Source organism: Streptomyces cyaneofuscatus, assembly GCF_042718795.1.
Classification (GTDB): Bacteria; Actinomycetota; Actinomycetes; order Streptomycetales; family Streptomycetaceae; genus Streptomyces; species Streptomyces cyaneofuscatus_A.
This window is the reverse complement of sequence record NZ_JBHXOX010000004.1, coordinates 62,343-174,492: the sequence shown is the minus strand read 5'-3', so window position 1 is coordinate 174,492 and position 112,150 is coordinate 62,343. Positions and strand designations below refer to the sequence as shown.

The following is a 112,150-nucleotide window of genomic DNA, read 5'->3' as shown; positions in this document are numbered from 1 at the left end:
CCGCCGTCGGGGAGGACGGCGGCCGTCCGTGGGGAGAGCGCCGGGAGGAGTGAGCGGGGAACTGCCCCCGGGCCGGGGTCAGGCCCGGCCCGGGGAGTCGTCGCCCCGGGCCGACGGTCGGGCCGGGGCGGGAGGTCGTCACCCCGAGCCGACGGTCAGGCCCGGCCCGGGGAGTCGTCCCCTGCCCTGCGGGCCACCGCAGGGCGTTGCCCCCGCGGGGGACGGATCAGGGGAAGGAGACCAGGGTGGACGGCACGGTGGAGGTGCCGGCCGGGACCGTGGAGGCTCCGGTGCTGTTGATGACGTGGTTGTAATGGCCCATTCCGCCGAGCGACACCACGAGGAGGCTATGGAACTTCACGCCCGGCTTCACCGGGGCCTTGAAGCCGTGGTCCTGGCGGATGGTGGGATCGACGTTGTAGTTGCAGTAACTGCCCATCCCCCAGCCCTCATGGACGTCGACCGAGTCGTCGACCCGGTAGGCGGCGAAGCCCTTCGTGTCACCGTTCTGGATGGCGGCCTGGTTGGGTGCGTCGTACGCCTTCTCGTTCTGGTAGAAGATCGTGCGGCCGCGCTCGCCGTACCACTCGACGTCGTACTTGTTGAAGTGCTCCACGAAGAGGCCCGTGGCGAGCACGTCGTCGCCGTAGACCCGGACCCCGTAGTCGGCACGGTTGGTCTCCCAGCCGACGCCCTCACCGTGGTCCGCGCGCCACACCCAGGTGTGGTCGATGATCACGTCGTCGCTGTTGACGACGATGCTCGTGGTCGCCTTGCCGGCGCCCGCCCCGCCGATGCGGACGTAGACGTCCTGGATGGAGGTCGGGTTGGCGGAGTGGTCGGCGGAGGAGTTCTGCGGGCCGAGCTCCAGCAGGGTCGGCGAGTTGACCGTACCGGCGTCGATCAGGAATCCGGCGAGCTTGACGCCGTCGACGTCGGCGACCTTCATCGCGGTGACGCCGTTGTCCGGAATGATCGTCGCGAGGCCGAGGCCGAGGACGACCGTGTTCGCGCGGTTCACGTTGATGGTCTGGTCGACGTGGTAAATGCCGGGCGTGAAGAGGAGGTTGAGGCCCTGGGACAGCGCCTGGTTGATCGTGGCGGCGGTGGCGCCGGGCTTGACGACGTAGAACTGGTTCAGGTCGATCGACGTGCCCTGCGGGGTGCCGTTCCAGGAGACGCCGCGCGCGTTGGTGCGCTTGGCGGGGACGAAGACCTTGTACGTGTTGCCGTCCAGGTACAGGAACGGCTTCTCGCGCGAGATCGGCGTGGTCTGGAGCGTGGTGTAGCGGGGCTCGGGGAACGAGGTGGCGGGTGCGCCCTCGACGCCCGAGAAGGTCTGGTTCCAGACGGAGTTGGACCAGCCGCCGATCGAGCTCTCGCGGGTGTACCACTGCTGCTGCGAGTAGTTGCCGACCTGGCCGTCGATCTTGGAGTCGGCGATGTAGCCGCCGCTGGCCCAACCGTAGCCGTTCGGGGCCAGGTTGAGGCCGCCCTTGACGTGCATACGGCGGAAGGAAGCGGCCTGCGAGACGGCCCAGCGGTTGGTGCCGCTGACCGGGTTGACGGCCAGGTTCTCGGCCGAACGCCAGAAGTTCTGCGTCGCGTTGCCGTTGAACCAGCCGGCGTCGACGGTCACATCACCGTTGATGGTGGTGTCGTCGGGCTTGAGGCCGAGGCCGGAGATCGAGGTGTAGAAGCCGATCTCGGCGTTGAGGTTGTTGTAGGTGCCGGGCTTGAAGAGGAACTGGTGCCGCCCGTTGCCGAAGTGCGAGGCCTCCTGCTGGTCGAACACCTCGTCCAGCTTGGCCTGGATGTTGGGCGTGGAGGGGTCGAAGACATGCACGTTCGGGCCGAGGTCGCCGCCGCCGGGCAACTGCGGGCCGCCGGTGCCGCCGGACTCGCCGTACACCTTGAACTCCCAGAGGGAGAAGCCGTATCCGGTGCCGCGGGCGGTGCCGAAGACCCGGACGTAGCGGGCGTCACCGCTGATGTTCAGGGTGTCCGTGCCGCCGTCGCCGGTGGTGGTCTGGTAGGCGGTGGACCAGGTGGAGCCGTTGGTCGAGAGCTCGACCCGGTAGGCCTTGCCGTACGCCGCCTCCCAGTCCAGGACCACCTGGCTGAGCCGCGTGGTCGCACCGAGGTCGACGCGGATCCACTGCGGGTCGGAAGCGGCGCTGGACCAACGGGTGGTGGCGTTGCCGTCGACGGCCGCGGTGGCCGGGGTGCCGTAGTTCTCCTCGCTGGACGCGGTGACCGGCTTGCCCTGCGAGAGCAGTACGGGTGCGGCCTCGGCCTTCGTGGCGGGGACGAAGGCGAGAAGGGTGGCGGCCAGAGCGGTGGCCATCGCGGCGACGATGCCGCGGGTCACCGGTCTCGGTCCGGGGGTACGGCGGCCGGTGCCGTGGGACACCGGGACCGCTGGGGATATGCCGACTGCGGGCATGCGGGTGCTCCTCGAAGTGGAACTGCGGTGGGAGAGCGCTCTCCCGGAACCTTGCCCGCCACATCGGTCACGGTCAAGAATCCCGACACGACTTTTCTTTCGGCTTGGATTAAGTAGATGCGCCTGCGCTGGAGCTGTCGCCTCGTCAGGCGGAGCACGTACGAGCGCGCTTGAAGATAGGAAAGACTTATTGCGCAACTAATCTTTCGCATCTACGGTGGCCGCATGCGACCTCAGCGCGAGCCCGAGCAGATCACCGACCTCTCCCGGCTGAAGGCCTTCACCAACCCGCTGCGCATGCAGCTCTACCGACTGCTGTACGCCGCCGGGACCGCGACCGCCTCACAACTCGCCGAGCAGGTCGATCAGGCCCCGTCGCTGGTCAGTTACCACCTGCGCAAGCTCGCGGAGCACGGCTTCGTGGCCGAGGCGAGCGGGCACAGCACGGACGGCCGCGAGCGGTGGTGGCAGGTGGCCTCCGAGAAGGGGTGGGGCTTCCGCGACGCGGACTTCACGGGTACGCCGGAAGGAGCCGCCGCCGTCGGATCGGTGCTGCGCGGCATCCTCGACAACCGCTCCGCCCAGTACCGCGCCTACCTCGACCAGAGCACCGCCTGGGGCGAGGAGTGGACCGATGCCGCCTTCAGCTCCGAGTGGCTCATGGCCCTGACCTCCGCCGAACTCGCCGAGATGAGCGACGAGTTGGAGGTCGTCACGCGGCGGTGGCGGGAGCGCGGCAAGGCTGCGCGGGAAGCGGGCGACACCGAGGGGCGCGAGCATGTGTCCGTGCACCTGTACGGGTTCCCGTTCCGGCCCTGAGCCCGTACGGGTTCCCGTTCCTGGCCCTGAGCCCGTACGGGTTCCCGTTCCCGCGCTGTGCCCGGTCCTCACCCCTCACCCCTCACCCCTCACCCAGGGAGACCCCGTGTCCGCAGCGAAGACCGCCTTACCCGAGAGCCCCGCCGCGCCCCGGCCCGCTCACCGCGACGCCAACGTCCTTCGCTGGCTCGCCGCGTACACCGCTTCGCTCATCGGCGACAGCGTCTACTTCGCCGCCCTCGCCTGGTCGGCGCAGAAGGTCGCCGGGCCCACCGAGGTCGGTCTCGTCATGGCCGCCGGAGCGTTCCCCCGGGCGCTGCTCATGCTGGGCGGGGGCGTGGCGGCCGACCGGTTCGGGGTGCGCCGGATCGTGCTCGGCAGCGACGCCGTACGGTGCGTCCTCATCCTCGCGGTGGCGGCCGGCGTCGCGGTCACCGCGCCCGCGGTGTGGATCCTGGTGGCGCTGGCCCTCGCGTTCGGCGCGGTCGACGCGCTGTTCGTCCCCGCCGTCGGGGCGCTCCCGCCACGCATCACCGCCCCGGACCAACTGGCGCGCGTGACCGGCATGCGTACGTTGTCGATGCGGGTCAGCCAGATCAGCGGCCCGCCGCTCGGCGGCCTGGCCATGGGGCTCGGCGGCGCGCCGGCCGCGTTCGCCGTGGCGGGGGTGCTCTTCGCCCTGTCGCTGCCGCTCCTGCTGACGGTACGGCTCCGGCCGTCGGGGGTGCCTGACGCGGATGACGTACGCGATGAGGCGGCACCCGCGCCTGCCCCCGCCGGCGCCTGGCAGGACCTCCTCGGCGGGCTGCGCTACCTCCGCCGCCACCCCCTCATCGGCCCGCTCATCGCGGTCATCGCCGTCAGCGAGCTCGGGCTCACCGGGACCCTCAACGTCGGCATGATCCTGCTCAACGGCGAGCGCGGCTGGGGGCCTTCGGGGTACGGCTGGATCATCAGCGGGTTCGGCGCGGGGGCCACCGTGGGGGCCGTCCTGCTCGCCGTCGCCGGACGGCTCCCCCGGGCCGGGCTGACCCTGGCCGGGACCCTGCTCGTCGGGTGCGCGGGCGCGGGCGCCATCGCCCTGGTCCCCGCGCTGCCGCTCGCCGTGGCGCTGGCCGGCGCGGTGGGCCTGGCCATGGGCATCTACGGCACCCTGGCCAACGCCCTCGTACAGACCGCCGCGGACCCCGCGTACCTGGGGCGGGTCACCTCGGTCGTGATGCTCACCTCGGTGGGCCTGGCGCCGATGAGCTACCCGGTGGTCGGGGCGGCCATCGGGGTGTGGGGGTCCGCGCCGGTCTTCATCGGGTGCGGGGTGTTCGGGAGCGTGGGGGTGGTGGTCGCACTGGCCTGCGGGACGGTGCGGAGGGCCGAGCTGCCGGACATCAAGAATTGACCCACTCCTCTCCCGTTCAAGTGCACCCCGACCTGGGTCGCTTGCGCGGAATCGGAGTGGGGGGACCTCCGGGGTGCGTGCGTGCGCGGCACCCCGGGAACCCTTCGACGTCCGCCTCAGCGGTAGTCGTCCGGGTGGTCCTGCATCCAGGTGTTGATGCCGTCGCGGGTGGAGACGATCTCGGAGAAGTGCTTCTCCAGGTGCGGCGTCGACCGGTCCTCGCCCAGCTTGCCGAACAGGACCTTCATGTCCGCGAGCGGCTGCTTGAAGTGGCCGGGCCCCTTCTGGTCCGCCCGCATCGCCTCGTCCAGCTCCGTGAGTTCCCGGGTGACCCGGCCGAGGAAGTAGGCGCAGTCCCCCGCGCCCGGCGTGCAGGTGTCGTTCAGCGTGGCCTGGAGCGTCGCGAAGGCGTCGCGTACGAGCTCGGGGGCCGGTTCGGCGGGTGCGGTCGGCTCCTCCGTGGCCTCGTCCGCCGCCGGCTCGGCGTCCTCAACGGAGTCGGCGTTCTCGGCCTGGTCGGCCGACGGCGACGCCGTGGCGGAGAGGTCGGCGCCGAGGCCGCCCTCGGTCTGACCCTGGCTGCACGAGACCAGGGCGGCCGCCGCCAGGACCGCAACTGCCGTGGCGCGGAGTCCTGTCGCGGTGGTGGTCGCGGTTCTGCTTATGCCGTTGCGGGCAGTCGTACGTACAGACATGAGGCCCCCCTCGTGTGATGGGTCCAGACCTTATACCGCCGCCTGGCCCTCTTGATCCGCCTGGTCCACCTCCGCCAGGAACGCCGCCATGTCCCCGAACACCGCCCCCGGGTCGTCCAGGTGGACGTCGTGCCCCGCCTCCGGGACCACGGCGATCCGCGTCCCCGGACGGCGCTCGGCCATCCGGTCCGCCTCCCGCTGCTTCAGCATCCCCTTTCCGGCCCGCACCACCAGCACCGGGCAGCGCACCTCGTCCCACGCGTCCCAGAAGTCGCGTTGGGCGTTCTCCTGCACCGTGGCGACCATGACGTCCCGGTCCACGCGCGGGTGCAGGCCCCCGGGGCCCGGGGCGAGGCCGGCCGCCCAGGCGCGGCCCGCCGCTCCCCCGCCGAAGAACGCGGCCGGCGGGGAGGCGGAGATCGTGGGCGACCTGGACCACGTCCCGCACATGGGCCGCCCGGGAGACGTCCCCCGGGCGCCGCGTACTCGCACCGCTGCCCCGCGCGTCGAACGCGACCACCCGGTGGGTGGGCGTGAACCGGGCCGCCAGCGCGTCCCATTCGCCGCTGTGGCCGGCCAGGCCGTGCAGCAGGAGCAGGGGTGGGCCGTCACCGCCGCTGTCGGTGCCGTGCAGGTGTACGGGCGGGGCATCGTCCCCGTCTCCCGCAACCGTGACCGCTGTCGTCCCCATGCGCAGCCCCTCCCTGTCCGGCCACCGCCGCTCCCGCCCACCGTCGCCCCCAGCTGAGGCACGAGCCCTCCCGCACACCGCCGTCAGACCCCGGCGGCCAATGTTCATTTTCCCTTGGCAGGAGGAGACCGAGCATCACCGGAATGTCGAACTCCGCGATATACACGCCGCGAATGTTCACCTCTTGTCCATCCAGGCGGAAAGCGCCGATACGCAGACCGACACAGCACCGCTGCCCCACGGGCGAAGACCCAAACCAGCCGCATTTCAGGCGCGTTGTTGAAAGAACCTTGAAATAATCCTGCCCTCCCGGCGCACACGCCGACCCGGCAGGCGAACGATTGACAGGTCCTTATTCGGCCACCTAGTGTTCCGGACCGTTCGGAGTCGGAAGGCTGGACTCCAGAACGTCCGATGTTACTTGGGGGGAGATGGCATCGAGCCCCAAGTGTGGTATTGCGGCGTACCTGTTCGCCGTTCCATCTTCCATGGGGGTCGTCGTGATTTCTGCCCGAAATATGTTACTGCTGCCACAGACGAACCAGTTACGCGCGCTGCACACCGTCATACGCGACAAGAACGCGTCGGCCAGAGACTTCGAGGTCTACTCCCGGAGAATCATCCGGCTGCTGCTGGAGGCGGGCCTCGATCTGCTTCCCTTCGAGAAGCGCGAGGTCACCACGCCGGTCGGCGAGACCTACCACGGGCTCCAATTCACTCCGCGCGTCTGCGGGGTCTCGGTGGTCCGCGCCGGGGAGAGCATGGAGGCGGAGCTGCGGGACATGGTCCCCGGCATCCGTATCGGAAAAATCCTGATCCAGCGGGACAAGCGGACGAAGCAGCCCGAGCTGTTCTACAAACACCTCCCCGATGACATCGGCTCGAGTCACGTACTGCTGCTGGAACCCATGCTGGCCACCGGGGGATCAGCCCTCGCCGCCCTGGACGTGCTGCGCGACGCCGGAGTTCCGGAGGAGAACATCGTTCTGATCAACTTCCTGGCCTCCCCCACGGGACTGGAGCGGGTCAGCCACGCCGCCCCGGACATGAAGATCGTGACCTCCTCGGTGGAGGACGGAATGAACGAGCACGCGTTCATGGTTCCCGGAATCGGCGACTTCGGGGACAGGTTCTTCGGTACCGTTCCCACGGTCGCCTCATGAGGCAGCGTGCCGGGCTCGACTCCGCACTCACCGTCCTGGCCCCGGTCGTCTGGGGCAGCACCTATCTGGTGACGACGCAGTTCCTTCCGCCGGACCGGCCGCTTCTCGCCGCCGCCGTGCGCGCCCTGCCGGGCGGGCTGATCCTCACGCTGGCGGGGAGGAGACTTCCGCAGGGCCACTGGTGGTGGCGCATCCTGGTGCTGGGAGCCCTGAACATCGGGGTCTTCTTCTACCTGCTCTTCGTCGCCGCCTACCACCTGCCCGGCGGTGTCGCCGCGCTGGTCGGCTCCATCCAGCCGGTCTTCGTCCTCCTGCTGTCCGCGCTGCTGCTGCGCGAGGTGGTCCAAGGCCGGCAGGTGGGCGCCTGTGTGCTCGGTACCGCCGGGGTGGGCATGCTCGTCCTGGGGCCGGAGGCCGGACTCGACGCGATCGGGGTGGCCGCCGGTCTGGGTGGCGCCGCGTGCATGGCGTCGGGCATCGTCCTGACCAAGCGCTGGGGCCGCCCCCCAGGGGTGGGACTGCTCACCTTCACCGGGTGGCAACTGGCCGTGGGCGGCCTGCTCATCGCTCCGGTGGCGCTGGCTGCGGAAGGTCTTCCCGAGCGGCTGACCTGGTCGAATGTCGCCGGGTTCGGCTACCTCAGCCTCATCGGCGCCCTGCTCGCCTACGCCGTCTGGTTCCGCGGCATCGAGCGGCTGCCCGCCCTGACGGTGTCGCTGCTCGGCTTCGCCAGCCCGCTCGCCGCCACCGTCCTCGGCTTCCTCTTCCTCCAACAGGGCCTGACACCCGTCCAGGGCGCCGGAGCCATCGCCGTGATCGGCGCGGTCCTGCTGGCCCAGCGCTCCAGCGCGCGGAAGCCCCTGGAGCCGGACCCACCGATGGAGACGGCCGGGACGGGCACGGAGACTCCCACCGCCGCCGGACCCGCCCACCCGGCACCACCTTCGCCGCAAGCCGGTAACCGATCGGCCGCGCGTTCCTCCCGGCCGATCGCAGAGAGCCGGCAGACCACGGAAAGGGAGCAGTCGTGACGCGGCCGGTCCTGTTCGACCTCGACGGAACCCTCGTCGACACCCCGAACGCCATCGTCGAGAACTTCACCGCCACCCTCGCCGAACTGGGCGTTCCGGCCGCCTCCCCCGAGGAGATCCGGTCCACCATCGGGCTGCCGCTGGAGAAGGCGTTCACCCAGCTCATCGGCGTCTCCGCACCCGCGGCCACCGTCGACGCGGCCGTGCCGTGCTACCAGCGGCTGTACCGCGAGCTGATCGTGCCGAAGGCGCAGTCGCTGCTGTACCCCGGAGTCGTCGACGGTCTGGCCAGGCTGTCCGACGCCGGGCTGCTCCTCGCCATCGCCACCAGCAAGCACACCGCCAGTGCCGAAGTGCTGCTGACGGCGGCGGGCATCCGGGACCGGTTCGCCATGGTCGTCGGCGCGGACGCCGTCACGGAGCCGAAGCCGGCGCCGGAGACCGGCCTGCTCATCGCGGCCGAGCTGGGCCACCCCGCCGACCGGGCCATCATGGTCGGCGACACGACGCACGACATCTCCATGGCGCACAACGCCGGCATGCGCAGTGTGGCGGTCACCTACGGCATCCACTCGGCCGATCAACTGGCCTCCGTACGGCCCACCTGGACGGTCCCGGACTTCCCCGCCGTCGTCGAAGTGATCCTCCGCGCCGACTAGCCGCGCGCAGCCGCGGCGCCACACGCGTCCGCCATCACCCCTCACCCCCGGGCCGGGGGTGGCCAGCCCTTTCCCCCGGCCCGCCCTTCGACCAGCCCCGGCCGACCGGCCGATGGGCCATGCCCTGATACCGCCCCGCCGGTCCCAGGGCACAACAGGACTGACTTCACCCATGAGTTCACCTGCACGATCAGCACCAGCCGGCGTCGGCACACCCGGCCGACGCGGCCGTATCCATCGCAGATCACACTTCCCGGGGGATCTTCAGAGATGAGCACCAGCACGTCGGTACCCGCCGTACTCCAGCAACGCGCCTCCCTGCCGGAGCTGTTGCGCCACCAGGCCCGTGAACGGGGTGACGACATCGCCGTGATATCGGCCGAGGGCCGCCTCACCTTCGCGGAACTCCACTCCGCCGCCGTGCGGATGGGCTCCCACCTGGCCGGCGCCGGTGTCTCGCCCGACACCTGCGTCGGACTCTTCGTGGAGCCCTCCGCCGAACTGGTGACGGGCGTGTGGGGCATCCTCACCGCGGGCGCGGCCTATCTGCCGCTCTCGCCCGACTACCCCGACTCCCGGCTCCGCTACATGGCGGCCGACGCGGGTGTCGGCGTGGTCGTCACCCAGAGCCACCTGCGCGGCAGGCTGCACGGCCTGGTTCCCGCGGGCACCCTGGTCGTCACCGTGGACGAGGCCACGGCCACCGGTTCCTCATACCCTCTTCCCGAGCCCCGGGAGGACCACCTCGCCTACGTCATCCACACCTCCGGCAGCACGGGCAGCCCCAAGGGCGTGATGATCGAACAGCGCGGCGTGGTGGCGCAGTTACGGTGGCTGGAGCGCAGCGGCTACCTCGGCCCGGCGGTCTCCATCCTGCAGAAGACACCCATCAGCTTCGACGCGGCGCAGTGGGAGGTCCTCGCCTGCGCGGCGGGGGCCCGGGTGGTCATGAGCCCGCCGGGATCGTTCCGCGACCCCCAGGCCATCATCGACGCGATCCACACGTACGGCGTCACCGCCCTCCAGGGCGTACCCACCCTGCTGCGGGCTCTCGTCGACAGCGGCGAGCTCGACACCTGCTCCACACTGACCCGGATCTTCTCGGGCGGCGAGGCCCTCACCCGGGCCCTCGCGCAGGAGCTGTTCCGCACCCTTCCGGGCGTCTCGCTCGTCAACCTCTACGGCCCGACCGAGGCCACCATCAACGCGACGTCCCTCCACGTCTCCCCCGACACCCTCGACGACGAGGACCTCCACATCCTGCCCATCGGCAGACCGGCGGACGGCGTCACCTGCCACATCCTGGACGAGAACCTCCGCCCCGCCGGCACCGGGCGGAGCGGGGAGCTGTTCATCGGCGGGGTCCAGGTGGCCCGCGGCTACGCCGGACGGCCGGAGGTCACCCGGGAGCGCTTCATCACCTCCCCGTTCGACCCGGCCGAGCGCCTGTACCGCACGGGCGACCTCGCCCGGTGGCGGGCGGACGGCACGATCCAGTACGAGGGCCGCACCGACAACCAGGTCAAACTCCGCGGCTACCGCGTCGAGTTGGAAGAAGTCGCCTCACGGGTCGAGGAGCACACGTGGGTGCGCAGGGCCGCCGCGGTGGTCACCGACAACCCCAGGACCGGCTCCCAGGTCCTGGTGGCCGCCGTCGAACTCAACGAACACACGGCGGCGGTGATGGACCAGGGGCGCTCCGACGCCGGGCACCACCAGTCCAAGTCCTCCAAGCTCCAGGTGAAGGCCCAGCTCGCCGACCCCGGACTGCGGGAGCCGGCCGGACTGGCGGGCCGGCCCGTCGTCCCGCTGGCCGGAGCCGAGGCGACGGCGGAGCAGCGGCGGGCCGCCTTCGCCCGCAAGTCGTACCGGTTCTACGAGGGGGGACGGGCCACCGTCGAGGGGCTCAGCGCCCTGCTCACCCCACCCCCGCCCCCCGCCACCGCCGCCGCGCGCGAGCCGGGTGAGCTCACCGCCGGGGAGCTCGGCTCCCTCCTCCGCTGGCTCGGTCCGCACCGCAGCCCCGACCGGCTGCTGCCGAAGTACGCCTACGCCTCACCCGGAGCCCTGTACGCCACCCAGCTGTACCTGGAGATCGACGGCGTGGCCGGGCTGTCGGGCGTCTACTACCACCACCCCGTCGACCACACCCTCGTACGCGTCGGGGACCACCCGGCCCCCGGCCGCACCACCGAGTTGAAGATCCACTTCCTGGGCAGGCGGAGGGCCATCGAGCCCGTCTACAAGAACAACATCGTCGAGGTGCTCGAGTTCGAGGCCGGGCACATGCTCGGGGTCCTGGAGGAGGTGCTGCCCGGCCTGGGCCTCATGGTCCGCCCGCACGGCTTCGTCCCGGACGCCGCGGCGCGGCTCGATGTCGCGGCGGAGGACCACTACCTGGGCACGTTCGCGGTGGTCCCGCACGACGGCCTGCCCCGCCCCGAGGAGGTGGAACTGTTCGTCCAGGCGCACGGCGACCGCGTCGACGGACTGCCCGGCGGCCTCTACCGCCACCAGGACGGCATGCTGGTCCGGCTCGGGGACGAGGTGGTGGAGCGGCGCCACGTCATCGCGATCAACCAGGGCGTGTACGACCGGGCCTCCTTCGGCGTCAGCGCCGTCTCGCGGACGGCCGACGACTGGCGGCGTTACATGGTGCTCGGAACCCTGCTGCACCGCCTCCAGCGCGTTCCGGGCGTGGGGCTGATGTCGGCCGGGTACTCCTCGCGGACCGGTCACCCGCTGCCGGCCGCCCAGCGCCTGGACGACCTGCTGGACCGGGCGGCGGTCCCGGCCGCGCCGGCCTCGTACTTCTTCGTGGGCGGCCCGGTGTCCGCGGAACAGGCCGCACACACGGGCATGAACGAGGACGCCGTACACACCAGGGGGCCGGCGGAGATGATCCGCGACGACGCCGCCCAGTTCCTCCCCGACTACATGGTCCCGGCGCGGGTGGTCGTGGTGGACCGGCTGCCGGTCACCGCCAACGGCAAGACGGACCTCAAGGCCACCGCCCTCCTGCCCGAGGTGGCCGCCGGCCGGAACACCGCCCCGCACGTCGAGCCGGCGACGCCCACCGAGCGGTGGCTGGCCGGGGAGTGGGGCCGCCTCCTCGGCTACGAAGAGGTCTCCACCAGGGACGAGTTCTTCGCCTCGGGCGGCAACTCCCTGCACTCCGTGGCGCTGGTGAACAGGATCAACAGACGGTTCGGGACCCGGCTCCCGCTCCAGACGGTGTTCGAGGCACCGACCCTGGCCGAGCTGGCGGCACGCGTGGAGGACCGCGCGGCGGCGCCCGCCTCCAGGCTGTTGCGCCTCAACACCGACGGCGCCCCGGCCCAGGTCTTCGTCTGGCCCGGCCTGGGCGGATACCCCATGAACCTGCGTACGCTCGCCCTGGGCTTCGACGGCGAACGCTCGGTGGCGGGGATACAGGCGTACGGCATCAACACCGGCGAGACCCCCCACGCCACCATCCGGCAGATGGCGGAGGCGGACATCGCCGAGATACGCCGCGTCCGGCCCACCGGGCCGTACACCCTCTGGGGCTACTCCTTCGGCGCCCGGGTCGCCTTCGAGGCCGCCTGGCAACTGGAGCAGGCGGGCGAGAAGGTGGAGAACCTGCTGCTGATCTGCCCGGGCAATCCGCACGTCCGGACGCAGGAAGGCCGGCGGTGGGGCCGTGAGGCCTCGTTCGCCAACCCGGTCTACGTGACCATCCTCCACTCCGTCTTCGCGGGGACCACCCACGGGCCCGCCGTGGAGGCCTGCCTGCGGGAGGCCACCGACGAGGACTCCTTCGTCGCGTTCGTGCACCGCCGGATGCCCGCGCTCAGCGAGGGGACGATCCGCCGCATCACCCAAGTGGTCTCTGCTACCTATGAGTTCGAGTACTCCTTCCGCGAACTGCGGGAGCGCAGGGTCGAGGCCCCGGTGACCATCTTCAAGGCACGCGGGGACGACTACTCGTTCCTGGAGGACAGCTCCGGCTACTCGGCCGAGCCGCCCCGGGTGACCACCCTCACGGGCGACCACTACGAGGTGCTGAAAGAGCGAGGCGTCGCGGAACTGATCGCCGGAATACGAGCCTTGGACGTCTTCGCGTAAGCCCCGCAACCAGAGCCGGAGCCGGAACCGGAGCCGGAACCGGAGCCGGAGCCGGAGCCGGACAGAGACCGAGACCGAGACCGAGAGGAACCCGCCACGTGCCGCACGTCAGCATCCAGCACTTCAGCCGTACGTTCACCGAGGCCGAGAAGGCCGACCTGGTCGAAGCCCTGACCGAGACGATCACCCGGGTCTTCGGCACCGGGGCGGAGGCGGTGTCCATCGCCGTGGAGCCGGTCGACCCGTCCCGGTGGACCGAGGAGGTCTGGCAACCGCAGATCGAGGCCCGCCCGCACCTGCTGTGGAAGCAGCCCGGATACACCCCGAACACCACCACCGAAGGAACCCGATGAGCCACGCGGCATCCCCCATCCCGGTCGTCCACTCCGAAGAGGTCCGCGAGGCCCTGCACGAGGGCCGCCCGGTCGTCGCCCTGGAGTCCAACGTCATCACGCACGGCCTGGCCTACCCGGACAACGCGGAGACCGCGCACAAGGTGGAGGCGGCCGTCCGCAAGGGCGGCGCCGTCCCGGCCACGATCTGCCTGGACGGCGGCGCGATCAGGGTCGGCATGAGCGACGACGACATCGAACGCTTCGCCTCCGAACAGGGCATCCCGAAGGTCTCCAGCCGCGACCTGCCGGTCGTCCTGGCCCGGGGCGGACGGGGCGCCACCACCGTCGCCTCCTCCCTGGTCGCCGCCGAGCTCGCCGGGATCCCCTTCTTCGCCTCGGCCGGCCTCGGCGGGGTCCACCGGGGCGCGCAGACGACGATGGACGTCTCATCGGACCTGATCCAGCTGACCCGGTCCAAGGTGGCGGTCGTCTGCGCGGGCGCCAAGATGATCCTCGACCTGAAGCTGACCATGGAGTACCTGGAGACCCAGTGCGTCCCGGTGATCTCCACCGGCTCCGACGACTTCCCGGCCTTCTACTGCGCCTCCAGCGGGGTGCGCTCCCCGCACCGGGTGGACGACGACGACCTGCTGGCCCGGATCGTGGCCACCCACTGGGCGGCCGGCCACCCCGGCTCGGTGGTCATCACCACACCCCCGCGCCCCGAGGACGCGGTGGACTCCGCCGAGGCGGAGCAGGCGATCACCGAGGCGCTCGCCCAGGCCGAGCAGGACGGGGTGAGCGGCCAGGGTCTCACCAAGTACCTGATGCGTGCCGTCGACCGGACGACCGGAGGCCGGACCGCCCAGGCCAACATGGCGGTCCTCATCTCCACCGCCGAGACCGGGGGCAGGCTGGCCGCCGCCTACGCCCGGCACGTGAACACCGGTTCCTGACCGGGCTCCGGGGCGACGTCTGAAAAAGGCCGCGGCGCGTTGAACACGGGGGCCGCCGCGCCCGTACCACCGGGCAACTCCCCCGTGTAAGCCGGGTGCGTACCCGTACGACAGGACGGGTACGCACCCGGAACCCCGGGCTCCGAAAGGCACCGGGAGCCGGAGTCGAGGTCGGGGCCGGGGCCGGGGTCAGCCGCCCAGCGCCCGCGACACCGTGTGGATCGCCAGGCCCGCCAGCGCTCCGACCACCGTGCCGTTGATGCGGATGAACTGCAGGTCACGGCCGATGTGCGCCTCGATCTTCTTCGACGTCTGATCCGCGTCCCAGCTCGCCACCGTCTCGCTGATCAGCGAGGTGATCTCGGCCCGGTACCGGGTGACCACGTAAACCGCCGCGTCCTCCAGCCAGCCGTCGACCTTGCGCTGGAGCCGCTCGTCACCCGCCAGCTTGGCGCCCAGCGACATCAGCGACGCCCGGGCCCGCAGGCGGAGTTCGCTGCGCTCGTCCTCGGCCGCCGCGAGGATCATCGTACGGACGGAGGACCAGGCGGAGGCGATGACGTCCTGCACCTCGCCGCGGCCCAGGATCTCCGACTTCAGCCGCTCCACCCGGGCCCGGGTGTCGGCGTCGCTCTGGAGGTCGGCCGCGAAGTCGGTGAGGAACGTGTCGATGGAGCCGCGGGCCGGGTGGCCCGGCATGTCCCGCATCTCCGTGACGAACCGCAGCAGTTCCTTGTAGACCCGCTCGCCCACCCGCTTGTCCACGAAGCGCGGGGTCCAGCCCGGCGCCCCGCCCTGCACCGCGTCCATCACCGAGTCGCCGTGCTCCACCAGCCAGTCGTGCGCCCGTACGCAGATGAGGTCGACGACCTTGCGGTGGCCGCCGTCCTCCACGACCCGCTCCAGCATCTTGCCGAGACCGGGGCCGACCTCCGCCGCGTTGGCCCGCCGGGTGATGGCCTCGCCGACGACCGCCTGGACGTCGGAGTCCCGCAGCACGGTCAGCGCGCCGCGCAGCGCCGTCGCCAACTCGGCGGTCACCCGGTCGGCGTGGGCGGGCTCCGAAAGCCACGCACCGACCCTCCGGCCGACCCCCAGAGCGTGAATTCGGTCACGAATGACGTCTCCGGAGAGAAAGTTTTCGCCAACGAAGGAACCGAGGGACTGTCCTAGCTGATCCTTCTTGGTGGGGATGATGGCGGTGTGAGGGATGGGCAGGCCGAGCGGGCGCCGGAAGAGCGCCGTCACGGCGAACCAGTCCGCCAGCGCGCCCACCATCCCCGCCTCGGCAGCCGCTGCGACGTAGCCCGGCCAGCCCTTCACACCTGAGTGCTCCGCCCAGGTGGCCAGGACGTAGACCAGCGCGACGAGCAGAAGGAGGCCGGTCGCCGTGAGCTTCATGCGCCGCACGCCGCGCTGCTTCTCCTCGTCGGCCGCGGTGTACGCGAACGAGGCCAACGGGCCTGGGCTCGGCGATGCGCCCGCCCCGCCCCCGGGGGCGCCCGACGCCCCCGGGGCCGGTCCCAGCTCCTTACGGGCCCCGGTCCGCGTCCCGGACCCGCCTTCCCCGGGGTCCGGCTCCTGCCCTGGCTGCTGCACCGCGTCCTGCTCTCCGGAACCGGTCGGTCCCATGCGCTCCACCCGTCCCACCCATCCCACCCGTTCCAGCCGTCCGCGTACGCCTCGCCCCCGCGACGTACGCATTGTCCCTACTTCCCCTACTCCCGGGCCGCACGTCGAGTTCCCCGCGGCCTGTCGCATCATGGGACCAGCACGATCATCACAAGGAGAACCACCGCACATGCCCAGGCGCCAGGGGTACGCCCTGCTCATCGCCCTACTGGCGGGCACCGCCGTACTCGCCGCAGCCACCGTCCTCGGTACGACGCTCCTCTCCGGCCACCGGCAGGCCCCGGCTCCCCCCGCCGAGACGCACGCGGCGGCCCGCAACCCCGTCGCGCCCGCCAACGTCGGCGGGAACTGGATCGCCACCTGGACCACAGCACCCGTCGGCCCGGAGCCGAACACCGGCAACGGCTTCCCCGGCAGCACCATCCGTAACGTCGTGCACACCAGCGTCGGCGGGAACGCGGCCCGCATCACGCTCTCCAACCTCTTCGGCACCGTCCCGCTCCTCGTCGACCGGGCCACCGTCAACACCCGCCCGGTGACCTTCGACGGCGCCTCCTCCATCACCATCGCGCCGGGCGCGCAGGTCGTCAGCGACCCGGTCGTCGTGCCGGTCGCACCCGACTCCGACCTGGAGGTCAGCCTCCGCACCCCGCGCCCGGGCGGGCCGGTCACGCACCACCCGAACAGCCACCAGACGTCCTACCGGGCCGACAGCCGCGGCACCTGGTCCACCACCACCTGGCGCTACCTGACCGCCGTGGACGTCCACAACAAGTCCGCACCCGGCACCATCGTGGTCCTCGGGGACTCCCTCACCGCGGGCAGCGGCTCCACCACCGACGCCAACACCCGCTGGCCCGACGTCCTCGCGGACCGGCTGGGCAGCCGCTACGGGGTCGCCAACGGGGGCATCGCGGGCAACCGGCTCCTCATCCAGGGCCCGGCGGGCCAGGCCGGTCTCGTCCGGTACGAGCGCGACGCGCTCTCGGTCGCCGGGGTGCGCACCGTGATCGTGGCCATCGGCATCAACGACATTCAGCAGGCCCCGCAGGAGACCGACGCCGGGCGCATCGTGGCCGGCCTGCGCGCCCTCGCCGACCAGGCGCGGGCCCGCGGTCTCACGGTCGTCGGCGCGACCCTGACCCCGTTCGAGGGCTACCGCACCTGGACGCCCGAGCGCAACGCCGTACGACTCGCGGTCAACGAGCAGATCCGGACGGGCACCGTCTTCGACGCGTACGTCGACTTCGACGAGGTCGTCCGCGACCCCGCCGCCCCGAACCGGCTCCTCGCGGCCTACGACTCCGGCGACCGCGTCCACTTCAACGACGCCGGGTACCGGGCACTGGGCGAGCGGATCGACCTGCGGTCCCTGGAGCGGGCCGGCACGCCGGAGTCCGACGAGCTCTGAGGGTGCGGGAACGGGGGCAGGGACGGGGGGTGACGTACGGAGACGGGCAGGCCGGGCCGGCGAGCTGACTCGGCCCGGGTCCTCGGGGCCGGGCAGGCGGCCGGCTCCGCCCGGGTCCCCGCAGCCGGGCAGGCCGCCCGGCTCAGCCCAGCTCCTTGCGGCCGCCGCCTCCCGGCCCCGGGTCCGGGCCGTCCAGCCGCTGCCGTTCGCGGACCGCCCGTTCGGCCTCCCCGGCCTCCTTCAGGCGGCGGCGCTCCGCCTTCGTCCGCTTGCGCTCCACCCCGACGCCGCCCATCAGCGCCAGACCCGTGATCCGTACCCGCGGGGCCTCCGGCAGAGTCTCCCCGTCCTCGTTCGGGCCCTCGCCGAAACCGCCCATGATGCCGACGCCCCGGACGTCCACGTTCAGCTCCGGCGGGGCCGTCACATGGATGCCGCCCATGATCGCGATGCAGCGGATGACGACGTCGCGGTCCTCGAAGTCCGCCTCGCGCAGGTCGATCTCGCCGCCGCCCCACAGCGCGAACGCCGTGAACTTCCGGGCCACCGTCCAGCGGCCCTTCCGGTTGAAGCCGCCCCACAGGGCGAACCCGCCCGTGGAGGTGGCCGTGCCACCGATCCGGGCGGGCCAGTTCGCGGCGGAGCCCCGCAGCGGGGCGGGCGCCGACGAGCCCACCGGGGCCACCGCCGTGCCGGGTGCCGGGAGATCCTGGACGAGCGGCTCCAACTCCCCGTGCGTACGGGCCGTGTAGGCCGTTTCGAGGCGCTGCTCGAACTCGTCCATCTCCAGCCGGCCCTCGGCCACGGCCTCCCTCAGCAACTCGGCGATCCGCTCACGTTCCGCATCGGAGGCACGCATGTCCGGCCGTTCACTTGTCATACCACGCACCCTATTGAACGCACCCGGTCCCGGCACAGACGTGCAGGCCCCCGACCTGCACGCGCCGGCTCACCCGGCCCCCCTCGCGTAACCCCTCGCATACCCCCTCACGGCGCCGCCGCCTCGTACATCCGCGCGATCACGGCCTCGATGTCCGGCTCCCGCACCGACAGGTCCATCAGCGGGTACTCCGCCGCGATCCGCGCCACCAGCGGGGCGGCCGACGCCGAGGCGGGGAAGGCCAGCCACTGGCGCGGGCCCTCCACCCTGACCGCCCGCACCACCAGGCCCGGCCCCTGCGACTCCAGCTCGATCGGCGGGAGTTCGCGCTCCAGGTCCACCACGAGCATCCGCTCGCTCTCCCCCACCTCATGGAGACCGGCGAGCGAGCCGTCGTACATCAGCCGACCGTGGTCGATCACCATCACCCGGCGGCAGAGCTGCTCGATGTCGGTCAGGTCGTGCGTCGTCAGCAGGACGGTGGTCCCGCGCTCGGCGTTCAACTCCTTGAGGAACTGCCGCACCTTGGCCTTGGAGATCACATCGAGCCCGATCGTCGGCTCGTCCAGGTAGAGCACCTCCGGATCGTGCAGAAGGGCCGCCGCGATGTCGCCGCGCATCCGCTGCCCCAGGGAGAGTTGGCGCACTGGCACCTCCAACAGATCGCCCAGGTCGAGGAGTTCGACACACCGGTCCAGGTTCTCCCGGTAACGCCGGTCCGGGATGCGGTACATGCGGTGCATCAGCCGGTACGAGTCACGCAGCGGCAGGTCCCACCAGAGGGTCGTCCGCTGGCCGAAGACCACACCGATGCGGTGGGCGAGCCGCGTACGCTCCCGGGACGGATCGATCCCCGCCACGCGCAGGCTGCCGCCGCTCGGGGTGAGGATGCCCGTCAGCATCTTGATCGTGGTCGACTTGCCGGCCCCGTTCGGGCCGATGTAGCCGACCATCTCGCCGCGCGCGACCTGGAAGCTGATGCCGTCCACGGCCCGCACCTCATGCCGCTCGCGGCGCAGCAGACCGGCCTTGCGGCGGACCTGGAAGACCTTCTCGACGCCGTCGAGGGTGATGAAGCCGTCACCGCCCGCGCCCTGTTGTGTGACCCCGTCCACCATGCCCAACTCCCTCTCCCTCTCCCTCTCCAACTCCTTCTCCCACTCCCTCAACTGCCCGTACTCCGGTACGTCCGCAGCGCCGCCCGCCACGTCAGCCCGGCCAGCGCACCGACCGCCACGGCCACCACCGGCGACAGGAACGCCACCCACCGCGGAAGGTCCAGCGGATAGTCGCGGCCCAGCACGTACAGCGTCGGCAGCCAGCTCACGAAGGCCAGCGGCACCACGAACGTCACCCCGCGCACCAGGTCCTTCGCGAAGATCGTCGGCGGGTACTGGAGCAGCGTCGCCCCGCCGTACGTGAAGGCGCTCTGCACCTGCGAGGCGTCCTGCGCGACGAACTGGAACGCCGCCCCGGCCACGAAGACCGCCCCGAACACCGCCGCCCCACTGATCACCATCACCGGCAGCAGCGCCACCTTCAGCGGCGTCCACGCGATGTCCAGCGTCACCAGCGCGTAGACCAGCACGGCGAGCCCCTGGACGATCCGCCCGATCCGGCGCAGCGCGAACCGGTCCGCCGCCACCTGCGCCAGCACCGGGACCGGCCGGACCAGCAACGTGTCCAGCGTCCCGTCCCGCACCCGCCGCCCCAGCCGCTCCATCGACCCCAGCAGCAGATCGCACAGCCCGAAGGCCGTCGCCGACACCCCGTACAGCAGGGCGATCTCCGGAAGCGTGTAGCCGCCCAGCGCGTCGACGTGGGTGAACATCAGCACGATCGTGAGGAAGTCGAACGCCGTCACCGCCAGGTTCCCGAACGTCGTCATGACGAACGAGGCCCGGTACGCCATCGTCGAGCGCACCCACATCGCCACGATCAGCCCGTACGCCCGCAGCCCCTCCAGCAGCCGGGGCCGCTCCTCGTACGCGAAGTACGCGGAGCCTCCCGACCCCCGGCTCTCCTCGGGCCGCACCGCCACCGTCTCAGCCACCCTGCACCACCACCCTCCTCGTCGCCACGGACTGGAGCAGCCGCCCCGCCAGCAGCAGCGCCACCGCCCAGCCGCCCTGGAACGCGTACGCCTCCACCAGCCCCCACCCCGTGTGCCTGCCGAGGTACACATCGGCCGGGATCTGGAGCAGCGAGGACCACGGCAGCAGCCGGGCCACCTCGCCCAGCAGCCCGGGAAAGAGCGGCAGCGGCAGCAGCATCCCGGAGAAGAACAGCCCCAGCAGCCAGGCCATCTGGGTCGCGCCCGCACCGTCGAGCAGCCAGAACGCCGACAGGGCGACCAGGTACCGCACGGCGAAGCTCACGACGACGCCCAGCAGCACGGAGAGCAGGAACGCCGGCCAGATCCACGCCGAGCCGGGGAGCGCGATATCGAAGGCGAGCGCCCCCGCGAGCATCGGTACCACCCCGCGCCCCATCAACTGGAACGCCGCCCGGCCCAGATCCCCCGCCAGCCACCACAGCTGGAGGTCGGCCGGGCGGTACAGGTCCACCGCGATGTCCCCGGTGCGGATCCGCTCCATCAGCTCGTCCTCGAAGCCGCCGCCCATCATGGCGCAGGCCGCGAGCAGGCCCTGCCCGATCCAGACGTACGCCAGCGCCTGGGACATGTCGTACCCGCCGAGCTGCGGTCTCGCGTCCCACAGGGCGATGTACGTGTACGCCAGGATGAAGCCGAAGACGGTGTTGGTGAACACCCCCGCGGCCGTCGACGTCCGGTAGGTGGCGTAGCGCCGGAACCCGCCCGCCGCCACCACTGCGTACAGCCGCACGCCGTCCCCTCTCCCCCGCACCCGCCGTCACCGGAAGCCCCGCTCCCGGCTCCGGACACCAAAGCGCACGACCTTAGTGCACGGACGGAGGCCACCGCGACGGCTTTTCGAGGGGCGCGGAGGCGGGAGAACGGGGGAGATCGGAGGATGATACGAGGGTTTCCCGGCGAAACGGGCACTATGGGTGCACCGACCGCACCCGAGGAGCCCGCACCGACATGAGCGACGAGCACCAGACCTGGACCCCCAGGGACCCCTCAGCCGCCCCCGCCGACCCCGGGAACGACGAGGGCGCGCAGGGGAGCTCATCCGGGAACGGGAAGAAGAAGAAGGGGCGCACGAAGCGCCCCAGGCGGACCGGCTGGCGCCGCCTCGTCCCGACCTGGCGGATGCTCCTCGGGTCGGTGCTGGTGGCCGGCCTCCTCCTCATCGGCGGGTTCTTCGCCGGATACCAGCTCGTCGACATCCCGGCCGCCAACGCGGGCGCCGACGCGCAGTCCAACGTCTACTTCTACCAGGACGGCACCGTCCTGGCCCGCGACGGCGAGGTGAACCGGGAGAAGGTCAAGCTCGCCCAGGTGCCCACCGACGTCCAGCACGCGGTCCTCGCCGCCGAGGACCGCGACTTCTACAACCAGCCCGCCGTCGACGTACGGGCCATGTTCCGGGCCGGCTGGAACACCGCCACCGGCAAGGGCAAGCAGGGCGGCTCCACCATCACCCAGCAGTACGTCAAGAACTACTACCTCGGCCAGGAACGGACCGTCGTCCGCAAGGCCAAGGAGTTCTTCATCGCGATCAAGCTCAACCGCGAGCAGAGCAAGGACCAGATCTTCGAGGGCTACCTCAACACCAGCTACTTCGGCCGCAACGCCTACGGCATCCAGGCCGCCGCCCAGGCGTACTACGGCAAGAACGTCGAGGACCTCACCACCGCCGAGGCCGCCTACCTCGCCTCCCTCCTCAACGCCCCCAGCGCGTACGACGTCGTCGCCCACCCCGACAGCAAGCCCGCCGCCCTCAGCCGCTGGAACTACGTCCTGGACGGCATGGTCAAGGAGGGCTGGCTCGACTCCGGCGAACGCTCCACGACCGGGTTCCCGGTCCCCGGCGAGGCCAAGCCCTCCACCGGCCTCTCCGGCCAGCGCGGCTACCTGGTGCAGGCCGTCGAGCAGTACCTCACCGGCAACGGGATCATCGACGAGAAGACCCTCGCCACCGGCGGCCACCGCATCACCACCACCCTCGACAAGAAGAAGCAGGACGCCCTCGTCGCGGCGGTCAAGGACAACGTGATGAAGAAGCGCAGCGACGACCGCGAGCCCGACAGGAACGTCCGCGTCGGCGGCGCCTCCATCGTCCCGGCGACCGGCGAGGTCGTCGCGATGTACGGCGGCATCGACTACACCCAGCAGTACGTCAACAACGCCACCCGCCGCGACTACCAGGTCGGCTCCACCTTCAAGCCCTTCGTCTTCACCTCCGCCGTCGCCAACGACTCCACCACCCAGGACGGCCGGCGCATCACCCCGGAGACGTACTACGACGGCACCAACAAGCGCACCGTCCAGGGACCCCAGGGCTCCACGGGTTACGACCCCGCCAACGAGGACGACGTCGACTACGGGCAGATCACCGTCCGCACCGCCACCGACAAGTCCGTCAACGCGGTCTACGCGCAGATGGCCCAGGACGTCGGCCCGGAGAAGGTGCGCGAGACCGCCGTCGCCCTCGGCATCCCCAAGACCACCCCCGACCTCACCGCCTCCCCCTCCATCGCACTCGGCCCCGCCACCGCCAGCGTCCTCGACCTCACCGAGGCGTACGCGACACTCGCCGACCACGGCCGGCACGGCCCGTACACCCTCGTCGACAAGGTCACCAAGGACGGCACCGAGATCGAACTGCCCGACCGCAAGACCGAACAGGCCATCAGCCGCGAGGCCGCCGACACCACCACCGCCCTCCTCCGCTCCGTCGTCGAGGGCGGCACCGGCTCCGCCGCCCAGGCCGCTGGCCGCCCCGCCGTCGGCAAGACGGGCACCGCCGAGGAGGACAAGGCCGCCTGGTTCGCCGGGTACACCCCCGACCTCGCGACCGTCGTCGCCGTGATGGGCCAGGACCCCGACTCCGGCACCCAGACCCCGCTGTACGGAGCCCTCGGCCTGGACCGCGTCAACGGCGGCGGCGCCCCCGCCGAGACCTGGGCCGCCTACACCGAAGCGGCCCTGCGCTCCTCCCCCGCCCAGGAGTTCGACCTCCGGACGGCCCCCGGCTCCGACGAACCCCAGGAGCCGGGCGAGGACGGGACCGACACCGCGACCGACCCGGACACCCCGGACGACACCGACTCCCCCAGCACCCCGGCCGACCCCACCACCCCCTCGGCCCCCACCGCCCCCGCCACGCCCACCCCGCCGGGCAACGGCGACAGCACGACGGGCACCACGGGCGACGCGACAGGAGGGACGGACGGCGACGGCGCGACCGGCGGTGACGGCGACGACGGAACGGGCACCGAGGGCGGCACCGACGGGGACAACGGCGACGGCGACGGGGGCGGCGATACGGGAGCCCTCGGCGGCAGCCTCATCGAAGGAGTCCGCGGCGCCCGCGAACCGGGCGAGTGAACCCGCCCCCTCCGGGCACCCCTCAGTGCCCGGAGGTCGCCTTCAGGCCGACCACGGCCACCAGCAGCAGACAGACGAAGAAGATCCGGGCGGCGGTCACCGGCTCGTTCAGCACGACCATGCCGAGGATCGCCGCACCGGCCGCGCCGATGCCGACCCACACCCCGTACGCCGTACCGATCGGCAGCGTCTTCGCGGCATGGGACAGCAGCACCATGCTCGCCGCGATCCCGAGGCCGGTGAACACGCTCGGCCAGAGCCGGGTGAACCCCTCGGTGTACTTCATCCCGATCGACCAGCCCACTTCGAGCAGACCGGCGACGATCAACAGAACCCAGGCCATGGAAACCTCCGACGACAACACGCGGGCGCATGATCACGCGAACACGCGAACGAACACGGATGCGTCGTCTTTGCCTGCCCGGTACGGCGCGTCTCGTCGGGGTGGTTCCACCGTAGCAAGGAATGGCGTGAGGGCCTGGTGACCATGGTCACCAGGCCCTCTGCCATACGTCCCAGCAGTCCGTCCTACAGATACAGCCCGGTCGAGTCCACCGACCCCTCGAACCGGTCCGCCGCCACCGCGTGCAGGTCGCGCTCGCGCATCAGCACGTACGCCACCCCCCGCACCTCGACCTCGGCACGGTCCTCGGGGTCGTACAGCACCCGGTCCCCGGGCTCCACCGTCCGCACGTTCTGACCGACCGCGACGACCGCGCCCCAGGCGAGCCGCCGGCCCACCGCGGCCGTCGCCGGGATCAGGATGCCGCCGCCGGAACGCCGCTCCCCCTCGGCGGAGTCGTTCCGCACCAGGACACGGTCGTGCAGCATGCGGATGGGCAGCTTGTCATCGTCGTGATTCTTGTCGCTCACGCCCGCAACCTACCGTCACCGCTCCGGCGCGCCCGCCCGAGGGGGCCGTGCCGCCCGTACGCCTCCCGGGCGGTCGGGTCCGTCACCCGCGGCGCTTGGAGACCGTGATCAGCCCCACCACGCCCACCACCAGCAGCGCGGCGGGAATCACCCGCTCCAGCCGCGGCGAGCCGTCCACCGCGACGAACTGCGCCTTCACCTGTGACACCGAACGATTCACCGCGACGAACGCGCGGCCGGCCGTGCGGTCCACGGTCTGGGCCGCCTTGGCCTTCGCGTCGCCGACGATCGTCTTCGGGTGTACCCGCACACCGATCTCGTCCAGCACCACAGCGAGCTGCGCACGCCTGCTGATGATGTCCGCCTCGATCTGCGCAGGGGTCCTGGCATCCGACACTGCGCCGCCTCCGTGGTCGTGTCTCCGGTAAACCTTCTTCTGAACCTTCGTCGACAGTCTGTCAGCTCGAACCCCCACGCACCCGGCGGCACCCCTATTACGCTCGGTCCCGTCCGACCCGTGCACCACCCGAGGAGAACCCATGAGCGAGCGACTCAAGCCCGGCGACCCCGCTCCCGCCTTCACCCTTCCCGACGCCGACGGCAACGAGGTCTCGCTCGCGGACCACAAGGGCCGCAAGGTCATCGTCTACTTCTACCCGGCTGCTCTTACCCCCGGTTGCACCAAGCAGGCCTGCGACTTCACGGACAACCTCGACCTCCTCGCGGGCGCCGGATACGACGTCATCGGCGTCTCCCCCGACAAGCCGGAGAAGCTCGCGAAGTTCCGCGAGCAGGAGAACCTCAAGGTCACCCTGGTCGGCGACCCGTCCAAGGAGACCCTGGAGGCGTACGGCGCCTTCGGCGAGAAGAAGCTCTACGGCAAAGTGGTGACGGGCGTGATCCGCTCCACCGTCGTCGTCGACGAGGACGGCAAGGTCGAGCACGCCTTCTACAACGTCAAGGCGAGCGGCCACGTGGCCAAGATCATCAGGGACCTGGGCATCTGACCCGCCCTCTCCCGGCTCAGCACCGCCCCGGATGGGCCATCCGGGGCGGTGCGCCACGGACGCCCCCGTAAGGAGGCCGACGACGCGCAGCCCCTACGCCTGCCCCGAAACGATGTCGAGAACATGTGAGGGACATCGCATCGGCCCATGAAGTCGGTTTGCGACCGCCACGACCGCGCAGAAGCCTTTCCTGGAACACCCTCCGAGGAAAGGACCCGGCCATGGCGGCCCCCGACCCCCACCAGGCGGCCGACCCGCAAGCGGTCAAGCGCCACCCCACGCTCTTCCGGGCGGTCCGCAAGCGCAGGAACCCGAAGCTGCGCCGTACGGACATCACCGTCACGGACGACGCGGCGGTGAAGCGCGCGGTGAAGGCGGCCTCGCTGGGCAACGCCATGGAGTGGTTCGACTTCGGTATCTACTCCTACCTGGCCGTGACGATCGGACACGTCTTCTTCCCCTCCGGGAACGAGACGACCCAGCTCCTCTCCTCCTTCGCGACCTTCGCGGTGGCCTTCCTCGTACGACCGCTCGGCGGCATGTTCTTCGGCCCGATGGGTGACAAGGTCGGCCGCAAGAAGGTCCTCGCGCTGACGATGATCCTGATGGCGGTCGGCACGTTCGCCATCGGCCTGATCCCCTCGCACGAGACGATCGGGGTCTGGGCGGCGGTCCTGCTGATCTTCTTCCGGATGTTGCAGGGCTTCTCGACGGGCGGTGAGTACGGGGGCGCGTCCACGTTCATCGCCGAGTACGCCCCCGACAAGCGCCGCGGCTTCTTCGGCAGCTTCCTGGAGTTCGGCACCCTGGCCGGCTACGTCGGCGCGGCGGGCCTCGTGACGGCCCTGTACGCCCTGCTGAACGACGCGCAGATGGAGGCCTGGGGGTGGAGGATCCCGTTCCTCGTCGCGGGCCCGCTGGGCCTGGTCGGCCTCTACCTGCGACTGCGCCTGGACGAGACCCCGGCCTTCCAGAAGCTGGAGGGCGGCACGGCGCACGCGACCGAGGCGGCGGACGGCGTCGAGTCCACCGCCAAGGGCGACCTGGCCAAGATCTTCCGGGTCTACTGGCCGACGCTGATCCTCTGCATCTGCCTGGTCGGCGCGTACAACATCACCGACTACATGCTGCTGTCGTACATGCCGACGTACCTCTCCGACGAGCTCGGCTACAGCGAGACGCACGGGCTGCTGATCCTGCTGGCGGTGATGCTCTTCCTGATGGCGATCATCAGCCAGGTCGGCAAGCTCTCCGACCGGTTCGGCCGCAAGCCACTCCTCATGACCGGCATGCTGGGCTTCCTCTTCCTCTCCCTCCCCGCGTTCCTCCTGATCCGCATCGACGGCATCCTCCCGATCACGGTCGGCATGCTGCTGCTGGGCCTCTCCCTGGTCTGCATGCTCGGCACCATGTCCGCCGCCCTCCCGGCCCTCTTCCCCACCCACGTCCGCTACGGCTCCCTGTCGGTGGGCTACAACCTCTCCGCGTCGATCTTCGGCGGTACGACCCCGCTGGTGATCACGGCCCTGATCAGCTGGACGGGCTCCAACCTGATGCCGGCGTACTACGCGATGGCGGCGGCCCTGGTCGGCGTGATCGCGGTCGCCTGCATGAAGGAGACCGCCCAGCAGCCCCTGATCGGCTCCCCGCCGTCGGTCGAGACGGACGAGGAGGCGGCGGAACTGGTCCAGGCGCAGGCGCCCGAGCCGAAGTTCTGAGGCCTTTCCTTTTCGGTGCCCCATCCTGGATGCCCCCTCCGGATTCCGGACGTAACCATCCGATAAGCGGTTCGTTACTCCGTACGAGGCCGCGAACGTGCGGCCGGAATCGGAGGGGGCATGGGACTGGCTCGCTATACCCGTGAGCTGCTTGAAGAGGCGGCGCGGATGACGACGAACGCCACCGACGCCGTGCGGTGGTGCGGAAGGACACCAACGTCCGGCAGTCGGCGTTATCTGCGTCAGAAGATGACCGAGGCGGGCATAGACACCTCGCACTTCGCCGACACACGGGTTCGCCACACGGAAGAGACGCTGCGCAAACTGGTCGCCCGCTCAACGAGCGTGGCCGAAGTCGTGCGCAAGCTGGGCATCAGTCCGGTAGGCGGCAACCAGGCTCACATCGGCCGCCGCATCATCGCTCTGCGGATCGACACCTCGCACTTCAGAACAGCGCCTCCGGGCGGACGCAGGCCCAAGGGGTCGTTGGGGGATCTCCTGACGCTCCGTACGCCGTCGGACGGCCGAGTGCCCGGCGAACGGCTCCGCAGAGAGCTCGTGCGCAAGGGAGTTGAGAGCAAGTGCACCGAATGCGGCAACCACGGGGAGTGGCTGGGGGAGCCTCTCCGGCTCGAAGTGGACCACTTCAACGGCGACTGGTGGGATAACCGCCCGGAGAACCTGCGTCTCCTCTGCCCCAATTGCCACGCGGCGACCGACACCTATCGGGGCCGTAAGCGCAGGAGGACGGCGTGAGCGCCAAGTACCCGCGCGACCTGCTGGTGCGGAGGGCCGCGGAGGCGAGCAGTCTCGTCGATCTCCTGCGCCGCTTGAACGCGCCCCTGGGCAGCCGGACACTGCGTTACGTACACAATCGACTCGCACACTACGGAGTCGACACGTCGCACTTCGTGGAGGAGCAGCTCCCCGCGCGGGAGCGCTGCGCGTTTCCGCGCGAACTCCTCGCCGAAGCAGCGGCTCACTCCCACAGCATCCGGGAAATGTTCACGTACATGGGCCTACCGCCGAGCGACAGTCCCTACGGCTACCTACGCGGGAGGATGGACCGGCTCGGCATCGACACCTCCCACTTCACCAGCGGACGCAGGTACGGAACGCCCTCCACACCACGCACCGCACTGACCGAGGCCGTCGCCGCGTCCGGCAGTCTGGCTGGCGTCCTGAGTTCCTTGGGGCTGGGCAACAACGGCACCGCCCGCGCTCGCGTGAAGCGGGACATCGAAACGTACGGGTTGTCCCTGGCTCACTTCACCGGGCAAGGTCACCGTCGTGGGACGCGCTCCCCGAACCGCAAGTCTGCGGCGGAGATACTCACGCGCCTGGACACCGGAGCGTCCCGGACGAAAACGGCTCAGTTACGACGGGCTCTGGACGACATCGGCGTTCCCCATGCCTGCGCGAGATGCGGCACCGGAGACACCTGGCGGGGCAGGCGGCTCGTCCTGGAGATCGACCACGTCAATGGCGACCGGCTCGACAATCGCCGCGAAAACCTCCGCTACCTCTGCCCCTCGTGTCACAGCCAGACGCAAACCTTCTCGAAGCCGCGCAAGCCCGCACAGTAGAGTGGTGCGCGCGGGTCCGTACCCCAGCTGGCCAAGAGGGCGCCGGTTTAGGTCCGGTGTGTCGTGGGTTCGAGTCCCACCGGGCCCACAGGCGCGGGGCGGCTGCAACCTTCGTTTCGAAGGAAGCAGCCGCCCCGCTCTGTTTGTCACCCCACCAACTCCCGCACCACCGGCACCAGCGCCCGGAACGCCTTGCCGCGGTGGCTGATCGCGTTCTTCTCCGCCGGGGTCAGCTCCGCGCAGGTGCGGGTCTCGCCCTCCGGCTGGAGGATCGGGTCGTAGCCGAAGCCGTGGCTGCCGGACGGGGTGTGGCGCAGGGTGCCGTTCAGGCGGCCCTCGACGACGCGTTCGGTGCCGTCGGGGAGGGCGAGCGCGGCGGCGCAGGTGAAGTAGGCGCCGCGGTGGGCGTCGGCGATGTCGCCGAGCTGGGCCAGGAGCAGGTCGAGGTTGGCCTGGTCGTCGCCGTGGGTGCCGGACCAGCGGGCCGAGAAGATGCCGGGGGCGCCGCCGAGGACGTCGACGCAGAGGCCCGAGTCGTCGGCGATCGCCGGGTGGCCGGTGGCCCGGGCCAGGGCGTGGGCCTTGAGGAGCGCGTTCTCGGCGAAGGTGACGCCGGTCTCCTTGACGTCGGGGATGTCCGGGTACGCGTCCGCGCCGACGAGGTCGTGGTCGAGTCCCGCGTCGGCGAGGATGGCGTGCAGTTCGGTGATTTTCCCGGCGTTGCGGGTGGCGAGGATCAGGCGCGTCATGCGCCCATTGTCCCCTCCCGCGGCGGGCAGGTCCTACGGCGAGCAGACCTTGCCGATCTCGGTCGCCGCGTCCGTCACCGGGGTGATGTCCGGGGTGGCGTCGCCGGCCTCGATGGACCGGCGGACCTCCGTGACGCCCGCCTGGAGGTCGTCGACCGCCTTGGAGAGGTCGGCGTTGTCCGTGGTGTCGTCGAGGTTCTTGAGCTCGCGGTCGATGTCGTCCAGGGCTTCCGAGGCCTGGGTGATGTCCTCGGAGGCGTTGGAGACGGCCTGCTGGAGGTTGCCGACGCTGGTGGCGATGGCGTCGGCGGTGCGGACGCAGTCGAGCGCCTTGTCGAGGCCGGCGCAGCCGACGGCCGTGGTCAGCGTCAGCAAGGCGGCGGCGGTGGCGAGTGCGAGGCGTTGGTGTCGGCGCGAAGCCATGGTGCGGTCCCTCCCCGGGGATCGGTACGCGGACGGGCGCACGGTTCGACCCGTGCGCCCGTGCTCGTAACGACGCTCTGTGGTGCGTATTTGGTTGCTTCTTTACCCGAGGGGAGTGGGTCGCTACGCGTTTTCGGTGCTCGCCAGTGCTTCGCGCTGGAGTGCGGCCAGGTCCACGCAGCCCGCGGTGGCCAGGTCCAGCAGCGCACCGAGCTCCTTGCGGTCGAAGGGGGCGCCCTCGGCGGTGCCCTGGACCTCGACGAAGCGGCCGTCGCCGGTGCAGACGACGTTCATGTCGGTCTCGGCGCGGACGTCCTCCTCGTAGCAGAGGTCGAGGAGCGGGGTGCCGTCGACGATACCGACACTGATGGCGGCGACGGTGTCGGTGAGCGGCTTGCGGCCGGCCTTGACGATCTTCTTGCCCTGGGCCCAGGCGACCGCGTCGGCGAGGGCGACGTACGCGCCGGTGATGGCGGCCGTACGGGTGCCGCCGTCGGCCTGGAGGACGTCGCAGTCCAGGACGATGGTGTTCTCGCCGAGCGCCTTGTAGTCGATGACGGCGCGCAGCGAGCGGCCGATCAGGCGGCTGATCTCGTGGGTGCGGCCGCCGATCTTGCCGCGTACGGCTTCGCGGTCGCCGCGGGTGTTGGTGGAGCGGGGCAGCATGGAGTACTCGGCGGTGACCCAGCCCTCGCCGCTGCCCTTGCGCCAGCGCGGGACGCCTTCGGTGACGGAGGCGGTGCAGAAGACTTTGGTGTCGCCGAAGGAGATGAGGACTGAGCCCTCGGCGTGCTTGCTCCAGCCGCGTTCGATGGTGACGGGGCGGAGCTGTTCGGGGGTGCGGCCGTCGATGCGAGACATGGGGCCGACTTTATCGGGTGGCGGGGGTGGGTCCGTTCGGGTGCGGTGGGGCCGGGCGCTCAGGTGCGGTGGGCCGGGCGTTCGGGTGCGGCGGGGCTGGGGCCCGGGTGCGGTTGGGGCCGGGAGCCCGGGTGCGGTGGGGCCGGCGGCGGAGCCTGGGGGCGTGGGTACGGCGCAGGCCCCGGCACCTGGTGGGGTGCGGGGCCTGCGGTGCGCGGCGGCGGGATGTCAGCCGGTCACATCATGTCTTCGATGTCGGCGGCGATGGGGTCGGCGTCGGTGCCGATGACGACCTGGATCGCGGTGCCCATCTTGACGACGCCGTGAGCGCCGGCGGCCTTCAGGGCGGCTTCGTCGACCTTGCTGGCGTCGTGGACCTCGGTGCGGAGGCGGGTGATGCAGCCTTCGATCTCGTCGATGTTCTCGATGCCGCCGAGCCCGGCGACGATCTTCTCAGCCTTGGTGGCCATGCCTTCTCCCTGGTTTTCGCGTGCAGACGGGCCGCCCGCTGCGGGTCCGTTTCGTCACGGTAACGCACGGTTGGCCCAACTTCGCGGGCGGGTAACCGGACTATCACCAAAGATAACGATCACCGGTGCCCTGACTTCGGGGCGGGCCCGGACCGTGACGCAACTGGTCTACACCAGTTTCCGACGACCGCCAAACGAGGCTTGTTCCGGGAAGGACGCCGATGAGTTCGAGCGCCGCTGCGGCACCGCAGCCGAAATGGTGGAACGGGCCGGTCCAGGGCTTGCAGAAGGTCGGCCGCTCCCTCCAGCTCCCGGTGGCCGTCCTCCCGGCGGCGGGTCTGCTCGTCAGCCTCGGGAACCTGTTCGCCTCCTACCTCCACGGCGCCTTCTGGGACAAGACCTCCAAGGTCCTGCTCAACGGCGGTACCGCGATCCTCGACGGCCAGGTCGGCCTGCCGCTCCTCTTCTGCATCGGCGTGGCCATCGGCTTCGCGAAGAAGGCGGACGGCTCCACCGCACTCGCGGCGGTGGTCGGCTTCCTGGTCTACCGGGGCGTCCTCGGGGCGTTCCCCGTGGACGGCACCGTGACGGACGAGCTGCCCGCCGGCGAACCGCAGAACCCCGGGGTCCTCGGCGGCATCCTGATCGGCCTGCTGACCGCGGTGGTCTGGCAGCGCTACCACCGCACCAAGCTGGTGGACTGGCTCGGCTTCTTCAACGGCCGGCGCCTGGTGCCGATCCTGATGGCGTTCCTCTGCGTGATCCTGGGCGTGCTCTTCGGGCTGCTGTGGCAGCCGGTGGGTGACGGGCTGACCTGGTTCTCCAAACAGCTCATCGACCTCGGCTCGTGGGGCGCGGCGATCTTCGGCTTCGCGAACCGGCTGCTGATCCCGATCGGTATGCACCAGTTCCTGAACACGTTCTTCTGGTTCCAGGCGGGTGAGTTCACCGGGGCGGACGGCCAGACCGTCCAGGGCGACATCTCCCGGTTCTTCGCCGAGGACCCGTCGGCCGGCCAGTTCACCTCGGGCTTCTTCCCGATCATGATGTTCGGTCTGCCGGCCGCGGCGCTGGCCATCACCCACTGCGCGCGGCCCGAGCGCCGCAAGGAGGTGGGCGGGCTGATGGTGTCGGTGGCGCTGACGTCGTTCGTGACCGGGGTGACCGAGCCGCTGGAGTTCTCGTTCATGTTCGTCGCACCGCTGCTGTACGGCGTGCACGCGGTGCTCACCGGGGCCTCGATGGGCATCACCTGGCTGCTGGGGGTGCATGCCGGGTTCAGCTTCTCGGCCGGGTTGATCGACTACGTCGTCAACTGGCATCTCGATACGAAACCGTGGCTGATCATCCCGATCGGCGCGTGCTTCGCGGTGATCTACTACATCGTCTTCCGCTTCGCGATCACCAAGTTCGACCTCAAGACGCCGGGCCGTGAGCCGGAGGAGGTCGAGCGGGAGATCGAGAAGGATCTGACGAAGTAGCAGGTGAGCGGGGTTTCACCCCGGTCGCGCAAGGCCCTCGGACCGCCCGGTCCGGGGGCCTTCGGCATGTCACCGAACGTGCCGGGTCTGCTACCGCGAATCAGCAGGGAATTGAAGGTTCCTTATCTAACCCTCACCGTGCTAAAACTGGTCTACACCACTGAGTGGTCCAGACCACGGCGCTCTGCCGCAGGGTCTGTCGAGTCGCCGCCTCCCCGCATCAACGACCTGGGCGGCACCGTGTCCCATGGAGGAAGTTGATGACCACGGCTGAGACCGCACCCGCGGCCGAGAAGAAGAAGGGCGCCGGCGCGATGGCCGTCATGCAGCGCATCGGCCGCAGCCTCATGCTGCCGGTCGCCGTGCTGCCGGCCGCCGCGCTCCTGGTCCGCTTCGGCCAGAGCGACATGCTGGGCCGCGACTCGTTCCCGACCTTCATCACGAAGCTCGCCGGCTACATGGCCGCGGGCGGTGGCGCCCTTCTCGACAACATGCCGCTGCTGTTCGCCGTCGGCATCGCGATCGGCTTCGCGAAGAAGTCGGACGGCTCCACCGCGCTGGCCGCCGTCACCGGTTACCTCGTCTTCCAGAAGGTGCTCGCCACCTTCACGGACAGCAACCTGCCCCAGGTCGCGAGCGTGGCCGACGGCAAGATCGTGATGAGCGACGCCCCCGTCAACGCCGGTGTCCTCGGCGGTGTCGTGATGGGCGTAGTCGTGGCCCTGCTGTACCAGAAGTTCTACCGGACGAAGCTGCCCGACTGGGCGGGCTTCTTCAGCGGCCGCCGCCTGGTCCCGATCCTCTCCGCCTTCGCGGGTCTCGTGATCGGTATCGTGTTCGGTCTGATCTGGCCGGTCCTCGGCACCGGTCTGCACAACTTCGGTGAGTGGCTCGTCGGCTCCGGCGCGGTCGGCGCGGGCATCTTCGGTGTCGCCAACCGTGCCCTGATCCCGGTCGGCATGCACCACCTGCTGAACTCCTTCCCGTGGTTCCAGGCGGGCGAGTACAACGGCGCCCACGGTGACATCGCCCGCTTCCTGGCCGGTGACCCGAACGCCGGGCAGTTCATGACCGGCTTCTTCCCGATCATGATGTTCGCCCTCCCGGCGGCCTGCCTCGCGATCGTCCACTGCGCCCGCCCGGAGCGCCGCAAGGTCGTCGGCGGCATGATGTTCTCGCTGGCGCTGACCTCGTTCGTCACCGGTGTGACCGAGCCGATCGAGTTCACGTTCATGTTCATCGCCCCGGTGCTGTACGCGATCCACGCGGTGCTGACCGGTGTGTCGATGGCCCTGACCTGGGCGCTCGGCATCAAGGACGGCTTCGGCTTCTCCGCCGGCCTGATCGACTTCGGGCTGAACCTCGGCATCGCGTCGAAGCCCTGGCTGCTGGTCCTGGTCGGCCTCTGCTTCGCGGTGGTCTACTACGTGATCTTCAGGTTCGCGATCACCAAGTTCAACATCCCGACCCCTGGCCGGGAGTCGGACGAGGAGCTCGCCGAGCTGCAGAAGGCCGAGGCGAAGTAGCCCTCAGCCGCACCCGTACTCGGTACGCACGAAGCCCCCGCCTTCCCTCTCGGAAGGCGGGGGCTTCGTCGTCCTCAGAACTCGTACACCGCTCCCGGGACCGCCAGTTCCACCGGGCCCGGGTAGGCCGCCCGCGCGTCGGCGAGGTTGCGGTTCTCGTCCGTCCACGGCGGGATGTGGGTGAGGACGAGCCGGCGGGCGTCCGCGCGGGCGGCGGCCTCGCCGGCCTCCCGGCCGTTGAGGTGCAGGTCGGGGATGTCTTCCTTGCCGTCGACGAACGAGGCCTCGCACAGGAACAGGTCCGCGTCCCGGGCCAGCTCCTCCAGGGCGTCGCAGGTCCCGGTGTCGCCGGAGTAGGCGAGGGTGGAGCCGCCGTGCTCGACCCGGATGCCGAAGGTGTCGACGGGGTGGCGGAGCTTCTCCGTACGAACGGTGAACGGGCCGATCTCGAAGGAGTCCGCCTTGAGCGTGTGGAAGTCGAAGACCTCGCTCATCGCCCGTTCGGAGGGGGTGTCACCGTGGGCGGCGGTCAGGCGCTGCTCGGTGCCCTCGGGTCCGTAGACCGGAAGGGGGACGGGGCGGGCGCCGTCGTGGCGGTAGTAGCGCACGACGAAGTACGCGCACATGTCGGCGCAGTGGTCGGCGTGGAGGTGGCTGAGGAAGATCGCGTCGAGGTCGTAGAGACCGACGTGGCGCTGCAGCTCGCCGAGGGCGCCGTTGCCCATGTCGAGGAGCAGCCGGAAGCCGTCGGCCTCTACGAGGTAGCTCGAGCATGCCGAACCCGGGGACGGGAACGAGCCGGAGCAGCCGACGACGGTGAGCTTCATGGAGCGTGAACCTCCGAGACGTGGGACGGGGAGGGTTCGTGCGGGTGACGGTCCTGCGGGTGAGGTCCTGCGGCTGAGGGGTCCTGCGGCTGAGGTCGTGCAATTCCTGCCGGAACGTTTTGCGGTTTGTCGAGCGTAAGGCGCAAAACTCCGCGTCGCTCCTCCGCCGCCTGCCGTTGTGGGGGAACTCACCTGCTCTGTCACCGGTTCGATGGAAGCGCGCCCACGGCGGGGCCCCCGACGGCCGCCGGTACGGTCGGGGGATGGACATGTTCTGGTGGGTGGCGCTGGTCGCCGTGGTTCTGCTGGCCCTCGTCGCCGCGGTGGTGGACGGGCGGGGGCGCTCGGACCGGGGGCCCCGGTCACGGCGGTCGCGGCGGCCGGAGGGGGCGAGCCGGCCTCCGTCACGGCCTTCGCGGCCCTCGGGGAAGCCGTCGAGGCCTTCCGGCTCGGGCGGGCGCGGGGAGGGGCGTACGCCGCGGGCGGGTGAGGTGTGGTGGGCCGATGTGCCGTACGAGGACGGGCCCGGGTCCAAGGACCGGCCGTGCCTGGTGCTTTCGGTACGGGGGCGGGGCCGGGGGCGCACGGTGATCGTCGCCAAGATCACCAGCAAGCATCACGAGGAGCGGCCCGGGGTGATCGCGCTGCCCGCGGGGACGGTGGGGGATCAGCGGGGGCGGCAGAGCTTCCTGGAGACGGATGAGCTGCGGGAGGTGGCGCTGGGCGGGTTCCGGCGGCGGGTGGGGGCGGTGGACGCGGAGCTGTGGGAGCGGGTGCGGGGGTTGGGGACGGGGTGAGGGCGGGGCCGGTGTTCGGGGCGCTGCCCCGGGCCCCGCTCCTCAAGCGCCGGAGGGGCTGAAAAGATGTCCTCAAGCGCCGGACGGGCTGGAGTGGTGCGCCCGGACCTGCTGGAGAGGAGCGCCGGAGGCGGCTGGAGTGGCACCGCCCACGGGAGCGGTGGCTACGCCCAGAGCTGGCCCTGGAGCGTTTCGATCGCCGCCTCCGTCGTCTCCGCCGTGTAGACGCCCGTCGACAGGTACTTCCAGCCGCCGTCCGCCACCACGAAGACGATGTCCGCGCTCTCCCCCGCCTTGACCGCCTTGTTGCCCACGCCGATCGCCGCGTGGAGCGCGGCGCCGGTGGAGACGCCCGCGAAGATGCCCTCCTGCTGGAGGAGTTCGCGGGTGCGGGTGACCGCGTCGGCGGAGCCGACCGAGAAGCGGGTGGTGAGGACCGAGGCGTCGTAGAGCTCGGGGACGAAACCCTCGTCCAGGTTGCGGAGGCCGTAGACCAGGTCGTCGTAGCGCGGTTCGGCGGCGACGATCTGGATGCCCTCGCGGTTCTCGCGGAGGTAGCGGCCGACGCCCATGAGGGTGCCGGTGGTGCCGAGGCCCGCCACGAAGTGCGTGATGGACGGGAGGTCGGTGAGGATCTCCGGGCCGGTGGTGGCGTAGTGGGCGCCCGCGTTGTCCGGGTTGCCGTACTGGTAGAGCATCACCCAGTCCGGGTGTTCGGCGCTCAGTTCCTTCGCGACGCGGACCGCGGTATTGGAGCCGCCCGCCGCCGGGGAGGAGATGATCTCGGCGCCCCACATGGCGAGCAGGTCACGCCGTTCCTGCGAGGTGTTCTCCGGCATGACGCAGACGATGCGGTAGCCCTTGAGCTTGGCCGCCATGGCGAGCGAGATGCCGGTGTTGCCGCTGGTGGGCTCCAGGATCGTGCAGCCGGGGGTGAGCCGGCCGTCCTTCTCCGCCTGTTCGACCATGTGGAGCGCGGGGCGGTCCTTGATCGAGCCGGTGGGGTTGCGGTCCTCCAGCTTGGCCCAGATGCGGACGTCCTCGGACGGGGACAGCCGGGGGAGGCGGACGAGGGGGGTGTTCCCCACGGCCGCCAGCGGGGAGTCGTACCGCATCAGCGCATGCCGCCGGCGACGGCCGGGAGGATGGTGACGTTGTCGCCGTCGCTGAGCTTGGTGGAGATGCCGTCGAGGAAGCGGACGTCCTCGTCGTTGAGGTAGACGTTCACGAAGCGGCGGAGCTGGTCGCCGTTCGCGCCGTCGACGAGTCGCTCACGGATGCCGGTGTGGCGGCTCTCCAGGTCGGCGAAGAGGTCGGCGAGGGTGTCCCCGTTGCCTTCGACGGCCTTGGCGCCGTCGGTGTAGGTGCGGAGGATGGTCGGGATGCGGACCTCGATGGCCATGGCGTGGGCTCCTGTCGAAAGCGGGGAGGTGGTGGCGTGGGGCGGTGGTGGCGTGGGGCGCGCGCGTTTCTTCCCCCGCGCAGGGGGTGGAGCAGGTGGGTGGCGCGCGGGCCATGACTCAGGCCGTGCGGCTCACGGGCAGGCTGCGGGCGGGGGACAGATCGCGCTCTTGAGCCTGCACAGGTCGACGTGCAGCCGCGCGACGAGCAGCGTGCCCGGCGTCCTGTCGCTCACGTCATGGGGAACCATGCGGGCATCGTATCGATTCCCCGTCCGGAAACCCGAGTGTGATCCCACATCGTGGATGGTGAGCGACCGCTATGTGGACTGGCGCCGCCTGGTGCGGTCCTCCGGCAGGTAGATCACCGTGGGCGCGCCCGTCTTCGGGTGGCTGCTGACCTCGGCCGCGACGCCGTACACCTCGCCCAGCAGCTCCGCCGTGAGGACCTCCTCCGGGGTGCCGGAGGCGACGACGCGGCCGTCCTTGAGGACGTACAGGCGGTCGCAGTAGTACGCGGCGAGGTTGAGGTCGTGCAGGGCGAGGAGGTTGGTGGTGCCGAGGCCCCGGACCAGGGAGAGGATCTCCAGTTGGTAGCGGATGTCCAGGTGGTTGGTCGGCTCGTCCAGGACGACGAGCGCGGGCTGCTGGACCAGGGCGCGGGCGACCAGGGCGCGTTGGCGTTCGCCGCCGGAGAGGGAGGCGAACGTACGGGGTTCGAGTGCGGCGATCCCGACCCGGGCCAGGGCCTCGGTGACGAGGGCGGTGTCGGCGGCGTTGTCGGCCTCCCAGAACCGCTTGTGCGGGGCGCGGCCCATCGCGACGACCTGGCCGACGGTGAGCTCGAACCCGGCGTGGCCGTCCTGCGGGACGGTGGCGATGCGCTGGGCGCGGGCCTTCACGGGGAGGGTGGCGAGGTCGTCGCCGTCGAGGAGGACGCGGCCGTGGGTGGGGCGCAGGGTGCCGTAGACGCAGCGCAGGAGCGTGGTCTTGCCGCTGCCGTTGGGGCCGACCAGGCCGACGGTCTCGTCGTCGGCGGCGATGAGGTCGACCGCGTCGACGAGGTGGCGGCCTTCGCCGGTCCCGTACGAGAGTGCCTCGGTGCGCAGGGTCGTCACGGGCGGGCTCCTTCGAGCGGTGTGGTCACGCGGGTGCTCCCTCCGGCCTGCGGCGCAGCATCCACAGGAAGAACGGGCCGCCGGTCAGGGCGGTGAGGACGCCTACCGGGATGTCCTGCGGGGCCGCGAGCGTCCGGGCGGCCAGGTCGGCGAGGACCAGGAAGACCGCCCCGCCGAGCGCGACCACCGGCAGCAGCGCGCGGTGCGCGGCGCCGACCGCCATCCGGGCCATGTGCGGGACCATCAGCCCGACGAAGCCGATCGCCCCGCTGTACGCGACGAGCGCCCCGGTCATCAGCGAGGCGAGGACGAAGACGGCGGCCCGGAAGCGGGCGGTGTCCAGGCCCAGTACGGTCGCGCCCTCCTCTCCTACCAGGAGCAGGTCGAGCGGCCGGGCCAGGGTGAGGAGTACGGCGGTGCCCGCGATCAGGGTGGTCGTCGGGAGCGCGAGCATGTCCCAGCGGGCCGCGCCGAGGCCGCCGAGCGTCCAGTAGAGGACCTCCTGGAGGTGGTCGGCGCGGGCGGAGGTGACCAGGATCAGGCTGGTGAGGGCGGAGAGGATGTAGGAGACGGCGACCCCGGCGAGGACGAGCCGGTTGGTGGTGAGGCCTCCCCCGCCGCGCGCCAGGGTGTAGACGAGGAGCAGCGAGAGCAGCGCACCGGCGAAGGCGGCGGCCGGGATGGTGACGGTGGTGGCGAGGGTGGCGCCGATGCCGAGGACGATCACCAGGACCGCGCCGGTGGAGGCGCCGGAGGAGACGCCGAGGAGGAACGGGTCGGCGAGCTGGTTGCGTACGAGGGCCTGGAGGACCGTGCCGATGACGGCCAGTCCGGCGCCGACGACGATGCCGAGGAGGACCCGGGGCAGCCGGACGTCCAGGACGATCGTGCGGAACGGGCTCGCGTCCGCCCGCCCGGTCAGGATGTCGATGACCTGGCCGGGCGGGATGCGGACGGAGCCGAGGGCGAGGGCGGCGACCACGGCGGCTGCGAGGAGGACGGCGAGGACGCCGACGACCAGGGTGTAGCGCAGCAGCCGCCGCGGTGCGGGGGTGCGGCAGGTCACGAGGTGGTGGCCGCCGGGTGGAGCTGGGCCGCGAGCTTCTCGACGGCGGCGGGGACGCGGACGCCGAGGACCGCGTCGGAGAGCGGCATGACCGCGAAGCGCTTGTTCTTGATGGCGGGGACGTCGGCGAGGGCCGGGTCGTCGAGGAGCCGCTTCTTCTTCTGGGCGACGGTGGTGGAGCCGTAGTCGTAGATCACGATCGCCTCGGGCTTGCGGGCGACGACGTTCTCCCAGGAGGCGTCCCCGAAGGACTTGTCGAGGTCGGCGAAGATGTTGGTGCCGCCGGCGCGCGTGATCAGCTCGTTGCCGATGCCCTTGCCGCCGGCCGTGAACGCGGTCTTGTCGCCACTGTCGTAGACGAAGACGGGGAGGGCCTCGAGGTCCTTGAGCTTCTCGGCGGTCGCCGCGTTGTCCGCCTTGGCCTGCTTGATCCAGGCCTCGGCGCGGTCGGTGACGCCGAAGGTGCGGCCGACCTCGCGGATCTCCTCGTAGAGGGTCTCCATCGGGGTGTCGGCCTTGGCGCAGCTCTCGGTGTTGAGCCGGGTCTGGATGCCGGACTTCTTCAGCGCCTCGCGGCCGCGGCCGTCGCCCGCCGCGAACGCGCTGGCGTAGCCGCCGTAGACGAAGTCGGGGTTGGCTGCGAGGACCTGCTCGTAGGAGGGGTACTCCTTGGCGATGACCGGCACGGAGGCGTAGTCCTTCGCGTACTTCGGCAGGACCTTGTCGTCGAGGTAGGCGGTGCCGACGAGGGACTTGGTGAGGCCGAGCTCCAGCATGATCTCGGTGACGTGCTGGTTCATGGTGACCACGCGCTTGGGCGGGGCCTTGTACGTGGTGGTGACACCGCAGTTGGTGACGGTGTACGGGAAGCCGTCGCTCTTCGCCGCGGCCTTGTTCCCGGTGGGCTCGTCGCCCTCGGGGGTGGAGCAGGCGGTGAGGGCGAGCGGGAGCAGCACGGCGGCGGCTATGAGCGCGGGGGTGCGCCGGGACATGGCGGGGCCTCTCCGGGGGATTTCCGCGTCCCCTGGTCGATGCGGAGAAGGCAGCGGGCCAGTTCCTGGCTTCCGGGCCGCCGTCCGCGTACGGGGGGGTCCGCTGGGGATCCGTCCGTACGGGAGGGCGGCCCGGTCACAGTGGCGGGACCGTGCCGGATTCGCACCGGCTTCCTGGTTCCTGCTGCCCTGTGGTCGGGTCTGGGGTGCAGTGTGCCAGACCCGTGCGGCGGCTCCGCGGGCTGCCCGGGTGCTCGGTGCGGCTCAGTACGCCTCGACGACCTGCACGTCTTCCTCGGTGATCTCGCCGTCCACGATGCGGTACGAGCGGAACTGGAAGGGGCCGGAGCCGTCGGTGTCGGCGGTGGAGACCAGGACGTAGTGGGCGCCGGGCTCGTTCGCGTACGTCACGTCGGTGCGGGAGGGGTAGGCCTCGGTCGCCGTGTGGGAGTGGTAGATGACCACGGGCTCCTCGTCCCGGTCGTCCATCTCGCGGTACAGCTTGAGGAGGTCGCCGGAGTCGAACTCGTAGAACGTGGGCGAGCGGGCGGCGTTGAGCATCGGGATGAAGCGCTCGGGGCGCCCCGTTCCGGCCGGGCCCGCCACCACGCCGCACGCCTCGTCGGGGTGGTCGGCGCGGGAGTGGGCGACGATCTGGTCGTGGAGCGCCTGGGTGATGGTCAGCATGGCAAGAGGATAGGCATGCGGCCCTCCGCGTACCGGTGGGTGGTACGGAGAGGGCCGCATGGTGGACGCCGGGGCCGTGGGGGGGGTGGCCGGGGCGCCCGGAAGGAGGGCCGGTCGTGGGCCCGGGGTCGCCGGGTCCGCCCTCGGGGTCGGTGCTGGGCGGAGCCTGGCTCAGCGCCGGGCGAAGCCCTGGCTCAGCGCTTGGCGAAGGCGGTGTTCTCCGGGTTGCGCGACTTGAGCACCAGGTAGGAGATGCCCAGCAGGAGCGCCCAGACCGGGGCGCAGTACAGCGAGATCCTGGCGTCCTTGTCGACCGCCATCATCACGATGACCATGCCGATGAAGGCGAGCGCGAACCAGCTCGTGTACGGGGCGCCGGGGGCCTTGAACGAGGAGTGCGGGAGCACGCCCCGGTCGGCCAGGCGGCGGTAGCGGATCTGGCTGAACAGGATCATGATCCAGGCCCACATGCCGGAGATGGTCGCGAAGGAGACGACGTAGTTGAACGCTTCGCCCGGCCACTGGTAGTTGATCCAGACGCCGACGAGCATCAGGGCGGCGGAGAAGGTGGTGCCGGTGAGCGGCAGGCCGTTCTTCGTCAGCTTGGTGAAGGCGCGCGGGCCCTGTCCGTTCAGGGCCAGGTCGCGGAGCATACGGCCGGTGGAGTACATGCCGGAGTTGCAGGAGGAGAGCGCCGCGGTCAGGACGACGAAGTTGACGATGGCGGCGCCGATGCCGAGTCCCATCTCCTCGAAGGCCTTCACGAACGGCGAGACGCCCGGCTTGAAGGTGGACCACGGGACGACCGACAGGATCATGATCAGCGCGCCGACGTAGAAGACGGCGATGCGCCACGGCACGGTGTTGATGGCCTTGGGCAGCACGGTCTTGGGGTCCTTGGACTCCCCTGCCGTGACGCCGACGAGTTCGACGGCGAGGAAGGCGAACATGACGATCTGGAGCGTCATCAGCATGCCGCCGACGCCGTTGGGGAAGAAGCCGCCGTCGTTCCAGAGGTTGGAGACGGTGGCGGTGTCGCCCGCGTCGGAGAAGCCGAGGGTCAGCACGCCGGCGCAGATGAGGATCATGCCGACGATCGCGGTGACCTTGACCATGGAGAACCAGAACTCCAGCTCACCGAAGAGCTTCACGGAGATCAGGTTGGCGCCGTACAGAATGACGGTGAAGACGAGTGCGGACAGCCACTGCGGAATGTCCCACCAGTACGTCATATAGGTGGCGGCGGCGGTGACTTCGGTGATTCCGGTGACGACCCAGAACAGCCAGTACGTCCAGCCGGTGACGAATCCGAAGAAGGGCCCGATGAATTCGCGGGCGTACTCCGAGAAGGAGCCGGAGACCGGGCGGTACATGAGCAGTTCGCCCAGGGCCCGCATGATGAAGAAGATGACCAGGCCCGCGAGGACGTAGGCCAGGATGAGGCTGGGTCCGGCCCGGTCGATCGCTTTGCCCGCGCCGAGGAAGAGCCCGGTTCCGATGGCTCCGCCGATGGCGATCATCTGGATCTGACGGGCGCCCAGACCTCGCTGGTACCCCTCGCCACCGGCCTCGGCCGCCCCGGCTTCCGCGCCGGGCCTGCCCTTGTCGGCCTGTCCCTCGTCGACCTGTGCCGATGTCATGTGTGGTGCGCCTTTCTCCACGCCGATCCGCGCCGTCAAGGCAGCGGATCAGGTCCTGATCCCCCCGGATATGGATGGAGTGCCACCGGCGTTCGGCCGGCTGGTGGCGGCCCCGGGAACAGGGGTGGCGTCCCCGGGCGATCGTGAAGATTTATCACGGCTGTCACAGGACACCATGGGACATTCTGTGGCGCACCCCACAGATAAAAGCGGACAAGGAGCGCCATCCACCATGAATGGCGCTTATGTCTTGGCGGGATCATTACCCGGATCTGAGCGTCCGTTGAGCGAACACGGACGCCTCACCGGTCGGGGGCGGAGGATTACGGCATCAGTGTTTCGACGAGTGTTTCCTGCAGCGCGCCGAGCCAGAGATAAGCCATCACCATCGGCTTGCGCGGGTCGCTGTCGGGGAGCCGGTAGAGCGACCCGTCCTCGCCCTCGTCCTCGTCGGAGACGTCCAGCCGGGTGCCGATGGTGAGGCGCAGGTCGTTGAGCGAGCCGAGCCAGGAGCGGCACTCCTCGGCGGTGAGGGCGAGGACGGCCGCGCCGCTCCCGTCGGGCGAGAGCGCGTCCAGCGTCCGGACGACGGCGAGGGCGTCCTCGCGCTTGCGGGAGCGCAGGTCGTTCTCGGTGAAGCGGCGGAACTCGGCGGACAGCTCCCGCAGCTCCTCCTCGGACTTGCCCTCGGACTTCCCCTCGGGGGCGGGCCCGTCGGGCCCCCCGTACGCGTCGGGGAAGAGCCGGGCCAGGGCCGGGTCCGAGGGCGGCTTGCTGGGGCCCTCGGCGAAGAGCGCGGCGAGCGGGTCCTCGCCGTCGGCGGGCGTCTCGCCCGGGCCGATCAGTTCGAGCAGCTGCACGGCGAGGGAGCGCAGGATCGAGATCTCGACCTCGTCGAGCGCGACGGCCGCGCCGCCGCCGGGGGTGGCCTCGAAGTGGCCGGCCATGGATTCTCCGATGGTGGGTCGAACGGGGCAGGGGGTGCGTACGGCGGCGAGGCCGCTAGTTGCGGTCCTGGGTGAGGGTGGCCCACAGCCCGTAGCCGTGCATGGCCTGGACGTCGCGCTCCATCTCCTCGCGGCTCCCGCTGGAGACGACGGCGCGGCCCTTCTGGTGCACGTCGAGCATGAGCTTGTGGGCCTTGTCCTTGGAGTAGCCGAAGTAGGCCTGGAAGACATAGGTCACATAGCTCATGAGATTGACCGGGTCGTTGTGGACGAGCGTCACCCACGGGACGTCCGGCTCGGGGACCGCGAAGGTCTCCTCGGCCGAATCAGGACGTTCGATCTCTACGGGGGTAGCAACGCTCACCTGTCCCATGCTGCCACCCGGGCGGCCCGGGCGCACAAACGGACCCCACATCTCGTCACTTTGACGAATAGAGGGTAGCATCCCTGCCATGAACTCAGCGGACCTCGGGCGACGGGTCGGCGTTCCGTCGACCGCGCTCTTCACCGACCAGTACGAGCTGACCATGGTGCAGGCGGCCCTCAAGGCGGGCACCGCCGGCCGGCACTCGGTCTTCGAGGCGTTCACCCGCCGGCTGCCCGAGGGGCGGCGGTACGGGGTCGTCGCGGGCACCGGGCGGGTGCTGGACGCGGTGGAGAACTTCCACTTCGACGACGAGATGATCGGCTTCCTGCGCCAGCAGGACATCGTGGACGAGCCGACCCTCGAATGGCTGGCGGGCTACCGCTTCAGCGGCGACATCTGGGGCTACCCGGAGGGCGAGGTGTACTTCCCGGGCTCGCCGGTCCTGCGGGTGGAAGGGTCCTTCGCCGAGTGCGTGCTGCTGGAGACGGTGATCCTCTCCATCCTCAACCACGACTCCGCGATCGCGGCGGCCGCCTCGCGCATGTCGGCGGCGGCCGGGGGGCGCCGGCTGATCGAGATGGGGGCGCGGCGGACGCACGAGCTGTCGGCGGTGGCCTCGGCGCGAGCGGCGTACGTCGGCGGGTTCGACGCCACGTCGGATCTGGCGGCCGGGTTCCGGTACGGGATCCCGACGGTCGGCACCAGCGCGCACGCCTTCACGCTGCTGCACGACAGCGAGCGGGACGCGTTCCGGGCGCAGGTGGACTCGCTGGGGCGCGGGACGACGCTGCTGGTGGACACGTACGACGTGACCGAGGCGGTGCGGGCGGCGGTGGAGATCGCGGGGCCGGAGCTCGGGGCCGTACGGATCGACTCGGGCGACCTGCTGCTGGTCGCGCACCGGGTGCGGCAGCAGTTGGACGAGCTGGGGGCGACGGGCACGAAGATCGTGGTGACGTCGGACCTGGACGAGTACGCGATCGCCTCGCTGGCGGCGGCGCCGGTGGACGCGTACGGGGTCGGGACGCAGTTGGTCACCGGGAGCGGGCACCCGACGTGTTCGATGGTCTACAAGCTGGTGGCTCGGGCCGGTGGGGCGGCCGATGCGGGTGCGGATGCTCCGCTGGTGCCGGTGGCGAAGAAGTCGATGGGGGCGAAGTCGTCGGTGGGGGGTCGCAAGTGGGCCGCGCGCCGGGTGGACGAGGGCGGGGTCGCCGAGGCCGAGGTGATCGGGACCGGGGCGGTGCCGGAGGGGCTCGTGGGGCGGGAGCTGCTGGTGGAGCTGGTGCGGGGTGGGGAGGTGGTCGCGCGGGAGCCGTTGGAGGCGGCTCGGGAGCGGCATGTGGTGGCCCGGGGTGGGCTGCCGATGTCGGCGATGCAGTTGTCTCGGGGCGAGCCGGTGATCGGGACGGAGTACGTGTGAGGCCCTGGGGCCTCGGAAGGTGCGGGAGCCTCGCCGCGTCGGTTCCGTCCTCAAACGCCGGACGGGCTGGGGTGGCCCCCGGACGGGCTGGAGTGGGTAGGGGTTGATTGTCAGGGCCTAGTCTCTACGCTCGTTGGCATCCCCGTGAACGTTGGAATATCGCCGCTCCCCCCTCTCCCCACCTAAGGACACCCGCCATGCACCGCGCATTGATCGTCGTGGACGTTCAGAACGACTTCTGCGAGGGCGGCAGCCTCGCGGTGGCGGGTGGTGCCGATGTCGCCGCCGCCATCACCGATCTCATCGGTGAGGCCCAGCCCGGCTACCGGCACGTGGTGGCCACCCGGGACTGCCACGTGGACCCCGGTGACCACTTCTCCGAGACGCCGGACTTCGTGGACTCCTGGCCGGTGCACTGCGTCGCCGGGACCGAGGGCGTCGGGTTCCACCCGAACTTCGCGCCCGCCGTCGCCTCCGGGGCCATCGACACCGTCTTCGACAAGGGTGCCTACTCGGCCGCGTACAGCGGTTTCGAGGGCGCCGACGAGAACGGGACCGGTCTCGCCGCGTGGCTGCGTGAGCGGTCCGTCACCGAGGTCGACGTGGTGGGCATCGCCACCGACCACTGCGTACGGGCCACCGCCCTGGACGCGGCCCGTGAGGGCTTCGTCACCCAGGTGCTGCTCGACCTGACCGCCGGGGTCTCGCCGGCGACCACCGAGAAGGCCCTGGACGAGCTCCGGACGGCGGGCGTGAAGCTCTCCGGGAAGCCGGTCGTGGCCTAGGGAGCCCAGGAGCTCCCCACGGCCCCTACGCCGCCGGGCGGGCGGGGCCGGCGTGGCCCGCCGGGCCCAGCAGGGCTCTGATCGGGTGCCACAGCTCCTGGCCCGCCTGGGGCGCCGCCCGCCACAGCAGGCCGTCCGGGTGGTGCAGCACCGCCGTGATCTCGTCCGGTGTGGGCGGCCGGTCGTTGCCGCGCAGGTACACCGCCCGCAGCCCCAGATTGCGCAGCCTGGTCAGGGCGCGCGCCCGGTTCGCCGCGTGGACCAGCACCCGTACCGGGGCGCCCGGGCCCGTCCCGGTACCCGTAGCCGCACCCGTACCCGTACTCGTACCGCCACACGGTCTGGTGAGGGTGAGGGCCACCACCACCGTGCCGTTCGGCAACCTGCAGAAACCTCCGCCTGCCATGCTCCGCACTCCCCCGTGAGACGTCGTGTCAATAAGAATGTGAACAAGACGCACCTAAACACGATCGGCCGCCGCCCGCTAGAGGGCGACGGCCGATCATGCTCTGACCTGCGATTCTATGGAATTATCGGCCCGAGGGGCTGACCAGCACGGTCATCGAGGAGCCGCTGGCCGGCTCCAGGAGGATGGAGATGCGGGTGTTGGTGTCAGAAACCTTGACACTGCCCGTCGGGTTCTCCTTGTACCAGTAGGTGCCCTTGCGGTCGTCGAACACCGGGTTGCCCAGCGAGGGCTGGATCTTCAGCGGCACGTCCGCGTTGTGGAGCGTGAAGCCCTTGTTCGGGTACCAGCTGAACGGGGCGTCGAACGGCTGGATCTTGTTGCGCAGGAGCGAGCCGTCCTTCCACTTGAGCGGCTTGGCGTGCGCGTCGACCGGCAGGATCAGACCCTCGCCCGGGTGGACGGAGGTGTTGTTGTCCTTCTGGGAGGTGTCCCAGAGCCAGACGAGCAGACCCTTCTGGTACGCGTAGTGCTCGACCCAGTCGGGGCGGGTGGTGGAGAAGCCGAAGTTGTACGGGCCGACCTTGAGGGTCTCGTCGTACGACACGTACTGGCGGTTCTCCGCGATGTAGTACTGCGGGTAGTCCTGCGTGAACGACTCGCCGATCCGCGAGAAGCCCTTCACCGTCCAGCCGTTGTCACCGTCCTCGGCGTTGTCCGAGAAGAGGGTGGCGCCGTCGGCGGTGATGGTGATCTCGTCGGCCGCGAAGCCCTTGCCGCCCGCGCCGCCGTCCGTCTGGTACCGGAAGCGGAGGTCGACCTTCTTGCCCGCGTAGGCGTCCAGCGGGAAGGAGAGCTTCTTGTACGCGCCCGAGACGTCGGTCAGGGCCGGCTTGTCGCTGGCGTCGCGCGGGATGGCCTTGCCGTCGGCGGTGCCGTCGAGCGCGGTCCAGCTCGTGCCGCCGTTGTCGGACACCTCGGTGTAGAGGTAGTCGTAGTCGGCCTCGATGTCGTACCAGCCCGAAAGGTCCAGCTTGGCCGAGGACTTGCCGGTCAGGTCGACCGAGCGGGTCAGCGTGTTCGACAGGTTGTCGCCCCGGTCGCTCCACCACTGCTTCGTGCCCTGGGCGGGCTTGACGACGGTGGTGGTGACGGCCTTGGCCGGCAGTTCGACGACGAGCGCCTGCGGGTCCTTGGTGTTGTACTCCGAGACACCCAGCTTGTGCAGCGAGGTCTTGCCCGCCTTGGCCTTGTCGTAGTCCAGCCAGCCGAGCTGGAGCTTGTCCCACGAGGTCATGTCGCCCGGCAGGTTGCCGATCTCGCCCTTGCCGGTGCCGAGCCAGGAGCCCGCCGACATCAGGGACCAGAAGCCGACCGAGTTCTCGCCGCCGCCGGAGGTGTCGTACAGGTCCGGGAGGCCGAGGTCGTGGGCGTACTCGTGGGCGAAGACGCCCAGGCCGCCGTTCTCGGGCTGCACGGTGTAGTCACCGACCCAGATGCCGGTCCCACCGATCTGCGCGCCGCCGGCCTTGTTGCCGGCCGGGCCGGTCGCGCCCGCGTTGGTGCCGTACGCGTACCAGCGGTGCGCCCAGATGGCGTTGGGGCCCTCGGCGCCGCCGCCGGCCGACTCGTCCTCACCGGCGTGGACGAGCTGGAAGTGGTCGATGTAGCCGTCCGGCTCGTTGAAGTTGCCGTCGCCGTCGAAGTCGTAGCGGTCCCACTGGTCGTACTCGGCCAGGTTCGCCTTGATCTGCGCGTCCGTGCGGCCCTTGGCCTTCTGGTCGGCGACCCAGGCGTTGACACCGTCGCGGACCGCGTCCCAGACGTTGGCGCAGTTGGACTGGCCGCAGTAGTTGGAACCGTAACGGGCCTCGTTGTAGTCGACCTTCACCCAGTCGGAGACCTGGCCCTCGACCGAGTAGCGGCCCGAGGAGGTCTTCTCGTAGTAGGTCTTGAGCGAGTGGACGTTCTTGCCCTCGCCGAAGTACAGCTTCTGGAAGTGCTCCTGGTTGTAGTCGGCCTTCCAGGCGGTGCTGTTGTCCTTCTTCGGGTCCGGCTTGGCGATCTCGTTGTGCGCCGGGCCGGGGGTGCCGCCGTACTTCTTGACGGGCGGCTTGGGGCCGTCGCCGTCCGGGTCGAACAGGGTGGTGTCGTCCACCTTGTCGCCGAACTCCAGCAGGATGGTGAAGATCTTGTCGGTCTTCTCCCGGCCGAGCTCGACGTACTTCTTGTTGCCGAGCTTGACGACCTTGGAACCGGCCTTGGTCGTCACCTTCTTGTCCCCGGCGAGCACCTGCTCCAGCGCGGCCTCCCGCTGCGCTGCCTGCTGCTCGCTGAAGGGGCCTTCGAGGTTGTGCTCCACGTGTCCCTTGCCGGGCGCCGGGTCATGGCGGTCGACGGTGGGAGCGGCGGAAGCGGCGGAAGCGGCGGAACCTGACGTGGTGTCATGCGCCTGGGCGGTGGCGAAGGTCGAGGCCGTCGCGGCGGTCGCGGCCATGGCCACGACAACAGCAGCGGCGCGAAGCGCCCGTCTCTGATTGGTCACTTGATTGCAGTCCTCCCCGGGCGTCCGCGCAGCGGCCAGGGGGGTATGGAGAGGGCCGCGCGCGCAACGCGTCACAAGTGACGACATTCGATCGGAGTTGCGAGAGAAAAGACAGACCTTGACTTGAACAGACCAAGTGCACTATGCAGGAGCGCTTTCCCGATATGCGGACAGGATCACCGCCAACGGGCGCGCCACACCGTCCGGTTGGTGAGAGACGTGACTCCGTGCGCCCCCTGTGCACCGGTACCGTGGGTTAGGTCACGCTTACTACCGGTCCCTGTCGGGCATCCACCGTCGTAAGGTCGGAAGGCATCCGTGTGCACGTGCCGACCGCCCAGCCATCCGACGTCCCGAGGACGGAAACCGCCATGCCGCGTCCGACTGCCGCACAGCTCGTCTACGGTTCGGCCACCGTCATCTGTACGACCCTCGCCCTGCTGCTGCTCTCCGGTACGGAGTCGGGCATCGGCGTGGGCATCGCCGCCGTCACCGCGCTCGCGCTCGGCCTGCTGGTGGCCGTACGCCTGCCCCAGCCCCGGCGGACCGCCCCGGCCCGGACGGCGCACCCGCACCGGACCGCCCACGCCTCCGCCGCCCGGACGGACCACGCCCTGGACGGCCTCGGCGCCCGGGAGCGGGTGCCGGCCGCCCGCTCGTCCCAGCACCAGCACCAGCACCAGCAGACGGACCGGCAGCACTCGCTGCGCCACTGAGTCCCGCCGCGCCTCCGGCAGCCGGGCGGAACGACGTACCGTACCCGCCCGGCTGTCGGCATGCCTGGTGTTCCTACCTGGCCGTGACCACCACGGTCTTGGCCGCCTTGTCCTGGAGCCCCTGCCGGTAGGGCTTGTCCGTGAACATCAGCACGATGTTGATCAGCCACCACAGGCACGGGCAGCACAGCAGCGCCGGAGCCCACAGGACGACGGCCCGCATCAGCGCCGCCCCGGTGTCGGGTACCCGGCCGTCGTTGAGCATGGCCACGCGCAGCTTCAGCAGCCGCTTGCCCAGGGTCCGGCCGTCCTTGTGGGTGAAGTAGGTGTCGTACGCGACGTAGACGACCAGGCCGATGAACGACCACAGGAACTGGTGGCCGCTGTAGGCGCCGTCGAACCCGTCGCCCCCGTCCCCGTCGACATCGATCGCCCCGCCCCACGGCAGCGAGATCAGGTACAGCGGGATCGAGATGATGAGGAAGTCGATCAGCCGCGCCAGGATCCGCTTGCCCGGCTCGGCCAGCGGCGGCATCCCGGCCAGCGGGTCCGGCGCCCCGAAACCGCCGCCGCTTCCGTACGGGTCGTTCGGCGGGGGCGGCGGCGGAGGGGGCGGGGCGCTCCCGTACGGCGGCTGACTGCCTGACGGAGGCTGACCGTCTGACGGCGGCGGGGGCTCCTGCGGCTTCTTGAGGAACGGATCGTCGTCCTCGGGCGGCTGGCCGGGCGTCGGCTGGTCGTTGCTCATGGGGGCAGTGCATCCCGTGCCACCGGGGCCCGCAACGGCTCAGGTGCGTTCGGGGGACGCGGAGCGGCATACGAGTCTACGGCTGGCCTCCGGGGGCCGCCCGTTCAGCCGGTCCAGCCCGTTCAGCCGGGTCCTGTCTCCGCTCAGCCGGGTCCTGTCTCCGCTCAGCCGGCTACGAACGTGCGGGCCGCCTTGTCGTGCCAGCACTGGCGCCAGGGGCGGTCGATCAGGCACCACAGCACGTTGGCCACGCCGATGACGAGGAGTCCCAGCACCCCGTAGACGAGCCAGCGGCGCAGGGCCGCTCCGAGGGAGGGCGCGTCGTGGGACTCGATGTCCCGTACGTCGAGCCCGAAGACCTTCTTTCCGAGCGTCCGGCCCCACTTGGCGGTGGGCAGCGCCTCCAGGAGGAAGCCGAGCACGAGGAAGGCCGCGATCAGGGCCCCGAGCAGCGTCCCGGTGGTGGAGTCCAGCAGCCAGACGGTGACGGTCTCGCCGGTCTGCTCCGCCGCGGTGATCTTCCGGTCGATGTGGTCCATCGCCTGGGTGGCCAGGGGGATGGCCACCGCCCCGACGACCGTGGAGAGCACCAGGTTGTCCACCAGCCGGGCGGCGAACCGCTTGCCGAGCCCGGCGGGCCGGGCCGCCGCCTGGGCGCGGACGAGCTGCTGGAAGGGGTCGTCGGCCGCCGGGGGCTTCCAGGGCACGACGGGCTGGTCCGCTGCCGCCGTCCCTGCCCCAGGCCCGGCCCCGGACCCGGACTGTGCGAAGGGGGGCTGCTGGTGCTGGTGGGGCAGGGGGTGGGGGTGCTGCTGATGCAAGGGCTGGGGTGCCGGTTGCTGCTGTTGCTGTTGCTGCTGCTGTTGCTGTTCGGGCTGGGCCAGTTGGTGGACCTGCTGCGCCCAGGACGCCGAACCGCCGCCGGGGCCCGGGGTGAGCGGAGTGGGTACGGCGGGGGCGGCGGGGACCTGGACCGGACCCTGCCGCGCCTCCTGCGGGGCGGGCGCGGGGGCCGGTACCGGGAGGGACTGGGCGGGGGCGGGAGCGGCCGGGAGTCCCTGCGGCCCCTGCGGCGTACCGGTGTTCGGCGGTACGGGGTCGGGGCGCGGGGCGCTCCCCCGTACGGCGTTCGGCTGTACGGCACCGGCCTGCGGGCCCACCGCGCGGATCGTGACCGTGCCCTCCGTCGGCGGGCGCGCTCCGGCCTCCTCCACCGTCCCGCCGCCACCGTCCCGCATCCCCGGCAGCGCGCCGCGCGTCGGGTCCTGCGCGAGAGGCGTGCGCGGGTCGGCCGGGGCCGGGGCTGGCTCCGGGGCCGGGCCGCCCCACGCGACCCGGCGGTCCCGCTCACCGCCGAAGCCGGCCTGGCGCGCGGAGTCCGCCTGCCAGACGGACCCGGCCTCGCCCTGGGCCCCGGCGTCAGCTCCACCCGAACCGCCCGAACCGCCCGAGCCGTCCGGGTGCCCGTCCTCCTCGTCGAAGAAGATCGGCCCGGTCTCCTCCACCGGCGCTGCCTGCTGCTGCGGCGCGGGCCGGCTCGTTCCGGGCACCCAGGCCCCGCCGTTCCAGTACCGGACGTACCCGGGGATGGAGGGGTCGGGGTAGTAGCCCTCACGGGGGCTGTCGTCACCGGGTGCCGGAGTTGGCGCGCTCATCAGCGGGTCCCGTATCTCTTCGAGGCCTCAGGCCGTACGGCGCCGGGAGGGCGGACGGCCTCCATACAAGGGTCCACATCTATCAGACCGCCACGTATCCCCGGGCCGGTCCACCTGTTTGGGACCACTTTCGCGACGGATCGAAGTTTTTTTGAGAAGTCGCGTAATAGGTGGCGGGGAGGGCGCTCTCTCCTTGTGCGGGACGGTCAGCGGGACCGGCCCAGGAGCACCGGAAGGTCGTGCATTCTCATGATGAACATCGTGGAACGTGAGCTGGAGCTGAAGCTCGTCCTCTCCCCCGAGCGGTCCATCCCGGTCCCCGCCCGGCTGACGTACCGCACGGACGACCCGTACGCCGTGCACATCGCCTTCCACATCTCCTCCGACGCCCCCGTGCACTGGACGTTCGCCCGGGAGCTGCTGGTGGAAGGGGTGTTCCGGCCCTGTGGGCACGGGGACGTACGGATCTGGCCGACGAAGATCGAGAACCGCAGCGTGATCTGCGTGGCCCTCACCTCCCCCGACGGCAACGCCCTCCTTGAGGTCCCCTCGGCCGCCGTGGCCGCCTGGGTGGAGCGGACCCTGCGCGTGGTGCCGCCGGGCACGGAGAGCGACCGGCTCGGGATCGACGAGGCGCTGGCGGAGCTGCTGGCCCCGCTGCCGGCGGACGACCTGTGGCTGAGCGACCCGTGGTCGGCGGACGAGTCGCCGTCCTCGGACGGTGAGGCGTGAGGGCCCCCGTGACGAGCGGGCGTGAGGGCCCCGTGAGCAGCGGGTGTCAGAAGAGCTTGCCGGGGTTGAGGAGGCCGAGCGGGTCGAAGGCGGCCTTGATACCGCGCTGCAATTCGATACCGGTCTCGCCCAGTTCGCGGGCGAGCCACTCCTTCTTGAGGACGCCGACGCCGTGTTCGCCGGTGATGGTCCCGCCCAGCTCCAGACCGAGCGCCATGATCGCGTCGAAGGACTCCCGGGCCCGGCGGGACTCGTCGGGGTCGGTGTGGTCGAAGCAGACGACGGGGTGGGTGTTGCCGTCGCCGGCGTGGGAGCAGACGCCGATGGTGAGGTCGTACCGCTCGGCGATGGCCGCCGTGCCCGCGAGCATCTCGCCGAGCCGTGAGCGCGGTACGCAGACGTCGTCGATCATCGTGGCGGACGTGACGGCCTCCAGCGCGGTGAGCGACATCCGGCGGGCCTGGAGGAGGAGTTCGGACTCGGCCGGGTTATCGGCCGGGACCACTTCGGTGGCTCCGGCGGCCGTGCAGAGCGCGCCGACGGCGGCGAGGTCGGCGGCCGGGTCGGGGGTGTCGAAGCCGCAGAGGAGGAGCGCCTCGGTGGTCTCCGGCAGTCCCATGGAGGCCAGCTTGTTGACGGCACGCACGGTCGTCCGGTCCATCAGTTCGAGGAGTGACGGGGTGTGACCGCGCTCCATGATCCGGCACACAGCGTCACAGGCGGCGGCTGCCGAGGGGAACTCGGCGGCCAGGACGAGCTGCTGCGGCGGCTGCGGTTTGAGGGCGAGGACGGCCTTGACGACGATCCCGAGACTGCCCTCGGAGCCGACGAAGAGCCGGGTCAGGTCGTATCCGGCGACGCCCTTCGCCGTTCGGCGGCCGGTGGTCAGGAGCCGCCCGTCGGCGAGGACGACCTCCAGTCCGAGGACGTACTCGGCGGTGACCCCGTACTTCACGCAGCACAGACCGCCGGAGGCCGTGCCGATGTTGCCGCCGATGGTGCACGTCTCCCAACTGGAGGGGTCCGGCGGGTAGTAGAGGCCGTGTTCGTTCACCGCGCGTGACAGCACCGCGTTGATGACGCCCGGCTCGACGACGGCGATCCGGTCGACCGGGCTGATCTCCAGGATCCGGTCCATCCGCACCAGGGAGAGCACGATGCAGCCGTCGGAGGCGTTGGCCGCGCCGGACAGGCCGGTCCGGGCGCCCTGCGGGACGACCGGGACGCGGAGTTCGGTGGCGGTGCGCATGACGTGCTGGACCTGCTCGACCGTGCGCGGGAGCACGACGACGGCCGGGGTGCCGGCCTCGCAGAAGCTCGCCATGTCGTGGGCGTAGGACGCGGTGACGTCCGGATCGGTGATCAGGGCCTCGGCGGGGAGGCCCGTGCGCAGGCGTTCGAGAAGATCGCTCATGGTTCCAGCCTGGCACTCGGGGGCCAATGGTGTGAACCCGTCGGCGGGGGCGATCCCGAAGGGGCGGTGTGCTCGTATGACTGACGCACAGTGATGGCCATGGATGTCATGCCCCAGCAGGATCCCGAGTCCCGCCGGCCGCCCGAGCCGTCCCCGCAGGACCAGCACGCCCCGCACGACCAGCACGATCCGTACGCCCCGCAGGACCCGCACGACCAGCACGATCCGCACGCCCCTTACGTGATGCCAGCCGACGGCGCCACCGCCGTACCGCCTCCCCCGCCCACGCTGCGGACGACCCTGCGCCGGGCCGCGTTCGGGGCGCTGGCGGCGGGGGTGCTGCTGGCCGGGGCGCTGGTGGCTGTGCCGGACGGGAAGGACGACCGGGCGAAGGAGCCGGGTCCGGTGGAGCGGGCCGAGGCGGCGTCGACCGCGGGTTCGCCCGCCTCCCTCTCGGACCTGACCGCGCTGATCGGGGACCGGCAGCAGTGGGTGGAGGCGCATCCGAAGGACGCGCCGTCGTGGGCGACGCTCGGTTCGGCGTACGTGGAGTGGGGGCGGCGCTCGGCGGACGCGGCGTACTTCGGACGCGCGGAGGAGGCGCTGAAGCGGTCGCTGGAGGAGCGGCCGGGTGAGCGCGGGAACGGGGAGGCGTGGGTGGGGATGGCGGCGCTGGCCAACGCCCGGCACGACTTCCTGGCGGCGAAGCGATGGGGCGAGACGGTACGGAAGCAGGACCCGAAGACCTGGAGCGTGTACCCGGTCCTCATCGACGCCTACACCGGTCTCGGGGACGTCAAGGCGGCGACCGCGGCGACGGAGAAGTTCGGCGAGCTGCGCAAGGGCGTCCCCGCGCTGGCCCGGACCGCCGACCTCTACCGGGGCCAGGGCTGGCGCGAGGACGCGCTCGCCACCGCCCGCGAGGCCGCGGACCGGGCGACGACGCCCGCCGAGAAGGCCGAGGCGCTGCACCGGCTGGGCGAGCTGGCCTGGGAGCGGGGCGAGCCGGAGGAGGCGGTGGCGCAGTTCGACGCGGCGCTGCGCACGGACGCCGGCCACCACGCCTCGCTCGCGGGCAAGGCCCGGGCGCTGGTGGCGCTGGACCGCGCGGACGAGGCGGTGTCCGCGTACCAGAGTGCCCTCACCAAGCTCCCGCGCCCGGCGTACGCCCTCGAACTGGGCGAGCTGTACGCGTCCCTGGACCTCGACGGTGACGCGCGGAGCCAGTACGAGAAGCTGGGCGAGCTGCTGGAGCAGGCCAAGGCGGCCGGGGTCGACGAGTCCGTGGTCCAGGCCCGCTACGAGAGCGACCACGGGGACCCGGCGGTGGCGGTGGAGCTGCTGCGCGGCCAGTGGAGGAAGCAGCACCGCAGTGCGGCGGTGGCGGACGCGCTGGGCTGGGCGCTGCACCGGGCGGGCAAGTCGGAGGAGGGCCTGGAGTACGCGCGGCAGGCGGTGGACACGGGCGTGCGGAACGCCTCGTACGCGTACCACCTGGGCGTGATCGAACGGGAGCTGGCGCAGTACGGTCCGGCCCGCCGCCATCTGGAGGAGGCGCTGCGCACCAACCCGGCCTTCTCGCCGCTGGACGCGCCGAAGGCCCGGGAGGCGCTGGAGACGCTCGGGGAGCCGCCGCCGGGCGGGCCGGGGGACATGCAGCCGCCGCCCCCGCCTCCGGCTCCGGCCCCGTCGCAGGAGCCGAAGCGGGACGCCAGGCCGGAGTCGAAGCCCGAGCCGAAGCCCGAGCCGAAGAAGGAGCCGAAGCGGGAGTCCCCCGAGCCGGAGGCCCCGGCGCCGGCGCCCTCCCAGACGGCCCCGGCCCCGTCGAAGGCGGCCCCGAGCAGCCCGGCGGCGGTGGAGGCCGGCGCGTCGAAGTCTCCGTAACCCTTGAGTCGAAGACGCCGTAACCCTTGACCGGGGAACGGCGTACGCCACCGCGGTCCGGGGTGCTGCCCCGGGCCGCGGTGGCGCAGGTATCCGCGGAAGGACCGGGCTCAGAGGTTGCCGCGCTTCTCCTGCTCGCGCTCGATCGCCTCGAACAGGGCCTTGAAGTTGCCCTTGCCGAAGCCCATGGAGCCGTGGCGCTCGATCATCTCGAAGAAGACGGTCGGGCGGTCCTGGACCGGCTTGGTGAAGATCTGCAGCAGGTAGCCGTCCTCGTCGCGGTCGACCAGGATCTTCAGCTCGCGCAGGGTATCGACCGGCACCCGGGTCTCGCCGGCCCACTCGCCGAGGGTGTCGTAGTACGAGTCGGGGGTGTCCAGGAACTGCACACCGGCCGCGCGCATCGAGCGGACCGTTGCGACGATGTCGTTGGTGGCCAGCGCGATGTGCTGGACGCCGGCGCCGCCGTAGAACTCCAGGTACTCGTCGATCTGCGACTTCTTCTTCGCGATCGCCGGCTCGTTGATCGGGAACTTCACCTTCAGCGTGCCGTCGGCGACGACCTTCGACATCAGGGCGGAGTACTCGGTGGCGATGTCGTCGCCCACGAACTCCTTCATGTTGGTGAAGCCCATGACCTCGTTGTAGAAGCCGACCCACTCGTTCATCCGGCCGAGCTCGACGTTGCCGACGCAGTGGTCGATGGCCTGGAAGGTCCGCTTGGCCGGCGGCTCCACGATCGGCGAGGCCGCGGTGAAGCCGGGGAGGTACGGGCCGTCGTAGCCGGAGCGCTCCACCAGGGTGTGGCGGGTCTTGCCGTAGGTGGCGATCGCGGCGAGGACGACGGTGCCGTGCTCGTCCTTGACCTCGTGCGGCTCGGTGAGACCGCGGGCGCCGTGCTCGACGGCGTACGCGTAGGCAGCGCGGGCGTCCGGGACCTCGATGGCGAGGTCGACGACGCCGTCACCGTGCTCGGCGACGTGGTCGGCGAGGAAGGTGCCCCACTCGGTGGAGGCCTTGATCACGGAGGTGAGGACGAAGCGGGCGGCGCCGTTGGTGAGGACGTAACTCGCGGTCTCGCGGCTGCCGTTCTCCGGTCCGGAGTAGGCCACGAGCTTCATGCCGAAGGCGGTCGAGTAGTAGTGCGCGGCCTGCTTGGCGTTGCCCACGGCGAAGACGACCGCGTCCATTCCCTTGACCGGGAAGCGGTCGGCCTGCGCGGCGGTGTCAGGGCTGGTGTGCAGAGTCTCAGTCATGTTCGAAGGCTCTCCCCGCATCGCAAGGTGCGCAATAGTTCGCGCAATCACTGGTCAATGTGTGCAGTGGCTCGCCATGATGGCCGGACTATCCGTACAGGGTGACCACCGGAGGCGGGCTCATGGCGATCGATCATCTGGACGGCCGGCTCATCGTGCTGCTCGCGCGGGAGCCGCGCATCGGCGTCCTCGAAGCATCCCGGCGGCTCGGCGTGGCGCGCGGGACCGTACAGGCGCGGCTGGACCGCCTTCAGTCGAATGGCGTCATCCGGGGGTTCGGGCCGGACGTGGACCCGGCGGCGCTCGGGTATCCGGTCACCGCGTTCGCGACGCTGGAGATCAAGCAGGGGCAAGGGGCCGACGTACGGGCCCATTTGGGCGGCGTACCGGAGGTGCTGGAGCTGCACACCACCACCGGGCACGGGGACATGTTCTGCCGCCTGGTGGCCCGTTCCAACGCCGATCTTCAGCGAGTGATCGACCGGGTTGTCGGATTTGATGGCATTGTCCGGGCCTCCACGGCGATCGTCATGGAGAACCCGGTTCCGCTGCGGATCATCCCGCTGGTGGAACAGGCGGCCCAGGACACCGACCAGCGGGACTAGCGCCTGACCCACGCGGCAGGCCCGGGCCGAGGGAGTGCCGTGTGAGCTTCTGGGAGTATCTGAACACCCGCCACCAGCAGCTCCTGACGGATGCGTTCCAGCACGTCAGCGCGGTCTTCCAGTGCATGGTCATCGCCACCGTGCTGGGTGTGGTGATCGGCGTGGTGAGCTACCGCAGCGGCTGGGGCGGCTCGCTGGCGATCACCTCCACGGCGACGATCCTCACCATCCCCTCGCTCGCCGCGATCGGCCTGCTGATCCCGCTGGTGGGGCTGGGCGTCGCGCCGACCGTGATCACGCTGACGCTGTACGGGCTGCTGCCCATCGTCCGGAACTCCATCGTGGGGCTGCGGGGCGTCGATCCGGCGCTGGTCGACGCGGCGACGGGCATCGGGATGTCCCGGGTGGCCCGGCTCTGCCGGGTGGAGCTGCCGCTGGCCTGGCCGCCGATCCTGACCGGGATCCGGGTCGCGACCCAGATGCTGATGGGGATCGCCGCCATCGCCGCGTACGCCTCCGGGCCCGGCCTCGGCAACGAGATCTTCCGGGGCATCGCCTCGCTGGGCAGCGCCAACGCGATCAACCAGGTCCTGGCGGGCACGCTCGGCATCGTCGTCCTCGCCCTGCTCTTCGACGCCGCGTACGTCCTGCTGGGGCGGCTGACCATCCCGAGGGGGATCCGTGCCTGAGACCGAGACCGAGACCGGCGCTGTGGCTTCGGCGGACGGGGCCGCGGCCACCTCCGGGGCCACGATCGAGCTGGAGAACCTGACCAAGCGGTACCCGGGCAGCCCGAACCCGGCCGTCGAGAACGTCTCCATGGAGATCAAGGCCGGTGAGACGGTGATCTTCGTCGGCCCGTCCGGCTGCGGGAAGTCCACCACGCTGAAGATGATCAACCGGCTGATCGAGCCGACCTCGGGCCGCATCCGGATCGGCGACGAGGACGTCACCGACATCGACCCGGTGAAGCTGCGCCGCAAGATCGGGTACGCGATCCAGTCCTCCGGCCTCTTCCCGCACATGACGGTCGCCGACAACATCGCCCTGGTCCCGAAGATGGTCGGCTGGTCCAAGTCCCGGGTGAAGGACCGGGTGGAGGAGATGCTCGACCTGGTGGGCCTGGACCCGCGCGAGTTCCACGGCCGCTATCCGCGCCAGCTCTCCGGGGGCCAGCAGCAGCGGGTGGGGGTGGCGCGGGCGCTGGCCGCCGACCCTCCCGTACTCCTGATGGACGAGCCGTTCGGGGCCGTCGACCCGATCACCCGCGACCACCTCCAGGACGAGCTGATCCGGCTCCAGCACGAGCTGCACAAGACGATCGTGTTCGTCACCCACGACTTCGACGAGGCGATCAAGCTGGGCGACCGGATCGCCGTACTGCGGGAGCGGTCGCACATCGCGCAGTTCGACACCCCCGAGGCGATCCTCACCAACCCGACGGACGACTTCGTCTCGGGCTTCGTCGGTGCGGGCGCGGCCCTCAAGCGGCTCAACCTCACCCGCGTACGGGATGTGGGCATCGCGGAGTTCCCGACGGTGACGGTCGAGGACCCGCTCCAGGCGATCTTCAACAAGCTGCGCAACGGCCCGCACAACGAGCTGCTGATGCTGGACCGGCAGAACCGCCCGTACAAATGGCTGCGGCGCGGTGACCTGATGCGGGCGCGCGGTTCGCTGGCGCGGGCCGGGCAGTTGGTGCACGACACGGTGACCCGGGACGCCACGCTGCACGACGCGCTGGAGGCGGTGCTGACGGACAGCGGGGGGCGGGTCGCGGTGACCGGGCGGCGCGGTGAGTTCATCGGGGTCGTCGACATGAAGACGCTGATGGACAACGTGCAGGAGCTGCTGGAGGCCGACCGGCTGACCGCGATGGAGCACCAGCACGAGCTGGCGGAGCAGCGCGTCCACCAGACCGAGCAGGAGCTGGAGGGGGGTGGCGGCGGAGTATGAGCCCCAGCCATCAGTCCGGCTCCGGCAAGGGCCCGGCCACTCCGACCCGGCCGCCGGGCGAGCACGACGTCAAGGGCCACGCGTTCCACGACGAGGAGAGCGACCCCTCCCCCGCCCCGGCCGCGCCGCAGCGCCGGATCACCTGGCGGAAGCTGGTGCTCCTGCCGGCGGTGCTCGCCGTCATCCTGGTCGTCACGTACATCTGGATCACCAACATCCATCTGGACTCGATCGCGGAGAACTCCCTCTCCGGCGGAAACGTCCAACTGCGCTGGTGGCAGCACGTGCGGCTGACGGCGATCTCCACCTTCTGGGTGCTGATCATCGCGATCCCGCTCGGCATCGCGCTGACCCGGCGGCGGCTGCGGAAGGCCGCCCCGGCGTTCACCGCGCTGGCCAACATCGGCCAGGCGACCCCGGCGATCGGCCTGCTGGCGCTGCTGGTGATCTGGCTGGGCATCGGCCCGCGTACGGCGATCATCGGCATCGTGATCTACGCGGTGCTGCCGGTGCTCTCCAACACGGTGGCGGGTCTGCGCGCGATCGAGCCGAACATGATCGAGGCGGCGCGCGGGATGGGGATGTCCGGGCGGGGTGTGCTGCTGAAGGTCGAGCTGCCGCTGGCGGTGCCGCTGATCCTGGCGGGGGTGCGTACGGCACTGGTCCTGAACGTGGGTACGGCGACGCTGGCCACGTTCGGCGGGGGCGGCGGGCTGGGCGACCTGATCACCTCGGGGATCCAGACGCAGCGGATGCCGGTGCTGATCATCGGCTCGGTGCTGACGGTGGTGCTGGCGCTGCTGGTGGACTGGCTGGCCTCGCTGGCCGAACTGGCGCTGACGCCGCGCGGGCTGGAGGAGCGGTGAGGACGGTGACGTACGGTATCCGGCGCGGGGCCCTGGCGGCCGTGTCCTTGGTGCTGCTGGTGGGCGGCTGCGGGCTCAAGAGCGGTTCGCCGATGGTGGACGACGTGTCGCCCGGGTCGGTCGGGCAGGGCGAGCCGCTGAAGGGCGCCACGCTGACGGTGACCTCGAAGAACTTCAGCGAGAACATCATCCTCGGCCAGATGACCGGCCTGGTCTTCAAGGCGGCCGGGGCGGAGGTCCTGGACCGGACGAACCTGCCGGGTTCGATCAGCGCCCGCGAGGCCATCATCAACGGCGACGCCGACGCGCAGTGGGACTACACCGGCACCGGCTGGATCACCTTCCTCGGCCACGCGGACCCCATCGTCGACCCGCAGGAGCAGTACGAGGCGGTACGGGACGAGGACAAGGGCAACGGGGTGGTCTGGCTGCCACCGGCCCCGCTCGACAACACGTACGCGCTGGCCATCAGCAAGAAGAACAACGCCAAGTACAAGCTGAAGACCCTCTCGGACGTGGCGGCGCTGGCGAAGAAGGACCCGGGCGCGGTGACGATCTGCGTGGAGAACGAGTTCGCCTCACGGGACGACGGGCTGCCCGGCATGGAGAAGCGGTACGGGATGAAGATCCCGGCCGCCAACATCCAGAAGATGGACGCGGGGATCATCTACACCCAGGTCTCCGGGTCCGACTCCTGCCTGCTGGGCGAGGTGTTCACCACCGACGGCCGGATCAAGGCGATGAACCTGGACGTGCTGGAGGACGACAAGGACTTCTTCCCCAACTACAACGCCTCCCCGGTCGTCCACCTGGCGACCTTCGAGAAGTACCCGGTGATCGCGGAGCTGCTGGCCCCGCTGACGAAGAAGCTGACGACCGAGGTCGCGCAGACGCTGAACGCGAAGGTGGACGTGGACGGGGAGGACCCGCACGAGGTGGCGAAGGAGTGGCTGGTGGCGGAGGGGTTCATCGAGGAGGGGTGAGGGGGCGGGGCGAGTTACAAAGAAGTCGTTGCAAAAAATAGCTTGCAAAGCATTCTTTGCAAGCCTACGGTCGGACCATGACGGAGAACGAGCCCGGCCGGACCACCCCTGCCCCTGTCGGCGACCGGAACATCCACAACATCAACGCCCGTACGCTGCGCACCCTCGCGCACCCCCTGCGGATCCGACTGCTCAACGCCCTGCGGGAGTTCGGCCCCGCCACCGCCTCCGGGCTGGGCGAGCGGCTGGGCGAGTCCAGTGGCGCGACCAGCTACCACCTGCGCCAACTGGCGGAGAGCGGGCTGGTCGAGGACGCTCCGGAGCTGGGCAAGGGCCGGGAGCGGTGGTGGCGGTCGGTGCACGACGGAACGATGTTCGAGACCTCCGACTTCCGGACGCACGCCGACCCGGAGGTACGCGGGGCCATCGACGTCGTCCTGCACGAGACGGCCACGACCCACGCCCAGGAGATGAACACCTGGCTCGGCACGATGGACGAGTGGCCGCAGGAGTGGCAGCGGAGCTGGGACATCAGCGACTTCAAGCTCCGCCTCACTCCCGAGCTGGCGCAGGAGCTGTCCGAGAAGCTCCACGCCGTCGTGGAGAGCTACCGGGACCGCGTCCCGGAGGACACCGAGGGTTCGGCGGTCGTGCGGACCCATCTGCACACCTTCCCCCGGCCCTCCGCATGAGCAGCGCACTCCACCAGCCGACGGTACGAAGGGAATTACTCATGCACGCCGACCCGCACGCCGACATCCATCTCGCCCTGCACGCCACCCGGGTCGCCGAACTCCGGCACGAGGCAAGCGAGTTCCGCCTCCCCCGGACCCGCCTGCGCACCCGGATCGGCTGGACGATGGTCGAGATCGGCCTCCGGCTGGCCCGGAGCGGTCCGACGACGAACCGCGCCCGCCCGTTCCGTACCGCTTAGCCGACCGCCTCCGGGGGAAGCACGGCCATGCTCCGTCACCGTCACCGTCACCGCCACCGCATACCGCTCGCCGCCACGCTCGCGGCCAACTCCATCTCCACCGCCGGGACTTCGCTCACCCTGATCGGGGTGCCCTGGTTCGTCCTGGAGACCACCGGCAGCGCGGGCCGGGCGGGCGTCGTCGCGTTCTGCGCCACCCTGCCGATCGTCCTCGCCGCGCTGATCGGCGGGCCGTTCATCGACCGGATCGGCCGCCGCCGGGTCGCCATCGCCTCGGACACGGTGTGCGGTCTCGCCATCGCCGCGATCCCGGTGCTGCACCACGTGGGCGCCCTCGAATTCTGGATGCTCTGCGCGCTGATGGCGCTGAACGGGTTCGCGCACACCCCGGGCAACACCGCCCGGTACGTGCTCATCCCCGACCTGGCGGAGCACGCGGGCACCACGCTCCCCCGGGCCGCCAGCCTCTTCGACGCGGTCTCGCGCGGGGCCAGGATGGTCGGCGCGGCGCTGGCCGGAGTGCTCATCGCCTTCGCCGGATCGGAGACCGTACTCCTCCTGGACGCCGGGACGTTCGGGCTCTCCGCCCTGCTGATCGCCGTCGGGGTACGGGGGTTGGCCTCGGCCGAGCCCCGCAAGGGCGGGGCGCCCGTCTCGCTGCACACGTACGGCACCGAACTCCGCGAAGGCTACGGGCACTTGCTGGGCAACCGGCTGCTGCTGTCGGTCGTGGTGATGGTGATGTTCATGAACGGCACCGACCAGGGCTGGAACGCCGTCCTGCTCCCGGTGCACGCCGAGGCCGAGCTGGGCGGGGCGAAGGCGATCGGGCTGCTCACCGCGCTGTTCGGGGCGGGCGGGCTGACGGGCGCGCTGCTGTACGGGGCGGTGGGGCACCGGTTCTCGCGGCGGGCGGTGTTCACGGTGTGCGTGATCCTGTGCGGCGCGCCGCGGTTCCTGGTGGCGGCGGTGACCGGTACGACGCTGCCGCTGGCGGTGACCATGCTGCTGGGCGGGATCGCGGGCGGGGTGCTGAACCCGATCCTGACGACGGTGCTCTACGAGCGAGTGCCGGACCGGCTGCGCAGCCGGGTGTCGGGAGCGCTGACGGCCGGCTGCGAGTTCGCGATGCCGCTGGGCGGTCTTGCGGCCGGGCTGCTGGTGGAGGGGGTGGGCTCGTCGGGGGCGCTGCTGGCGATGGGCGGGGTGTACTTCGTGGCGACGCTGAGCCCGCTGGTGTTCCCGTCGTGGCGGACGATGGAGGGGCCGGCGGAGGAGGCGGGCCGGGCGGAAGCCGTCGCGGGTCCGGGGGCGGCGGCCCAGGAGGCCTCCGTACCGCCGCCGGATGACACGTACGAGGAGGAGGTCAGCAGCTCGGCACCTTCCCGCCCCGCTCCAGCGCCTTGAGCGCGTCCACCGCGCCGCCGAGCGTCGTGACGGGGATCAGCCGCAGCCCGTCGGGCCGCTCGGCCTCCGCCTCGCGGCACTCGGCCTTCGGGACGAGGAAGACGGTGGCCCCGTCGCGGTGGGCGGCCTGGGTCTTCATGGAGACCCCGCCGACCGCGCCGACGGTGCCGTCCGCGCTGATCGTCCCCGTACCGGCGATGGTGCGGCCGCCGGTGAGGTCGCCGCCCCTGCCGTCGCCGTCGAGCTTGTCGATGATGCCGAGGGAGAGGAAGAGGCCGGCGCTGGGCCCGCCGATGTCGCCGAGGTCCACAGTGACGCGCATCGAGCCGGGCTCGCGCTTGAGCTGGTTGAGGGCCGCGTCGACGGCGACGTTCTGGGACTGCTTCATGTCGTTCAGGTTGTGCTTCTCGATCTCCTGCTCGGAGCCGCCCGTCGGGTAGACGGAGTCCCGGGGCATGACCGCCCGGTCCGTACGGAACCAGCCGTCCAGCACGTTGCCGATCCGGATGTCCGCCGTGGGCCCGGTCGCGACGATGGTGGTCATCCGCAGTTGCCCGTCGGTGGGCCGGGTCTCCGCGCCGGTGATGGTGATCACCGGCTTGCCCCGGTCCTTGCCGAGCACGTCGGCGGTCACCCCGGGCTGCGCCACGGTGAACGGGAGCGGCGCGAGGGCCGCCGTACCGAGGAGGGCGAGGACGGGCAGCGCGCAGAGGGCGAGCGCGCGGGGGCGCGAGAGACGAGTGAGCACCCGTCCAATCTAACCGCCGCGCCGGAGCGGGAACGCGCCAGGCGCACGCCCCCGCCGTACCGCCGGCGCGCACGCCCCCGCAGTACCGCCGCCGTACCACTGCCGCAGGGGGCGCCGCCGCGTGAGGCGCTACCGCAGGGCGTCCGCCACTTCCCGGGCTGCGTCGAGCACCCGGGGCCCGACCCGTTCCGGTACGGCGTCGGCGAGCATGACCACGCCGACGCTCCCCTCCACCCCCGACACCCCGACCAGCGGCGCGGCCGCCCCGCTGGCACCGGCTTCGAGCTCGCCGTGGGTGAGGGTGTAGCCGGGGTGCCCGGCCGCGGTGTGCTGGCGGGCGGAGAGGATGGCCCGCCCGGCGGCACCCCGGTCCAGCGGGTGCCGGAAGCCCGCCCGGTAGGCCACGTGGTAGTCGGTCCAGGTCGGCTCGACGACGGCGACCGCGAGGGCGTCGCTGCCGTCGACGAGCGTGAGGTGGGCGGTGGCCCCTATGTCCTCGGCCAGCGAGCGCAGCGCGGGCAGCGCGGCCTCCCGGACGAGGGGGTGCACCTGACGGCCCAGGCGCAGCACACCGAGTCCGACCCGGGCGCGGCCGCCCAGATCACGGCGGACCAGGGCGTGCTGCTCCAGGGTGGCGAGCAGCCGGTAGACGACGGTGCGGTTGACCCCGAGTTTGTTGGACAACTCGGTGACGGTCAGACCGTGGTCGGTATCGGCGAGCAGTTTGAGGACCCGCAGTCCTCGGTCGAGCGTCTGGGAAGTCTCCGCTGTCACGACGCCCTCTCCTCTTCGGGTGAGCGACGGCGGCCCTGCTCCGGGGGTTGCGGCACCGGTCCCAGCGGCGACGCACGGAGAGGCCGCCGGTCTGGCCATAGGCACCGGCTGCGCTCCGCGGCGGCTCTGCCACGGGGCGTTCATATGGCGGGGACAGTAGCGAGCCAGTCCGCTCAGCGGAAGCCCTCGTCCAGAATCCGGGCGCTTCGCCGGACGGGGCCCGAACCGTACGACATAACCGCCGGTCAGCGCGGTGGCGTCCGAAACGCGAACATCTACGCGCGTCCAGGAGGACAGACGTGATCGTGACCCTTCGTGCACCCCATGTGAACTACCGTTAACTCACCGTGAATTGAAGCCTGCACAATTTTCCGGCCCGGGGGCGGCGGGAGGCGCCGCGTGGCCGGAAACGGGCGTGCGGCCCGCCCCGGACGGACCGGAACGAGCCGCACGGAGGAGGGGTCTCACGACATGCGGGTGGCCCACTCCTGGACCTTGGCGATCCGCTGCTGGATCTGGTGGGCGGTCGCCTCGGCGCTCGGCGGGCCGCCGCAGACGCGGCGCAGCTCGTTGTGGAGCACGCCATGGGGCTTGCCGCTCTGGTGGGTGTAGGCGGAGACCATCGTGTTGAGCTGCTTGCGCAGGCTCAGCAACTGCTTGTGCGTGACGACGGGCCGCGCCTCGGCGGGCTTCTCCAGGAGGTCGGCCTCCTCGGCCGGCTTCTGGCGGCTGTGCGCGATCTGGCGGCTCTGGCGCTTCTGGAGGAGGAGCTGCACCTGATCGGGTTCGAGGAGCCCGGGGATGCCGAGGTAGTCCTGCTCCTCCTCGCTGCCCGGGTGGGCCTGCATGCCGAACTCGGCGCCGTCGTACAGCACCCGGTCGAAGACCGCGTCGGACTCCAGCGCCTCGAAGGGCAGTTGCTCCTCGGTCTCCTCGTCCTCCAGCCGCTCGGCGTCGGCGAGGAGCTGGTCCTCCTCCGCGAACGGGTTCTCCTCGTCGCTGCCCTTCTTCGGCTTGTCGAGGACGTGGTCGCGTTCGACCTCCATCTCGTTGGCGAAGTCGAGGAGCATCGGGATCGTCGGTACGAAGACGGAGGCCGTCTCACCGCGCCTGCGGGAGCGCACGAAGCGGCCGACGGCCTGGGCGAAGAAGAGGGGCGTGGAGATGGTGGTCGCGTACACGCCGACGGCGAGCCGTGGCACGTCGACGCCCTCGGACACCATCCGGACCGCGACCATCCAGCGCGACTCGTCCGCGCTGAACTTGTCGATCTTCTTCGAGGCCGCCTTCTCGTCGGAGAGGACCACGGCCGGGGTCTCGCCGGTGACCTTCTTCAGGATCTTCGCGTACGCGCGGGCCGAGTCCTGGTCCGTCGCGATGACGAGCCCGCCCGCGTCGGGGATGCCCTTGCGGACCTCGGTGAGCCGCTTGTCGGCGGCGGCCAGCACGTTGGGGATCCACTCACCGGTGGGCGCGAGCGCGGTGCGCCAGGCCTGGCCGATGGCGTCCTTGGTCATCGGCTCGCCGAGCCGGGCCGCGATCTCGTCGCCGGCCTTGGTGCGCCAGCGCATGTTGCCGCTGTAGCTGAGGAAGATGACCGGGCGGACGACGCCGTCGGCGAGCGCGTTGCCGTAGCCGTAGGTGTAGTCGGCGGAGGAGCGGCGGATGCCGTCGTTGCCCTCCTCGTACTGCACGAAGGGGATCGGGTTGGTGTCCGACCGGAACGGCGTACCGGTCAGCGCGAGCCGCCGGGTCGCCGGGTCGAACGCCTCCTGGCAGGCCTCGCCCCAGGACTTGGAGTCACCGGCGTGGTGGATCTCGTCGAGGATGACCAGGGTCTTGCGCTGCTCGCACCGGTTGCGGTGCAGCATGGGCCGGACGCCGACACCGGCGTACGTCACGGCGACGCCGTGGTACTCCTTGCTCAGCGGACCGGCGCTGTACTCCGGGTCGAGCTTGATCCCTATCCGGGCGGCGGCCTCCGCCCACTGCTTCTTGAGGTGCTCGGTCGGGGCGACCACGGTGACCTGCTGGACGACATGGTGGTGCAGCAGCCAGGACGCGAGGGTCAGCGCGAAGGTGGTCTTGCCGGCGCCGGGCGTGGCGACGGCGAGGAAGTCGCGCGGCTGCTCCTGGATGTACCTCTCCATGGCCCCCTGCTGCCAGGCTCGCAGCTTGTTGGCGGTGCCCCAGGGGGCGCGGCCGGGGAAGGCGGGAGAGAGGTGGTGGGAGGCGGTGGTAGTAGTCACGGTCTCCGGTTCGGGGCGCTCGGGTACGTGGATCGCTGCCGCTGCCGACCCGGCCCGAAGGACCCGGCCCGCGATACGACAACCGGGCCACCCTACCGGGGGCCCGGTGGAAACCCGGTACGAACGAGCCGCGCCGAGAGCCGACGAGACCGTGCTCACATCGCGTCGACGACCAGGTCCCGCAGCCCCTGCGAGATCACCTTGATCTCGTCCGTCTCACCCGTGGCGACGTCGATGACCAGCCGTTCCGCCGCGTCGATGTCCGGGCGCAGGTCGACGCCGTTCATGGCGAGGAAGGTGACGCAGGAGAGCCAGGCCGTCCTCTTGTTGCCGTCGAAGAAGGGATGATTGACCGCCAGGGACTGGAGGAGCGCCGCAGCCTTGTCGAGGAGGTCGGGATAGGCCTCCTCGCCGAACATGGCGGCCGAAGGGCGATGGACCGCCGACTCCAGCAGACCGGCGTCCCGTACGACGATCTGCATGTCGTCGCAGGCGTACCCGGCGATCACGAGCACATCCTCGGAGCTCAGATAGACGCAGCTCACTTCAGCCGCTCCATCAGCTCGCTCCACTTGGCCGCCTGCTCCTTCGCCGTCTTGCGGACGATGGCCTGCTGCGCCGTCCTGGCGAGGTAGTCGTCCACGGCCTGGAGCAGTATCGCGTGCATGCTGGTGCCCTCCTGCTCGGCACGCTGCTTGAGGGCCTCGGTCTGGTCGTCACGGAGACGCAGGTTCATAGCCATACCAGAACGGTACCATCGGGTGGGGCCAGAGTGGTACCGATCACTTCTCCCGTACGACGACCCGCGTAGCCACCCACGCCCCCACCACAGCCACCACCGCCATCGGCACGAACACCGCCGCGAAGGCCGCCGGGTGCGAGCCCGTGGCCGCTCCGCCCACCATGCCGTGCGCCGCCGCGCCCAGAGCCTCGCCGCCGAGGGCAGCGAAGGCGGCGCCGCCGAGGGCGAGGAGCAGGACGTTGGAGAGGCCGTCGGAGATCTGGAGGGCGGCGGAGTTGGAGCCCGCCTCCTCCGGGGCCGAAAGCTTCAGCAGCAGGACGCTGGTGGAGGCGATCACCATGCCCATGCCGAAGCAGCCGAAGGCCCAGGCCACGGCGACGATCCAGACCGGGACGGCCGGGATCAGTACGGTGGGGGCGACGGCGATGGACGCGGCCACCAGCACCATCCCGCTCACCATCAGCCGCTCCCGGTACGGCTCCAGGCGCGGCCGGGACTGGACGTACGAGCCCAGCGCCCAGGTCGCGCCGCCCACCGCCAGGGAGAGGCCCGCCATGGTCGGGGTCAGGCCGCGCTGGGTGACCAGCATCAGCGGTACGAAGGACTCGGCGGCGATGAACGAACCGGCCGCCACCCCGCGCAGCAGGATCACCGACGGCAGCCCGCGCGCCGCCCGTACGGTGCCGGTGGGCAGCAGGCCCCGTACGGCGGGCACGAGCAGCGCGACGCCCGCGGCGGCGGGGAGCACGGCGAGCCAGTTCAGCTCCTGGCCCGCGTACTGGAGCAGCCCGGCCCCCGCCGAGATCCCCAGCGCGAGGCGGATACGGCGGCGGTCGTACGGCGGCGCCGGTGCGTCCGGGCCCGCCGGGCCCGAGGCCATCCGGCGGATCTGCGGGAGGGCCAGGGCCAGCGGGATCACGATGAGGGCGGGGATGCCGACGAAGACCCAGCGCCAGCCGAGGTGCTCGGTCACCGTGCCGGCGGCCAGCGGCCCGACCACGGACGGGATCACCCAGCTCGCGGCGAAGGCGGCCATGATGGCGGGCCGGATGCGTTCGGGGTAGGCGCGCCCGATGACCACGTACAGGGCGACGATCACCAGCCCGCCGCCGAGCCCCTGGACCGCCCGGCCCGCGATGAAGACCCACATGGAGCCGGCCGCCCCGGAGAGCAGCAGCCCCGCGCCGAAGGCGGTGATCCCGGTGGCGAGCGGCTGGAGCGGTCCGCGCCGGTCGGCCCACTGGCCGGAGAGGACCATGGCGAAGAGGCTGGTGGTGAAGTACGCGGAGAAGGCGAACGCGTAGAGCGGGATGCCGTGCAGTTCGCGGGCGGCGACCGGCATCGCCGTACCGACCGCCGTCGCCTCGAACGCGATGAGGAACACCACGGAGACGATGCCGATGCTGAGCGCCCGGTAGGTCCGCCCGAGCACCCCCTCGGCGGCCGCCTCGGTGACCGCCCCGGCCAGATCCTCGGGCAGCGCGTCCGGCATCCCCGGCCGCAGGTCCCCGGGTATGCCGGTCTTCAGGTCGGTGGGGAGGTCCGCCGGCAGCCCGGTCGCCGGGTCGGTGGGGCCGCCCGGCAGGTCGTGCGGCAAGCGGGTCCCGCGGTGGTCGAGGGGCGGGCCGGCCTGGCGGTGGTCATGCGGCGGATCGGTCGGCGCGGGGCGCGCGGCATCGGTGCCGTCGCGCCGTTCGGGGGCGGTCATGGCCCCAGAGTAAGGGGCATCGAGCGGTTTGAGCCCTGTCCCCGGCCCCGCCCGGGGTCGTCCCTTGGTCGTAGGCCGCAGGGCCGGGCGTGAACGGCGTATGGCAGTCGTATTGCGTACCGGCCGCTTCCCTTGTGGCCCGCTGCCCGCGCCCCCTAACGTCGAGGACGAAGAAACAAACGCATGGCCGTGTGCCCGAGAGGCTCAGGGGCTCGACTGCAACTCGAGTTACACCGGTTCGATTCCGGTCACGGCCTCCAGTTGAGGCACCGAAAGGCTACGGCCGCCCCTGTTCCGCGGGGCGGCCGTTGTCGTGTACGAGCTGACCGCGCCTGTCGCGGACGGCGCCTGCTGAACCGGACGGCCGGTGGGCCGGGGGACGGCCGAGGCCACCGGTGGCCCGCCGCGCATCCGGCTCCTGGCCGGCGCACCCCAGCTCAGGGCAGAGGCTTCAGTTCGGGGTCCAGCTTCTCGGGAAGCCCGCCGTTTCCCTCGCATTCGAGCTCTTTCGCCACGGCGAGAGAGGCAGCGTGCAGGACCGTGAGGTTGGCCACCAGATCGCTCACGGCATCGCCCCGGTCATGCGCCCTCCCCAGCCCTCCACGGATACGGGCCGGAGCCCGCTCCGACCCTTCGATCCGCGGACTCACACACTCGAAGTAGAGACCTGCCGAACCCGCGCGGGCCACTGCTTCCTTGCCCAGCGGGAACAGCCGAGTGCCCTCAGGGTTACGGGGGTCCCCCACATCCTGGGGGGCGTAGATACTGAAGGACAGAGCGGTCCTCTCACGGGAGCTGATTCCCTTTACGGGTATCTGGCAGAGCTTCTCGCTGGTCGACCAGGTGCGGTCCGACGCATACCCCTCCTTGATCTTCTCGATCACCCGGGCCATGCCTCCTCCGGCGCGCCACTCGAAGGACGTGGCTCCGGCAACGGCTTCCACCGTCTTCCCCAGGCGAGCCGGGAAGACGCCTTCGCACACCTCGCCCGCACCCACGAAAGCAGGTTCGGGTTCGGGCTCCGATCCGCAGGCCGCTCCGCCGAAACCCACCGTCATGACCAGGGCAGCCGTCAGCACCCTCCTGTACCGCAACTCACTCACAGCCACGCCTCTCAGCCTGTCTCCGGGCTTGTGCCCTGCTGGTTCTCACGGTTGTTTCCGGTCGAGTAGCCCGAGCGCATCGATTCCTTCATGTCCTGGCGGAATCCGGAATCCTCTTTGGTCGTATGACGTGCCAGGAACTCCTCCATCGGAGCCTCCGCCAAGGCTTCGCCGGACCGGTAGATCCTTTTCCAGTCCCCTTCGGTGAGCTCCTCAGCCTTCTCCTTGCTCCTGTCGACCGAGTTGTCCGAGATATCGCCGACGACTTGACCGATGACCTGCTCCGCGGCCCCGCCGACGGTATCGGTCGCCAAGGGGATCAGCACAGCGGCAGCTCCTACGGCGGCCGTCGCCGGCAGGAACGCGACACCGGCCGCGATTCCCGCCGCCGCACCGAATTCCACCCATCCGGCACGGTTGGCCACTGCCTTCTCGAAATCTTCATGCGTCTTCATGTGGTTCGCCGCGACCTGGTCGGCCCGGGACTGGTCGAGCATGCCCTGCACCTCGGCTCCGACATGAACGGTGGATCGGGCCGACCCCGTATCGATCTTCCCGTCGGGCCCCACCTGCGTTTCGAGCACACTCCTCGTGTAGACCTGCTCAGCAGCGGAAAGGGTGGCGTACGCATCTGGGTGCTGACCGAGTGCGCTGAGGAAGCGGCGGGCGGTGCTCCTGCCCTCTTCCTCTTCGCCATCGAAGGAGACGTGTCCCTCCAGATTCTTGGCCGGAGCGAAGACGCTGTCCGAAATTCCCTTGTCCAATGCCCAGTTGATGTCGTCGATGTACCCGGCCCCCATGACCCCGAGGCTGTCGGCCAGACCCTCCTGCCGTTTGAGCAGCCCGGCGTCCTCTCCGTACTTCTCCATGACCTGCCGCATGACAGCCGCGTTGTCGGCGTCCCGCACAACACCCGCGTCCGGATGACCCGCCGGATAGCCCAGCGTCGCCGCCTCCAGCGCATGCCCCAGCGCGTCCGGCATGTACTGCCGTGTCACACCCAGCTTGTTCGGGTCGGTGGAGCCCATGTCCGGGAACGACTCCCACTTCTCGTTTCCGAAGAAGTCGAGGTAGTTGTCGATGACCTCGCCGTCCTGCTTGCCGAGGTCGGCGGTGGCTCCCTTGTCGGCCGTGCCGTCCTCGTTGTAGGCCGTCGGATCGTCGGTGAAGAAGCGCCTCGCCGCGTCCGGGCTGTTTCCCAGAGCCTCCAGCATGGCCGTGACCGGGTCGTAGCCGGAACCGTTCTTGCCCGAGGGGTTGAAAGGGTTTCCCAGAAAGCTGTGCACCTGCTTGTTGTCGGCGAACCTGTACGGATCCTTCTGATGCAGTTGCGCAACATGCTCGGCGATCGGATTGAGGAACTTGGCGTCGTGTGTGCCGTACCGCATGATGCCGCCGAGCAGTTGGTACCCGTACGGATCGCCGGTGGTGTCGTACTTGGTGAGCGGAATCTGCTGCGTCCCGAGCTTGCGCAGCTCCGGCCCCCACTCCGCCGAGAACGCCTTGTCGTACGAGGCGGTGGCCAGGTTGAGCCCGAGGTTCTTCTGGAGCGCCTGGACGTCCTTCAGCCGCTCCTTGTCCACCTTCATGCTCCGGTGCGTGTCCGTGGCGAGCTGCCCGAAGAAGGACAAGGACTTCTCCGGGCCGAGCTTCTCGTAGAAGTTCTTCGAGAACTCCACCGACTTGCTGTTGTCCCTCAGCAGTTCGTTGAGCGCCTGGAGTTCGGTGTGTGTGAGGTCACGCCCCTTGGCGGCCAGCGCGGCGGCCCTGGTGGCCTCCTCATGGTCCAGCTTCGTGTACTTGGGGGCGCTGAAGTCCTTGCGGTCGGTGGCGTTCGCTTCCAGGGCGTTCTTCAACGACACATCGGCGTCATTGCAGTTGTCCACGATCAGGTCGATCTTCTTCTGCCAGGCGGCGATGTTCTGCTTCTCCTGACGCACCAACTGCGGGTAGTCGGGATCGTGCCGCTGCGCGGGAGGCGCGTCCGCGAGCGGCCGGCGCGCGGACACCTTGCCGTCCGCGTCGACCCGGATGGCGGCGGCGTGCCCTTCGTGGTCCCGGATACCGGTCAGATCGTCCTTGGCCTTCTTGATGGTGGCGAGGCCGTCCTCCAGGATCATCTTCACGCCCTTGGCCTGAGCCGCGGCGTCCGCGAACTCCTTGGCGGTCTTGCCGATGAATGCTCTGGTGACCCCCGCGTTGAGCCCTTCCCAGCCGGCCTTGTCCGCCCTCGTCTTCATTCCGTCGGCTGCCTGGGTGGCAAGTCTGTCCAGCTTCTGCGCCATCTCCGACCAGTCGTCAGCCGCGGCCTTCAGCTTCCCCACGGGTGCGTCGACGATGTCCCGGTAACTCAGCACGTGCGTGTTCTCCCCCGAGTCCTACTGCAGATACTCCGTGAGCTTGGAGATCGGTGGCAGGTCGCCCACGACCTTCACCTCGTCCTTCGCGTGCTGCGCCTTCGTGTAGTCCAGGTGGTTCGAGATGTGCGCGCAGGAATCCAGCAGCGTCTTCAGCTGGGTCTGCCAGCGGTCGTGCACCTTGAGCACCGCCGCGCCGCTCGTGAAGTTGCCGTTGGTGAGTGCGATCGCCGCGTCGAAGGTGGCGGGGCGGGCGTGGTCGCCCTCCTTCGACAGCCTCGTCCTCAGGTCATAGGCGTCGTTTCCGATGGCTCCGAGGTCGTCCCGGTGCACCACCAGGTCGGGTGCGCCGCCCCCGCCTCCGCCGCCCTCGGCCGGGACGCCGTTGCTCCGCATGGCGGCTCGTTCGGCCGCCGCCGTGCGCAGTTCGGCCCATTCCTCGTCGAACGTCATGGAATTCCCCCTTGATCTGCTGAGCGGTCGGCGGCGCTCAGGCCGCCGTCTTCAGCTTCTCCATCACATCGCGCAGGTCACTGATCATGTCGGCGTGGAACGACTCCGGCGCGGGGCCGTCGGGCCACTCGTCCGGCCTCTCCTCGGCCTCGGGTTCCGCGAGGTTCATGGAGGTGGAGGTGGTGAGCGTGAAGACCGCGGCGCCGTCCAGGACGCTCAGCCGGGTCCCTTCCCCGTCATCGACCAGCAGATAGGCCCGGTCCCCGAGGTTGGGGACCAGCTCGGGCCGTTTCTCCTCGCCGTCCGTCAGGACCGACGGGCCCTCGCGGGCCTCGAACTCGGACCGGGGGTCGGTCTCCTTGTACAGGTCGACCGTCAGCCCGACCTGGACGTAGAGGCTCCAGCCCTTGGCGTACGTCTCGGCACCCTCCTCGGAGGCGATTCCGATGGAGCAGCGGACCTGGTCGAGCGCCGGGTGTTCGATGCGGCCCGGAGCGAGGGCGGGGGCGTCTTCGCGCTTCCCCACGGACGCGGTCAGCGCCTTCAGCTGCATCGCGGAGCACGAGCGGCCGTCCACCCGGTAGCCGCGCGCGTCCGGGCTCCGTGCGACGCCGTCCCCGTACGCGAAGACGGCCGTCGCCCACACCGCGGACGCGACCAGTGCTCCGGCCGCGCCCCAGAGGAGGCCGTGGCCGCGCCGGCGTCCGGACGGGGGCTTCCGGTCGACGTCGCCCACCGTCTCCGCGGTGTGCTCCGGTCCGAAATCGCCTATCAGCTCCGGCTCGGAGATCATGTCCGGCACTCCCCCTGGTCAAGAAAACAGACGAACGCGTGGGCCCCGTCAGGCCTTCGGGGTCACGACCGCCGCCTGCGGGCGTACCGGCAGGCGGTTGACCGGGCGGCCGGTGGCCGAGCGGATCGCCGAGGCCACCGCTGCCGGGGCCGTCACGACCGGGACGGCCGAGGCGGGCTTGGCGCCGAAGGGGGCGACGACGTCCCGTTCCTCGACCAGTCTGACGATGCGGATGTCCGGGGCGTCCAGCGAGGTCGGGAGCGCGTAGCCGGTCAGGTCGGGGTGGCGGATCAGGCCGCGGGCGGTGCGGAGGTTCTCGGTGAGGGCCGCGCCGATGCCCTGGGTGATGCCTGCCTCGATGCGGACAGCAAGCTGCTTCGGGTTCAGGACGCGGCCCACGTCCTGGGCGACCGCCATCTCGACCACGCGGATCGAGCCGAGCTCGATGTCGACGTCGACCACGGCCCGTACCGCGCAGAACGCCAGGCCCACGAACGCGTCGCCCTGGCCGGAACCGTCCAGCGGCTCGGTGGGGTGGGGGCGGCACTGGGCGGTGGCCCAGAGTTCCTTGCCGTCCATCGCCTCCATGACCGTGGTGGACAGGACACCGTCGTACGAGGTGATCTTGCCGTCCGCGATCTGGAGCAGCTCCGTGGACATGCCGAACTTGTGGGCCAGCGGCTGGAGGAGCTGGGTGCGGACCATCTTCGCCGCCCGCTCCACCGCCCCGCCGGAGACCCAGGTGTGGCGGCCGTGCGTCGCCGGGCCGGCGGGGGGCTGGTCGGTGTCGACCGCCGCCACATGGACCTCGTCCACGCCCAGGATCTCCTGGACGATCTGGCGGGCGAGGGTGGTGAAGCCCTGGCCCGTCTCGACCGCCGCGCAGATCACCGTCGCCACGCCGTCGTGGACCCGGACCGTGGCCGTGGAGACCTCGTCCGCGCCCTCGGCGCCGAGCATGTGGACCATGCCGACCCCGTATCCCACGCCCCGGCGCACCGCCCCGGGTTCGCCCGCGCCCTCGGGGCCGCCGGGCAGCAGCCAGTCGTCCTCCGGGGTGTCCTTGGGGAGGGCGGGGAGGGGGGCGTCGCGGACCGCGCGGAGCAGTTCGGCCACGGGGGCCGGGCAGGTCACCGTCTGGCCGGTGGGCAGGATGTCGCCCGTCGACAAGGCGTTACGGAGGCGGAGTTCGGCCGGGTCGATGCCGAGCTTGGCGGCCAGCTTGTCCATCTGGCCCTCGTACGCCGCGCAGACCTGCATCGCGCCCTCGCCGCGGACATGGCCGGAGGGCGGGTTGTTCGTGCGGACCGCCCAGCCCTCGATGAAGGCGTGCGGGACGACGTACGGGCCGCAGGCGAAGGCCACGGCGGCCGCGAGTGATTCCGAGGAGGAGTCGGCGTACGCGCCCGCGTCCAGCAGGATCTGGGCCTCCACCTTGACCAGCCGGCCGTCCGCGTCCGCGTGGTGGCGGTAGCGGAGGAGGGTGGGGTGGCGGTGGGCGTGGCCGAGGAAGGACTCCTCGCGGGTGGCGGCCAGCTTCACCGGGCAGCCGGTGCGCAGGGCGAGCAGGCCCAGCGGGATCTGGAAGCCGGGGTCCTCGCGGTCGCCGGTCGCGCCGGGGACGCCGGTGACGACGACCTTGACCCGGTCCGGCTCCAGGCCGAAGCAGGCGGCGGCCAGGTCGCGGTCGGTGTGCGGGTCGGTGGAGGCGGTGTAGATCTCGACGCCGCCGTCGGGGCGGGGGACGGCGAGGCCGGCCTCGGCACCGATGGGTGCCGGGTCCTGGCGGCCGATGCGGTAGAGGCCCTCGACGATGACCTCGCCGGTCGCCTCGGCGTCGCCGTAGCGGAGCGGGATGTGCCGGATCAGGTTGCCGTCGGGGTGCAGGGGCTCCGCCGCGAACGCCTTCTCCGGGTCCGTGACCGGCTCCAGCACCTCGTACTCGACGGCGATCGCGGCGGCCGCGAGACGCGCGGTGTCCGGGTGGTCGGCGGCGACGGCGGCGATCGGCTCGCCGTGGTGGCGGACCAGGTCGGCGGCGAAGACCGGGCGGTCGACGACGCTGCGGCCGTAGTTGCTGTCCCCGGGGACGTCCTCGTGCGTGACGACCGCGCGCACCCCGGGCATCGCGGCGGCGGCCGAGGTGTCGATGGAGAGGATGCGGGCGTGCGGGTGGGCCGAGCGGAGCACGGAGGCCCAGAGCAGCCCCTCGGCCCAGAGGTCGGCGGCGTACGGGAAGGTGCCCTCGGTCTTCGCGCGCGTGTCGGTGGGCGGCAGCGAGGCGCCCAGGCCCATCAGGGGCGGCTCCTGGCCGGGGCCGTCGCCCGGGCCGGCTGCCGCGTCGATCCGGGGCAGGGTGGTGCTGGTCGCGTTGGCCGCGGTGGCTGCGTCGCCGCTCACGCCGCCTCCTTGTCGTTCGCCCCGCCGCTACGGGGGCGGGGGGTGACCTGTGGTGTCGCGGGGTGCTGTCCGGATGGCACGGGTCTGCGCGCGTTGATCACTGCGCGCCTCCCTCGTGCGGATGGTGCGGGTGGTGCTGGGGCTGGTGCTGTACGCCGCCGGCGCCGGGCTCGGCCTGGTGCGGGATGCGGGGCTCGTCCTGGGCGGTGGCCGTCTGAGCGGTGGCCGCCGCCTCCGCGCTCGCCTCGCGGGCCGCCACGACGTCCGCGACCGCGTCGAGCACGCCCCGGTAGCCGGAGCAGCGGCAGAGGTTGCCGCAGAGGGCTTGGCGGGTCTCCAGCTCGGTGGGGGCGTGGTTGCCCTCCAGCAGGTCGTGCACGGTCATCGCCATGCCGGGGATGCAGAAGCCGCACTGGACGGCCCCGCAGGCGGAGAGCGCCCGCTGGACGTCGGAGGGTTCCCCGTCGACGGCGAGCCCCTCGACCGTACGGACCTCGCTCCCGGCGGCGGTGGCGGCCGGCACCAGGCAGGAGGCGACGAGGCGGCCGTCGACCTGGACGTTGCACGCCCCGCACTCGCCCTGCGAGCAGCCGTCCTTGGCGCCGGCGAGGCCGAGGCGCTCGCGGAGCACGTAGAGCAGGGACTCGCCGATCCAGGCGTCGGAGACCGGGCGGTCCACGCCGTTGACGTGGAGGACGTAGGCGGCGGCGGGGTGCTCGCTCGGTACGTCCAGGGGTGCGGCGACCGGGTCGTGGGACGGGTCGTGCGCGGGGTCGAGTGCGGTGTCGTGGGACGGGTCGTGGGACGGGTCCGGCTCGGGTTCCGCTTCGGGGGTCTGTTCCGCTTCCGCCTCGGGGGTGGCTGCGGTTTCCGGGGCGGGGGTGGTCGGGGGCTCCGCTTCCGGTTCCGCTTCCGCCGCGTCCGTCGCGTCCGTCCCGGCGGGGGGTTCCGCCGGCGGCTCCTCCGCTTCGGGGGCGGGGAACGGGTGTCCGTCGGTCTCGGGGCCGGGGTCCGCGGCGGGGTGGGCCGCCGTGTGCTCCTCGTCCGGGCCGGGGCGCACGGGTGCCGGGGGCTCCTCCGGCTCCGGCTGCGGCTCCGGCTGTGCCTGCGGCTGCGTGGCCCAAGGGGCGGGGGCGCCGCCGGGGAGCGTGGCCGGGCGCGTGTCGTCCGCGTACCACGGCTGCGAGGCCGCCGCCGAGGCCAGGAACTCGCCCGACTCGTCCGGAAGATCCCCGTCCGCGACCGGGATCGTCCACTGGCCTGTGTGGCCCGTGTGGCCCGCCTGTGCGGAGGTGTGGGTGTGGCCGGTGTGGTCAGGGTGGCCGGTGCGGTCAGGGTGGCCGGTGTGGTCAGGGTGGCCTGAGTGGTCGCCGGGGCCCGTGTGGTCCTGGTACTCCGCGGAGGCCGCCCCCGCATCGGGCTGCCCGGACTGCCCTGGCTGCCCGGACTGCCCCGCCTGCTCCCCCATCGCCTCGGTGAAGTTCCACTGGGCCGTGGAGTGCGAGGTCTCCTGGTACGGCTGCGCGTAGCCGCCCTGCTCGTTCGGGTCCGGCCAGTGCACCGCGCCGGGGGGCTGCTCCTGGGCGCGGCGTTCGGCCTGCGCCTGCTGCTGGCTCTGCGTCTGCACGACCCAGCTCCCCGTCGCGGCCGGGTCCAGACCGGCGGCCGGGGTCAGCGGAACGATCATCGGCGGTACGTACCCGTGGCCGGGCGCGGCCAGCGGGATGTTGGCCAGGTCCTCCGGCGGGAGCTGGACGAAGGCCGTGGCGTCGGCGTCGTACTCACCGCTCTGCGGCGTCGGCTCCCAGCCCTCGTACCGGGGGTCGGGGTGTTCCTCATTGCTCACGACAGTGCCCTCCCCAGTGCGCGTCGGGCCAGCACGGCGACGGTGCGCCGCAGGTGGAGCACGGCAGGGGACAGCGGCGGGGCCTCTGATCCGTCGGCCGGCGGTTCGTGGTCCGGGATGCAGGCGGCGGCGACGTACTCGCCGAAGGCGGCCAGCGCGTCGGGGGCCAGGCCCCGCTCGCCGTCCCAGTCGATCAGCGAGGCGATCCAGCGCTCCGCCTCCAGCGGGCGCAGCGGCATCGGGGCGATGGCGCCCACCGCGCAGCGCACCCCGCGCCGGGCCGGGTCGAGGACGATGGCGACCGAGGCGGTGGCGCGGCCGGGGCCGGTGCGGCCGGTGGCCTTCAGGAACACCTGCGGGGCGTGCAGCAGCGGGACCCGGACGAAGCCGATCAGCTCGGCCGGGCTCAGCATCTCGCGCCCCGCCAGCAGGTGGGAGACGGGGATCTCGCGGCGGACCCCGCCGGGTCCCGCGACGACCAGCTCGGCCTCCAGGGCGGCCAGCACCGGCAGGGCGTCGCCGGTGGGCGCGGAGGTGGCGATGTTGCCGCCGAGGGTTCCGGCGTTACGGATCTGGGGCGGGCCGGCGGCGCGCGCGGAGGCGGCGAGGGCGGGGATCAGGGCGGCGAAGTCGGGCCGTCCCATGCGGGCGTGGGTGAGGCCGGCGCCGAGCAGGGCGTGGCCGTCCTGGTAGTGCCAGCCGCGCAGCTCGCTGATCCGGCCGAGGCCGACCAGTCCCGAGGGGCGCAGGAGCCCCTTGTTCACGGCCGCCATCAGGTCCGTCCCGCCCGCCACGGGAACGGCGGCAGGCATGGCTTCCAGCGCCGCCACGGCCTCGTCGAGCGAGGCCGGCAGCGTCACCGACTGCAGCGCCTGCGGTGCGTGCGTGGTCAACCCAGCTGCCCCTTCCCGGTCTCCCGGCTGGTCCGCCTGTTCCGCCGTACGGTACGTGTTCACAGGCCGGACGTGGCAACTCTGGCACATCTTCCGATGGGACCGGCGCGAGGGTCCGCGAAGGGTGGATCCGTCCCTGACCTGGGGGATGATCCGGTTTCGCACCTCTTCGGAGTGGAGGGTGAATTGCCACTCTTCAGCGATGTTTGTACGACTTACTCCGTTCGTTCCACGGGCTGTTCGTCCGGAGGTTGTCCGGCCCGCGCCGGTACACACTCCGGCGCGGGCCGAACACGGGCTCACACCACCGGCGGCGCCCCCTCGATCGGGCGACCGAGGATGCCGGGCCGCCGCTGCCACGGCAGCGGGCCGCCCGGCCGGCGGTAGTCGACGCCGAGGGCGTCAAGGCGGGCGTAATGGTCCGTCATGCGCTCCTCGAACCCGGCGAAGTCCCGGTCGGCCGGGGCCGGCAGGGCGCTCCAGGCGACCTCGGCGAAGGCGGCGAGGCGCGGGAAGACCTGGTAGTCGACGCGTGACCTGTTCTGCATCACCTCGGTCCACACGTTGGCCTGCGTGCCGAGGATGTGCCGTACGGCGTCCTCACTCAGGCCCGGCGGAACGGGTTCGAAGCGGTAGACGTCCTCCAGGGTGCGGATGTACCCGATGGGCATCGGCTCGTCGGGGCCGCCGTCCTGACGGTGGTCCAGATACACCTGCTGCTCCGGGCACATCACCACGTCGTGCCCGGCCTCCGCGGCCGCGATGCCGCCCGCGTAGCCGCGCCAGGAGGAGACCGCGGCACCCTCGGCGAGTCCGCCTTCCAGGATCTCGTCCCAGCCGATGAGGCGGCGGCCGCGTGCGGTGAGCCAGCCGTCGAAGTGGCGGATGAACCAGGACTGGAGCTCGTCCTCGTCCTTCAGCCCGAGTTCGGCGATCCGGGCCTGGGCGGTCGGGGACTCCTTCCACTGGTCCTTGAGGCACTCGTCGCCGCCGACGTGGATGAACGGCGAGGTGGCGGCGGGGAAGAGGTCGAGCAACTCCTCGAAGACGCCTTCGAAGAAGCGGAGGGTGTTGTCAGTGGGGGCGAGTACGTTCGGGTTGATGCCCCAGGTGTCCCAGACGGAGAGGGTGGTGGTGTCGATGACGTCGGTGTTGCCCAGCTCGGGGTATGCGCTGATGGCGGCCTGCGAGTGGCCCGGGATGTCGATCTCGGGGACGACGCGGATATGCCGCTCGGCGGCGTAGGCGACGATCTCGCGGATGTCGTCCTGCGTGTAGTAGCCGCCGTACGGGGTCTCGTCCCACAGCTCGGAGGCCCGGTGGCCGTACTTGGTACGGGAGCGCCAGGCGCCCGCCTCGGTGAGGCGCGGGTAGCGCTTGATCTCGACGCGCCAGCCCTGGTCGTCGGTGAGGTGGAAGTGGAAGACGTTCAGCTTGTGCGCGGCGAGGAGGTCGAGATAGCGCAGCACGTCGTCCTTGGGCAGGAAGTGCCGGGAGACGTCGAGCATCAGGCCGCGCCAGGAGAAGCGGGGTTCGTCCGCGACGACCCCCGCCGGGACGTGCCAGGTGCGCCCCGGGGCGATGGGCGCGCGGCGGAAGGCGTCCGGGCCGAGGAGCTGACGGAAGGTCTGCGCCCCCCAGAACAGGCCGGCCGCGCTGCCGCCGGTGATGGTCACGGCCTCGGCGCCGACGGTGAGGCGGTACGCCTCGGAGGCCAGCGCCGGGTCGAGCGAGAGCTCCACGCGGGAGCCCTCCGTACCCGGCGGCAGCTCCAGCCCGGTGGCCGCGCCGACCGTGGCACGCAGCCAGCGGGCGACGCCCTCGGCGCCCGGCGCGGCGCTGAGCACGGTCGCCTCGTCCAGCGGGTACGGCCCCTGCCCGGGCCCCGCCCAGCTCACGTCGCGCGGCTTGGGGACCAGGCCGGGAGCCGCCATGTCGTCGGGAGCCGTCGTGTCGTCGGATGTCATGAGACGTCAGTCCTTAACCGCGCCGCCGAGTCCGGAGACCAGGCGCCGCTGTACGAGTACGAAGAAGACGAGGACGGGGATGGTCATCACGGTCGAGGCTGCCATGATCCCGCCCCAGTCGTTCTCGTCCGGCTTGAAGAAGACCAGCAGCGCCATCGGCAGCGTCGACTGGGAGGTGTCGCTGATGATGAACGACTTCGCGAACAGGAAGTCGTTCCAGGTGGTGATGAAGGAGAAGACGCTCGTCGCCACCAGGCCCGGGAAGACCAGCGGGAAGAGGATCTGCCACAGGAAGCGGGTGCGGCTGGCCCCGTCGATGTACGCGGCCTCCTCCAGGGCCTCGGGGACCGCCTTGACGAAGCCGCGCAGCATCCAGATGGCGAACGGCAGCGAGAAGGCGAGGTGCGGCAGGATCAGCGAGCCGAGCGTGTTGAGCTGGCCGAAGTCCCGCATCAGGAAGAACAGCGGGATGGTCAGCGCCTCCACCGGCACCATCTGCGCCACCAGGAACATGATGAGCAGGGTGGTGCGGAACTTGAAGCGGAAGCGGGTCACGGCGGTGGCGGCCAGGAAGGCGACCAGCGCCGAGAGGATGACCACCGTGCCCGCCACCAGCAGGCTGTTGAGGAAGTAGCGGCCGAAGTCCTGCTGCTCGAAGACCCGGCGGAACGAGTCGAGCGAGGGGGCGAGCGTCCAGGGGCGGGGCTCGGTCGACTGGATCTCCCCGGCCGGTTTGAAGGCGGAGAGCACCATCCAGTAGAGGGGGAAGGCGACGGCCACGGCGATCAGCAGGGCCACGGCCTCGGCCGCCAGCCTGCCGGGCCGCTTGACGCGTAGCGCCGTACGTACGCGACCACCGCCTCCAGGACGCTCGCGTACGGGACGGTCGCCTCCAGGACGATCACGTACGGCACTCTCGGTCGTCGCGCTCACAGTTCCTCCCCCTGGCGCCGCACCAGGCGCAGATAGACCAGCGTGATCGCCAGCAGGATCACCAGCATCACGACGCCGATCGCGGAGCCGAGGCTGTACTGCGAGGACGCGAACGCCTTCTGGTACGCGTACACGTTGAGCACCAGGTTCTGCCCCGCGATGCCGCCGCCGTTGGTCATGACGTAGATCTGGGTGAAGACCTTGAAGTCCCAGATGATCGACTGGATGGTGACGACGATCAGGATCGGCTTGAGCATCGGCGCCATGATGGTCCGCCAGATCCGGTACTGCGACGCGCCGTCCAGCGAGGCGGCCTCCAGCACCTCGGTGGGGATGGCCCGGATGCCCGCGTACACGGTGACCATGACGAACGGGAACGAGCACCACAGGACTTCGAGGAGGACGAGCGCGAAGGCGCTGTAGCGGCCGTACGTCCAGGAGAAGTCACCGAGGCCGAGCACCTTGTTCACGGGTCCGAAGTCTGGGTCGAAGAGGAAGACCCAGACCGTGGAGCCGGTGATCGCGGGGGTGGCCCAGGCGCCGAGCGCGGCCATCATCAGCACCAGCCGGGGCAGGGCGCGGATGCGGGTGAGCAGGACGGCGAGCGCGCAGCCGACGGCCAGCGTGGAGACCACGCAGGCGGCGGCGAAGAGGACGGTGGCGAGGAGGACCTGCCAGAACTGGCTGTCGTTGAAGAGGGTGGCGTAGTTGCCGAAGCCCTTGAAGGTGGTCGGTTCGCCGCCGCTGACCTGGGCCTGGGTGTACTCCAGGAACGAGATCAGGCCGAGCTGGTAGATCGGGTAGACCAGCAGCCCGGCGAGCAGGACGAGGGCGGGCAGGAGGTAGAGCCAGGGGGTCCAGCCGGAGTGGCCCCGGGGGGACACCGAGCGGCCGCGCCGGGGCGGGCGGGCGGCGGGAGTGCCCGCGCCCGCCCCGGACGCACCGGGGGCAGGGGCCTTGAGAGCGGTGGTGGGCGTGGTCATCGTCAGCCCGCGTCGGTGAAGGCCGCGTCCATCTTCTTCGCCGCGTCGTCCGAGGCCTGCGCCACGTCCTTACGGCCGGAGACGATCTCCTGGAACATGTTCGGCAGGACCAGCGAGGCGTCGATCTGGCCCCAGGCGGGCGAGGCGGGGACGAACTTGGCGCCGGCGCCGAGGGTCTGGACGAACGGGGCGACGAAAGGCTGCTTCTTCGCGGCGTTGCCCAGGACGTCGGTGTAGGTGGGCAGGAAGCCCATCGCGTCGAACATCTCGGCCTGGGTCTTCTTGCCGGTGAGCGACTTCATCAGGTCGACGGCGAGGGTGCGGTGCGAACTGCTCTTCAGCACGCCGATGTTGTTGCCGCCCGCGAAGGCGGGGGCGATGGAGTCCGGGGCGATGCCGGGCAGCGGGACGACCGCGTACTTCCCCTTGACCGACCCTGCCTCGACGGCCGCGTGGCTGAAGTCGCCGCCGATGGCCATGGCGGCCTTGCCGGAGGCGAAGGCGGTCACGGTGGCGTTGCCGCCCATGGAGGCGCACTTGGCGGCCGGGCAGTTGTCGTCGCCGAAGAGGGAGGTGTAGGCCTCGATGCCCTTGCGGGACTTCTCGCTGTTGATGGCCGACTTGTACGTTCCTCCGCTCTCGCCCGCGATCTCGCCGCCGTGCGACCAGATGAAGGGCATCGCGCCGTAGGTGTAGGCGCCGCCGACCGCGAGGCCGTAGAGGTCGGGCTTCGCCTTGTGGATCTTCTTGGCGGTGGAGATCAGCTCGGCCTGGGACTTGGGGGGTTCGATGCCGAGGTCCTTGAAGACGTCGGTGCGGTAGTAGAGGGCCCGGACGCCGACGAAGAAGGGGGCGCCGTAGACCTTGTCGCCGACGGTGACGGACTGCTTGGCGATCGGGTCGGTGTCCTTGGCCTCGTCCCAGGCGCCGAACTCCTCGGTCACGTCCGCGAGTCCGCCGTCCTTGACGTATCCGGCGGTGTCGCTGTTGCCGTACTCGATGAGGTCGGGCGCGCTCTTGGGGTCGTTGAAGGCGGCCTTGATGCGCTGGGCGCGGGTGTCGACGGGTATGTACTCCACCTCGACCTTCGCGCCCTCGTGGCTCTTCTCGAACGCGGCGACGGCCGTGTCGACGACCTTCTCCTTGGGCTTGTTGCCGACCTCCTGGAAGAGCCAGACACGGAGCGTGCCGCTCTTCTCGTCACCCTTCGCACTGGTGTCGGAGGTCTGCGGCGCGCAGGCGGTGGCGGTGAGGCCCGCCAGCACAAGCGCCGCAACCGGGGCGGCAATTCGGGCAGAAAGCTTCATCCGGGAACCCCTACCGGTCATGCGTTGCATCATGTGCAACGTGCGTTTCGTTCTGCACAACTGGCAGGAGAGTAAGTCCGGTTCCGGCGCCCGACAAGTGGTCTCCACCACTCTGTGACCCGGTGACGCAGCCCGCGCAACGCGAGAACGTTCGGTCACGTTCCGTCACCGGTGGCGGGGGGAGGCCTGCGCCCGGGCATGCCGAAGGCCCCCGGCACACGCGGTCGACGCGTGTGCCGGGGGCCTTCGGAAGACGGAGTGGGAGCCCGGCCCTACTTCTTGCCCTTGTCCTTGCCGCCCTTGCCCTTGTCCTTGTCGCCGCCGGCGCCCATGGACTCGTAGATCTCCTTGCACATGGGACAGACCGGGTACTTCTTGGGGTCGCGCCCCGGCACCCAGACCTTGCCGCACAGCGCGACCACGGGAGTGCCCTCCAGGGCGCTCGCCATGATCTTGTCCTTCTGGACGTAATGGGCGTAGCGCTCGTGGTCGCCGTCGCCCCTCGACACCTGTGGCGTCGGCTCTACGAGGGTCCCCGTACCTGCCCCGCGATCGGGCTCAAGAGTGCTCATAACCGCCAAGGGTACTGAAGAGAACGGGCTTCAGTTGAGTGAAGGGTCGTCCGGATACGTGGCGATCATCGCCAGCTCGCCGCGCTGCCGCCGGAGCACCGCGCGCCAGAGGTTCTCCGGGCGCGGGGAGGAGACGTCACCGGGCTCCGACTCGACCACGTACCAGGCGCCCTCGGTCAGCTCGTCCTCCAACTGACCGGGCCCCCACCCCGCGTACCCGGCGAAGATCCGCAGCGACCCGAGCGCCGGTCCGAGCAGCTCCGGCGGGGTCTCCAGGTCGACCAGGCCGATCGCCCCGTGCACCCGGCGCCAGCCGAGCGGGCCCTCGTCGCCGGGGATCACCGCCACGCCGAGCGCCGAGTCGAGCGAGACCGGGCCGCCCTGGAAGACGACGTCCGGCTCACCGGTCAGCGCGGCCCAGGAGCCGAGGATGTCACCGACGCCGACCGGGGTCGGGCGGTTCAGGACCACGCCGAGGGAACCCTTCTCGTCGTGGTCGAGGAGGAGCACCACCGCGCGGTCGAAATTCGGGTCCGCGAGGGCGGGTGTGGCCACGAGCAGTCGCCCTGTGAGCGAGGACACCTCCGTCATGGCAGAAATGATCCCGCATCTTCACCCTTCGCGGGGGTCCGACGGCCGTGATGACCACCTCAGGAGAGCGAGCGCAGCTCAGGGCGCACGGAGGCACGGGGAGCGCACCGTACGGGCGGGATCCGGGGGCCATCCGGACGGTGACCCTCCGCAAGATCGGGTGCGCGGAGGGTGTTGTGGCGGATTCATGACGTTCGTACACCCCCCTTCGCCTTACGGAACGGGGGTAGGAGGCCATTACCCTTTTCGTTGGCCCCCTGCCCGACCACTCCGGAACGCGAGATACATGACCGGCACAGACGATGTCCTGCTTGTCCACGGCGGCACCCCGCTGGAGGGCGAGATCCGCGTCCGAGGCGCCAAGAACCTGGTGCCGAAGGCCATGGTCGCCGCGCTGCTCGGCAGCGGGCCCAGCCGCCTCCGCAACGTTCCCGACATCCGTGACGTACGGGTGGTCCGCGGACTGCTGCAGCTCCACGGCGTCACCGTCCGCCCCGGCGACGAGCCGGGCGAACTGATCCTCGACCCCTCGCACGTCGAGTCGGCGAACGTCGCCGACATCGATGCCCACGCGGGTTCGTCGCGCATCCCGATCCTCTTCTGCGGCCCGCTGCTGCACCGCCTCGGCCACGCCTTCATCCCGGGCCTGGGCGGCTGCGACATCGGCGGCCGGCCGATCGACTTCCACTTCGAGGTGCTCCGCCAGTTCGGCGCGACCATCGAGAAGCGGGCCGACGGCCAGTACCTGGAGGCCCCGCAGCGGCTGCGCGGCACCAAGATCCGGCTGCCGTACCCCTCGGTGGGCTCCACCGAGCAGGTGCTGCTCACCGCCGTCCTCGCCGAGGGCGTCACCGAGCTGTCCAACGCGGCCGTCGAGCCGGAGATCGAGGACCTCATCTGCGTACTGCAGAAGATGGGCGCGATCATCTCCATGGACACCGACCGGACCATCCGGATCACCGGTGTCGACCGGCTCGACGGATACACCCACCGGGCGATCCCGGACCGCCTGGAGGCGGCCTCCTGGGCGTCGGCGGCGCTGGCGACCGAGGGCAACATCTACGTACGCGGCGCCCAGCAGCGGTCGATGATGACCTTCCTCAACACCTACCGCAAGGTCGGCGGTGCCTTCGAGATCGACGACGAGGGCATCCGCTTCTGGCACCCGGGCGGCGCGCTCAACGCCATCGCGCTGGAGACGGACGTGCACCCCGGCTTCCAGACCGACTGGCAGCAGCCCCTGGTGGTGGCGCTGACGCAGGCCGCGGGGCTGTCCATCGTCCACGAGACCGTGTACGAGTCGCGGCTCGGCTTCACCTCCGCGCTCAACCAGATGGGTGCGCACATCCAGCTCTACCGCGAGTGCCTGGGCGGCTCGGACTGCCGCTTCGGCCAGCGCAACTTCCTGCACTCGGCGGTCGTCTCGGGACCGACGAAGCTCCAGGGCGCCGATCTGGTCATCCCCGACCTGCGCGGCGGCTTCTCGTACCTGATCGCGGCGCTGGCGGCGCAGGGCACCTCCCGGGTGCACGGCATCGACCTGATCAACCGTGGCTACGAGAACTTCATGGACAAGCTGGAGAAGCTCGGCGCGAAGGTGGAGCTGCCGGGCGGTTCCCTGGTCTGACCCCGCACAGCGCTGCCGCACACAGCACTGCGCGACCCGGTGCCCCGGTCCCTCACAGGGACCGGGGCACCGTGCGTTCCCGGGAGCGCGCGTACCGCCCCGGGGTGGTCCCCGCGATCCGCTTGAAGTGCCGGGTGAGGTGGGACTGGTCGTGGAAGCCCACGGCGGCCGCCGCCTCACCGGGCGGCACCCCGTCGAGCAGCAGGCGGCGGGCCCGGTCGATCCGGCGGGCCGTCAGGTACTGGTGCGGCGCGATGGCGTACGCCGCGCTGAACGCCCGTACGAGATGGGCGGGGTGCGCGTGGAGCAGCCGGGCGGCCTCGGCCAGGGTGAGGCCCTCGCCCGGCCGCTCGGCCAGCCGCTCGTCCAGGAGGTCGCGCAGGTCCTGGGCGACGCCGGGTCCGGGCGGCGGGCCCGCCGGGGCCGTACGGGGGCGCAGGTGGCCCCGTAGCCGCTCGCCGATGAACGCCAGGCGGCTCTCCGCCTCGAAGGCGCCGCCCGGGTCCGCCAGGGCCGTGTGGAGGCGGCCGACGCGGCCGCGCAGGAGCGGGTCGGCGAGGTCGGGGGTGTCCACGGCGGGCCCGATGAGGCTCGCGTCGAGCTGCGTCATGTCCAGGTAGAGCACCCGTTTGCGGAAGCCTTCGGCGGTCGCGGGCGAACCGTTGTGCGGGACCTGCGGCGGCAGCAGGCTCACCGTGCCGCCCGGGGTGCCGCGCTCGTGGCGGTCCAGGTCGTAGCGGACGGCCCCGTCGTCGACGATCAGGAGCGTCCAGGCGTCGTGCACGTGCATGGGGTAGGCGTGCTCGGTGAAGCGGGCGTGGAAGACCTCCACGACGCCCGGGACCGCCGGACGCCAGGCCGAGACCTCCTGACGTGCCACCACGCATAGAACGTACAAGAAACGGCCGGGGGCGACCGGCCAGTCTCGGACCATGAGAAACACGCACGAGACCGGGAGCGGGACCACAGCCGACGGCGGGGCGCCCGTCCGCTTCGACACGAAGGTCGCGGTGCTGCTCCGCGACGACCTGGAGACCTGGCAGCGCCTGAACGTGACCGCCTTCCTGGTCAGCGGCCTGGGGACGGCGGCGCCCGAGGTGATCGGCGAGCCGTACGAGGACGCCGACGCCACCCCGTACCTCCCGATGATCCGGCAGCCCGTGCTGGTCTTCGAGGGGGCGAAGGAGACGCTGACCGCCGCGCACACCAAGGCGCTCTCGCGGTCGCTGACGACGGCCGTGTTCACCTCGGACCTGTTCGGTACGGGGAACGACCGGGACAACCGCGCGGCGGTGCGGGCGGTGGGGCGGGACGCGCTGGATCTGGTGGGGCTGCTCGTGTACGGGCCCCGTAACGCCGTGGACAAGGCCCTCAAGGGCGCGCGGATGCATCCCTGACCCCCGGGCGGCCCCTGCGGCGTACGAGCGCCTGAGCGGAGCGCATGTGCCCGTGGCATACGCGAGGGCGGCCACCCCTGGTCCGGGGTGACCGCCCTCCTTGCGCCTTTGGGGTTACTTGCCCTTGGCGGCTTCCTTGAGCTTCGAGCCCGCGGAGACCTTCACGCTGTAGCCGGCGGGGATGTTGATCGGGTCGCCGGTCTGCGGGTTGCGGGCGGTGCGAGCGGCACGGTGGGTGCGCTCGAAGGTCAGGAAGCCGGGGATGGTGACCTTCTCGTCGCCCTTGGCGACGATCTCACCGACGGTCTCGGCGAGCGCGGCCAGCACGGCGTCGGCGTCCTTGCGAGTCACCTCGGCGCGGTCGGCCAGGGCGGCCACCAGCTCACTGCGGTTCATGTTGTTACTCCCGTGTTCTTCTTGCCTGTGAGGCGTGAGATCGAAGCCGATGCTGCCAGGGCCCTCTGACAGTCCCCGGACCCGGGTCTGATGTCAGACCCTCGCGCCCGATTACGCATCCTGCCCCCACCTGCGGCGGGAAAGCCAATCCGGAACCCTTCAGGGTCAACGAAAAGCGCCACTGTCTGCTCGTGGTGACGTTCCGTCGGCTTCCCTTAGCGGTCCGCAGCGGATGCCGGGCCCTGCGGGGCCCACTGCCCGCCCACCCTAAAGGGGCGTTTGGGGCGCCGCGACCCGCGACGCGCCGTACGGCGCGGGCGGGTGCGGCCCGGGGTGTTTCGCGCGTACCCCTGATGGACCCCGCGAAACCGGGTGGCCCGGGTGGCCCGGGTGGCCTAGACGGCGTCGGAGGGTGCCGCCCCGGTGCCCGCGGCGGCCTTGGCGGCCGCGCGGACGGCTCCGGCGACCGCGCCGGCCACCTTGTCGTTGAAGACGGAGGGGATGATGTAGTTCGCGTTGACCTCGTCCTCGGCGACCACGTCGGCGAGGGCTCCGGCGGCGGCGAGCATCATCTCCGTGTTGACGGTGCGGGACTGAGCGTCCAGCAGACCGCGGAAGACACCCGGGAAGACCAGCACGTTGTTGATCTGGTTGGGGAAGTCGGAGCGGCCGGTGGCGACGACGGCGGCGGTCTCGCGGGCGATCGCCGGGTCCACCTCGGGGTCCGGGTTCGCGAGCGCGAACACGATCGCACCGTCCGCCATCGCCGCGACGTCGGCGCCGTCCAGGACGTTCGGGGCGGAGACGCCGATGAAGACGTCGGCGCCGACGACGGCCTCCTTGAGGGTGCCGGTGACGCCCTCCGGGTTGGTGTTGTCGGCGATCCAGCAGAGCGGCGACTCGGGGTCGGCGGCGACCAGGTCCTCGCGTCCGGAGTGGACGACGCCGTGGATATCGGCGACCACGGCGTGCTTGACACCGGCGGCGATCAGCAGCTTCAGGATGGCCGTACCGGCGGCTCCGGCACCGGACATGACGACCCGTACGTCCCCGATGCTCTTGCCCACCACGCGCAGGGCGTTGGTCAGGGCGGCCAGGACGACGATGGCGGTGCCGTGCTGGTCGTCGTGGAAGACGGGGATGTCCAGGGCCTCGCGCAGCCGGGCCTCGATCTCGAAGCAGCGGGGCGCCGAGATGTCCTCCAGGTTGATGCCCGCGAAGCCGGGGGCGATCGCCTTGACGATCTCGACGATCGCGTCGGTGTCCTGGGTGTCCAGGCAGATCGGCCAGGCGTCGATGCCGGCGAAGCGCTTGAAGAGGGCCGCCTTGCCCTCCATGACGGGCAGCGCGGCCATCGGGCCGATGTTGCCGAGGCCGAGCACCGCGGAGCCGTCCGTCACGACTGCGACGGAGTTGCGCTTGATGGTGAGGCGGCGGGCGTCCTCGGGGTTCTCGGCGATGGCCATGCAGACCCGGGCGACCCCCGGGGTGTAGATCATCGAGAGGTCGTCACGGTTGCGGATGGGGTGCTTGGACGCCATCTCGATCTTGCCGCCGAGGTGCATGAGGAACGTACGGTCGGAGACCTTGCCCAGCACGACGCCCTCGATGCCGCGCAGACCTTCGACGATCTCGTCCGCGTGCGAGGTGGAGGAAGCGGCGATCGTGACGTCGATCCGGAGCTTCTCGTGGCCCGACGCGGTGACGTCGAGGCCGGTGACCGACCCTCCGGAGGACTCGACCGCGGTGGTGAGGTGGGAGACCGCGGTGCCACTCGCGGGCACCTCCAGCCTGACCGTCATCGAGTACGAGACGCTGGGCGCCGTTGCCATGGCCGAGTCCTTCACTTTCCTCAAGCTTCATTGCTTCGTATCCGGAACGCTCGTTCCGGTCACGCTTCCCGATCGTCGCACCTACCGACTGGTAGCCGGTAATGAGCATCTTCTTTCGGAAAGTGTTTTCCACCATACGAGAAGTCACCCGTTCGGCGGAACCCCCAAGGGCCCTCGAGAGTCCTCAGGAGTCCTCCAGGAGTCCTCAAGAGTCCCGTAAACAAGAACAGACCCGCGCCACCATCAGGTGACGCGGGTCTGTCTTCTTCAGTCAGGTGGCACCGACCCGCCATGCTCGCCTCGCGGCAAGTGGTCGCTCGAAGCGACGAAGGTTGGGCCCGGGGGCTTGGATCGAGCCGGTGCCAGTACCACGGTAACAAAGACCCCGGAAAAGTGATTCCCGTACGACGGGCCGACCTGATCCCGTCGTACGGGCGGCAGGTCCGGATCACTCCCGCAGCAGGTCAGGTACCCCGTCCCCGTCCGGCATGTCCCGCTCCCCCGACACCACCGTGAGCTGCTGCGTGGCCCTCGTCAGCGCCACGTACAGCACCCGCAGCCCGGCCGGGGACTCGTCCGCGATCTCCGCCGGGGAGACCACCACCGTGGCGTCGTACTCCAGGCCCTTCGCCTCCAGGCTGCCCAGCGCCACCACCCGCTCCCCCAGCTCCGCGAGCCACTCGCGGGCCTCGGCCCGCCGGTCCATCGCCACGACCACGCCGACCGTGCCGTCCACCTCCGCCAGCAGCCGGCGCGCCTCCTCGCGGACCGTGCCGGCCAGGTCGCCGCCCTCCACCGGCACGAAGCGCGGCACCACCCCGGTCGAGCGGACCGCCGACGGGGACTCCATGCCGGGCATGGCGAGCGCCAGCACCTTCGCGGCCAGCTCCGCGATCTCGGCCGGGTTGCGGTAGTTGACGGTGAGGGTGAAGCGGCGGCGCGGGCGGGAGCCGAGCGCCTCGTCCCGGGCCGCGGACGCCTCGTCCGGGTCGGACCAGGAGGACTGCGCCGGGTCGCCGACGATGGTCCAGGTGGCGTGGCGGCCCCGGCGGCCCACCATCCGCCACTGCATGGGGGTGAGGTCCTGCGCCTCGTCGACGATGACGTGCGCGTACTCCGTGCGCTCCGCCGCGAGCCGCTCGGCCCGCTCCCACTGGGTCTCCTCGCGCTGCGGCATCAGCTCCTCCAGGCCGGAGAGGTGGTCCAGCGGGTCCGCCTCGCGCTTCCGCTTCGGCCGGACCACGGTGCCCAGCAGGGCCTGGAGCTCGTCCAGCAGCGCCACGTCGTGGACGGAGAGCGGACCGGAGCCATCCGCGCCCAGCCGCTTCAGGGAGCGGGCCAGCCGGCGCACCTCGCCCTGGTTGAGGATGCGCCGGGACCAGCGGGCCAGCCGCTTGTCGTCAGCCATCGCGGCCAGCACCCGGCGCGGGGTCAGCTCGGGCCACCAGGCGTTCAGGAACTCCAGGAACGGCGTCTCGGTGGAGACGTCCTCGTCGAAGGACGAGCGGAGCTCGGCCACCAACTGCGGGTCGGTGTAGCGGCCGCGCCCGGAGGACTTGCTCCACAGGGCGTCCAGCAGCAGCTTGCGGGCGCGCGGGCGCAGCAGGTTGACGGGGGCGGTGCCGCTGAGCACGTTGTGCCGGATGCGCTGGAGCTCGTCGGCCTCCAGCTCGATGCGGGCACCGAAGGCCACGACGCGCAGCCGGGTCGGGGTGGCCCCGGTGTCCCTCTGCGCCGGCTCCTCGCCGAAGGAGAGCTGGCCACCGCCGCTCGGCGGCTTCGGCGTCTCCAGCGCGCCCCGGGCCGCCTTGCGCAGCACGTGGAGCATCCGCGAGGAGCCCTTGATCCGGGCGATCGCCGGTTCGTCGTACACGGTGGCGCCCGCCACACCGGCCGCGTCGTCGGAGAGCGAGCCGATCGCGCGGATCGCGACCTGGCCCTCCTCACCGAGCGAGGGCAGCACGCCTTCGGTGTACGCGACCAGGAGCGGCGTCGGCGAGACGATCAGGATGCCGCCCGCGTACCGCCGCCGGTCCTGGTAGAGGAGGTAGGCGGCCCGGTGCAGGGCGACGGCCGTCTTGCCGGTGCCGGGGCCGCCGGTGACCTCGGTGACGGAGGCGGCGGGGGCCCGGATCACCAGGTCCTGCTCGGCCTGGATGGAGGCGACGATGTCCCGCATGGTGTGGCTGCGGGCCTGGCCGAGGGCGGCCATCAGGGCGCCGTCGCCGATCACCGGCAGCTTCTCGCCGTCCAGATACGCCGTCAGTTCCGGGCGCATCAGGTCGTCCTCGACCCCGAGGACCTTGCGGCCCTTGGAGCGGATGACCCGGCGGCGTACGACGCGGCCCGGCTCCTTCGGGGTGGAGCGGTAGAACGGGGCGGCCGCCGGGGCCCGCCAGTCGATCACCAGCGGCGCGTAGTCGGAGTCCAGGACCCCGATCCGACCGATGTGGAGCGTCTCGGCGATGTCGGCGACGGCGTCCTCCCGTACGGCGTCGTCGGCCGGTTCGACGGAGGTGTACGCGCCGTCCGGGCCGCGCTCACCGTCCTTGCCGAGGAGCAGGTCGATCCGCCCGAAGAGGAAGTCCTCGAACTCGTTGTTCAGCCGGTTGAGGTGGACGCCCGCCCGGAAGACCTGGGCGTCCCGTTCGGCGAGGGCGCCGGGCGTGCCGACCTGCCCGCGTTTGACGGCGTCGTGCATGAGAAATTCCGCCTCGTCGATCTTCTCTTCGAGACGGTGGTAAACGCGGTCCAGATGATCCTGCTCGACACCGATTTCCCGGTCCCGCAGCGAATCGACAGCGGCATCCTGCGCGGCCACCGAGGCCCCCTTCTGACGTGCATCGGGCAGCCGTCAACCCTATGCGAAGGGGGGCCCGGGCGCACCTGCCGTCCACCGTTACGCGTGTTGCGATTACGCGTCGGAAGGCTGCGCGTCCGGGCGGCCGGGTCCGCTCAGGCGCCGATCTCCACCAGTCGCTCCCCGTCGAACGTCCGCACCTCGAACCGGTCGATGTCCTCACGGGCCATCGCGGCGCCGCCGTGCACGTACAGCGGGTTCTTCGCCGACTCGTGCGTCGAGCCCTCGATGCCGTACCCCCACTGCGGGACGGACCAGGAGGTGACGACCTCCTCCTCCCCCGTCTTGGAGACGGCGACGAGCGTGCACTTCTGCGGACCCTTGACGTTCTTCAGCTCCAGGACCGTGTGGGTGCCCCACGCCTTCTCCTCCATCCCGACCGTCGCGCCGACCCGGGTGGTGGGGTCGGTCGCCGTCACCTTCTCCGTCATGTGCTGGAAGAAGGCGTCCTCGGCCGGGCTGGTGGGGTGCGGGTCCGCGATGGCGACGCTGCGGCCGCCCTCGTCGCCCGCCGTGACGGCGACGGCCGCGACCGGCCCGCCGATGATCAGGGCGGCCGCCGCCGCGATCAGATACCTGCTCCGCTTCGTCCGCCGGTGCCGCCGGTGCGCGACCTCGTCCATCAGCCCGCCGAGCACCTTGGGCGCGGGCCGCTCGGGAACGTGCGGTACGGGACGGGCCCCGGGCGCGGCCGCCGGCGCCTCGGCCAGCATCGCGAGCATGGGCTCCATCCCGGCGAACTCGTCCAGATGCGCGGAGCATTGGGCGCAGCCCGCGAGGTGGGCCTCGAAGGCGCTCGCCTGGTCGTCGTCCAGGATGCCCAGGACATAGGCGGCGGCCGCGTCGTGCTCGCCGCCCTCGTGCTCACCGCCGAACGACGGCCCGGGGCCGGTGGGGTGCCCGGGGGCAGCGGAATACCCCGGGCCGGTGGGCTGCCCGGGGCCGGTCCCGTAGCCGTGGCCTTGGCCGGTGCCGTGGCCGGTCCCGTAGCCCTGGCCTTGGCTATGGCCCTGACCCTGGCCGGAGAGGTACGCGGGCCCTGAGGGGTGTGCAGGACCCGCGGGATAGGGGGAGTGCGGGGGGTGCGAGGGACCGGTGGGCCTGCGGAGTCCCGGAGGCCGGGACCCGAACGGCTGCCACTGCTGGTCGCTCATGCCGTGATCCCCCTCTCTTCGAGTGCGAGCTTCATCGAGCGGAGTGCGTAGAAGACCCGGGACCGCACCGTGCCGCTGGGGATGCCGAGCACCTCGGCCGCCTCGTTCACCGTACGTCCCCTGAAGTAGGTCTCGACCAATGCTTCCCGGTGCGCGGGCGTCAAATCGTCGAGCGCGTCCGACAGCGTCATCAGCCACAGCGCCTTGTCGATCTCGTCCTCCGCGGGAATGACCTCCAGCGGCGACGGATCGACCTCGCGCGGCCGGGCCTGCCGGCTGCGGTGGCCGTCGATGACGATGCGCCGGGCGACCGTCACCAGCCAGGGGCGGACGGAGCCGGTGGCCCGGTTGAGCCGGCCGGCGTTCTTCCAGGCACGGATGAGCGTCTCCTGCACCACGTCCTCGGCCCGTTGGCGGTCGCCCGCCACGAGCCGGAGGACGTACGCGAGCAGCGGCCCGGCGTGTTCGCGGTAGAGCGCCCGCATCAGCTCCTCGTCCGGTATTCCGTCCGGAGGCGTGGGCGGCTCACTGCGATGTCGAGCCCTGTGCGGACGGTCATCGGCCACGGCCGCATCCTTGCGCACCCGAACCTCCTGGTCGAGACCCTGAATGGAGCTCTTCGGGGAGGGATACGGGGTCGGGCGGCGGATCATTCAACGTCGCTTCATATTTCTTTCGCGGAGATCCTCCGGCGCCGGTGCCGGGCGACCCGTTCGCGGTTGCCGCAGACCTCGCCGGAGCACCAGCGGCGCCGGCCCCCGCGCGAGGTGTCCAGGTAGAGCCGGTGGCACGCCCCGCCCGCGCAGCGGCGCAGCGCTCCCCGCGCCACCGGGTCGGTGAGCAGGTCCACCGCGTCCCGCGCCACGACCGCGAGGAGCCCCGCGCAGCCGGGTTCGGCGCTCAGGGTCCGCACCAGCGCCCCGCCCTCGCCGCGCACCGCGCGCGGTCCCGGCGGCGCCTCTGCCGCAAGGGAGTTGACCCGATCCAGGGCGTTTCCACCGCCTAAGTCGGGGAGTTGGGCTGTCGCCGGGCCAACAATGCCGCCTGCCAAGGCCATTTGGGCCGACATCAGCCGGTCCACGTCGGCCCGCAGCTCACGGAACCGGGTCAGCCAGGTGGCGTCCAGCGCGCTCAGGGCCGTGCCCGGCGGGACGAGCCGGGCGGCGGTCAGCCAGTCGGCGAGCCGCCCCGGTCCGTCGAGCTGTTCCCGGGCGCGGGGCGTCCCGCCCGCGGGCCCGGTGGCCACCAGGTCGAGACAGATCCGGCCGGAGTCGAACCGCCACACGTACGCGCCCCTGCCCGCCGCCATGCGCCTGTCACCGCCTCGGGGTCACCGGTCGGATGCCACCCTCCAGAGTGCCCCCGGCGGGGCCCGGCCGTAACCCCCGCTACCGTCACGGCATGAACGATCACGGGGCAACGACGCACGGGGGAACACCTGGGCCAGGTGTCACGCTCGCCGCCGGCCCGCCGCTGATGCGCCCCTGGCGCGAGGAGGACGTACCGGCACTGCCGCCATCTACATGTGCACGAGGCGCCGTTGAGGCCATTGACGCCGTTGACGCCTGACAGCACGGCCCTCACTCAGTGCGCGCCCGGTGTGTCCCCGGTCGGGTCCAGCGACAGCCGGTAGCCGCGTTTGACCACGGTCTGGATCAGCCTCGGCGCCCCCAGCGCGGAGCGCAGCCGGGCCATCGCCGTCTCCACCGCGTGCTCGTCGGTGCCGCTGCCGGGCAGCGCCCGCAGCAGGTCCGCGCGGGCCACCACCCAGCCGGGGCGGCGGGCCAGGGTGTGCAGGAGGGCCATGCCCGCGGGCGGCACCGCGCGCAGTTCATCGTCGACCAGCACCGCGTGGCCACGGATCTCGACGCGGTGGCCGGCGATGGGCAGGACCCGGGCGGTGGTGGGGAGTTGGGCGCAGACGAGCTGGACGAGGGGGCCCAGGCGGAAGCGTTCGGGCTGGACGGTGGGGATGCCACGGGCCTGGAGCGGGAGGGCGGTGACCGGTCCGACGCAGGCGGCCAGGACGTCGTCGCGCAGGGCGCCCAGGATCTCCGGGAGCAGCCCGCGCACCTCAGCCCGGCCCAGGAACGAGGCGGCGGCGGGGGCGCTGGTGAAGGTGACGGCGTCCAGGGCGCGGGCGGCGGTGGCGTCGAGCATCCGGTCGAGCGGGGCGATGTCCTGCGGCGGCATCCAGCGGTAGACGGGGACACCGACGACCTCGGCACCCGCCGCCTGGAGGGACTCGATGAAGCCGGGGAGCGGTTCGCCGTGGAGCTGGAGGGCGATGCGGCGGCCCTCGACGCCTTCACCGAGGAGCCGGTCGAGGACTTCGGCCATCGATTCGGACCCGGGTGACCAGGCCTCGGTCAGCCCGGCGGCCCGGACCGCGCCCTTGACCTTGGGGCCCCTGGCGAGGAGTTCGACCCCGCGCAGCCGCTCCAGGAGCGCGTCGCCGATGCCCCAGCCGTCGGCGGCCTCCACCCAGCCCCGGAAGCCGATCGCGGTGGTGGCGACCACCACGTCGGGGGCGTGGTCGATCAACTCCTTCGTCGCGTGCAGGAGTTCGCTGTCGTCGGCGAGCGGGACGATCCGCAGGGCGGGGGCGTGCTGGACGGCGGCGCCGCGCCGCTTGAGGAGGGTGGCGAGCTCCTCGGCGCGGCGGGCGGCGGTCACTCCGACCGTGAACCCCGCGAGGGGGCCGTGGGTGGTGTCGTCGTCCTGCATGGCGTGTCCCCGGCTTCTGTGTCCCGCTGTTACGCGGTCCCGCTGTTACGCGACGGTGCGGAGGCCCGAGACTGCCAACGGTGCGTGACAGGCTCGGTTCCCCCGCATTTCCCTGCCGTTACGTCGCCCGTGGCCCGGCGGTCGTCTCTCTACACCTCTGCGTAACCGACCTGGGCCTTCGAGGGCACGGGCGCGGGGCGGCGAAGGTATACCACCCAGGTGAGGGCGGAGCAGGCGGCGTAGAAGGCGAGGAAGGACCAGAAGGCGGCGGTGCCGGTGCCGGAGGTCTGGAAGGACTGACGGAACGCGAGGTTGATCGCGAGGCCGCCGAGCGCGCCGACGGCCCCGATGAAGCCCATGGCGGCGCCGGAGAGCCGCCGTCCGTGAGCGGCGGCCGCCTCGCCGTCGAGCCCCTTCTCGATGGCCTGGGCGTGGAAGATGCCGGGGATCATCTTGTACGTCGATCCGTTGCCGAGCCCCGTCAGGACGAAGAGCGCGGTGAAGCCGACGAGGAAGACGGGCAGGGACGCGGTGGCGGAGGCGTGGATGACGACCGTGGTGGCGGCGCCCATCGCGGCGAAGGCGGCCAGCGTGATCCGGGCGCCGCCGTGCCGGTCGGCGAGGCGGCCGCCGAAGGGCCGGATCAGGGAGCCGAGCAGCGGGCCCATGAAGGTGAGCGAGGCGGCCTGGAGCGGGGTGCGGCCGAACTGCGTCTGGAGGACCAGGCCGAAGGCGAAGCTGTAGCCGATGAACGAGCCGAACGTGCCGATGTAGAGCATCGACATGATCCAGGTGTGCGGGTCCCGGACCGCCTCCTTGGCCGCCCCGGTGTCGTTGCGTACGGGCCGGAGGTTGTCCATGTACAGCGCGGCGCAGACGGCGGCCACCACGATGAGCGGGATGTAGACGCCGAGCACGAGGCGGGGGTGGGCCGCGCCCAGGGTGCCGATGACGAGGAGGCCGATGAGCTGGACGACGGGGACGCCGATGTTGCCGCCGCCCGCGTTGAGGCCGAGCGCCCAGCCCTTCTCGCGGAGCGGGAAGAAGGCGTTGATGTTGGTCATCGAGGAGGCGAAGTTGCCGCCGCCGATCCCGGTGAGCGCGGCGACCGCCACGAACGTGCCGTACGAGGTACCCGGTTCCATCACCCAGAAGGCGGCGAGCGTCGGGGCGAGCAGGCTGACCGCGGTGAAGATGGTCCAGTTACGGCCGCCGAAGCGGGCGACGGCGAAGGTGTACGGCACCCGGACCAGCGCCCCGACCAGGGTGGCGGTGGAGATCAGGAAGAACTTCCCGGCCGGGTCGACGCCGTACTCCGGTCCCATGAACAGGACCATCACCGACCAGAGCGTCCAGACGGAGAATCCGATGTGCTCGGAGAGCACGGAGAACCACAGGTTGCGGCGGGCGACGCGCTCGCCCTTCTCCCTCCAGAACGTCCCGTCCTCCGGCTCCCAGGTCTCGATCCAGCGGCCTGCCATCACGCGCCTCCACAGGGGGGTCGGGGTGGTGTCCCCGTCGCTGCGGGGTGTCGTCCCGACGCTAGGGAGCGCGCGTTTCGGAGGAGTGCCGTGAGGTGACCGGTGGGCAACCTTGCTCTCACCGGGGCGGAGGCGGCCCGGTGAGATGCGCCGCTACGGAACCGCCTGACGCATCAGCGCCCATGACACGTCAGCGCCGTTGAGTTGATACGTCAGCGCCGTTGATACGTCAGCGCCGTTGATACGTCAGCGCCCTTGCCGCATCAGCGCAAGATCCCTCTCCGGCAGCCAGGCGCCGGGCGGAGGTGCGAGCCAGCCCTGGGCCGTACCCAACCGGTCCGATGCCGTACGCAGCGCGTCCACTCCGGGGTGGTTCAGGCCTTTACGCCAGACCAGCATCAGCGGCGACAGCGGAACGGGATCGACGAGCGGGCGGAGCACGGTCCCCGGCAGCGGGGGAAAGTCCGTCACCGCGAGTACGGGGTGTCCGCCCTTCGCCATGACCCGCTGGAATTCGGCCACCCCCACGGCGAGCGGCACGGGCGGGGCCATCGCGATCCCCCAGGCGGCGAAGAGCAGCGCCGCCAGCTCCGTCCACTCCCTCGTCCGCTCGTTGCCCGCCCCCGCGTAGACGGTCGTCCCGGACAGCTCGGCCAGGGGGATGGCCGCGCGTCCGGCGAGGGGGTGGGAGGCGGGCAGCATCAGGGCCATCGGCTCGTACCGCACCGGCTGTACGGAGAGCCCGGCACGCACCGCGGGGGCCAGCCCGGCGGCCCGGCCGAAGGAGACGTCGAGCCGCCCGGCCAGGATCTCGGAGGCGGCCCAGGTGAGCCCGGACTCGAATCGGGCCATCAGCTCGCACTCCGGGGCGATCTCCCGGGCCCGTGCCAGCACCCGGGCGGCGGTCATCCCGTCCGTGTTCAGGTCGACCAGCAGCGGCCGGGCGGACCCGCCGCCGAAGGCTCCGGCGAGTTCGGCGTGGGCGTCGAGGACCCGGCGGGCGTACGGCAGCAGCCGCTCGCCGTCCGGGGTGAGCGCGACCTGCCGGGTGGTGCGGACGAACAGCTCCGCGCCGAGCTCGCGCTCCAGTCGGCGGATGTCCCGGCTCAGCGCCTGCTGGGCGACGAAGAGCCGGGCGGCGGCCCGGGTGAAGTGCAGCTCCTCGGCGACGGCGAGAAAGGCACGGAGGAGCCGGGGGTCGGTGTCGGGGGCGGGCACACGGCGAATCTACAACGCGGGCTCCACGGCGCGGCGGGCGATTCACAACAGCAGTGCGTGAATGGGCCCGCAGAAGGTGTTGGACCGGGGCGGCCGGGCGCGGCGAGGCTGGACCCCATGCCGAAATCCCCTGCCACCCGCACGCTCCCTTCCTCCACCCCGCTGCTCACCGTCGCCGGCGGCCACCTGGTCGCGGCCCCGCGCGACGCGCCGGAGCGCGTACGGAGGAAGCGGCCCGCCTCCCCCAACCCCTACCTCCGGCTGCTCGCCACCCCCGGCGCCCGCGCCTTCACCGCGGGGAACCTCATCGCCCGGCTCCCCATGGGGATGCTCAGCGTCAGCGCGGTCATCATGATCGCCGGGTCCCGGGGCTCGTACGCGCTCGCCGGGGCCGTCACCGCGACGGGCCTCGCCGCGACGGCCGTCGTCGCGCCCTTCACCGCCCGGCTGGTGGACCGCTACGGGCAGGCCAGGATCGCGGTGCCCGCGACCGCCCTCGCCGTGCTCGGCTCCCTCGCGCTGGTGCTCTGCGTACGGTACGACGCCCCGGCCTGGACGCTCTTCGTGGCGTACGCCGCCACCGCGACCACCCCCAACACCGGCGGGATGTCCCGGGCCCGCTGGGCGCACCTGCACCGGGGCGACCCGGCGGCCCTGCACACCGCGAACTCCTTCGAGCAGGCGGCCGACGAGCTCTGCTTCATGCTCGGCCCGGTCATCGCGGCGGTGCTCTGCGGGGCGCTGTTCCCGGAGGCGGGCACGCTGGTGGGCGCGTTCCTGCTGATGACCGGGGTCCTGATCTTCGCCGCCCAGCGCGCGACGGAACCGCCGCCGACCCCGCGTACGCGCACGGCCGTCTCCCCGCTCCGCACGCCGGGGATGCCCGCGCTGCTGGCGGTCTTCCTCGCCACCGGGGCGGTGTTCGGGGCGCTGGAGGTCGTCTCCATCGCCCATGCCGGGGGTGCGATCCTGGCGCTCCAGGCGGCGGGGTCCTGCGCGGCCGGGCTGCTCTACGGCTCGCTGCGGCCCGCCCGCGACGTCCGCCGCAGGCTGCTGCTCTGCCTGGCCGCGATGACCGCGCTGATGTCCCTGCCGCTGCTCGCCACCACCTCGACCGCTTCCCTGCCGGTCCTGGCGCTCTGCCTGCTGCTGGCGGGCGCGGCCACCGCCCCCACCATGGTCACGGGCATGACGCTGGTCCAACGCGCTACCCCACCGGGCCAGTTGAACGAGGGCATGACGCTCTCGGTGACCGCCCTGCTGGGCGGGGTGGCGGCGGGCGCGGCGACGGGCGGCTGGCTGGTGGAGCACGCGGGTACGGTCTCCGGCTACGCCGCTCCGACGGGCGCGGCGGCCCTGGCGCTGGTCATCGCGGCGGCGGGGACAGCACTGCGGCGGCAGGGTGTCAGCGGTGGCTCAGCACGTTGACCACACGGCCGTTGGGGTCGCGGACCATGAACCGCCGCACCCCCCACTCCTCGTCCTGCAACGGATGGACGATCTCCGCCCCGCTCTCCCGCACGACCGCGTACGCCGCGTCCACGTCGTCGACCTCCACGCTCAGATCGGGCGTGACAGGGGCCGTGGCGTCGCTGGTGACGATGCTGATCTGTGCCGACGGGCTGGACGGCGGGGCGAGCGTCATGATCCAGCCGTGGTTCATGACTTCCTCGAAGCCGAGCAGGCCGTAGAACTCCCGGCTCTCCTGCACGGCTTCGGACTGGACGAGGGGCATGACGCGGCGAACGGTCATCGGGACTCCCGGTGAGGCGGACAGAGATCCAGGCATGCCCACGCCTACCAGAACGCGCCCCCGGAGACCGGCATTTCAGGCCCGTTGCCGGATCCACGCGGCCAGTTCACGGACGAGTTCGGCCGAAGCGCCGCCGAGGTGGACCAGGGCCCCGTCGGTGATGGTGGGGATGGCGCCGTAGAGGGAGGGCAGGGAGAAGCCCGCCAGTTTCAGCGCCTCGGCGAGGTCGTGGGCCGCCTGGTTGCCCTCCACGAGGGCGGCGGCGTACTGCGGTCGGAGAAGCATGGGGGATCAGCCTTTCGACGGTAAAAGGGTTACGTGGGAGGCAAGTTGCCCCCTCACAAGCCGCGTGGGGGCGCCGAGAGCACGAAGCCCAGCTCCCCAGCGGCGTCCACGACGAGCGACATGAGCTGAGCGGTGGTGGGCGCCTCGCGCCGCTCCCCGTGCGGGCCGAAGAGCAGGACGTACGCGGCCGGCTCTCCCCGGATCAGCGGCACTCGGAGCCCCGGGGTCGTGCCCGGCGCCGGTCCGGACCTGTCTGTCACGGGGCTCCTCCAGAGCGCGGGGCCCTCCGACCGCAGGCACGCCGGGCTGCGGCTGCGGCTGCGGCACGGAGAGGACGAAATAGGTGGCCTTGCCGTACGGCAGAGGACGTACGCCCCAGTCGTCGGCGAGGCTCTCCACCAGGAGCAGTCCGCGCCCCGAGGTGGCGTTCAGGTCGCCGCGCCGCACGACCGGGAAGCCCTTCCCCTGGTCAACGACGGTCACGTGAACGTGGTTGAGGACCGCGCACAAGTCACGCGGCAGAAGGGGCTGCCGGTGGCATGCAGGACGGCGTTGGTGACGAGTTCGCTCACGAGAAGCTCGGCGGTCTCCGAGAGCTCGTCACCGAACCCCCAGCCCGCCATCACCCCGCGCACAGATTTCCTAGCCACCCGGACGGACCCTTCGACGGCGGGAAAGGTAAGGGTCGGCTCTTCGCTGGACACCAGAGTTCACCTGCATCATGACCAGCGCCACCCCCACCGTCGTCGGCCCGTTCGTCAAGGCCACCGCAAGCGGCCAGCAGGATGCGTGCGTGGAGGTGGCCCCCCTCTCCGACGGCGGCCGGGCAGTCCGCGACAGCAAGGACCAGCACGGCGGCCGGCTCCACTTCACCCCCGCCCAGTGGGCCGCTTTCACCGACAGCGTGAAGAGCGACGCGTACGGGAGCTGACTCGGACGCAACACCAGCACACAGGGCCGGGCCGCATGGGATGACCGCTGCGGCCCGGCCCGCTCATGGGGCAGGGCGGGGGATGTCGAGCTACGAGACCAATGGCGTTCCATCTGGAGACCGAGCGGCTGATACTGCGGCCGTGGGCGGAGTCGGACGCGGCGGAATTCAGCGCCCTCCTCTCCGAACGCGGCGACGAGACGTACACGGTCGAGCACGGCCGCGAAAGGATCGCGAAACTGCTCTCCGCGACCGGGACCACGGGAATCGCCCTGCTGCCCATCCAGCGCCGGGCCGAGGGCGACTTCATCGGCTGCCGGGCTTGACTGCGGCGCATCGGGCTTCAGCCCGATGGTGAGGTGCTTCTGAGAAGTGCTCTGACCCGCAGGCCACAGCGGATGGGTTTACTGCTCGATGTAGTACTGCTTCACGAGGCTCAGCGGTGCTCCGCCCGCCGACCCGACGAAGTAGGTGCCAGGCCAGGTGTGTCGGCCCCGTGGTAGTGCTGGACGAGGTCGCGGAACTCCTTGCGGAGCCCGCGGAGTCGAGTGCCGGTCGACGGCTACCTCATGCGGAGATGTCCGCTCCTTCACTTCATTCGAATAAGTGTTCTCAGATGCTCTCGTGGGCGTGAACGTCTGATACGCCAGCGGCAGTTGTCGTGTTCCCTGAGTACGTTGAGCGATATGAAGGCGGACATGGGGCGCAAGTACCGTGCGTACCCCACCCAGGAGCAGGAGTCGGTCCTGACCGGGTGGGGGCACACCGGGCGCGCTCTGTGGAACGTCGCCCTGGAACAGCGGGTGTACCTGTGGGAGCAGCGTGGCTACACGCTGCGCTCCGTCGAACAGTGCAAGCACCTCACTACGGCCCGCGCCGAGCTGGACTGGGTGGGAGACCTGCCCGCACAGGCCGGACAGCAGATCCTTCGCCGTCTTGACGCCGCGTACGACAATTTCTGGAACCCGGATCACCCGGCGAGGTTCCCGGCGCGGAAGAAGCGCGGCCACCGTCTGTCCGTCCCGTTTCCAGGGCAGGCCGTCGAGGTCCGCAAGCTCAACCGCAAGTGGGCCGAGGCGCGCATCCCGAAGCTGGGACGGCTCCGGTTCCGGTTGTCCCGTGCCCTCGGGGGGACGATCCGCAACGCCACCATCTCGCGGGACGGCAACGGCTGGCACATCTCCTTCGGCATCCACACCGGCCGCACGCCGGACGCCCCGAACGGCAAGCCCGGCTGCGGCGTGGACTTCGGCGTCTCCGCATCCGCCTATGTCTCCACCGAGTCCGCACCGCGCCTCATGCCGCCGTCACTGACGGAAAGCGAGCGGAAACGGCTCAAGCACCTGGAACAGAGGAAGGCCCGCCAGCTCACGTACGCCAAGAAGCACAACGGAGGGAAGTACAGCCGCCGCCTGCGCAAGACGATCACGGGCATCGGCAAGCTCAGGACCAGGCAGGCCAACCGGCGTCAGGACTTCACGCACAAGCTCACCACCGACCTCGCCAAAAACCAAGGCTGGATCGGCACCGAGGACCTGCGCGTGAAGAACATGACGGCTTCCGCCAAGGGCACCGTCGACAAGCCGGGCAAGAACGTCCGCCAGAAGGCCGGACTCAACCGGTCGATCCTGGACAACACCCCCGGCGAACGACGACGCCAGCTCGTATACAAGGCCCGCCTGTACGGCTCCGAACTGCGGGTCGTACCACCGTTCCACACCTCCCAGACCTGCGCCGCCTGCGGCCGGGTCGACCCCGAATCCCGCAAGGGATGCGGACGGCTGTTCGCCTGTGTCCACTGCGGACACGAGGACGATGCCGACCACAACGCCTCGGTAGAGATCGAGGCCCGTGCCCGCCGGACCGGTGGCGCGGTTACCAACAGCACGCGCAGCGTCCACAGGGCGCGAGTCCCGGCCACCGGCCGGAGGCGGATGCGTGAAGCCCCGAAGCCCGCTCACGCGAGCTGAAGGGAATCGCCCTTACTTATGGGGGCGAGGATGGTCAATGCGGGCTGGTCATCGGTCGGCCGCTCCACCCTGGAGGAGCCCGAGAACGCGTACGAGCTGTTCCGGCACGCGCACGGGCGCGGTTACGCCACCGAGGCGGCCCGCGCGGTGCTCGGTGCCGCCGGCGCGACCGGGCGGAAGCGGCTCTGGTCCACGGTTGCCTCCTGGAACACGCCCTCGCTCCGCGTCCTGGAGAAGATCGGGTTCGCGCAGGACCGCGTTTCCATGGAAGGCGCCAAAGAAGTGGTGTGGCTCAGGCGCTCGCTGACCTGAAGAACGACATGAAAAAGCCGTTGCCCCGCGAGCGAACTCGCGGGGCAACGGCCTACATGGGAATTGTGGAGATGGCGGGAATCGAACCCGCGTCCAACGGTGCGGAACCAGGGCTTCTCCGAGTGCAGTTCGCTACGCTTTTCTCGGCCCCGGAGGTCACGCGAACAAGCCTCCGACAGGCCCAGCCACTGTTTGATTTCCTTCTGGGCCCCGTGGCCGGGCCTAGAAGTTTAGATCCCTAGTTGATGCCAGGATCCGGGTCGGGATCACCCCCGGGCTGACACTCCGCAGAGTCTTCGCTTAGCTGCTAATTAGGCAGCGAGGGCGAAGGCGGAGGAATCGCGCTTGGAATTGGCGATTATTGTTTGCGACATATGGTTTACGAGATCATTGCCGCTTCCTCGACTCGCTTCCCCTGCTTCGACATCCGCTGTCGAAACCGATCATCCCCATGTTGATTTTTCAAAACGCGCACCTTCGCTGAGGTGCACGGCCCATCGTACGTGACCAACGCCGGACGATGCCAGCGTATTCCCCCGCAGGGGCCCCTCAGGCGCTGCGCTGCCGCCGGCGGGCCGCCGAGATCGCGCGGTTCGTCTCCCTCGTGTCCTGCTTCTCGCGGAGCGTCTGGCGCTTGTCGTACTCCTTCTTGCCCTTCGCCAGCGCGATCTCGACCTTCACCCGGCCGTCCTTGAAGTACAGGGCGAGCGGCACGATCGTGTGGCCGGTCTCCGAGGACTTGGACTCCAGCTTGTCGATCTCGGCGCGGTGGAGGAGCAGCTTGCGCTTGCGCTTGGCCGCGTGGTTGGTCCAGGTCCCCTGGACGTACTCCGGCACGTGGATGTTGTGCAGCCACGCCTCGTGGTCGTCGATCTGGACGAACCCGTCAACCAGGGAGGCCCGGCCCATGCGCAGCGACTTCACCTCGGTGCCCATGAGGACGAGGCCGCACTCGTAGGTGTCGAGGATGGTGTAGTCGTGCCGCGCCTTCTTGTTCTGCGCGATCATCTTGCGCCCGGTGTCTTTTTCCTTAGCCATAGTGCGGTCATTTTCGCACTACGACCCACCCCCGAGGCCACTCAATACCGTCTGGGCCCGCTGCTGGGCCCGCTCGCCCGCCACCAGGTCCGGTGTGATGCCCCGGCCCTCGACGCTCCGGCCCGCCGGAGTGCGGTAGTGGCCCACGGTCAGCTCGGCCACCGAACCGCCCGGCAGCTCGCTCGGCATCTGCACCGAGCCCTTGCCGAAGGTGCGCGAGCCGACGGTGACCGCGCGGCCGCGGTCCTGGAGGGCGCCGGTCAGCAGTTCGGCCGCGCTCATCGTGCCGCCGTCGACCAGGACCACCACGGGCCGATCGGTGTCGCCGCCCGGGTCGGCGTACAGGGCCTGCTCCTCCCCGCGTACGTCGTACGTGGCGACCAGGCCGCCGTCCAGGAAGGCGGAGGCGGCGGTGACGGCCTCGGTGACCAGGCCGCCGGAGTTGGCACGGAGGTCCAGGAGTATCCCGGCGTCCCCGGGCGCCCCGCGGACCGCGTCCCGTACCTCCTGGCCGGTCCCCTTGGTGAAGGCGGCGACCTTGACGAGGAGCGCCGCGGAGGGGCCGGTGCCCAGACGGCTCACGGTGACCGCCTCGGGGGTCAGCCGGGCTCGCTCCAGGGTCTGCGTGGTGGGTTCTCCGTCCCGTACGACACCGAGGACGACTCGGGTGCCCTCCTCGGCCCCCGTACCGTCACCGCGCAGTAAGGCGACCACCTCGGGGACGGGGCGCTTGTCGACCCGGCGGCCGTCGATCGTGCGGAGCAGGTCGCCCTCGCGGATGCCGGCCCGGTCGGCGGGGCCCCCGGGCTGGACCCGGGAGACGGCGACGCCCCCCTTCGCGGTGCGGCGGGCGGAGAGGCCGACGCCCAGGTACGAGCCGTCCAGGGCCTGCTCGAACTCCTCGTACTCCCGCTCGTCGTAGACCGCGCCCCAGCGGTCCCCGCTGCGGCTGACGACCTCCCCGGCGGCGTCCTTCACGGACTTCCCGTCGGCCTCGGCCCGCGCCGCCGCGTCCTCGATCTCCTCGCGGATCTCCTCGCGGTCGACCGGGGCGTGGCGGGAGGCGACCGTACGGGCCGGGAGTTCGGGTACGGGGTCGGGGTCCTGCGGCAGCGAACCGGTTGCCGCGCCGGTGGCGAGGACACACCCGAAGACCAAAGTCAGGGTCACCCCGCGGCAGAGGCCGCGGGGCCGGAAGCGGTGCGAACAACCCGACATGGCGCCGAGTCTAGGACAAGCCTCCTGGGGCGCACGGGCAGTTGACCGCGCGCCCCAGGAGGCATAAGTCATACCTTCAGATACTTGCGCAGCGCGAAGAGAGCGGCGACGGCCGGCATCAGCAGGCCGATCGCGAGCACCAGCGGAAGCTTGGTGAGGACCGCGTCCCAGCCGATGAAGTTGATCAGGTTCAGCTTCTCCTGGAGCGCGAGTCCGCCGTCGATCAGGAAGTACCGGCCGCCGAGCAGCATCGCGCAGGCCAGCAGACCGCCGATCAGGCCGGCGACGGCCGCCTCCATGATGAAGGGGGCCTGGATGTAGAAGCCGGAGGCCCCTACCAGGCGCATGATGCCTGTTTCACGTCTCCGGCTGAACGCGGAGACGCGCACGGTGTTGACGATCAGGATCAGCGCGATGACGAGCATCAGGATCATCACGTAGATCGCGACGACGTTCATGCCGTTCATCAGCTCGAAGAGGTTGTCCAGGATGGACCGCTGGTCCTGGACGGACTGCACCCCGTCCCGCCCCGCGAAGGCCGTCGCGACGACCTTGTACTTCTGCGGGTCCTTCAGTTTGACGCGGAACGACTCCTGCATCTGGTCGGGCGTGATGTTGCCCGCCATCGGGGAGTCGCCGAACTGCTCCTGGTAGTGCTTGTACGCCTCGTCGACCGTCTCGAAGTGGACCGGCTTCTGCACGGCCTCCATCTTCTCGAGGTCGGCCTTGATCTGGGCCTTCTGCTCCGCCGTGACCGCGCCCTTCGCACACTTGGGCATGTCCTTGGCGTCGTTCTTGTTGCAGAGGAAGATCGAGACGTTGACCTTGTCGTACCAGTAGTCCTTCATCGTGCTGACCTGTTCGCGCATCAGCAGCGCGCCCCCGAACAGGGCGAGCGAGAGGGCGACGGAGACCACGACGGCGAAGGTCATCGTGAGGTTGCGACGGAGACCGACGCCGATCTCCGACAGGACGAACTGGGCGCGCATGGCGTCCTTTCAGTACTCGATGCTCGACATGCACGAGGGGCCCGGGGGCACCCTCGGTCAGTGCTGGTAGCCGTAGACGCCGCGTGCCTGGTCGCGCACGAGACGGCCCGATTCGAGCTCGATGACGCGCTTGCGCATCTGGTCGACGATGTTCTGGTCGTGGGTCGCCATGATCACGGTGGTGCCGGTCCGGTTGATCCGGTCCAGCAGCTTCATGATGCCGACGGAGGTCTGCGGGTCGAGGTTGCCGGTCGGCTCGTCCGCGATCAGCAGCATCGGGCGGTTGACGAAGGCCCGGGCGATCGCCACCCGCTGCTGCTCACCACCGGAGAGCTCGCCGGGCATCCGCTCCTCCTTGCCGCCGAGGCCGACGAGGTCGAGCACCTGGGGCACGGCCTTGCGGATCTCACCGCGCGGCTTGCCGATGACCTCCTGGGCGAAGGCCACGTTCTGCGCGACGGTCTTGTTGGGCAGCAGGCGGAAGTCCTGGAAGACCGTCCCCAGCTGGCGGCGCATCTGCGGCACCTTCCAGTTGGAGAGCCGCGCGAGGTCCTTGCCGAGCACATGGACCATGCCCGTGCTGGCGCGCTCCTCGCGCAGGATCAGCCGCATGAAGGTCGACTTGCCGGAGCCGGAGGAGCCCACCAGGAAGACGAACTCACCCTTCTCGATGTCCAGCGAGACATCACGCAGAGCCGGTCGGGTCTGCTTCGGGTAGGTCTTGGAGACGTTGTCGAATCGGATCACGGATGCACCATGGTCGGCCGGGAGTAGGTGAGCGTGACCATACGCGAACCGGGCTCACGCGTGCAGGCGGCGTCCGGCAATGGGCGATTTATGGTGGATCGCCGTACGGAACGCATCGGGGCGGAACGTCCCTTGTCCGGCCTTTGTCCGGCCCTTGTCCGGCGGGCCGCGCCGAAAACGGCGGGAGCTGGCACAGTGGTGGGGGGAACGGTTGCGTTTCCCGGAGCGTTGTGCGGAGAGAGAAGCAGTCAGCGGCTCCGCCGCGCGGGAGGAGGAATGCGCATGACCTACGACCGACTGGTGTGCGCGAACTGCGCGGCCCCCGTGAGCGAGGGACGCTGCCGCGTCTGCCGTGCCGTCCGGCAGCAGATGCTGGAGGAGCAGGGGCAGGGCCCGCTGGCCGGGATGAATCCGGCCATGCTGATCGCGCTGATGGTCGTGCTGCTCGCGGCGCTGGCGCTGGTGGCCCACCAGACCGCCTGAGCCGCCCTCGGACCCGGTGAGAAGGGCCGCCGCGCCTTGAGGGGCGCCTCAGAACGTCCGCGTGCGGCCGCCGGAGCGGTTCGCACGCGTAGAAGGGCCCGGGAGGCGTTGTACGGCCTCCCGGGCCCTTCACTGTGCCGTGCCGGACCGTGTACGGGGCTCAGGTGCGCCCGTACGCGGTCCTCAGCGGGTCCTAGGCGACCGTACGGGCGCCGCCGACCAGACGCGGCAGGATGCGGAAGCCGATGCCGCCGGCGATCATCGTCGCGGCACCGATGACCAGGAAGGTGGTCTCGGCCGCACCGGTCTCGGCGAGCTCTTCCTTGCCCTTGCTCTGCTCGACCGGCTGGTTGCCGACGCTGTTGGGGCCGGTGTTGTCGTCGCACTCGACGACCCCGGACTCGACGGTGCAGGCGTCGTCGCCACCGGTCGCAGAGCCGGTGGTGCCGGCGCCGTCGGTGGTGGAACCGGTGGTGCCGGTGGTGGCTTCACCGGTCGTCGCCTCACCCGTGGTGGCTTCACCCGTGGTGGCCTCACCGGTCGTGGCCTCACCCGTGGTGGCCTCACCCGTGGTGGCTTCACCCGTCGTGGCCTCGCCCGTGGTCGCCTCACCGGTCGTGGCCTCGCCCGTGGTCGCCTCACCGGTCGTGGCCTCGCCCGTGGTGGCCTCGCCCGTCGTGGCCTCGCCCGTGGTGGCCTCACCCGTGGTCGCCTCACCGGTCGTGGCCTCCCCCGTGGTGGCCTCACCCGTGGTGGCCTCACCCGC

The 112,150-nt window shown here is 70.9% G+C and carries 106 protein-coding genes, 2 tRNA genes, 1 other RNA gene, 3 pseudogenes and 2 riboswitches; of the genes and pseudogenes, 40 read left to right on the top strand and 72 right to left on the bottom strand.

The window, feature by feature from the left end:
* Positions 1-226: 226 nt before the first annotated feature.
* Positions 227-2,446 (bottom strand): discoidin domain-containing protein, encoded by a 2,220-nt coding sequence (locus ACFWRT_RS05485; protein ID WP_380950721.1) that lies wholly within the window; start codon positions 2,444-2,446, stop codon positions 227-229.
* 225 nt (positions 2,447-2,671) lie between these two features.
* Between ACFWRT_RS05485 and ACFWRT_RS05480 the strand changes: the two genes are divergently transcribed.
* Both ACFWRT_RS05480 and ACFWRT_RS05475 read left to right on the top strand, forming a co-directional pair.
* Complete coding sequence (locus ACFWRT_RS05480) at positions 2,672-3,265, top strand: ArsR/SmtB family transcription factor (RefSeq protein ID WP_380950722.1); 594 nt, start codon at positions 2,672-2,674, stop codon at positions 3,263-3,265.
* A gap of 106 nt (positions 3,266-3,371) precedes the next feature.
* Entirely contained in the window at positions 3,372-4,661 is a 1,290-nt protein-coding gene (locus tag ACFWRT_RS05475; RefSeq protein WP_380950723.1) for an MFS transporter, read from the top strand.
* A gap of 116 nt (positions 4,662-4,777) precedes the next feature.
* Here the strand turns inward: ACFWRT_RS05475 and ACFWRT_RS05470 are convergent, their stop codons facing one another.
* The 3 genes and pseudogenes from ACFWRT_RS05470 to ACFWRT_RS05460 form a co-directional block, all read right to left on the bottom strand.
* Positions 4,778-5,356 (bottom strand): hypothetical protein, encoded by a 579-nt coding sequence (locus ACFWRT_RS05470; protein WP_380950724.1) that lies wholly within the window; start codon positions 5,354-5,356, stop codon positions 4,778-4,780.
* A 30-nt stretch (positions 5,357-5,386) separates the two neighbouring features.
* Positions 5,387-5,848: an alpha/beta fold hydrolase gene (locus tag ACFWRT_RS05465; RefSeq protein WP_380950725.1), complete on the bottom strand. Its 462-nt coding sequence runs from the start codon at positions 5,846-5,848 to the stop codon at positions 5,387-5,389.
* A pseudogene (locus ACFWRT_RS05460) lies at positions 5,844-6,047 on the bottom strand (alpha/beta fold hydrolase); the annotation flags it as partial. The gene ACFWRT_RS05465 and the pseudogene ACFWRT_RS05460, both read right to left, overlap by 5 nt.
* A gap of 518 nt (positions 6,048-6,565) precedes the next feature.
* Here ACFWRT_RS05460 and upp point away from each other — a divergent pair.
* From upp to ACFWRT_RS05430, 6 genes are all read left to right on the top strand, one after another.
* Entirely contained in the window at positions 6,566-7,210 is a 645-nt protein-coding gene (upp, locus tag ACFWRT_RS05455; RefSeq protein ID WP_380950726.1) for a uracil phosphoribosyltransferase, read from the top strand.
* Entirely contained in the window at positions 7,207-8,241 is a 1,035-nt protein-coding gene (locus ACFWRT_RS05450; RefSeq protein WP_380950727.1) for an EamA family transporter, read from the top strand. Before upp ends, ACFWRT_RS05450 begins: the two co-directional genes overlap by 4 nt.
* Positions 8,238-8,900 (top strand): HAD family hydrolase, encoded by a 663-nt coding sequence (locus ACFWRT_RS05445; RefSeq protein WP_380950728.1) that lies wholly within the window; start codon positions 8,238-8,240, stop codon positions 8,898-8,900. Before ACFWRT_RS05450 ends, ACFWRT_RS05445 begins: the two co-directional genes overlap by 4 nt.
* 270 nt (positions 8,901-9,170) lie before the next feature.
* Positions 9,171-13,007 (top strand): amino acid adenylation domain-containing protein, encoded by a 3,837-nt coding sequence (locus ACFWRT_RS05440; protein WP_380950729.1) that lies wholly within the window; start codon positions 9,171-9,173, stop codon positions 13,005-13,007.
* Between the two features lie 98 nt (positions 13,008-13,105).
* Positions 13,106-13,360 (top strand): tautomerase family protein, encoded by a 255-nt coding sequence (locus ACFWRT_RS05435; RefSeq protein ID WP_380950730.1) that lies wholly within the window; start codon positions 13,106-13,108, stop codon positions 13,358-13,360.
* A complete protein-coding gene (locus tag ACFWRT_RS05430) occupies positions 13,357-14,298 on the top strand; it encodes a pseudouridine-5'-phosphate glycosidase (protein ID WP_380950731.1) in 942 nt (313 codons plus the stop codon). Before ACFWRT_RS05435 ends, ACFWRT_RS05430 begins: the two co-directional genes overlap by 4 nt.
* Before the next feature lie 189 nt (positions 14,299-14,487).
* On the opposite strand, the gene ACFWRT_RS05425 is transcribed toward ACFWRT_RS05430, so the two are convergent.
* The gene (locus ACFWRT_RS05425) at positions 14,488-15,930 is read right to left on the bottom strand and encodes a DUF445 domain-containing protein (protein ID WP_380950732.1); all 1,443 of its coding nucleotides are present in this window, start codon (positions 15,928-15,930) and stop codon (positions 14,488-14,490) included.
* Positions 15,931-16,099: 169 nt separating this feature from the next.
* Between ACFWRT_RS05425 and ACFWRT_RS05420 the strand changes: the two genes are divergently transcribed.
* Positions 16,100-17,341, top strand: coding sequence for an SGNH/GDSL hydrolase family protein (locus ACFWRT_RS05420; RefSeq protein WP_380950733.1), 1,242 nt, complete (start codon positions 16,100-16,102; stop codon positions 17,339-17,341).
* A 142-nt stretch (positions 17,342-17,483) separates the two neighbouring features.
* Here the strand turns inward: ACFWRT_RS05420 and ACFWRT_RS05415 are convergent, their stop codons facing one another.
* From ACFWRT_RS05415 to ACFWRT_RS05400, 4 genes are all read right to left on the bottom strand, one after another.
* Entirely contained in the window at positions 17,484-18,200 is a 717-nt protein-coding gene (locus ACFWRT_RS05415; RefSeq protein ID WP_380950857.1) for a DUF1707 SHOCT-like domain-containing protein, read from the bottom strand.
* Positions 18,201-18,328: 128 nt separating this feature from the next.
* Entirely contained in the window at positions 18,329-19,339 is a 1,011-nt protein-coding gene (locus ACFWRT_RS05410; protein WP_380950858.1) for an ABC transporter ATP-binding protein, read from the bottom strand.
* A 47-nt stretch (positions 19,340-19,386) separates the two neighbouring features.
* Positions 19,387-20,274 (bottom strand): ABC transporter permease, encoded by an 888-nt coding sequence (locus ACFWRT_RS05405; RefSeq protein ID WP_380950735.1) that lies wholly within the window; start codon positions 20,272-20,274, stop codon positions 19,387-19,389.
* A complete protein-coding gene (locus ACFWRT_RS05400) occupies positions 20,267-21,067 on the bottom strand; it encodes an ABC transporter permease (RefSeq protein WP_380950736.1) in 801 nt (266 codons plus the stop codon). Before ACFWRT_RS05400 ends, ACFWRT_RS05405 begins: the two co-directional genes overlap by 8 nt.
* A 218-nt stretch (positions 21,068-21,285) precedes the next feature.
* Between ACFWRT_RS05400 and ACFWRT_RS05395 the strand changes: the two genes are divergently transcribed.
* Positions 21,286-23,697 carry a transglycosylase domain-containing protein gene (locus ACFWRT_RS05395; protein ID WP_380950738.1) on the top strand — a complete coding sequence of 804 codons (2,412 nt, stop codon included), beginning with the start codon at positions 21,286-21,288 and terminating at the stop codon, positions 23,695-23,697.
* A gap of 22 nt (positions 23,698-23,719) precedes the next feature.
* Here the strand turns inward: ACFWRT_RS05395 and ACFWRT_RS05390 are convergent, their stop codons facing one another.
* From ACFWRT_RS05390 to ACFWRT_RS05380, 3 genes are all read right to left on the bottom strand, one after another.
* Positions 23,720-24,040, bottom strand: coding sequence for a DMT family transporter (locus ACFWRT_RS05390; RefSeq protein WP_380950739.1), 321 nt, complete (start codon positions 24,038-24,040; stop codon positions 23,720-23,722).
* Between the two features lie 58 nt (positions 24,041-24,098).
* A riboswitch (guanidine-III (ykkC-III) riboswitch) is annotated at positions 24,099-24,157 on the bottom strand.
* Between the two features lie 68 nt (positions 24,158-24,225).
* Positions 24,226-24,570: a GroES family chaperonin gene (locus ACFWRT_RS05385; RefSeq protein WP_380950740.1), complete on the bottom strand. Its 345-nt coding sequence runs from the start codon at positions 24,568-24,570 to the stop codon at positions 24,226-24,228.
* Between the two features lie 82 nt (positions 24,571-24,652).
* On the bottom strand, positions 24,653-24,967 hold the full coding sequence (locus tag ACFWRT_RS05380; RefSeq protein ID WP_380950741.1) for a DUF3618 domain-containing protein: 315 nt from the start codon (positions 24,965-24,967) through the stop codon (positions 24,653-24,655).
* Between the two features lie 142 nt (positions 24,968-25,109).
* On the opposite strand from ACFWRT_RS05380, the gene bcp reads away from it, so the two are divergent.
* The 5 genes from bcp to ACFWRT_RS05355 all read left to right on the top strand — a co-directional run bounded on the left by bcp (position 25,110) and on the right by ACFWRT_RS05355 (position 28,969).
* Positions 25,110-25,577: a thioredoxin-dependent thiol peroxidase gene (gene bcp, locus ACFWRT_RS05375; RefSeq protein ID WP_380950743.1), complete on the top strand. Its 468-nt coding sequence runs from the start codon at positions 25,110-25,112 to the stop codon at positions 25,575-25,577.
* Positions 25,578-25,798: 221 nt separating this feature from the next.
* Positions 25,799-27,295, top strand: a complete 1,497-nt coding sequence (proP, locus tag ACFWRT_RS05370) for a glycine betaine/L-proline transporter ProP (RefSeq protein WP_380950745.1) — start codon at positions 25,799-25,801, stop codon at positions 27,293-27,295.
* A 120-nt stretch (positions 27,296-27,415) separates the two neighbouring features.
* Positions 27,416-28,051 carry an HNH endonuclease signature motif containing protein gene (locus tag ACFWRT_RS05365; protein ID WP_380950746.1) on the top strand — a complete coding sequence of 212 codons (636 nt, stop codon included), beginning with the start codon at positions 27,416-27,418 and terminating at the stop codon, positions 28,049-28,051.
* On the top strand, positions 28,048-28,881 hold the full coding sequence (locus ACFWRT_RS05360; RefSeq protein WP_380950747.1) for an HNH endonuclease signature motif containing protein: 834 nt from the start codon (positions 28,048-28,050) through the stop codon (positions 28,879-28,881). Before ACFWRT_RS05365 ends, ACFWRT_RS05360 begins: the two co-directional genes overlap by 4 nt.
* Before the next feature lie 12 nt (positions 28,882-28,893).
* Positions 28,894-28,969: transfer RNA gene (locus tag ACFWRT_RS05355), tRNA-Leu, on the top strand.
* 58 nt (positions 28,970-29,027) lie between these two features.
* On the opposite strand, the gene rdgB is transcribed toward ACFWRT_RS05355, so the two are convergent.
* The 4 genes from rdgB to ACFWRT_RS05335 form a co-directional block, all read right to left on the bottom strand.
* Positions 29,028-29,630, bottom strand: a complete 603-nt coding sequence (gene rdgB, locus ACFWRT_RS05350; RefSeq protein ID WP_380950749.1) for an RdgB/HAM1 family non-canonical purine NTP pyrophosphatase — start codon at positions 29,628-29,630, stop codon at positions 29,028-29,030.
* A 33-nt stretch (positions 29,631-29,663) separates the two neighbouring features.
* Complete coding sequence (locus ACFWRT_RS05345) at positions 29,664-30,053, bottom strand: hypothetical protein (RefSeq protein WP_380950750.1); 390 nt, start codon at positions 30,051-30,053, stop codon at positions 29,664-29,666.
* A gap of 123 nt (positions 30,054-30,176) precedes the next feature.
* Complete coding sequence (gene rph / locus ACFWRT_RS05340) at positions 30,177-30,914, bottom strand: ribonuclease PH (RefSeq protein WP_380950751.1); 738 nt, start codon at positions 30,912-30,914, stop codon at positions 30,177-30,179.
* Between the two features lie 236 nt (positions 30,915-31,150).
* Positions 31,151-31,384, bottom strand: coding sequence for a glucose PTS transporter subunit EIIB (locus tag ACFWRT_RS05335; RefSeq protein ID WP_015608814.1), 234 nt, complete (start codon positions 31,382-31,384; stop codon positions 31,151-31,153).
* A gap of 221 nt (positions 31,385-31,605) precedes the next feature.
* Between ACFWRT_RS05335 and ACFWRT_RS05330 the strand changes: the two genes are divergently transcribed.
* Positions 31,606-32,865 carry a PTS transporter subunit EIIC gene (locus ACFWRT_RS05330; RefSeq protein ID WP_380950752.1) on the top strand — a complete coding sequence of 420 codons (1,260 nt, stop codon included), beginning with the start codon at positions 31,606-31,608 and terminating at the stop codon, positions 32,863-32,865.
* A gap of 260 nt (positions 32,866-33,125) precedes the next feature.
* Positions 33,126-34,391: a PTS transporter subunit EIIC gene (locus ACFWRT_RS05325; RefSeq protein WP_380950753.1), complete on the top strand. Its 1,266-nt coding sequence runs from the start codon at positions 33,126-33,128 to the stop codon at positions 34,389-34,391.
* Positions 34,392-34,465: 74 nt separating this feature from the next.
* Here ACFWRT_RS05325 and ACFWRT_RS05320 read toward each other — a convergent pair whose 3' ends face one another.
* Complete coding sequence (locus ACFWRT_RS05320; RefSeq protein WP_380950754.1) at positions 34,466-35,218, bottom strand: MBL fold metallo-hydrolase; 753 nt, start codon at positions 35,216-35,218, stop codon at positions 34,466-34,468.
* Between the two features lie 263 nt (positions 35,219-35,481).
* Here ACFWRT_RS05320 and ACFWRT_RS05315 point away from each other — a divergent pair, with 263 nt between their 5' ends.
* Positions 35,482-36,015, top strand: coding sequence for a type II toxin-antitoxin system PemK/MazF family toxin (locus ACFWRT_RS05315; protein ID WP_380950755.1), 534 nt, complete (start codon positions 35,482-35,484; stop codon positions 36,013-36,015).
* Between the two features lie 164 nt (positions 36,016-36,179).
* Here the strand turns inward: ACFWRT_RS05315 and ACFWRT_RS05310 are convergent, their stop codons facing one another.
* The 10 genes from ACFWRT_RS05310 to clpS form a co-directional block, all read right to left on the bottom strand.
* Entirely contained in the window at positions 36,180-37,130 is a 951-nt protein-coding gene (locus tag ACFWRT_RS05310; RefSeq protein WP_007450630.1) for a PLP-dependent cysteine synthase family protein, read from the bottom strand.
* A complete protein-coding gene (locus ACFWRT_RS05305; protein WP_030567729.1) occupies positions 37,130-37,417 on the bottom strand; it encodes a MoaD/ThiS family protein in 288 nt (95 codons plus the stop codon). Before ACFWRT_RS05305 ends, ACFWRT_RS05310 begins: the two co-directional genes overlap by 1 nt.
* Positions 37,418-37,549: 132 nt before the next feature.
* The gene (locus ACFWRT_RS05300; RefSeq protein WP_380950756.1) at positions 37,550-37,666 is read right to left on the bottom strand and encodes a putative leader peptide; all 117 of its coding nucleotides are present in this window, start codon (positions 37,664-37,666) and stop codon (positions 37,550-37,552) included.
* 69 nt (positions 37,667-37,735) lie between these two features.
* The gene (locus ACFWRT_RS05295; RefSeq protein ID WP_380950757.1) at positions 37,736-38,533 is read right to left on the bottom strand and encodes an ABC transporter ATP-binding protein; all 798 of its coding nucleotides are present in this window, start codon (positions 38,531-38,533) and stop codon (positions 37,736-37,738) included.
* Positions 38,534-38,558: 25 nt separating this feature from the next.
* On the bottom strand, positions 38,559-39,599 hold the full coding sequence (locus ACFWRT_RS05290) for a FecCD family ABC transporter permease (protein ID WP_380950758.1): 1,041 nt from the start codon (positions 39,597-39,599) through the stop codon (positions 38,559-38,561).
* Positions 39,596-40,591 carry an ABC transporter substrate-binding protein gene (locus ACFWRT_RS05285; protein ID WP_380950760.1) on the bottom strand — a complete coding sequence of 332 codons (996 nt, stop codon included), beginning with the start codon at positions 40,589-40,591 and terminating at the stop codon, positions 39,596-39,598. The genes ACFWRT_RS05290 and ACFWRT_RS05285 overlap by 4 nt, the downstream gene beginning before the upstream one ends.
* A 59-nt stretch (positions 40,592-40,650) precedes the next feature.
* Positions 40,651-40,768: riboswitch (cobalamin riboswitch) on the bottom strand.
* A gap of 87 nt (positions 40,769-40,855) precedes the next feature.
* Positions 40,856-41,278 (bottom strand): M67 family metallopeptidase, encoded by a 423-nt coding sequence (locus ACFWRT_RS05280; protein ID WP_326705619.1) that lies wholly within the window; start codon positions 41,276-41,278, stop codon positions 40,856-40,858.
* A gap of 194 nt (positions 41,279-41,472) precedes the next feature.
* Complete coding sequence (locus ACFWRT_RS05275; RefSeq protein ID WP_380950761.1) at positions 41,473-42,918, bottom strand: amino acid permease; 1,446 nt, start codon at positions 42,916-42,918, stop codon at positions 41,473-41,475.
* A 323-nt stretch (positions 42,919-43,241) separates the two neighbouring features.
* Complete coding sequence (locus tag ACFWRT_RS05270; protein ID WP_380950762.1) at positions 43,242-43,865, bottom strand: DUF2017 domain-containing protein; 624 nt, start codon at positions 43,863-43,865, stop codon at positions 43,242-43,244.
* Between the two features lie 55 nt (positions 43,866-43,920).
* Positions 43,921-44,238 carry an ATP-dependent Clp protease adapter ClpS gene (clpS, locus tag ACFWRT_RS05265; protein WP_030567742.1) on the bottom strand — a complete coding sequence of 106 codons (318 nt, stop codon included), beginning with the start codon at positions 44,236-44,238 and terminating at the stop codon, positions 43,921-43,923.
* 79 nt (positions 44,239-44,317) lie between these two features.
* Here clpS and ACFWRT_RS05260 point away from each other — a divergent pair, with 79 nt between their 5' ends.
* Positions 44,318-45,655, top strand: a complete 1,338-nt coding sequence (locus tag ACFWRT_RS05260; RefSeq protein ID WP_380950764.1) for a nicotinate phosphoribosyltransferase — start codon at positions 44,318-44,320, stop codon at positions 45,653-45,655.
* A 197-nt stretch (positions 45,656-45,852) separates the two neighbouring features.
* Positions 45,853-46,440 (top strand): isochorismatase family protein, encoded by a 588-nt coding sequence (locus ACFWRT_RS05255; RefSeq protein WP_380950765.1) that lies wholly within the window; start codon positions 45,853-45,855, stop codon positions 46,438-46,440.
* 25 nt (positions 46,441-46,465) lie between these two features.
* Here ACFWRT_RS05255 and ACFWRT_RS05250 read toward each other — a convergent pair whose 3' ends face one another.
* Together ACFWRT_RS05250 and ACFWRT_RS05245 are read right to left on the bottom strand one after the other, a co-directional pair.
* Positions 46,466-46,846 carry a hypothetical protein gene (locus tag ACFWRT_RS05250; RefSeq protein WP_380950766.1) on the bottom strand — a complete coding sequence of 127 codons (381 nt, stop codon included), beginning with the start codon at positions 46,844-46,846 and terminating at the stop codon, positions 46,466-46,468.
* Between the two features lie 124 nt (positions 46,847-46,970).
* Positions 46,971-49,391, bottom strand: a complete 2,421-nt coding sequence (locus ACFWRT_RS05245; protein ID WP_380950767.1) for an immune inhibitor A domain-containing protein — start codon at positions 49,389-49,391, stop codon at positions 46,971-46,973.
* Between the two features lie 371 nt (positions 49,392-49,762).
* Between ACFWRT_RS05245 and ACFWRT_RS05240 the strand changes: the two genes are divergently transcribed.
* Positions 49,763-50,107, top strand: a complete 345-nt coding sequence (locus ACFWRT_RS05240) for a hypothetical protein (RefSeq protein ID WP_380950768.1) — start codon at positions 49,763-49,765, stop codon at positions 50,105-50,107.
* A 73-nt stretch (positions 50,108-50,180) separates the two neighbouring features.
* On the opposite strand, the gene ACFWRT_RS05235 is transcribed toward ACFWRT_RS05240, so the two are convergent.
* Positions 50,181-50,855, bottom strand: coding sequence for an RDD family protein (locus ACFWRT_RS05235; protein ID WP_380950769.1), 675 nt, complete (start codon positions 50,853-50,855; stop codon positions 50,181-50,183).
* Between the two features lie 164 nt (positions 50,856-51,019).
* Positions 51,020-52,510, bottom strand: coding sequence for an RDD family protein (locus tag ACFWRT_RS05230; RefSeq protein ID WP_380950771.1), 1,491 nt, complete (start codon positions 52,508-52,510; stop codon positions 51,020-51,022).
* 249 nt (positions 52,511-52,759) lie between these two features.
* Here ACFWRT_RS05230 and ACFWRT_RS05225 point away from each other — a divergent pair, with 249 nt between their 5' ends.
* Positions 52,760-53,242, top strand: a complete 483-nt coding sequence (locus tag ACFWRT_RS05225; protein ID WP_380950772.1) for an SsgA family sporulation/cell division regulator — start codon at positions 52,760-52,762, stop codon at positions 53,240-53,242.
* Positions 53,243-53,288: 46 nt separating this feature from the next.
* Here the strand turns inward: ACFWRT_RS05225 and ACFWRT_RS05220 are convergent, their stop codons facing one another.
* Positions 53,289-54,656, bottom strand: a complete 1,368-nt coding sequence (locus tag ACFWRT_RS05220) for an FAD-binding oxidoreductase (RefSeq protein ID WP_380950773.1) — start codon at positions 54,654-54,656, stop codon at positions 53,289-53,291.
* Positions 54,657-54,749: 93 nt separating this feature from the next.
* Between ACFWRT_RS05220 and ACFWRT_RS05215 the strand changes: the two genes are divergently transcribed.
* Positions 54,750-56,540, top strand: coding sequence for a tetratricopeptide repeat protein (locus tag ACFWRT_RS05215; protein ID WP_380950774.1), 1,791 nt, complete (start codon positions 54,750-54,752; stop codon positions 56,538-56,540).
* A gap of 110 nt (positions 56,541-56,650) precedes the next feature.
* Here ACFWRT_RS05215 and hppD read toward each other — a convergent pair whose 3' ends face one another.
* A complete protein-coding gene (gene hppD / locus ACFWRT_RS05210) occupies positions 56,651-57,796 on the bottom strand; it encodes a 4-hydroxyphenylpyruvate dioxygenase (protein WP_380950775.1) in 1,146 nt (381 codons plus the stop codon).
* A gap of 122 nt (positions 57,797-57,918) precedes the next feature.
* Here hppD and ACFWRT_RS05205 point away from each other — a divergent pair, with 122 nt between their 5' ends.
* The 8 genes from ACFWRT_RS05205 to ACFWRT_RS05170 all read left to right on the top strand — a co-directional run bounded on the left by ACFWRT_RS05205 (position 57,919) and on the right by ACFWRT_RS05170 (position 64,547).
* Positions 57,919-58,401, top strand: coding sequence for an Lrp/AsnC family transcriptional regulator (locus ACFWRT_RS05205; protein ID WP_380950776.1), 483 nt, complete (start codon positions 57,919-57,921; stop codon positions 58,399-58,401).
* A gap of 41 nt (positions 58,402-58,442) precedes the next feature.
* Complete coding sequence (locus tag ACFWRT_RS05200; protein ID WP_018512361.1) at positions 58,443-59,090, top strand: ABC transporter permease; 648 nt, start codon at positions 58,443-58,445, stop codon at positions 59,088-59,090.
* Complete coding sequence (locus ACFWRT_RS05195; protein WP_380950778.1) at positions 59,083-60,357, top strand: betaine/proline/choline family ABC transporter ATP-binding protein; 1,275 nt, start codon at positions 59,083-59,085, stop codon at positions 60,355-60,357. The genes ACFWRT_RS05200 and ACFWRT_RS05195 overlap by 8 nt, the downstream gene beginning before the upstream one ends.
* Positions 60,354-61,223 carry an ABC transporter permease gene (locus ACFWRT_RS05190; RefSeq protein WP_380950780.1) on the top strand — a complete coding sequence of 290 codons (870 nt, stop codon included), beginning with the start codon at positions 60,354-60,356 and terminating at the stop codon, positions 61,221-61,223. The genes ACFWRT_RS05195 and ACFWRT_RS05190 overlap by 4 nt, the downstream gene beginning before the upstream one ends.
* A 92-nt stretch (positions 61,224-61,315) precedes the next feature.
* Positions 61,316-62,206, top strand: coding sequence for a glycine betaine ABC transporter substrate-binding protein (locus tag ACFWRT_RS05185; protein WP_380950860.1), 891 nt, complete (start codon positions 61,316-61,318; stop codon positions 62,204-62,206).
* A gap of 77 nt (positions 62,207-62,283) precedes the next feature.
* On the top strand, positions 62,284-62,898 hold the full coding sequence (locus ACFWRT_RS05180; RefSeq protein ID WP_380950782.1) for an ArsR/SmtB family transcription factor: 615 nt from the start codon (positions 62,284-62,286) through the stop codon (positions 62,896-62,898).
* Between the two features lie 41 nt (positions 62,899-62,939).
* The gene (locus ACFWRT_RS05175; protein WP_380950784.1) at positions 62,940-63,140 is read left to right on the top strand and encodes a hypothetical protein; all 201 of its coding nucleotides are present in this window, start codon (positions 62,940-62,942) and stop codon (positions 63,138-63,140) included.
* 27 nt (positions 63,141-63,167) lie between these two features.
* Positions 63,168-64,547: an MFS transporter gene (locus ACFWRT_RS05170; protein ID WP_380950785.1), complete on the top strand. Its 1,380-nt coding sequence runs from the start codon at positions 63,168-63,170 to the stop codon at positions 64,545-64,547.
* Here ACFWRT_RS05170 and ACFWRT_RS05165 read toward each other — a convergent pair.
* The 6 genes from ACFWRT_RS05165 to ACFWRT_RS05140 form a co-directional block, all read right to left on the bottom strand.
* Positions 64,507-65,295, bottom strand: coding sequence for a S16 family serine protease (locus ACFWRT_RS05165; protein WP_380950786.1), 789 nt, complete (start codon positions 65,293-65,295; stop codon positions 64,507-64,509). The two genes, ACFWRT_RS05170 and ACFWRT_RS05165, sit on opposite strands and share 41 nt — an antisense overlap.
* A 129-nt stretch (positions 65,296-65,424) precedes the next feature.
* Complete coding sequence (locus ACFWRT_RS05160) at positions 65,425-66,069, bottom strand: IclR family transcriptional regulator (protein ID WP_030567779.1); 645 nt, start codon at positions 66,067-66,069, stop codon at positions 65,425-65,427.
* Positions 66,070-66,533: 464 nt separating this feature from the next.
* The gene (locus ACFWRT_RS05155) at positions 66,534-68,318 is read right to left on the bottom strand and encodes a DEAD/DEAH box helicase (RefSeq protein WP_380950787.1); all 1,785 of its coding nucleotides are present in this window, start codon (positions 68,316-68,318) and stop codon (positions 66,534-66,536) included.
* Positions 68,319-68,473: 155 nt separating this feature from the next.
* Entirely contained in the window at positions 68,474-68,863 is a 390-nt protein-coding gene (locus tag ACFWRT_RS05150; RefSeq protein ID WP_380950788.1) for a type II toxin-antitoxin system death-on-curing family toxin, read from the bottom strand.
* Entirely contained in the window at positions 68,860-69,060 is a 201-nt protein-coding gene (locus ACFWRT_RS05145) for a ribbon-helix-helix protein, CopG family (RefSeq protein ID WP_026290595.1), read from the bottom strand. Before ACFWRT_RS05145 ends, ACFWRT_RS05150 begins: the two co-directional genes overlap by 4 nt.
* A 40-nt stretch (positions 69,061-69,100) precedes the next feature.
* Positions 69,101-70,552 carry an MFS transporter gene (locus ACFWRT_RS05140; protein ID WP_380950861.1) on the bottom strand — a complete coding sequence of 484 codons (1,452 nt, stop codon included), beginning with the start codon at positions 70,550-70,552 and terminating at the stop codon, positions 69,101-69,103.
* A 401-nt stretch (positions 70,553-70,953) separates the two neighbouring features.
* Here ACFWRT_RS05140 and ACFWRT_RS05135 point away from each other — a divergent pair.
* Positions 70,954-71,028: transfer RNA gene (locus tag ACFWRT_RS05135), tRNA-Cys, on the top strand.
* A 177-nt stretch (positions 71,029-71,205) separates the two neighbouring features.
* Here ACFWRT_RS05135 and ACFWRT_RS05130 read toward each other — a convergent pair.
* From ACFWRT_RS05130 to ACFWRT_RS05070, 13 genes are all read right to left on the bottom strand, one after another.
* Positions 71,206-71,652 carry a hypothetical protein gene (locus ACFWRT_RS05130; RefSeq protein WP_380950789.1) on the bottom strand — a complete coding sequence of 149 codons (447 nt, stop codon included), beginning with the start codon at positions 71,650-71,652 and terminating at the stop codon, positions 71,206-71,208.
* 230 nt (positions 71,653-71,882) lie between these two features.
* Positions 71,883-74,228, bottom strand: a complete 2,346-nt coding sequence (locus ACFWRT_RS05125) for a hypothetical protein (protein WP_380950790.1) — start codon at positions 74,226-74,228, stop codon at positions 71,883-71,885.
* A gap of 21 nt (positions 74,229-74,249) precedes the next feature.
* Positions 74,250-74,681, bottom strand: a complete 432-nt coding sequence (locus tag ACFWRT_RS05120) for a hypothetical protein (protein WP_380950791.1) — start codon at positions 74,679-74,681, stop codon at positions 74,250-74,252.
* A 37-nt stretch (positions 74,682-74,718) separates the two neighbouring features.
* Positions 74,719-75,474 carry a hypothetical protein gene (locus ACFWRT_RS05115; protein WP_380950792.1) on the bottom strand — a complete coding sequence of 252 codons (756 nt, stop codon included), beginning with the start codon at positions 75,472-75,474 and terminating at the stop codon, positions 74,719-74,721.
* A gap of 48 nt (positions 75,475-75,522) precedes the next feature.
* A complete protein-coding gene (locus ACFWRT_RS05110; protein ID WP_380950793.1) occupies positions 75,523-77,874 on the bottom strand; it encodes a xanthine dehydrogenase family protein molybdopterin-binding subunit in 2,352 nt (783 codons plus the stop codon).
* A gap of 97 nt (positions 77,875-77,971) precedes the next feature.
* A complete protein-coding gene (locus tag ACFWRT_RS05105; RefSeq protein ID WP_380950794.1) occupies positions 77,972-79,720 on the bottom strand; it encodes a (2Fe-2S)-binding protein in 1,749 nt (582 codons plus the stop codon).
* Entirely contained in the window at positions 79,717-80,613 is an 897-nt protein-coding gene (locus ACFWRT_RS05100; protein ID WP_380950796.1) for an FAD binding domain-containing protein, read from the bottom strand. The genes ACFWRT_RS05105 and ACFWRT_RS05100 overlap by 4 nt, the downstream gene beginning before the upstream one ends.
* Positions 80,614-80,912: 299 nt before the next feature.
* Positions 80,913-82,580 carry a beta-N-acetylhexosaminidase gene (locus ACFWRT_RS05095; protein WP_380950797.1) on the bottom strand — a complete coding sequence of 556 codons (1,668 nt, stop codon included), beginning with the start codon at positions 82,578-82,580 and terminating at the stop codon, positions 80,913-80,915.
* A 6-nt stretch (positions 82,581-82,586) separates the two neighbouring features.
* Positions 82,587-83,393 carry a carbohydrate ABC transporter permease gene (locus tag ACFWRT_RS05090; RefSeq protein WP_380950862.1) on the bottom strand — a complete coding sequence of 269 codons (807 nt, stop codon included), beginning with the start codon at positions 83,391-83,393 and terminating at the stop codon, positions 82,587-82,589.
* A gap of 116 nt (positions 83,394-83,509) precedes the next feature.
* Entirely contained in the window at positions 83,510-84,496 is a 987-nt protein-coding gene (locus ACFWRT_RS05085; protein ID WP_380950798.1) for a carbohydrate ABC transporter permease, read from the bottom strand.
* 2 nt (positions 84,497-84,498) lie between these two features.
* Entirely contained in the window at positions 84,499-85,803 is a 1,305-nt protein-coding gene (locus ACFWRT_RS05080) for an extracellular solute-binding protein (RefSeq protein ID WP_380950799.1), read from the bottom strand.
* Positions 85,804-86,075: 272 nt separating this feature from the next.
* Positions 86,076-86,375, bottom strand: coding sequence for a DUF3039 domain-containing protein (locus tag ACFWRT_RS05075; protein ID WP_029395429.1), 300 nt, complete (start codon positions 86,373-86,375; stop codon positions 86,076-86,078).
* A 30-nt stretch (positions 86,376-86,405) separates the two neighbouring features.
* Positions 86,406-86,966 carry a YqgE/AlgH family protein gene (locus ACFWRT_RS05070; RefSeq protein ID WP_380950800.1) on the bottom strand — a complete coding sequence of 187 codons (561 nt, stop codon included), beginning with the start codon at positions 86,964-86,966 and terminating at the stop codon, positions 86,406-86,408.
* A 286-nt stretch (positions 86,967-87,252) separates the two neighbouring features.
* Here ACFWRT_RS05070 and murA point away from each other — a divergent pair, with 286 nt between their 5' ends.
* On the top strand, positions 87,253-88,593 hold the full coding sequence (murA, locus tag ACFWRT_RS05065; RefSeq protein WP_145801215.1) for a UDP-N-acetylglucosamine 1-carboxyvinyltransferase: 1,341 nt from the start codon (positions 87,253-87,255) through the stop codon (positions 88,591-88,593).
* Positions 88,594-88,645: 52 nt separating this feature from the next.
* On the opposite strand, the gene ACFWRT_RS05060 is transcribed toward murA, so the two are convergent.
* Positions 88,646-89,527, bottom strand: coding sequence for a helix-turn-helix transcriptional regulator (locus ACFWRT_RS05060; RefSeq protein WP_380950801.1), 882 nt, complete (start codon positions 89,525-89,527; stop codon positions 88,646-88,648).
* Here ACFWRT_RS05060 and ACFWRT_RS05055 point away from each other — a divergent pair.
* Positions 89,526-89,990 (top strand): DUF2000 family protein, encoded by a 465-nt coding sequence (locus ACFWRT_RS05055; RefSeq protein ID WP_380950802.1) that lies wholly within the window; start codon positions 89,526-89,528, stop codon positions 89,988-89,990. The two genes, ACFWRT_RS05060 and ACFWRT_RS05055, sit on opposite strands and share 2 nt — an antisense overlap.
* A 114-nt stretch (positions 89,991-90,104) precedes the next feature.
* Here the strand turns inward: ACFWRT_RS05055 and ACFWRT_RS05050 are convergent, their stop codons facing one another.
* The 9 genes from ACFWRT_RS05050 to ACFWRT_RS05010 all read right to left on the bottom strand — a co-directional run bounded on the left by ACFWRT_RS05050 (position 90,105) and on the right by ACFWRT_RS05010 (position 101,658).
* Positions 90,105-90,386 (bottom strand): HU family DNA-binding protein, encoded by a 282-nt coding sequence (locus ACFWRT_RS05050; RefSeq protein ID WP_003968811.1) that lies wholly within the window; start codon positions 90,384-90,386, stop codon positions 90,105-90,107.
* Positions 90,387-90,781: 395 nt separating this feature from the next.
* A complete protein-coding gene (locus tag ACFWRT_RS05045) occupies positions 90,782-92,218 on the bottom strand; it encodes an NAD-dependent malic enzyme (protein WP_380950803.1) in 1,437 nt (478 codons plus the stop codon).
* Between the two features lie 448 nt (positions 92,219-92,666).
* Positions 92,667-95,039 carry a HelD family protein gene (locus ACFWRT_RS05040; RefSeq protein WP_380950804.1) on the bottom strand — a complete coding sequence of 791 codons (2,373 nt, stop codon included), beginning with the start codon at positions 95,037-95,039 and terminating at the stop codon, positions 92,667-92,669.
* A 134-nt stretch (positions 95,040-95,173) separates the two neighbouring features.
* The gene (locus tag ACFWRT_RS05035; protein WP_380950805.1) at positions 95,174-96,232 is read right to left on the bottom strand and encodes an anti-sigma factor family protein; all 1,059 of its coding nucleotides are present in this window, start codon (positions 96,230-96,232) and stop codon (positions 95,174-95,176) included.
* Positions 96,229-96,816, bottom strand: a complete 588-nt coding sequence (locus ACFWRT_RS05030; protein WP_076966337.1) for a sigma-70 family RNA polymerase sigma factor — start codon at positions 96,814-96,816, stop codon at positions 96,229-96,231. Before ACFWRT_RS05030 ends, ACFWRT_RS05035 begins: the two co-directional genes overlap by 4 nt.
* A gap of 80 nt (positions 96,817-96,896) precedes the next feature.
* Positions 96,897-97,541, bottom strand: a complete 645-nt coding sequence (locus ACFWRT_RS05025; RefSeq protein ID WP_380950806.1) for a CGNR zinc finger domain-containing protein — start codon at positions 97,539-97,541, stop codon at positions 96,897-96,899.
* 275 nt (positions 97,542-97,816) lie between these two features.
* A complete protein-coding gene (locus ACFWRT_RS05020) occupies positions 97,817-98,959 on the bottom strand; it encodes a uroporphyrinogen-III synthase (RefSeq protein WP_380950807.1) in 1,143 nt (380 codons plus the stop codon).
* Between the two features lie 149 nt (positions 98,960-99,108).
* Entirely contained in the window at positions 99,109-100,440 is a 1,332-nt protein-coding gene (locus ACFWRT_RS05015) for a nitrate/nitrite transporter (RefSeq protein WP_380950808.1), read from the bottom strand.
* Between the two features lie 246 nt (positions 100,441-100,686).
* On the bottom strand, positions 100,687-101,658 hold the full coding sequence (locus ACFWRT_RS05010) for a LysR family transcriptional regulator (RefSeq protein ID WP_380950809.1): 972 nt from the start codon (positions 101,656-101,658) through the stop codon (positions 100,687-100,689).
* Positions 101,659-101,775: 117 nt separating this feature from the next.
* Here ACFWRT_RS05010 and ACFWRT_RS05005 point away from each other — a divergent pair, with 117 nt between their 5' ends.
* A complete protein-coding gene (locus ACFWRT_RS05005) occupies positions 101,776-103,086 on the top strand; it encodes an MFS transporter (RefSeq protein ID WP_380950810.1) in 1,311 nt (436 codons plus the stop codon).
* Here ACFWRT_RS05005 and ACFWRT_RS05000 read toward each other — a convergent pair.
* The 4 genes from ACFWRT_RS05000 to ACFWRT_RS04985 all read right to left on the bottom strand — a co-directional run bounded on the left by ACFWRT_RS05000 (position 103,064) and on the right by ACFWRT_RS04985 (position 104,400).
* On the bottom strand, positions 103,064-103,411 hold the full coding sequence (locus ACFWRT_RS05000) for a VOC family protein (RefSeq protein WP_380950811.1): 348 nt from the start codon (positions 103,409-103,411) through the stop codon (positions 103,064-103,066). The genes ACFWRT_RS05005 and ACFWRT_RS05000 overlap by 23 nt on opposite strands.
* 75 nt (positions 103,412-103,486) lie before the next feature.
* Positions 103,487-103,696 (bottom strand): hypothetical protein, encoded by a 210-nt coding sequence (locus ACFWRT_RS04995; RefSeq protein ID WP_380950812.1) that lies wholly within the window; start codon positions 103,694-103,696, stop codon positions 103,487-103,489.
* A gap of 53 nt (positions 103,697-103,749) precedes the next feature.
* Positions 103,750-103,956 (bottom strand): hypothetical protein, encoded by a 207-nt coding sequence (locus ACFWRT_RS04990; RefSeq protein ID WP_380950813.1) that lies wholly within the window; start codon positions 103,954-103,956, stop codon positions 103,750-103,752.
* 219 nt (positions 103,957-104,175) lie between these two features.
* On the bottom strand, positions 104,176-104,400 hold the full coding sequence (locus tag ACFWRT_RS04985) for a hypothetical protein (protein WP_380950814.1): 225 nt from the start codon (positions 104,398-104,400) through the stop codon (positions 104,176-104,178).
* Positions 104,401-104,417: 17 nt separating this feature from the next.
* On the opposite strand from ACFWRT_RS04985, the gene ACFWRT_RS04980 reads away from it, so the two are divergent.
* From ACFWRT_RS04980 to ACFWRT_RS04965, 4 genes and pseudogenes are all read left to right on the top strand, one after another.
* Positions 104,418-104,627, top strand: coding sequence for a DUF397 domain-containing protein (locus tag ACFWRT_RS04980; protein WP_380950815.1), 210 nt, complete (start codon positions 104,418-104,420; stop codon positions 104,625-104,627).
* A gap of 82 nt (positions 104,628-104,709) precedes the next feature.
* Positions 104,710-104,941 (top strand): annotated as a pseudogene (locus ACFWRT_RS04975) (GNAT family N-acetyltransferase); the annotation flags it as partial.
* Between the two features lie 384 nt (positions 104,942-105,325).
* The gene (locus ACFWRT_RS04970; RefSeq protein ID WP_380950816.1) at positions 105,326-106,597 is read left to right on the top strand and encodes an RNA-guided endonuclease InsQ/TnpB family protein; all 1,272 of its coding nucleotides are present in this window, start codon (positions 105,326-105,328) and stop codon (positions 106,595-106,597) included.
* A 54-nt stretch (positions 106,598-106,651) separates the two neighbouring features.
* A pseudogene (locus ACFWRT_RS04965) lies at positions 106,652-106,909 on the top strand (GNAT family N-acetyltransferase); the annotation flags it as partial.
* A gap of 63 nt (positions 106,910-106,972) precedes the next feature.
* On the opposite strand, the gene ssrA reads toward ACFWRT_RS04965, so the two are convergent.
* The 5 genes from ssrA to ftsE form a co-directional block, all read right to left on the bottom strand.
* Positions 106,973-107,360, bottom strand: a transfer-messenger RNA (tmRNA) gene (gene ssrA, locus ACFWRT_RS04960).
* Between the two features lie 98 nt (positions 107,361-107,458).
* On the bottom strand, positions 107,459-107,947 hold the full coding sequence (smpB, locus tag ACFWRT_RS04955; RefSeq protein WP_380950817.1) for an SsrA-binding protein SmpB: 489 nt from the start codon (positions 107,945-107,947) through the stop codon (positions 107,459-107,461).
* Between the two features lie 18 nt (positions 107,948-107,965).
* The gene (locus ACFWRT_RS04950; protein WP_380950818.1) at positions 107,966-109,165 is read right to left on the bottom strand and encodes a S41 family peptidase; all 1,200 of its coding nucleotides are present in this window, start codon (positions 109,163-109,165) and stop codon (positions 107,966-107,968) included.
* 68 nt (positions 109,166-109,233) lie between these two features.
* Entirely contained in the window at positions 109,234-110,154 is a 921-nt protein-coding gene (gene ftsX / locus ACFWRT_RS04945; protein ID WP_018512317.1) for a permease-like cell division protein FtsX, read from the bottom strand.
* A 57-nt stretch (positions 110,155-110,211) separates the two neighbouring features.
* A complete protein-coding gene (gene ftsE / locus ACFWRT_RS04940; protein ID WP_015608884.1) occupies positions 110,212-110,901 on the bottom strand; it encodes a cell division ATP-binding protein FtsE in 690 nt (229 codons plus the stop codon).
* A 282-nt stretch (positions 110,902-111,183) separates the two neighbouring features.
* Here ftsE and ACFWRT_RS04935 point away from each other — a divergent pair, with 282 nt between their 5' ends.
* Positions 111,184-111,384, top strand: a complete 201-nt coding sequence (locus tag ACFWRT_RS04935) for a hypothetical protein (protein WP_161267314.1) — start codon at positions 111,184-111,186, stop codon at positions 111,382-111,384.
* 193 nt (positions 111,385-111,577) lie between these two features.
* On the opposite strand, the gene ACFWRT_RS04930 is transcribed toward ACFWRT_RS04935, so the two are convergent.
* The coding region (locus ACFWRT_RS04930) for an LPXTG cell wall anchor domain-containing protein (RefSeq protein ID WP_381121228.1) at positions 111,578-112,150 on the bottom strand (573 nt) is incomplete at its 5' end.

Bases quoted from the DNA above. Each gene is read 5' to 3' on its own strand.
- ACFWRT_RS05485 (WP_380950721.1), bottom strand. From the start codon at position 2,446: ATGCCCGCAGTCGGCATATCCCCAGCGGTCCCGGTGTCCCACGGCACC.
- ACFWRT_RS05480 (WP_380950722.1), top strand. From the start codon at position 2,672: ATGCGACCTCAGCGCGAGCCCGAGCAGATCACCGACCTCTCCCGGCTG.
- ACFWRT_RS05470 (WP_380950724.1), bottom strand. From the start codon at position 5,356: ATGTCTGTACGTACGACTGCCCGCAACGGCATAAGCAGAACCGCGACC.
- upp (WP_380950726.1), top strand. From the start codon at position 6,566: ATGTTACTGCTGCCACAGACGAACCAGTTACGCGCGCTGCACACCGTC.
- ACFWRT_RS05450 (WP_380950727.1), top strand. From the start codon at position 7,207: ATGAGGCAGCGTGCCGGGCTCGACTCCGCACTCACCGTCCTGGCCCCG.
- ACFWRT_RS05440 (WP_380950729.1), top strand. From the start codon at position 9,171: ATGAGCACCAGCACGTCGGTACCCGCCGTACTCCAGCAACGCGCCTCC.
- ACFWRT_RS05430 (WP_380950731.1), top strand. From the start codon at position 13,357: ATGAGCCACGCGGCATCCCCCATCCCGGTCGTCCACTCCGAAGAGGTC.
- ACFWRT_RS05425 (WP_380950732.1), bottom strand. From the start codon at position 15,930: ATGGGACCGACCGGTTCCGGAGAGCAGGACGCGGTGCAGCAGCCAGGG.
- ACFWRT_RS05420 (WP_380950733.1), top strand. From the start codon at position 16,100: ATGCCCAGGCGCCAGGGGTACGCCCTGCTCATCGCCCTACTGGCGGGC.
- ACFWRT_RS05415 (WP_380950857.1), bottom strand. From the start codon at position 18,200: ATGCGTGCCTCCGATGCGGAACGTGAGCGGATCGCCGAGTTGCTGAGG.
- ACFWRT_RS05410 (WP_380950858.1), bottom strand. From the start codon at position 19,339: ATGGTGGACGGGGTCACACAACAGGGCGCGGGCGGTGACGGCTTCATC.
- ACFWRT_RS05395 (WP_380950738.1), top strand. From the start codon at position 21,286: ATGAGCGACGAGCACCAGACCTGGACCCCCAGGGACCCCTCAGCCGCC.
- ACFWRT_RS05390 (WP_380950739.1), bottom strand. From the start codon at position 24,040: ATGGCCTGGGTTCTGTTGATCGTCGCCGGTCTGCTCGAAGTGGGCTGG.
- bcp (WP_380950743.1), top strand. From the start codon at position 25,110: ATGAGCGAGCGACTCAAGCCCGGCGACCCCGCTCCCGCCTTCACCCTT.
- proP (WP_380950745.1), top strand. From the start codon at position 25,799: ATGGCGGCCCCCGACCCCCACCAGGCGGCCGACCCGCAAGCGGTCAAG.
- ACFWRT_RS05365 (WP_380950746.1), top strand. From the start codon at position 27,416: ATGGGACTGGCTCGCTATACCCGTGAGCTGCTTGAAGAGGCGGCGCGG.
- rdgB (WP_380950749.1), bottom strand. From the start codon at position 29,630: ATGACGCGCCTGATCCTCGCCACCCGCAACGCCGGGAAAATCACCGAA.
- ACFWRT_RS05345 (WP_380950750.1), bottom strand. From the start codon at position 30,053: ATGGCTTCGCGCCGACACCAACGCCTCGCACTCGCCACCGCCGCCGCC.
- rph (WP_380950751.1), bottom strand. From the start codon at position 30,914: ATGTCTCGCATCGACGGCCGCACCCCCGAACAGCTCCGCCCCGTCACC.
- ACFWRT_RS05335 (WP_015608814.1), bottom strand. From the start codon at position 31,384: ATGGCCACCAAGGCTGAGAAGATCGTCGCCGGGCTCGGCGGCATCGAG.
- ACFWRT_RS05330 (WP_380950752.1), top strand. From the start codon at position 31,606: ATGAGTTCGAGCGCCGCTGCGGCACCGCAGCCGAAATGGTGGAACGGG.
- ACFWRT_RS05325 (WP_380950753.1), top strand. From the start codon at position 33,126: ATGACCACGGCTGAGACCGCACCCGCGGCCGAGAAGAAGAAGGGCGCC.
- ACFWRT_RS05320 (WP_380950754.1), bottom strand. From the start codon at position 35,218: ATGAAGCTCACCGTCGTCGGCTGCTCCGGCTCGTTCCCGTCCCCGGGT.
- ACFWRT_RS05315 (WP_380950755.1), top strand. From the start codon at position 35,482: ATGGACATGTTCTGGTGGGTGGCGCTGGTCGCCGTGGTTCTGCTGGCC.
- ACFWRT_RS05310 (WP_007450630.1), bottom strand. From the start codon at position 37,130: ATGCGGTACGACTCCCCGCTGGCGGCCGTGGGGAACACCCCCCTCGTC.
- ACFWRT_RS05305 (WP_030567729.1), bottom strand. From the start codon at position 37,417: ATGGCCATCGAGGTCCGCATCCCGACCATCCTCCGCACCTACACCGAC.
- ACFWRT_RS05300 (WP_380950756.1), bottom strand. From the start codon at position 37,666: ATGGTTCCCCATGACGTGAGCGACAGGACGCCGGGCACGCTGCTCGTC.
- ACFWRT_RS05285 (WP_380950760.1), bottom strand. From the start codon at position 40,591: ATGTCCCGGCGCACCCCCGCGCTCATAGCCGCCGCCGTGCTGCTCCCG.
- ACFWRT_RS05280 (WP_326705619.1), bottom strand. From the start codon at position 41,278: ATGCTGACCATCACCCAGGCGCTCCACGACCAGATCGTCGCCCACTCC.
- ACFWRT_RS05275 (WP_380950761.1), bottom strand. From the start codon at position 42,918: ATGACATCGGCACAGGTCGACGAGGGACAGGCCGACAAGGGCAGGCCC.
- ACFWRT_RS05270 (WP_380950762.1), bottom strand. From the start codon at position 43,865: ATGGCCGGCCACTTCGAGGCCACCCCCGGCGGCGGCGCGGCCGTCGCG.
- clpS (WP_030567742.1), bottom strand. From the start codon at position 44,238: ATGGGACAGGTGAGCGTTGCTACCCCCGTAGAGATCGAACGTCCTGAT.
- ACFWRT_RS05260 (WP_380950764.1), top strand. From the start codon at position 44,318: ATGAACTCAGCGGACCTCGGGCGACGGGTCGGCGTTCCGTCGACCGCG.
- ACFWRT_RS05255 (WP_380950765.1), top strand. From the start codon at position 45,853: ATGCACCGCGCATTGATCGTCGTGGACGTTCAGAACGACTTCTGCGAG.
- ACFWRT_RS05250 (WP_380950766.1), bottom strand. From the start codon at position 46,846: ATGGCAGGCGGAGGTTTCTGCAGGTTGCCGAACGGCACGGTGGTGGTG.
- ACFWRT_RS05240 (WP_380950768.1), top strand. From the start codon at position 49,763: ATGCCGCGTCCGACTGCCGCACAGCTCGTCTACGGTTCGGCCACCGTC.
- ACFWRT_RS05235 (WP_380950769.1), bottom strand. From the start codon at position 50,855: ATGAGCAACGACCAGCCGACGCCCGGCCAGCCGCCCGAGGACGACGAT.
- ACFWRT_RS05230 (WP_380950771.1), bottom strand. From the start codon at position 52,510: ATGAGCGCGCCAACTCCGGCACCCGGTGACGACAGCCCCCGTGAGGGC.
- ACFWRT_RS05225 (WP_380950772.1), top strand. From the start codon at position 52,760: ATGATGAACATCGTGGAACGTGAGCTGGAGCTGAAGCTCGTCCTCTCC.
- ACFWRT_RS05220 (WP_380950773.1), bottom strand. From the start codon at position 54,656: ATGAGCGATCTTCTCGAACGCCTGCGCACGGGCCTCCCCGCCGAGGCC.
- ACFWRT_RS05215 (WP_380950774.1), top strand. From the start codon at position 54,750: ATGGCCATGGATGTCATGCCCCAGCAGGATCCCGAGTCCCGCCGGCCG.
- hppD (WP_380950775.1), bottom strand. From the start codon at position 57,796: ATGACTGAGACTCTGCACACCAGCCCTGACACCGCCGCGCAGGCCGAC.
- ACFWRT_RS05205 (WP_380950776.1), top strand. From the start codon at position 57,919: ATGGCGATCGATCATCTGGACGGCCGGCTCATCGTGCTGCTCGCGCGG.
- ACFWRT_RS05190 (WP_380950780.1), top strand. From the start codon at position 60,354: ATGAGCCCCAGCCATCAGTCCGGCTCCGGCAAGGGCCCGGCCACTCCG.
- ACFWRT_RS05185 (WP_380950860.1), top strand. From the start codon at position 61,316: ATGGTGGACGACGTGTCGCCCGGGTCGGTCGGGCAGGGCGAGCCGCTG.
- ACFWRT_RS05180 (WP_380950782.1), top strand. From the start codon at position 62,284: ATGACGGAGAACGAGCCCGGCCGGACCACCCCTGCCCCTGTCGGCGAC.
- ACFWRT_RS05175 (WP_380950784.1), top strand. From the start codon at position 62,940: ATGCACGCCGACCCGCACGCCGACATCCATCTCGCCCTGCACGCCACC.
- ACFWRT_RS05170 (WP_380950785.1), top strand. From the start codon at position 63,168: ATGCTCCGTCACCGTCACCGTCACCGCCACCGCATACCGCTCGCCGCC.
- ACFWRT_RS05145 (WP_026290595.1), bottom strand. From the start codon at position 69,060: ATGGCTATGAACCTGCGTCTCCGTGACGACCAGACCGAGGCCCTCAAG.
- ACFWRT_RS05140 (WP_380950861.1), bottom strand. From the start codon at position 70,552: ATGCCGGACGCGCTGCCCGAGGATCTGGCCGGGGCGGTCACCGAGGCG.
- ACFWRT_RS05120 (WP_380950791.1), bottom strand. From the start codon at position 74,681: ATGACGTTCGACGAGGAATGGGCCGAACTGCGCACGGCGGCGGCCGAA.
- ACFWRT_RS05115 (WP_380950792.1), bottom strand. From the start codon at position 75,474: ATGATCTCCGAGCCGGAGCTGATAGGCGATTTCGGACCGGAGCACACC.
- ACFWRT_RS05095 (WP_380950797.1), bottom strand. From the start codon at position 82,580: ATGACATCCGACGACACGACGGCTCCCGACGACATGGCGGCTCCCGGC.
- ACFWRT_RS05085 (WP_380950798.1), bottom strand. From the start codon at position 84,496: ATGACCACGCCCACCACCGCTCTCAAGGCCCCTGCCCCCGGTGCGTCC.
- ACFWRT_RS05080 (WP_380950799.1), bottom strand. From the start codon at position 85,803: ATGAAGCTTTCTGCCCGAATTGCCGCCCCGGTTGCGGCGCTTGTGCTG.
- ACFWRT_RS05075 (WP_029395429.1), bottom strand. From the start codon at position 86,375: ATGAGCACTCTTGAGCCCGATCGCGGGGCAGGTACGGGGACCCTCGTA.
- ACFWRT_RS05070 (WP_380950800.1), bottom strand. From the start codon at position 86,966: ATGACGGAGGTGTCCTCGCTCACAGGGCGACTGCTCGTGGCCACACCC.
- murA (WP_145801215.1), top strand. From the start codon at position 87,253: ATGACCGGCACAGACGATGTCCTGCTTGTCCACGGCGGCACCCCGCTG.
- ACFWRT_RS05055 (WP_380950802.1), top strand. From the start codon at position 89,526: ATGAGAAACACGCACGAGACCGGGAGCGGGACCACAGCCGACGGCGGG.
- ACFWRT_RS05060 (WP_380950801.1), bottom strand. From the start codon at position 89,527: ATGGTCCGAGACTGGCCGGTCGCCCCCGGCCGTTTCTTGTACGTTCTA.
- ACFWRT_RS05050 (WP_003968811.1), bottom strand. From the start codon at position 90,386: ATGAACCGCAGTGAGCTGGTGGCCGCCCTGGCCGACCGCGCCGAGGTG.
- ACFWRT_RS05045 (WP_380950803.1), bottom strand. From the start codon at position 92,218: ATGGCAACGGCGCCCAGCGTCTCGTACTCGATGACGGTCAGGCTGGAG.
- ACFWRT_RS05035 (WP_380950805.1), bottom strand. From the start codon at position 96,232: ATGAGCGACCAGCAGTGGCAGCCGTTCGGGTCCCGGCCTCCGGGACTC.
- ACFWRT_RS05025 (WP_380950806.1), bottom strand. From the start codon at position 97,541: ATGGCGGCGGGCAGGGGCGCGTACGTGTGGCGGTTCGACTCCGGCCGG.
- ACFWRT_RS05020 (WP_380950807.1), bottom strand. From the start codon at position 98,959: ATGCAGGACGACGACACCACCCACGGCCCCCTCGCGGGGTTCACGGTC.
- ACFWRT_RS05015 (WP_380950808.1), bottom strand. From the start codon at position 100,440: ATGGCAGGCCGCTGGATCGAGACCTGGGAGCCGGAGGACGGGACGTTC.
- ACFWRT_RS05005 (WP_380950810.1), top strand. From the start codon at position 101,776: ATGCCGAAATCCCCTGCCACCCGCACGCTCCCTTCCTCCACCCCGCTG.
- ACFWRT_RS05000 (WP_380950811.1), bottom strand. From the start codon at position 103,411: ATGACCGTTCGCCGCGTCATGCCCCTCGTCCAGTCCGAAGCCGTGCAG.
- ACFWRT_RS04995 (WP_380950812.1), bottom strand. From the start codon at position 103,696: ATGCTTCTCCGACCGCAGTACGCCGCCGCCCTCGTGGAGGGCAACCAG.
- ACFWRT_RS04980 (WP_380950815.1), top strand. From the start codon at position 104,418: ATGACCAGCGCCACCCCCACCGTCGTCGGCCCGTTCGTCAAGGCCACC.
- ACFWRT_RS04970 (WP_380950816.1), top strand. From the start codon at position 105,326: ATGGGGCGCAAGTACCGTGCGTACCCCACCCAGGAGCAGGAGTCGGTC.
- smpB (WP_380950817.1), bottom strand. From the start codon at position 107,947: ATGGCTAAGGAAAAAGACACCGGGCGCAAGATGATCGCGCAGAACAAG.
- ACFWRT_RS04950 (WP_380950818.1), bottom strand. From the start codon at position 109,165: ATGTCGGGTTGTTCGCACCGCTTCCGGCCCCGCGGCCTCTGCCGCGGG.
- ftsX (WP_018512317.1), bottom strand. From the start codon at position 110,154: ATGCGCGCCCAGTTCGTCCTGTCGGAGATCGGCGTCGGTCTCCGTCGC.
- ACFWRT_RS04935 (WP_161267314.1), top strand. From the start codon at position 111,184: ATGACCTACGACCGACTGGTGTGCGCGAACTGCGCGGCCCCCGTGAGC.